The organism is Microcoleus sp. B3-D7, from assembly GCF_036705305.1.
Lineage (GTDB): Bacteria > Cyanobacteriota > Cyanobacteriia > Cyanobacteriales > Microcoleaceae > Microcoleus.
Genome location: NZ_JAUBUE010000013.1, coordinates 40,425 through 144,078, shown reverse-complemented (window position 1 = coordinate 144,078; position 103,654 = coordinate 40,425). Strand labels below are relative to the sequence as shown.

At 45.5% G+C, this 103,654-nt stretch carries 81 protein-coding genes and 3 pseudogenes; 43 read left to right on the top strand and 41 right to left on the bottom strand.

The window, feature by feature from the left end; all coding sequences use genetic code 11:
- Nucleotides 1–86 precede the first annotated feature (86 nt).
- Nucleotides 87–215: a hypothetical protein gene (locus QUB25_RS12375; protein WP_333183543.1), complete on the top strand. Its 129-nt coding sequence runs from the start codon at nt 87–89 to the stop codon at nt 213–215.
- Nucleotides 216–302: 87 nt separating this feature from the next.
- Here the strand turns inward: QUB25_RS12375 and QUB25_RS12370 are convergent, their stop codons facing one another.
- A complete protein-coding gene (locus QUB25_RS12370) occupies nt 303–992 on the bottom strand; it encodes a CPBP family intramembrane glutamic endopeptidase (RefSeq protein WP_333183542.1) in 690 nt (229 codons plus the stop codon).
- Nucleotides 993–1,349: 357 nt separating this feature from the next.
- On the opposite strand from QUB25_RS12370, the gene QUB25_RS12365 reads away from it, so the two are divergent.
- The 4 genes from QUB25_RS12365 to QUB25_RS12350 all read left to right on the top strand — a co-directional run bounded on the left by QUB25_RS12365 (nt 1,350) and on the right by QUB25_RS12350 (nt 5,166).
- Complete coding sequence (locus tag QUB25_RS12365) at nt 1,350–2,939, top strand: Hsp70 family protein (protein WP_333183541.1); 1,590 nt, start codon at nt 1,350–1,352, stop codon at nt 2,937–2,939.
- A 406-nt stretch (nt 2,940–3,345) separates the two neighbouring features.
- Nucleotides 3,346–4,002: an ester cyclase gene (locus QUB25_RS12360; protein ID WP_333183540.1), complete on the top strand. Its 657-nt coding sequence runs from the start codon at nt 3,346–3,348 to the stop codon at nt 4,000–4,002.
- The gene (locus tag QUB25_RS12355; RefSeq protein WP_333183539.1) at nt 3,984–4,265 is read left to right on the top strand and encodes a hypothetical protein; all 282 of its coding nucleotides are present in this window, start codon (nt 3,984–3,986) and stop codon (nt 4,263–4,265) included. The genes QUB25_RS12360 and QUB25_RS12355 overlap by 19 nt, the downstream gene beginning before the upstream one ends.
- Before the next feature lie 73 nt (nt 4,266–4,338).
- Entirely contained in the window at nt 4,339–5,166 is an 828-nt protein-coding gene (locus QUB25_RS12350) for a DUF1963 domain-containing protein (protein WP_333183538.1), read from the top strand.
- 124 nt (nt 5,167–5,290) lie between these two features.
- On the opposite strand, the gene QUB25_RS12345 is transcribed toward QUB25_RS12350, so the two are convergent.
- The 4 genes from QUB25_RS12345 to ftsH3 all read right to left on the bottom strand — a co-directional run bounded on the left by QUB25_RS12345 (nt 5,291) and on the right by ftsH3 (nt 9,140).
- Nucleotides 5,291–5,812, bottom strand: a complete 522-nt coding sequence (locus tag QUB25_RS12345; protein ID WP_333040548.1) for a L,D-transpeptidase — start codon at nt 5,810–5,812, stop codon at nt 5,291–5,293.
- A 101-nt stretch (nt 5,813–5,913) separates the two neighbouring features.
- On the bottom strand, nt 5,914–6,552 hold the full coding sequence (locus QUB25_RS12340; protein WP_333183537.1) for a bifunctional 4-hydroxy-2-oxoglutarate aldolase/2-dehydro-3-deoxy-phosphogluconate aldolase: 639 nt from the start codon (nt 6,550–6,552) through the stop codon (nt 5,914–5,916).
- A gap of 239 nt (nt 6,553–6,791) precedes the next feature.
- Nucleotides 6,792–7,154, bottom strand: a complete 363-nt coding sequence (locus QUB25_RS12335; protein WP_333183536.1) for a nuclear transport factor 2 family protein — start codon at nt 7,152–7,154, stop codon at nt 6,792–6,794.
- 147 nt (nt 7,155–7,301) lie between these two features.
- Nucleotides 7,302–9,140, bottom strand: a complete 1,839-nt coding sequence (gene ftsH3 / locus QUB25_RS12330; RefSeq protein ID WP_006633639.1) for an ATP-dependent zinc metalloprotease FtsH3 — start codon at nt 9,138–9,140, stop codon at nt 7,302–7,304.
- 558 nt (nt 9,141–9,698) lie between these two features.
- Here ftsH3 and QUB25_RS12325 point away from each other — a divergent pair.
- Nucleotides 9,699–18,629: an FkbM family methyltransferase gene (locus tag QUB25_RS12325; protein ID WP_333183535.1), complete on the top strand. Its 8,931-nt coding sequence runs from the start codon at nt 9,699–9,701 to the stop codon at nt 18,627–18,629.
- A gap of 195 nt (nt 18,630–18,824) precedes the next feature.
- On the opposite strand, the gene QUB25_RS12320 is transcribed toward QUB25_RS12325, so the two are convergent.
- Both QUB25_RS12320 and QUB25_RS12315 read right to left on the bottom strand, forming a co-directional pair.
- Nucleotides 18,825–19,718: a CNNM domain-containing protein gene (locus QUB25_RS12320; RefSeq protein ID WP_333183534.1), complete on the bottom strand. Its 894-nt coding sequence runs from the start codon at nt 19,716–19,718 to the stop codon at nt 18,825–18,827.
- 253 nt (nt 19,719–19,971) lie between these two features.
- Entirely contained in the window at nt 19,972–21,057 is a 1,086-nt protein-coding gene (locus QUB25_RS12315) for a hypothetical protein (protein WP_333059658.1), read from the bottom strand.
- Between the two features lie 111 nt (nt 21,058–21,168).
- On the opposite strand from QUB25_RS12315, the gene QUB25_RS12310 reads away from it, so the two are divergent.
- The 3 genes from QUB25_RS12310 to QUB25_RS12300 all read left to right on the top strand — a co-directional run bounded on the left by QUB25_RS12310 (nt 21,169) and on the right by QUB25_RS12300 (nt 25,076).
- On the top strand, nt 21,169–22,086 hold the full coding sequence (locus tag QUB25_RS12310) for a YihY/virulence factor BrkB family protein (protein WP_333040534.1): 918 nt from the start codon (nt 21,169–21,171) through the stop codon (nt 22,084–22,086).
- Between the two features lie 566 nt (nt 22,087–22,652).
- Nucleotides 22,653–23,918, top strand: coding sequence for a glycosyltransferase (locus QUB25_RS12305; RefSeq protein ID WP_333183533.1), 1,266 nt, complete (start codon nt 22,653–22,655; stop codon nt 23,916–23,918).
- 141 nt (nt 23,919–24,059) lie between these two features.
- Nucleotides 24,060–25,076 carry a glycoside hydrolase family 104 protein gene (locus QUB25_RS12300; protein ID WP_333183531.1) on the top strand — a complete coding sequence of 339 codons (1,017 nt, stop codon included), beginning with the start codon at nt 24,060–24,062 and terminating at the stop codon, nt 25,074–25,076.
- Between the two features lie 116 nt (nt 25,077–25,192).
- Here QUB25_RS12300 and QUB25_RS12295 read toward each other — a convergent pair whose 3' ends face one another.
- The 3 genes from QUB25_RS12295 to QUB25_RS12285 all read right to left on the bottom strand — a co-directional run bounded on the left by QUB25_RS12295 (nt 25,193) and on the right by QUB25_RS12285 (nt 28,819).
- On the bottom strand, nt 25,193–25,909 hold the full coding sequence (locus tag QUB25_RS12295; RefSeq protein ID WP_333183529.1) for a DevA family ABC transporter ATP-binding protein: 717 nt from the start codon (nt 25,907–25,909) through the stop codon (nt 25,193–25,195).
- A gap of 233 nt (nt 25,910–26,142) precedes the next feature.
- The gene (gene devC, locus QUB25_RS12290) at nt 26,143–27,327 is read right to left on the bottom strand and encodes an ABC transporter permease DevC (protein ID WP_333183526.1); all 1,185 of its coding nucleotides are present in this window, start codon (nt 27,325–27,327) and stop codon (nt 26,143–26,145) included.
- Between the two features lie 64 nt (nt 27,328–27,391).
- Nucleotides 27,392–28,819, bottom strand: a complete 1,428-nt coding sequence (locus tag QUB25_RS12285) for an HlyD family efflux transporter periplasmic adaptor subunit (RefSeq protein ID WP_333183524.1) — start codon at nt 28,817–28,819, stop codon at nt 27,392–27,394.
- 114 nt (nt 28,820–28,933) lie between these two features.
- Between QUB25_RS12285 and QUB25_RS12280 the strand changes: the two genes are divergently transcribed.
- Nucleotides 28,934–29,542: a TetR/AcrR family transcriptional regulator gene (locus tag QUB25_RS12280; RefSeq protein ID WP_333183522.1), complete on the top strand. Its 609-nt coding sequence runs from the start codon at nt 28,934–28,936 to the stop codon at nt 29,540–29,542.
- 86 nt (nt 29,543–29,628) lie between these two features.
- On the opposite strand, the gene QUB25_RS12275 is transcribed toward QUB25_RS12280, so the two are convergent.
- Together QUB25_RS12275 and QUB25_RS12270 are read right to left on the bottom strand one after the other, a co-directional pair.
- On the bottom strand, nt 29,629–30,789 hold the full coding sequence (locus tag QUB25_RS12275) for a flagellar assembly protein H (RefSeq protein ID WP_333183520.1): 1,161 nt from the start codon (nt 30,787–30,789) through the stop codon (nt 29,629–29,631).
- Between the two features lie 10 nt (nt 30,790–30,799).
- On the bottom strand, nt 30,800–32,155 hold the full coding sequence (locus tag QUB25_RS12270; protein ID WP_333059645.1) for a mechanosensitive ion channel domain-containing protein: 1,356 nt from the start codon (nt 32,153–32,155) through the stop codon (nt 30,800–30,802).
- Nucleotides 32,156–33,296: 1,141 nt separating this feature from the next.
- Between QUB25_RS12270 and QUB25_RS12265 the strand changes: the two genes are divergently transcribed.
- Together QUB25_RS12265 and QUB25_RS12260 are read left to right on the top strand one after the other, a co-directional pair.
- Nucleotides 33,297–38,897, top strand: a complete 5,601-nt coding sequence (locus tag QUB25_RS12265) for a PAS domain S-box protein (RefSeq protein WP_333183518.1) — start codon at nt 33,297–33,299, stop codon at nt 38,895–38,897.
- Nucleotides 38,898–38,902: 5 nt separating this feature from the next.
- Nucleotides 38,903–40,231, top strand: a complete 1,329-nt coding sequence (locus QUB25_RS12260) for a response regulator (RefSeq protein WP_333059642.1) — start codon at nt 38,903–38,905, stop codon at nt 40,229–40,231.
- 19 nt (nt 40,232–40,250) lie between these two features.
- On the opposite strand, the gene hpsU is transcribed toward QUB25_RS12260, so the two are convergent.
- A complete protein-coding gene (hpsU, locus tag QUB25_RS12255) occupies nt 40,251–40,928 on the bottom strand; it encodes a hormogonium polysaccharide biosynthesis acetyltransferase HpsU (protein ID WP_333183516.1) in 678 nt (225 codons plus the stop codon).
- A gap of 55 nt (nt 40,929–40,983) precedes the next feature.
- On the opposite strand from hpsU, the gene QUB25_RS12250 reads away from it, so the two are divergent.
- Nucleotides 40,984–41,781 carry a cation diffusion facilitator family transporter gene (locus QUB25_RS12250; RefSeq protein ID WP_333059640.1) on the top strand — a complete coding sequence of 266 codons (798 nt, stop codon included), beginning with the start codon at nt 40,984–40,986 and terminating at the stop codon, nt 41,779–41,781.
- A gap of 95 nt (nt 41,782–41,876) precedes the next feature.
- Here the strand turns inward: QUB25_RS12250 and QUB25_RS12245 are convergent, their stop codons facing one another.
- Together QUB25_RS12245 and QUB25_RS12240 are read right to left on the bottom strand one after the other, a co-directional pair.
- Nucleotides 41,877–42,833: a glycosyltransferase family 2 protein gene (locus QUB25_RS12245; protein ID WP_333183514.1), complete on the bottom strand. Its 957-nt coding sequence runs from the start codon at nt 42,831–42,833 to the stop codon at nt 41,877–41,879.
- Between the two features lie 101 nt (nt 42,834–42,934).
- Entirely contained in the window at nt 42,935–43,906 is a 972-nt protein-coding gene (locus tag QUB25_RS12240) for a glycosyltransferase (RefSeq protein ID WP_333059638.1), read from the bottom strand.
- 207 nt (nt 43,907–44,113) lie between these two features.
- Here QUB25_RS12240 and cobU point away from each other — a divergent pair, with 207 nt between their 5' ends.
- The 3 genes from cobU to QUB25_RS12225 all read left to right on the top strand — a co-directional run bounded on the left by cobU (nt 44,114) and on the right by QUB25_RS12225 (nt 47,539).
- Complete coding sequence (gene cobU / locus QUB25_RS12235; protein ID WP_333059637.1) at nt 44,114–44,689, top strand: bifunctional adenosylcobinamide kinase/adenosylcobinamide-phosphate guanylyltransferase; 576 nt, start codon at nt 44,114–44,116, stop codon at nt 44,687–44,689.
- A 277-nt stretch (nt 44,690–44,966) separates the two neighbouring features.
- Nucleotides 44,967–45,392 carry a hypothetical protein gene (locus QUB25_RS12230; RefSeq protein ID WP_333183512.1) on the top strand — a complete coding sequence of 142 codons (426 nt, stop codon included), beginning with the start codon at nt 44,967–44,969 and terminating at the stop codon, nt 45,390–45,392.
- A gap of 77 nt (nt 45,393–45,469) precedes the next feature.
- Nucleotides 45,470–47,539 carry an AarF/ABC1/UbiB kinase family protein gene (locus QUB25_RS12225; RefSeq protein WP_333183511.1) on the top strand — a complete coding sequence of 690 codons (2,070 nt, stop codon included), beginning with the start codon at nt 45,470–45,472 and terminating at the stop codon, nt 47,537–47,539.
- Between the two features lie 79 nt (nt 47,540–47,618).
- Here the strand turns inward: QUB25_RS12225 and QUB25_RS12220 are convergent, their stop codons facing one another.
- Nucleotides 47,619–48,728: a hypothetical protein gene (locus tag QUB25_RS12220; protein WP_333183510.1), complete on the bottom strand. Its 1,110-nt coding sequence runs from the start codon at nt 48,726–48,728 to the stop codon at nt 47,619–47,621.
- A gap of 69 nt (nt 48,729–48,797) precedes the next feature.
- Complete coding sequence (locus tag QUB25_RS12215; protein ID WP_333183509.1) at nt 48,798–49,016, bottom strand: hypothetical protein; 219 nt, start codon at nt 49,014–49,016, stop codon at nt 48,798–48,800.
- A gap of 181 nt (nt 49,017–49,197) precedes the next feature.
- Between QUB25_RS12215 and QUB25_RS12210 the strand changes: the two genes are divergently transcribed.
- The 4 genes from QUB25_RS12210 to QUB25_RS12195 all read left to right on the top strand — a co-directional run bounded on the left by QUB25_RS12210 (nt 49,198) and on the right by QUB25_RS12195 (nt 51,277).
- On the top strand, nt 49,198–49,470 hold the full coding sequence (locus QUB25_RS12210) for a hypothetical protein (protein ID WP_333183508.1): 273 nt from the start codon (nt 49,198–49,200) through the stop codon (nt 49,468–49,470).
- Nucleotides 49,471–49,481: 11 nt separating this feature from the next.
- Complete coding sequence (locus QUB25_RS12205; RefSeq protein WP_333183507.1) at nt 49,482–49,832, top strand: clan AA aspartic protease; 351 nt, start codon at nt 49,482–49,484, stop codon at nt 49,830–49,832.
- 232 nt (nt 49,833–50,064) lie between these two features.
- On the top strand, nt 50,065–50,199 hold the full coding sequence (locus QUB25_RS12200; RefSeq protein WP_333059629.1) for a hypothetical protein: 135 nt from the start codon (nt 50,065–50,067) through the stop codon (nt 50,197–50,199).
- A gap of 124 nt (nt 50,200–50,323) precedes the next feature.
- On the top strand, nt 50,324–51,277 hold the full coding sequence (locus QUB25_RS12195; RefSeq protein ID WP_333059628.1) for a hypothetical protein: 954 nt from the start codon (nt 50,324–50,326) through the stop codon (nt 51,275–51,277).
- A 657-nt stretch (nt 51,278–51,934) separates the two neighbouring features.
- Here the strand turns inward: QUB25_RS12195 and QUB25_RS12190 are convergent.
- Nucleotides 51,935–52,108: a hypothetical protein gene (locus tag QUB25_RS12190; RefSeq protein WP_333183506.1), complete on the bottom strand. Its 174-nt coding sequence runs from the start codon at nt 52,106–52,108 to the stop codon at nt 51,935–51,937.
- A 237-nt stretch (nt 52,109–52,345) separates the two neighbouring features.
- Between QUB25_RS12190 and QUB25_RS12185 the strand changes: the two genes are divergently transcribed.
- Nucleotides 52,346–52,642 (top strand): CHAT domain-containing protein, encoded by a 297-nt coding sequence (locus tag QUB25_RS12185; protein ID WP_333183505.1) that lies wholly within the window; start codon nt 52,346–52,348, stop codon nt 52,640–52,642.
- A gap of 164 nt (nt 52,643–52,806) precedes the next feature.
- Complete coding sequence (locus QUB25_RS12180; protein WP_333183504.1) at nt 52,807–53,814, top strand: tellurite resistance TerB family protein; 1,008 nt, start codon at nt 52,807–52,809, stop codon at nt 53,812–53,814.
- 340 nt (nt 53,815–54,154) lie between these two features.
- On the opposite strand, the gene QUB25_RS12175 is transcribed toward QUB25_RS12180, so the two are convergent.
- From QUB25_RS12175 to QUB25_RS12165, 3 genes are all read right to left on the bottom strand, one after another.
- The gene (locus QUB25_RS12175) at nt 54,155–54,724 is read right to left on the bottom strand and encodes an RNA recognition motif domain-containing protein (protein ID WP_006633606.1); all 570 of its coding nucleotides are present in this window, start codon (nt 54,722–54,724) and stop codon (nt 54,155–54,157) included.
- A 1,164-nt stretch (nt 54,725–55,888) separates the two neighbouring features.
- The gene (locus QUB25_RS12170) at nt 55,889–58,438 is read right to left on the bottom strand and encodes a zinc metalloprotease HtpX (RefSeq protein ID WP_333183503.1); all 2,550 of its coding nucleotides are present in this window, start codon (nt 58,436–58,438) and stop codon (nt 55,889–55,891) included.
- Nucleotides 58,439–58,442: 4 nt separating this feature from the next.
- Nucleotides 58,443–58,565 carry a hypothetical protein gene (locus QUB25_RS12165; RefSeq protein ID WP_333183502.1) on the bottom strand — a complete coding sequence of 41 codons (123 nt, stop codon included), beginning with the start codon at nt 58,563–58,565 and terminating at the stop codon, nt 58,443–58,445.
- A gap of 170 nt (nt 58,566–58,735) precedes the next feature.
- On the opposite strand from QUB25_RS12165, the gene QUB25_RS12160 reads away from it, so the two are divergent.
- Nucleotides 58,736–61,690, top strand: coding sequence for a hypothetical protein (locus QUB25_RS12160; protein ID WP_333183501.1), 2,955 nt, complete (start codon nt 58,736–58,738; stop codon nt 61,688–61,690).
- 226 nt (nt 61,691–61,916) lie between these two features.
- On the opposite strand, the gene QUB25_RS12155 is transcribed toward QUB25_RS12160, so the two are convergent.
- A complete protein-coding gene (locus QUB25_RS12155) occupies nt 61,917–62,186 on the bottom strand; it encodes a hypothetical protein (protein ID WP_333183500.1) in 270 nt (89 codons plus the stop codon).
- A 392-nt stretch (nt 62,187–62,578) separates the two neighbouring features.
- Here QUB25_RS12155 and QUB25_RS12150 point away from each other — a divergent pair, with 392 nt between their 5' ends.
- Both QUB25_RS12150 and QUB25_RS12145 read left to right on the top strand, forming a co-directional pair.
- Nucleotides 62,579–62,842, top strand: coding sequence for a prevent-host-death protein (locus tag QUB25_RS12150; RefSeq protein WP_333079408.1), 264 nt, complete (start codon nt 62,579–62,581; stop codon nt 62,840–62,842).
- Nucleotides 62,839–63,165, top strand: a complete 327-nt coding sequence (locus tag QUB25_RS12145) for a type II toxin-antitoxin system RelE/ParE family toxin (protein ID WP_333104331.1) — start codon at nt 62,839–62,841, stop codon at nt 63,163–63,165. Before QUB25_RS12150 ends, QUB25_RS12145 begins: the two co-directional genes overlap by 4 nt.
- An 88-nt stretch (nt 63,166–63,253) precedes the next feature.
- On the opposite strand, the gene prfC is transcribed toward QUB25_RS12145, so the two are convergent.
- Nucleotides 63,254–64,882, bottom strand: a complete 1,629-nt coding sequence (prfC, locus tag QUB25_RS12140) for a peptide chain release factor 3 (RefSeq protein ID WP_333183499.1) — start codon at nt 64,880–64,882, stop codon at nt 63,254–63,256.
- A 102-nt stretch (nt 64,883–64,984) separates the two neighbouring features.
- Between prfC and QUB25_RS12135 the strand changes: the two genes are divergently transcribed.
- Nucleotides 64,985–65,329 carry a DUF4870 domain-containing protein gene (locus tag QUB25_RS12135; RefSeq protein WP_333041435.1) on the top strand — a complete coding sequence of 115 codons (345 nt, stop codon included), beginning with the start codon at nt 64,985–64,987 and terminating at the stop codon, nt 65,327–65,329.
- A 761-nt stretch (nt 65,330–66,090) separates the two neighbouring features.
- Here QUB25_RS12135 and QUB25_RS12130 read toward each other — a convergent pair.
- A pseudogene (locus tag QUB25_RS12130) lies at nt 66,091–66,384 on the bottom strand (DUF2127 domain-containing protein).
- Between the two features lie 296 nt (nt 66,385–66,680).
- Nucleotides 66,681–69,611: a CBS domain-containing protein gene (locus QUB25_RS12125; protein ID WP_333183498.1), complete on the bottom strand. Its 2,931-nt coding sequence runs from the start codon at nt 69,609–69,611 to the stop codon at nt 66,681–66,683.
- Nucleotides 69,612–69,927: 316 nt separating this feature from the next.
- On the opposite strand from QUB25_RS12125, the gene psbZ reads away from it, so the two are divergent.
- The 6 genes from psbZ (at nt 69,928) to QUB25_RS12095 (ending at nt 75,258) form a co-directional block, all read left to right on the top strand.
- Nucleotides 69,928–70,119, top strand: coding sequence for a photosystem II reaction center protein PsbZ (gene psbZ, locus QUB25_RS12120; RefSeq protein WP_190735314.1), 192 nt, complete (start codon nt 69,928–69,930; stop codon nt 70,117–70,119).
- Between the two features lie 220 nt (nt 70,120–70,339).
- A complete protein-coding gene (ribH, locus tag QUB25_RS12115) occupies nt 70,340–70,930 on the top strand; it encodes a 6,7-dimethyl-8-ribityllumazine synthase (protein WP_333079415.1) in 591 nt (196 codons plus the stop codon).
- Between the two features lie 213 nt (nt 70,931–71,143).
- Nucleotides 71,144–72,454, top strand: a complete 1,311-nt coding sequence (gene rimO / locus QUB25_RS12110; RefSeq protein WP_333059616.1) for a 30S ribosomal protein S12 methylthiotransferase RimO — start codon at nt 71,144–71,146, stop codon at nt 72,452–72,454.
- A gap of 775 nt (nt 72,455–73,229) precedes the next feature.
- On the top strand, nt 73,230–74,717 hold the full coding sequence (locus tag QUB25_RS12105) for a DEAD/DEAH box helicase (protein ID WP_333041424.1): 1,488 nt from the start codon (nt 73,230–73,232) through the stop codon (nt 74,715–74,717).
- Between the two features lie 92 nt (nt 74,718–74,809).
- A complete protein-coding gene (locus tag QUB25_RS12100) occupies nt 74,810–74,995 on the top strand; it encodes a hypothetical protein (RefSeq protein ID WP_242725046.1) in 186 nt (61 codons plus the stop codon).
- Nucleotides 74,996–74,997: 2 nt separating this feature from the next.
- Nucleotides 74,998–75,258: a hypothetical protein gene (locus tag QUB25_RS12095; RefSeq protein WP_333041423.1), complete on the top strand. Its 261-nt coding sequence runs from the start codon at nt 74,998–75,000 to the stop codon at nt 75,256–75,258.
- A gap of 135 nt (nt 75,259–75,393) precedes the next feature.
- Here QUB25_RS12095 and QUB25_RS12090 read toward each other — a convergent pair whose 3' ends face one another.
- Nucleotides 75,394–75,954, bottom strand: a complete 561-nt coding sequence (locus QUB25_RS12090; protein ID WP_333183497.1) for a hypothetical protein — start codon at nt 75,952–75,954, stop codon at nt 75,394–75,396.
- 396 nt (nt 75,955–76,350) lie between these two features.
- Between QUB25_RS12090 and QUB25_RS12085 the strand changes: the two genes are divergently transcribed.
- The 5 genes from QUB25_RS12085 to QUB25_RS12065 all read left to right on the top strand — a co-directional run bounded on the left by QUB25_RS12085 (nt 76,351) and on the right by QUB25_RS12065 (nt 82,649).
- Nucleotides 76,351–77,553, top strand: coding sequence for a Coenzyme F420 hydrogenase/dehydrogenase, beta subunit C-terminal domain (locus QUB25_RS12085; protein ID WP_333183496.1), 1,203 nt, complete (start codon nt 76,351–76,353; stop codon nt 77,551–77,553).
- 98 nt (nt 77,554–77,651) lie between these two features.
- Nucleotides 77,652–78,686, top strand: a complete 1,035-nt coding sequence (locus tag QUB25_RS12080; RefSeq protein ID WP_333183495.1) for a M28 family peptidase — start codon at nt 77,652–77,654, stop codon at nt 78,684–78,686.
- 187 nt (nt 78,687–78,873) lie between these two features.
- Nucleotides 78,874–80,544 (top strand): leucine-rich repeat domain-containing protein, encoded by a 1,671-nt coding sequence (locus QUB25_RS12075; protein WP_333183494.1) that lies wholly within the window; start codon nt 78,874–78,876, stop codon nt 80,542–80,544.
- A gap of 69 nt (nt 80,545–80,613) precedes the next feature.
- Complete coding sequence (locus QUB25_RS12070; RefSeq protein ID WP_333183493.1) at nt 80,614–81,471, top strand: leucine-rich repeat domain-containing protein; 858 nt, start codon at nt 80,614–80,616, stop codon at nt 81,469–81,471.
- A 35-nt stretch (nt 81,472–81,506) separates the two neighbouring features.
- The gene (locus QUB25_RS12065) at nt 81,507–82,649 is read left to right on the top strand and encodes a leucine-rich repeat protein (protein ID WP_333183492.1); all 1,143 of its coding nucleotides are present in this window, start codon (nt 81,507–81,509) and stop codon (nt 82,647–82,649) included.
- Nucleotides 82,650–82,790: 141 nt separating this feature from the next.
- Here QUB25_RS12065 and QUB25_RS12060 read toward each other — a convergent pair whose 3' ends face one another.
- The 4 genes and pseudogenes from QUB25_RS12060 to QUB25_RS12045 form a co-directional block, all read right to left on the bottom strand.
- Nucleotides 82,791–84,983: an alkaline phosphatase D family protein gene (locus tag QUB25_RS12060; RefSeq protein WP_333183491.1), complete on the bottom strand. Its 2,193-nt coding sequence runs from the start codon at nt 84,981–84,983 to the stop codon at nt 82,791–82,793.
- A gap of 404 nt (nt 84,984–85,387) precedes the next feature.
- A pseudogene (locus QUB25_RS12055) lies at nt 85,388–85,642 on the bottom strand (ABC transporter ATP-binding protein); the annotation flags it as partial.
- Nucleotides 85,643–85,737: 95 nt separating this feature from the next.
- Complete coding sequence (locus QUB25_RS12050) at nt 85,738–86,109, bottom strand: DUF2237 domain-containing protein (protein ID WP_333041417.1); 372 nt, start codon at nt 86,107–86,109, stop codon at nt 85,738–85,740.
- Nucleotides 86,110–86,158: 49 nt separating this feature from the next.
- A complete protein-coding gene (locus tag QUB25_RS12045) occupies nt 86,159–86,620 on the bottom strand; it encodes a GNAT family N-acetyltransferase (protein WP_333183490.1) in 462 nt (153 codons plus the stop codon).
- A 210-nt stretch (nt 86,621–86,830) separates the two neighbouring features.
- Between QUB25_RS12045 and QUB25_RS12040 the strand changes: the two genes are divergently transcribed.
- The 4 genes from QUB25_RS12040 to QUB25_RS12025 all read left to right on the top strand — a co-directional run bounded on the left by QUB25_RS12040 (nt 86,831) and on the right by QUB25_RS12025 (nt 88,828).
- Complete coding sequence (locus QUB25_RS12040) at nt 86,831–87,325, top strand: hypothetical protein (protein ID WP_333183489.1); 495 nt, start codon at nt 86,831–86,833, stop codon at nt 87,323–87,325.
- A gap of 95 nt (nt 87,326–87,420) precedes the next feature.
- Nucleotides 87,421–87,768 (top strand): hypothetical protein, encoded by a 348-nt coding sequence (locus tag QUB25_RS12035; protein WP_333183488.1) that lies wholly within the window; start codon nt 87,421–87,423, stop codon nt 87,766–87,768.
- 53 nt (nt 87,769–87,821) lie between these two features.
- Nucleotides 87,822–88,454 (top strand): Vat family streptogramin A O-acetyltransferase, encoded by a 633-nt coding sequence (locus QUB25_RS12030; protein ID WP_333183487.1) that lies wholly within the window; start codon nt 87,822–87,824, stop codon nt 88,452–88,454.
- A 140-nt stretch (nt 88,455–88,594) separates the two neighbouring features.
- On the top strand, nt 88,595–88,828 hold the full coding sequence (locus QUB25_RS12025; protein WP_333183486.1) for a DUF2834 domain-containing protein: 234 nt from the start codon (nt 88,595–88,597) through the stop codon (nt 88,826–88,828).
- A 156-nt stretch (nt 88,829–88,984) separates the two neighbouring features.
- Here the strand turns inward: QUB25_RS12025 and QUB25_RS12020 are convergent, their stop codons facing one another.
- Complete coding sequence (locus tag QUB25_RS12020; RefSeq protein WP_333041411.1) at nt 88,985–90,217, bottom strand: methionine gamma-lyase family protein; 1,233 nt, start codon at nt 90,215–90,217, stop codon at nt 88,985–88,987.
- 80 nt (nt 90,218–90,297) lie between these two features.
- On the opposite strand from QUB25_RS12020, the gene QUB25_RS12015 reads away from it, so the two are divergent.
- Both QUB25_RS12015 and QUB25_RS12010 read left to right on the top strand, forming a co-directional pair.
- Nucleotides 90,298–91,110 (top strand): acyl-CoA desaturase, encoded by an 813-nt coding sequence (locus QUB25_RS12015; RefSeq protein WP_333183485.1) that lies wholly within the window; start codon nt 90,298–90,300, stop codon nt 91,108–91,110.
- 359 nt (nt 91,111–91,469) lie between these two features.
- On the top strand, nt 91,470–92,285 hold the full coding sequence (locus tag QUB25_RS12010; RefSeq protein WP_333183484.1) for a fatty acid desaturase: 816 nt from the start codon (nt 91,470–91,472) through the stop codon (nt 92,283–92,285).
- A 122-nt stretch (nt 92,286–92,407) separates the two neighbouring features.
- On the opposite strand, the gene QUB25_RS12005 is transcribed toward QUB25_RS12010, so the two are convergent.
- The 10 genes and pseudogenes from QUB25_RS12005 to QUB25_RS11960 all read right to left on the bottom strand — a co-directional run.
- Nucleotides 92,408–93,253, bottom strand: a complete 846-nt coding sequence (locus tag QUB25_RS12005) for an ABC transporter permease (protein ID WP_333183483.1) — start codon at nt 93,251–93,253, stop codon at nt 92,408–92,410.
- A 97-nt stretch (nt 93,254–93,350) separates the two neighbouring features.
- Complete coding sequence (locus QUB25_RS12000; protein ID WP_333137887.1) at nt 93,351–94,262, bottom strand: ABC transporter permease; 912 nt, start codon at nt 94,260–94,262, stop codon at nt 93,351–93,353.
- Nucleotides 94,263–94,416: 154 nt separating this feature from the next.
- Entirely contained in the window at nt 94,417–95,547 is a 1,131-nt protein-coding gene (locus QUB25_RS11995; RefSeq protein WP_333183482.1) for a spermidine/putrescine ABC transporter substrate-binding protein, read from the bottom strand.
- A gap of 107 nt (nt 95,548–95,654) precedes the next feature.
- Complete coding sequence (locus QUB25_RS11990) at nt 95,655–95,849, bottom strand: hypothetical protein (protein WP_190663101.1); 195 nt, start codon at nt 95,847–95,849, stop codon at nt 95,655–95,657.
- A complete protein-coding gene (locus tag QUB25_RS11985; protein WP_333062374.1) occupies nt 95,822–96,952 on the bottom strand; it encodes an ABC transporter ATP-binding protein in 1,131 nt (376 codons plus the stop codon). Before QUB25_RS11985 ends, QUB25_RS11990 begins: the two co-directional genes overlap by 28 nt.
- A gap of 255 nt (nt 96,953–97,207) precedes the next feature.
- Nucleotides 97,208–97,846: a DUF4340 domain-containing protein gene (locus QUB25_RS11980; RefSeq protein ID WP_333183481.1), complete on the bottom strand. Its 639-nt coding sequence runs from the start codon at nt 97,844–97,846 to the stop codon at nt 97,208–97,210.
- A gap of 260 nt (nt 97,847–98,106) precedes the next feature.
- Nucleotides 98,107–100,245, bottom strand: coding sequence for a Gldg family protein (locus QUB25_RS11975; protein WP_333183480.1), 2,139 nt, complete (start codon nt 100,243–100,245; stop codon nt 98,107–98,109).
- 146 nt (nt 100,246–100,391) lie between these two features.
- Nucleotides 100,392–101,294 (bottom strand): Rpn family recombination-promoting nuclease/putative transposase, encoded by a 903-nt coding sequence (locus tag QUB25_RS11970; protein WP_333183479.1) that lies wholly within the window; start codon nt 101,292–101,294, stop codon nt 100,392–100,394.
- A 184-nt stretch (nt 101,295–101,478) separates the two neighbouring features.
- Nucleotides 101,479–102,270: an ABC transporter permease gene (locus QUB25_RS11965; RefSeq protein ID WP_333183478.1), complete on the bottom strand. Its 792-nt coding sequence runs from the start codon at nt 102,268–102,270 to the stop codon at nt 101,479–101,481.
- A 49-nt stretch (nt 102,271–102,319) separates the two neighbouring features.
- Nucleotides 102,320–103,654: pseudogene (locus QUB25_RS11960) on the bottom strand (ATP-binding cassette domain-containing protein); the annotation flags it as partial.

Sequence of the window (103,654 nt, the reverse complement as noted above, 5' to 3'; positions counted from 1 at the left end):
TGCCAAATATGCTTTTTTCGGCATCGCTTTTTATTTTTATGTGATTATAAGTAGTCTATCATAACCGGATTTGGTATAAAATCAGCATGAATGCCAGCAAACACTTGTCGCTGCTAGTTGGCATTAACCGCAGCTACAGCCACATATACCTTGCAAAAGCTTACAATTTATCAGGGTGCATTATCGCCTGCGGCAGTAGCACGCCGCCCGGATGATGGGGGGACAGATTAATCTGGAGAGGGAGTTGGGAAAAAGGTCAATTTTTACTGTATAATTGCCAGGAATAGTAGCTGAAAAAGTAGCTAGTTAAAGAGGATTTGCCAACCAATACTTGCCAGGGCAAAATCAGCGATCGCGTGGCTGATATAACTAGGCCAAAGTGAACGATAAGTTAGATAAGACTTAGACCAAATTATCCCGGCAGTGAAGACAGCTAAGGAACCTAAAATCACAGCCTGCCAGTCGCTGTAAGCTGCTATTACAAAAATGTGGTGGATCGTGAAAAATAGCGAACTCAGAAATATTGCTTTTGTTCCCGGTATGAGAATCTGGCACTTGTTGCAGACAAACCACCGCCAAGTAAATTCTTCAATCAGTGAGTTAACTACCACAAAATATGCTTCTACAATCAAGTAAATAGTAGGGCTGCTAATACCTAATTGGTGCGATTTTTCTTTGGCAACTACAGGATCGATCCAGTGCTGACCAAAAAGGCTATAGATACCCAGAATTACCGCAAACATGAATATTCCCCAAATAGCTCCAGCCAGCAATTCTTGGCGCTTGGGCAGGGATAAAAGCAGATTTTCGCGATCGACAAAAACAGACCACGCGATCGGAAAAACCAGCAACCAAACTTGACACAAGACTGACAGTGTTTGTCCCCAGCTTTCCGGGGCAATATACAAGCCTGCTATGATACCAATACTAGCTGCAGGGACAAGCAATGTTAAAGCCAATAGTGCTGTTTGGCGATCGCCCATATCTAACATTTTTTACGCTTATTTTTAAAATTGGATTGATATCAAAGGTAAAAGCGGGGCCACTGCGGACAGGCGATACCACTTTCAAAAAACAATGTAACTGTAGACCAGTAATCCCAACCTTTATGCAGTAATTCATTCCCCCTTTTTAAATCTAAAATGGTATGAGTTTTGTGTTGCTTATAAAAGTGGTGCTTATTTGTGGCGTCGAAAAATATGCAGTTGCACAAAATTGAAGACTCCGCCCTAAAGGAGTTTTTGTGGCAACAAAGTTTTTATTCCAACAGAATTTGATAATCTGTTGGCATTGGGGACTCCAAATACCATAATATGATTAAATCCCTAGTAGTTGTGTATTTTGGCTGAATGACGATCGCAATTGATTTTGGAACTAGCAACACCGTCGTCGCTCGCTGGAATCAAGTCCTCCAGCAGCCCGAAACTTTAAAATTACCGGGATTGTCGGCAATCTCGGCTCAAAATCCACCCCTAATTCCCAGTTTACTCTACGTTGAGGACGCTGCTCAAAGTAAAGTCATACTCGGTCAGCAAGTCCGCGACAGAGGCATGGATTTGAGTGGCGATTCTCGTTTTTTTCGCAATTTTAAGCGAGGAATTGGCACTTCAGTTCAGGGTTTTGTGCCGGAACTTGACGGGCAACTTATTAGTTTTGAACAAGTAGGTGAGTGGTATTTGAGCCAAATTGTGAGTTCAATTCGCCAACTGCCGTTGCCGATCGATTCTTTGATTTTTACTGTGCCGGTAGATAGTTTTGAAGCTTACCGCCATTGGTTGGGCAAAGTGTCACAATCTCTGCAAGTAGAACAGGTGCGGATGTTGGACGAACCTACGGCGGCTGCTTTGGGTTACGGTTTAGCCGATCGCGAAAATCTGTTAGTCATTGATTTCGGCGGCGGAACTCTAGACCTTTCTTTGGTGCGTTTGGACGCTTCCTCTGACAAAAAGCCCCTCGGTTTTATTCTGAAGTGGGGCGAAAAGCTATTAGCTGAATCTTCAGCGCAAAAAACAAAAGTTGCCCGGGTTTTGGCTAAAGCCGGACAAAATTTAGGCGGTTCTGATATTGATAATTGGCTGGTTGACTATTTTGTGAAAACAAAAGGGCTGGCCAAATCTCCGATAACAACGAGATTGGCAGAACGGTTAAAGATTCAGTTGTCTTTAGTGAATCAGGCAGTTGAGGTTTATTTTGATGACGAAAATTTTGAGAGTTACGAATTAGAATTAGACCGAACTCGTTTTGAATCTATCCTCGCGGAACATCAGTTTTTTGAGAAACTGGACGAGTGCATGAATCAAGTATTGCAGCAAGCGCGGCGCCAAGGCTTAGAAATTGGGGATATCGACGCAGTTTTGCTAGTTGGCGGTACGGTACAAATTCCCGCTGTCGGGCGTTGGGTGCAGCAATATTTCGTGCCCGCAAAAATTCGCTGCGACAAACCCTTTGAGGCGATCGCCCAAGGTGCTCTGCAACTGAGTCAAGGGCTAGAAATCAAAGATTTTCTCTATCACAGTTACGGCATTCGCTACTGGAACCGCCGCGACAATTGCCACAGTTGGCACAGTTTAATCAAATCCGGCCAGTCCTATCCGATGAGCGAACCGGTAGAATTAGTCTTGGGAGCTTCTTTAGAAAATCAGCCAAGTATAGAATTAATTATCGGCGAATTGGGAGCAGAAACTGGCGGCACGGAGATATATTTTGACGGCGACAGGCTAATTACTCGCCAACTCGCGGGTCAAACATCGGTACAGCCCTTAAATGATAAAGAAGGAGCACGCAGCATCGCGCAATTGACGCCACCTGGGTATCCGGGGAGCGATCGCATAAAAGTTTTGTTCCGCGTTGACGAACAGCGCTTTTTGCGAATTACCGTGGAAGATTTGCTGACAAATGAAACATTGTTAGAGGATAAACCCGTGGTGCAGTTAAGTTAAGGATAGACGTTAGATAATTTGGTAGATAATTCGGCTCTTGAAATCCCTGCATAGAGTCAAACTTTAGTCCTAGCAGAGGGGGACTAAGAAATTACTGGTTTACTGCTTCCCAGGCTCTTCCTAGGAACGCAGACCAGGAGGAAGAGCCTCGAATTTTCCGGCTCAGAAAGCCAGGCTCTTCCTGTGGACATCGGTTCCCAGGCTCTTCCTAGGAACCAGTTAGTTTTTGGAGATGTCTATTGGAGACGAAAACCTATGCAGATATTTAGATTTATGTCTGCGGGGGCTTGACATGGCGATAATTTTCGTGTAATTTTTTATTTGAAACACACTCGCATCAAAACCGCCAGTCTTTAATTGTATTATCAAGATTTTTATTAACCCCAATCCTAGGATATTAACAGCAATGAGTACAACTCCCGGCTTACCCCTCTGGGTGCAAGATAGAGAAGAAGTTCTGAAACAGGATGATGGAGTAGAATGGCGGTACGGGGATCGTCCAGACTATTCTCACACTAATGCTTTTTTGGAAAAGGAAAAGAAACACAATCATGCCGAGGGGTCTTTGAATGCGATCGCCTATAACCTGGTGAGAACATTTGAAATGGAAGCATCCTTCAAAACCAATCCCCAACAATGGCTCTCTGTAGTTACGGATAAATTCCGTATGAGCACTAATGGAGGAAAAGAATACACAGCCCAAGAAGTTGTAGATCAGGGAACCTATAATCTCTTTCTAGAAAACTCAGAACACTACCGCCCCTCTGATGAAACCTTTGAAACCTCCTACAACCTCTTTCACACAGCTTTTCCCGATGGCTTTCTCTGGGAATTAATCGAAGTCGTTGCAGGGCCTCCTAACGTTGTGTTTAAGTGGAGACACTGGGGTACTTTTAGGGGAGCTTACAAAGATCATCAAGCGACAGGAGAAACTATTGAAATTATTGGTCTTAGCATTGCTAAAGTTACAGAGGATTTAAAGATTGAGTCTGTAGAACATTTCTTTGACACCAATAAGTTCTTAACAGGGTTGACGACAGGAGGATGTCCAGTGAGTCATTAATCAAAGGAAGAGGTCATATCGTTTCCGCTGGAATCGGAATCATAAATAATTGTTCGAGTTGCAGTGCAAGCGTCTCCGTCGCTATAAGTAGCGAAAGCGAGGGAGACGCTTGCTTTCGCTTGACGCGGCCTGGGTATCCGGGGAGCGATCGCATCAAAATCTTCTTCCGCGTTGACGAACAGCGCTTTTTGCGAATTACCGTGGAAGATTTGCTGACAAATGAAACTTTGTTAGAGGATAAACCCGTGGTGCAGCTAAGTTAAGAATAGGTTTTACAGGTAAGGTGCGCTTCGGCGCACCCTACTGATTGCCTTCATAACAAATTGTTAAAAACAGATGAATTATAAACTAGAATTTCCACTCTCTCCCGAATTAGAAAAGTATCGCGACAGAATCGAAGCTACCATTAAACCTTACATCGAAATTCAAACCCAGAATAATGATGACGTTAATTGGTGGCAGAGTAAATTTGGGGGATTGCCTTATTTACCTAAAGGCTTTGAATATCCCAAAAGTTGTGACGGTAAATATTTATTTTTGCTAGCGCAACTCAACTTTTATGAAATACCGCCTTTAGAGGGTTTTCCCGATCGGGGAATTTTGCAGTTTTATATAGCAGACGATGACCTATATGGTTTAGATTTCGGCAATTACGCCAATGTAGATAATCCCGCAGTCGAGCAAAAATTCAAAATAATCTATTTTCCTCAGCCAGACTTCCAAGTTGAAAACATCATTACCAATTATGATTTTGTGCCGGAACCAGAATATTTTCCTGTTCAGGGCGGTTGCGGCTTGCAATTTACTAAAAAATATGCGCCGATTAGTACCAATGACTACCAATTTACCGAACTTTTAGGCTCGGAAATCCATGAGTTGTTTATGAACCATGAAATTGAGAATGAGTACCTAGAAATATCGCAGTCCGTTGGTCATAAAATAGGTGGTTATCCTGATTTTACACAAGAGGACGTAAGACAATATAGTAGTAACCCTGAGCAAAAACAAAAGCTAGACATTCTTCTATTGCAAATGGATACTGATTGCAATCATACAGTAGATATAATGTGGGGAGACACTGGTGTAGGTAACTTTTTTATTGATGAATCAGCACTCAGAGAATTAGATTTTAGTAAGGTTTTATACAATTGGGATTGTGCTTAAAAGCATCAGTTAAGTAAGCACGCCTAAAAAAACATAATACCCAGAACCCCGACTTCTTTAAGAAGTCGGGGTTCTAAGAGATGGAATAGTGTTTGACTATGCCCAATGCCCAATGCCCAATGCCCTAAACCTGAGATTTGTGCACCACCACGGGTGTTCCCACCGAGGCCCATTCAAATAGCCATTTAGCGTGATTGACAGCTACATTTGTGCAGCCGTGAGTAACGGGATTGCCAAACAAATTGTGCCAGTAAGCGCCGTGAATTGCCATGCCTCCGTCGTAATACATTGTATAGGGAACGTCGGGCACGTCGTAGTCCGGCCCTGTCATTCTAGTAACGCGGTGTTTGGTTTCAACGGCAAAGGTTCCGGTGCGGGTGGGAGTCGATGATTTGCCGCTGGAAATAATCACCGCGTAAACGGGTGTATTTCCTTCCCAAGCTATTAACCTTTGTCTTGACAAATCTATTTCAATCCAGCGTTCGCTCGATTGCTGCAACAGCATAATTTTATTGGCAATTATGTTGTGTTCTTCGCTGGCCAATGCGGTCATTGAACCGCCGCAGAATGTAGCAAAAGTGAGGGCGCAGCCGGCACAGAAAGTTCCAGCGCGGCGGAAGTAAGTTGAGTTGATAATGCTGTTCATTTCTCACACCTCGTACTATTTTAGATTTTAGGTTTTAGATTTTAGATTGGCTTGCCCTATTTTAGATTTTAGATTTGAAATGTTGGATTGGGAAACTGGACTTAACAAGTTGTTAAGTTTTGGGCGAGAGTTCGGGCAATTTCGACGATCGCGCGCCAATCGCGATTGTCCACTAAGTGTTTAGGAAATAAGTCTCCGGCTAAACCAACGGCGATCGCCCCGGCGTCAATAAATACTTTCGCATTTTCCAGCGTCACCCCGCCCGTGGGAATTAAAGGAATGTTTCCCAGGGGGCCTTGCAGGCTTTTCAGGTAAGCCGCGCCTCCCAAAGCCGATATCGGAAACACTTTAACGCAGGTAGCGCCTGCTTGCCACGCGGTCACAATTTCCGTAGGAGAAAAAGCACCGGGGACGATCGGCACTCCGGTATCAACTGCTGTTTTAATCATAGTTAAATCGGTGTGCGGAGTAAACAGAAACTGAGCACCGCAGTCGATTGCTTGTTGCAACTGTTCTAAGTTTAATAAAGTGCCGGTGCCAATACTAAAAGTAGGGAATTCACACCGGAGTTCGGCAATTAATTCAGCGGCTTTGTGGGTGTTCCAAGTAATTTCAATAAACTGGATTCCTCCGGCTGCTACCGATGATGCCATCTGCCAAGCAAGTTCCTTTTCTGAGGAACGGATGACTGCGATCGCCCGGTGTTTTTTTAGTAGTGTCAACCAAGATTGATGATTCATCCTAACTGATTTTGCCCCCAGATAATTCAATACAGTTCATATCGGAAGACCGAGCGGTTGAAACCGCATCTATACAAGCAAAACCCACCTCCGTGGGTTTCCGAGGGGGGGTTAAAATTGCGTTATTTTCTTTACACCACAGGCGAGTGGACTGCGTTTGAGTCGCTAGCTAGAGTAAGTAAAGCCTCAGCATCGCTCGGTTGTGCCATCCATATTACCGCCATTTGCATAACCTCGCTCTACCCGTTGTAATGAGCAACAACTTTAGTCACTTTTCCGGTTGCACTGACTTGCATAAACTCACCTGTCTTCGTGCCTTTTTGGTTGATGTAGTAAAGGACAACACTGGAAACTCCCCACATCACATCAAGCAACTCAAACTTGAGGTCAGGATAAACTTCCAGCCCCTTTTTGAAGTAGTTTCGTAGCGCTTCTTTGCCTGTCACTGTCCCAGATGGTTCGTTTAGCAGTTGCGCTGCGACAGGCGATATCAGAATTACATCTTCTGCGTAATGGGACATGATTCGATCGAGGTTATGAGTATTCCAAGCTTCAACCCAATCAAGTGCAAGTTCACGCACTCTATCTTCAGTGACGATCATGGTTTGCTACTCCAATGCTTTTTTTGGCTGATTCCTGTGTGCCCACAAAAAAATCGGGGCGATTCCAGACAATCCCAGAATCTCCCCAATTATCGATTTCAAATTTTAGATTAAATCTAAAATTCCAAATCTAAATTGTAAAATCGATTAGGCGATCGTCGCCATTTTCACATCGCTATTAGCTAACAAATTTTGCAATTCATCCGCATCCACCGTTTCCTTTTCAACTAGCATATCTGCCAAAGCATTAAGTACGTGGCGGTTGCCGACGAGTACATCTTTAGCGCGGCGGTAAGCTTGCTCTACCAACAAACGCACTTCATCGTCGATCGTAGCTGCGGTTTCTTCAGAGAAATCGCGTTCAGCCATGATATCGCGACCCATGAACATATTGCCTTGTTGGCGACCGAGAGCTACAGGGCCTAGCCGATCGCTCATTCCGAAGCGAGTCACCATTTGGCGCGCTACTCTTGCCACTTGCTGCAAGTCGTTCGACGCACCGGTTGTTACTTCTTCTTCGCCGAAGACAATCTCTTCAGCAATGCGGCCGCCCAAAGCTACGGCCATTTGATTTTGCAAGTAAGACCGAGAATACAAGCCAGAATCCATCCGATCTTCGCTTGGTGTGAACCAAGTCAAACCGCCAGCGCGACCGCGGGGGATAATGCTAATTTTCTGCACGGGATCATAATCGGGCATCAGCGCGCCGACTAAAGCGTGACCGGCTTCGTGGTAAGCTACCAAAGTTTTGCGCTTTTCGCTCATCACGCGGTCTTTCTTTTCCGGGCCTGCGAGCACGCGGTCGATCGCGTCGTTGACTTCATCCATTGAGACTTCGGTCAAGTTGCGGCGGGCGGCTAAAATTGCTGCTTCGTTGAGTAGGTTGGACAAATCCGCACCTGTGAAACCGGGTGTCCGGCGGGCGATTTTTTCCAAGTCCACGTCTTTCGACAAAGTTTTGCCGCGGGCGTGAACGTTGAGAATTTCTAGGCGGCCTCCGAAGTCGGGGCGATCGACCACAACTTGGCGATCGAAGCGACCCGGACGCAGCAGCGCCGCATCAAGTACATCGGGGCGGTTCGTGGCAGCAATTAAAATGATGCCAGTATTGCCCTCAAAGCCGTCCATTTCAGTCAGCAACTGGTTCAGGGTTTGTTCCCGTTCGTCGTTACCACCGCCCAAACCAGCTCCCCGCTGGCGGCCTACGGCGTCAATTTCATCGATAAATACGATACAAGGAGCGTTAGATTTAGCTTGTTCAAACAAGTCGCGGACGCGGGAAGCACCGACACCCACGAACATTTCCACAAATTCTGAACCGGAAATCGAGAAGAAGGGAACGCCTGCTTCTCCAGCCACTGCTTTTGCCAGCAGGGTTTTGCCAGTTCCGGGAGGGCCGACCAGCAGCACGCCTTTGGGGATTTTTGCTCCGACTGCGGTGAAGCGGTCTGCATTTTTCAGGAAGTCCACGACTTCTGCGAGCTCTAGCTTGGCTTGTTCGATGCCGGCCACGTCGCCGAAAGTCACCTGAGTTTGTGGCTCCATTTGGACTCTAGCTTTGGATTTGCCGAAGTTCATGGCTTGGTTGCCGGGCCCGTTTTGGGCGCGCCGCACCAGGAAAAACAGTCCGACCAAAAGCAGAATCGGGAAGAACAGGCTGCTGAGGGCTTTTACCCAGAAGCCTTCGTCGCTTTGGGGCAGAACTGAAATATCTACGTTATTTTTGGTCAGGATGTTGATCAGTTCGGGGTCGTTCGGCAGGTTAACGAGTACCTTGTTGCCGTCCTGGGCTGTGACCAGGGCTTTGCTGCGATCGGAACTGATATTTATTTTGTCTACTCTCTTGCCTTCGACTTCCTGAATGAATTGACTGTACTTCCAAACTTCGCGGCTTGGGGGCTGTTTGTCAAAAAAAGCCGTTGCTAAGGCAATGACTACAATAGCCAGCAGTGCGTACAGGCCAGCGTTTCTCCACCGTTTATTCACCGAGGTCGATCCTCCTAATTTTTAGTCCCTGTGATTTGGGAATTTTTATTTATGTTCATCAATCTTAACGTAATTGTAACTTGTTTTTGTGTGGTGAGGATTCCCGGCCATGCTGCGGCGGTCTGAGGTCGCGGGAACGGAACTGCCCTGCGCGGCGTCAGGAGATTCGGGTGTTGTCCTAATTTTTGCGTTTCCTCCTACACTATAAGACAGAATTTGTCAAGATTTTCAAAAGTGGTGGCGATCGCGTTAATCCCTTTTTCGGTTAAATAACCATGCAGAAACCGGGTTTGTTGACGGAAATACTGCACTTGAGTCTTTAAAAAAAGTGAAAAACCCGGTTTATTTGGTAGTTACGCGTAAGTTCTCTTAAACTGTTAGGTAAGGTAAAGTAGGACTGACCCAGAAACCAAGTGTGTTTACCACAAATCGTCATTTACCCCAATAGTCTGATCTCAAAAATCTGCTTTCTTTCGTAACTAAATTTAACTTCAGGGTTTTTTTTAGAAAACGCATTCCCAGATTAATCACACAATGAATTAAGGAAAAAATTTTATCATGACTTCAGAAATTAATAAAATCATTCCCGCAGAAATTAAGTACGATCAATTTTATCAGGCTATTAAACAAATAGCCAAACAAGAAGATATCAAAACCATTTTAGAAATAGGGTCATCTTCCGGCGAGGGAAGTACAGAAGCATTTGTCACAGGAATTAGAGAAAATCCCCATCATCCTCAACTTTTTTGCATGGAAATTTCCCAGGCAAGATTTACCGCACTACAAAACAGATATGCTAAGGAAGGCTTTGTAAAATGTTATAATGTTTCATCAGTAGGAATGAACAAATTTGCTCAAGAAAAAGAAGTTCTTGATTTTTATAATTCTTACCAAACAGCACTTAATCAATACCCCATAGAACGAGTATTAGATTGGCTCAAACAAGACCTAAAATATCTTCAAGATTCTGGAGTATCTCAGGCAGGAATTAAGCAAATAAAATCAGAAAACAAAATCATTTTTTTTGATGTTGTCTTAATAGATGGTTCTGAATTTACCGGGGAAGCTGAATTAGATGAAGTCTATGGCGCTAAATTTATATTGCTAGATGATATTAATACCTTTAAAAACCATAAAAATTACCATAAACTTCTCAAAGATCCTAATTATAAACTCTTATTGCATAATGTTCATCTGCGAAATGGTTATGCCATTTTTCAGCAAGAAAAATTTGCGTTTAATGAAGAACAAATCGAACAACGGCTTGTACAAAGATTAGTTCGTCAAGGGATGACTGTTTTCGATATTGGAGCAAATATTGGTAACTATTCTCTTTTGTTTAGTAATTTAGTCGGACGTGAAGGAAAAGTATATTCATTTGAGCCGACTTCAACTACTTTTAATACACTTAAAGAACGAACAGAAAGTAATCCGAATATTTTTCTTTTTCAGAATGCAGTCTTTTCCGAGAATAAACTGATTGAATTTAATGAATTTCCTGATGAGTTTTCGGTTTGGAACAGCATCGGCAGACCGCAGATGGAAAATCCCGAAAATCCCCTGGAATATGTACCTCTTGTCAAAACAGAAACCGTTAACGCGATCGCGCTTGATTCATTTTGTCAACAACATAATATTGAGAAAATAGATTACTTAAAAATCGATGTAGAAGGCGCTGAAAGTGATGTCCTTCTAGGAGCAACAGGTCTTTTAAATAAAAAAGCCATCCAGTTTATACAATTTGAAATCTCTCAAAAAATGCTAGAGGGATTGAATCGGAGAGCACAAGACACCTTTGACTTATTAAAAAAATATGGCTATGAGTGCCACCGGATAGAGAAAGATGGGGCAATAGGGGCGCAAGTAGGAGGCTCAAACTCTTTCTATGAGAATTATATCGCGTTCATCCCAGCAGAAATCAAAAAGGAAGTCAGCCCAAGGGTTTTATCGAAGCAGTTCACTTCTACAGCATCAGATCCGGGCGGGATCAGACCTATGAATAAGTCATTATCACACCTTTCTCTGAAAAATAAAAATGCGATTGAGTTTCTTTTTGAGAGCGGAAAGCCTATTAAGCTGGAGCTAGGGGCTTCAGAAAAAAGAATGGAAGGGTGGACGACAATTGATCTAGATCCTAGGAGCGATTTATGTCTTGATTTATCACAACCCCTTCCTTTCCCAGACAATTGTGTAGAGCAAATATATTCATCTCATTTATTAGAACACTTCTCTTACCCCTGCCCTATGGTTAACTTGCTCTCTGAATGCTATCGAGTCCTACAACCAGGAGGAGTATTCAAAGTAGCAGTCCCCAACGCGAGGATATATATAGAGGCTTATGGGAAGCCAGAAAGCTTTGACGCGCAAAAACATTGTCTTTATAAGCCAGCATTTCACTATCATTCAAAAATAGACTTCATTAACTATATTGCGTACATGGACGGTCATCACCGCTTTCTGTTCGATGAAGAAAACCTCCCCAAGATTATTGCTAATGCTGGATTTGAAGATGTCAGACTAAGATCCTTTGAACTAGGCTTAGATTTAGAAGCAAGGAAGCATGAGTCCATCTATGTAGAGGGTACAAAACCTCTGGCGGGTACAAAGCTCCTGAGCGTTCACTTTTTCACTATTGTCCTTAACGGTGAACCGTTCATCCGTTATCATATTGATGTCTTGAAAAAATTACCCTTTCGATGGCACTGGCATATTGTCGAGGGGGTAGCAGATTTAAAACATGATACGGCTTGGAGTGTCACTCTGGGCGGTAATATTTCTGATGAGGTTCATCGCGAGGGGCGCAGCCTGGATGGGACTACCGAATATTTAGATGAACTGGCTCGTCTCTATCCCCAAAATATTAGCATTTATCGTAAGCCAGAAGGCGAATTTTGGGAAGGGAAACGAGAAATGATAAATGCTCCTCTTTCCCGGATTTCTGAAGAGTGTTTATTGTGGCAAATTGATGTAGATGAACTCTGGACTTTTGAGCAGATTTGCAAAACTCGACAGATGTTTATTGAACATCCTGAAAAAACAGCGGCTTTTTATTGGTGTTGGTATTTTGTTGGGGAAAATTTAGTTATTAGCACTCGTAATTGTTATGCAAATAATCCTCAATATGAATGGCTACGCACTTGGCGTTTTAAACCAGGTATGGTATGGGCAACCCATGAACCGCCCAGATTAGCGGAACCCTTACCTAACGGTAAATGGCGCGATGTCGCGTTTGTTAATCCTTTTCAACATCAAGAAACCGAAAAAGAGGGGTTAGTTTTCCAACATTTTGCCTACGTTACCCCGAATCAATTGCGCTTTAAAGAGCAATATTATGGTTATAAAAATGCGACTTCCCAATGGTTAAATCTGCAACAACAGACTCAACTTCCTGTGTTATTGCGTCAATACTTTGATTGGGTTAATGATGAGAGTCAAGTCAATAGCGCGATCGCGTGTGGAGTCGAACCCATTGCACAACGAGATATTAGTACAAAAAGGTGGCAATTTAAAACTGTGTCTTCTTTACCTGCACTTGCTGTTAAGCCTAGTCAAAAATCTCCGACAATTCTCATTGATGGTGTATTTTTTCAACATAATAATACAGGCATTGCTCGCGTTTGGACATCCCTCTGGCAAGAATGGGAAAATACGAACTTTGCTCAAAATATTATCATTTTAGATCGTAATGGAACGGTTCCAAAAATTCCAGGTATCCGTTATCGAACTATTCCCCTTTACGATTATGGTAATACCGATCGCGATCGCGCGATGCTCCAACAAATCTGCGATGAAGAAAAAGCCGATTTATTTATTTCTACTTATTATACAACGCCTTTGTCAACGCCATCGGTATTCATGGCCTATGACATGATTCCAGAGTTGATGGGACAAAATATTGGTCATCCCGAGTGGAGAGAAAAGCATTTCGGTATCCGCCATGCCTCGGCCTACATCACCATTTCGGAAAATACAGCCCGCGATTTAATTAAGGTTTTTCCGCAGATTTCTTCAAATTCTATCGCTGTAGCGCACTGTGGCATGGATGCCAATTTTTCGCCAGCCGATAGAGAAGAAATTTCAGGCTTTAATTCAAAATACAGCATTACCAAGCCCTATTTTCTTTTGGTAGGCGAAAGGGTGGGCTGGCATGGTTACAAGAACGGGATATTATTCTTCAAAGCCTTTTCTCAACTTGCCAACAAGTTTGACTTTGATATAGTCTGTGCAGGTGGCAAACCTGTATTAGAACCAGAGCTGAAATTGTTGTACAGTTCTGGAATCACTGTCCACACGCTGCAACTAAGCGACAGCGAACTGAGAGCTGCTTATTCGGGTGCTTCAGTGTTAGTTTATCCGTCGAAATATGAAGGCTTTGGGTTGCCAGTCCTTGAGGCAATGGCTTGCGGTTGTCCAGTCATCACCTGTCCAAACGGTTCGATTCCAGAAGTAGCAGGACAAGCAGCGGTTTATGTAAACGGGGATGATGTTATTGGGCTTGTCAATGCTTTGCAGGAAATACAGAAGCCCGCTGTCCGCAACTCATTAATTGCGGCGGGGTTAGAGCAAGCTAAGAAGTTTTCCTGGTCGAAAATGGCTGCAATTGTTAGCTCAGTTTTGGTTCAAGTAGCTGAGCGCGCACATTCGGAGAATGCTTCCGTTCAACACCCAACTGATGCAGGCTTGCAGGGGGAATTCGCGAATGCTGAGAACTCCCAGCCTGTCCCCTCCGCTTTTAAAGTATCTGCGATCGTTTCTACCTACAATTCCGAAAAATTTATCCGCGGCTGCTTGCAGGACTTGGTAGAGCAAACGCTGTACAAACAAGGCCAACTCGAAATCATAGTAATTGACAGCCGTTCCCAAGAAAATGAACAGTCTGTTGTGCGGGAATTTCAAGCGAAATATCCGAATATAGTGTACGAGCGCACTTCTGACCGCGAAACACTATATGCAGCCTGGAATCGAGGCATTAAGATGTCGCGCGGAGCTTACATAACTAATGCTAACACCGATGACAGACACCGCCCCGATGCCCTAGAATTCATGGCGAAATACTTGGACGAAAACGCCGAAGTAAGTCTGGTGTATGCTGACCAATTAATCACCAGCACAGCTAACGATACTTTTGCAAAAACCCAAGCAGAAAAGCGCTGGAAGTGGCCAGCATTTGACTACAGCGAACTCGAACGGCGCTGCATTATTGGCCCTCAGCCGATGTGGAGAAAATCGCTGCACGAAAAACACGGCTATTTCCGAAGCGAATTTACGGCGGCTGGCGATTACGAATTTTGGCTGCGGATTGGCAAAAGCGAAAATATTGTGTACTTGCCAGAAATTCTCGGCTTGTACTACGAAAATCAACAAGGTTTGCAACATTCATCGCCAATATCGTACCAAGAAACTCGGCAAATATGGGATGAATATGGGATCACTCGCCGAGGTGTAAAACCAGCCACTACATTACCTGTTTCACTCTCTCCATCACAGCTAAATGCCATGCCCTACCGCACCTCCGCAGAAACACTCGTCAGCGTAATCATTCCCTGCTACAATCACGCAACTTTACTCAGAGAAGCTGTTGAAAGTGTTGTCCGTCAAACTTATCCAAACTGGGAGTGCATAATTGTCAATGATGGCAGCACTGATGATACCAGCAACTTCGCCAATTATTTAATTAAACTGTATCCTCAAAAATCGTTTCGCCTCATAGATAAACCCAACACGGGACCCGCTGATTCGAGAAATGTTGGCGTTCAGCAGTCGTCAGGAAAGTTTATTTTATTCCTAGATGCTGATGATAAACTTCATCCCAACTTTCTAGAGGAGTGCGTGGAAATTTTATTAGCAAAGCCCAAGGTTGGTTTTGTCTACACAGATGTGCAGCACTTCGGAGCAAACTGCGATTTAGTTGTTCACGGTGACTTTGATGCCAATCGGTTTTTGAGAGACAATCAAGCCCCTGCTACTTCCCTATTTAGAAGGGAGATTTACGAGCAAGTAGGCGGCTTGAAAAAAGTGATGAAGCTGGGATGCGAAGATTGGGAGTTTTGGGTGTCTGCCTATGAAAAAGGCTGGTTAGGCGATCGATTACCTAAGCCTTACCTCTATTACAGGCAGCACGGCGACGGATCTAGCAGAACCCAAAAAATGGCAGGCGATCGCCCAAAATTAGACTTAATGAGAGCCACAATTATTCACCTCCACACTCAACTTTACAACCCAGAAGAAGTGCGTTGGTCACAGCAAATTTTGCAGCAACACGGCAATTTAATTGCTAACGAATTAGTTGAATTAAACAAACCCGAACAATTTTTAACTTTGCTGTCCCAATATGTGGGAGAGTATCAAAAAGACCAAGCTAATGAAGTAAACCTCGCTAACATCCGCCAATCTCGGCAGCAACTTGCCAATTATTGGCTGAATCTGCCTGCAGAACAAGTGGCAAATGCCTATGGCGGTGATGCAGGTAAGGCGCAGCAGCTACTGCTAAACAGCAATATCAAAGATGAAGCGCTGACAGATGCCGAAAAGACTGTTATCGATCGACTAGCAGCACATCTATCCCAGGGAGTTAAAAATCCCAAAGATATTAACTACCTACTAACAGCCGCCCTCTATCGTCGTGCAGATCAGTTACTGCTGAACTATGAAAAGGCAGTTATACCTAATTGGTTTGTCAACGACTACCTCAAATTTATGTTTGCTGCGCCTACTCTTTTTCAAGAAATAGGAGAAGCTGACAATTATTGCCGGTATGTGCAGGGATGGGTCAGTTATTTGCATAGCAATATCTTCAAGAACCAAAAGTCACAAGTGTGGCAGGAAATCGCCTCGTTATTCACGAAAAGCGCTAACTTTATTCCTCTGTACTTTAATAGTGAAAATCTCAAGGAGGTATACACAAAGCGGGCCGATATTATTGAATATGCCATGAAAAATCGTGGCGCTGCGATTGATTGCATTTTTCCGACTAGACCTGCTAACAGGCAGAAAATTCGCCTTGGTGTCCTGACTAAACATTTCGGGGCGATGACGGAAACTTTCGCTACCTTGCCAGCTTTTGAATATCTGAATCGAGAGCAATTTGAAATTATTTTATACGCTCTCAATCTCGACGGGAATAAACTAGAGCAGTATTGTCAGAGTCGCGCTGACAGGCTGGTTAAACTATCTAATGACTTGCCAAGTCAAGTTCAGACAATCCGCGCTGATGACTTAGATATTCTGCTGATTGCTACCAATATTACTGCGGTTACTCATCCGATTAGTTTACTGGCGTTGCATCGATTGGCGCGGGTACAAACTACCTGTTTTAATTCTCCCGTTACCACAGGAATGCGACACATTGACTATTACATTGCTGGTAAGTTGATGGAACCTTCACCTGAAGGACAGGATCATTATCGCGAGCAATTAGCAACTATTGACGGGCCTGGTTGCTGTTTTAGCTATACCCTCGAACCTTACACTCCTAACATTAATTTCACTAGAAATAGTATCGGCATTTCCGAGGAATCGGTGGTCTTTATTTCGAGTGCGAATTTGTATAAGCTAGTGCCGGAGTTAAGGGAAACATGGGCAAAGATTATGGCGGCTGTTCCTAATTCTGTGCTGTTTTTAATGCCCTTCGGCCCTAGCTGGACTAATCATTATCCTGGGGGGGCTTTTGTGAATAATATGAAAGCCGTTTTTGCTAAGTATGGCATTGAGAGTAATCGTTTGCGGGTGTTGAAGAGTTTTCCTAACCGTGCGGATGTTAAAGAAGTTTTGAAATTGGGGGATGTTTATTTGGATTCCTATCCCTATGCGGGGACTACTTCCCTTGTAGATCCGTTAGAGGTGGGACTTCCAACTGTTGTCAGGGATGGTGATACTTTGCGATCGAGAATGGGGGCTGCGGTGGTACGATCGCTCTCTATGCCCGATTTAATTGCCAATAGCGAAGCATCTTACATTCAACTAGCCGTTAGTCTCGGCACTAACCCTGAACTTCGGCAGCGCTATCGCCACGAAATTCAGCAAAAAATGCAAGCTAATCCGGCTTGTTTTGACAGTGTGGCATACTCTGGGGCGATCGGCAAATTATTCCAAGAACTCTTTGGCAACTGGCAAAGCAGCCACCTGGAAGCATCGCGCAACTTACAGGATAGCATTCCCAAGCAGCCAGATTTGGACGAGATTCTCTCGAATGCCGTCAACCTTTACCAACGAAACTCCTCAAACATCTCAGCAATATCCGAACTGCGTCAAATCCGCAAACAAATCGCTGATTTTTGGCTCAACCTTCCCGCCGAAAACCTCGAAACCGCCTACCGAAGCGCTTCAGGTAACAGCTATCAAATCCTGCTCAAGAGCGGTTTCCAACGTCAACCGATGATCGAAAGCGAACAAATATTTTTGCAGCAATTAACCCAGATTAGCAAAGGATTAGTGCATCCCAAAGCTGTCAACGCCTTGCTTGCCGCGATGCTGTATTTCCCGCCGGGAACCATGCGAATTCCCGACGCTCGTAACCGTTTGCCGCACTGGTTAATTGGGGATTACGAACAAGTTTTTGAGACTGAATCCGCCGTCAAGTCTGATTCAACTACTGATTTGCTAGCTCAATACATTCAATCCCGGCAATTCGCGAATCAACTGTTAGGATGCGTCAATCTTTACCGCATCGATCCATCTGACGAATCGATAGTTTTGGAACTCCGCCAAATCAGAAAACAAATGGCTGATTTTTGGCTGACTGTTCCTTCAGAAAAACTCGAAAGTTTTTACCGAGGAGACGTTCGCAAGGGATATCAAGCAATACTTAGCTGCGGCTTGCAAGCAGAATCGATGACTGAAGCCGAACAGCAGTTTTTGCAGAAATTGACTGAAATTAGCAAAGGGTTGGTGCAGCCTCAAGCTATCAATGCTCTGCTGGGGGCAATGCTGTATTTTGTTCCGGGAAAAATGCGGGTTCCCGATGCTCGCACCCGCTTGCCCCAGTGGTTGCTTGAAGATTACGAAAAGGTGTTTGAGAGCGCATTTACGACAACAGAACAACCACTTGTCAAACAAGATTATCTGCCGCAGTTTATAAATCAATTAACTGCTGCTGTCAATCTTTATGAAATCGACCCGACGGCTGAATTGGTAATAGCAGATTTGCGGCATATTCGCAAGCAAATTGCCGATTTGTGGCTGAGCGTTTCCGGCGAACAAGTAGAAGTTTTGTACCGGAGCGATTTTGGCAAGGGTTACAAAGCAATGTTGGGCAGCGGGTTTATTAATGAGCCGCTGCATGAGAGCGATCGCGAGTTTTTTAACTCGTTGGTTGCTGAGTTGAGTAAAGGCTTTGGCTCGCCTAAAGCTGTAAATAATTTGTTGGCTGCGATGCTGTATTGTCGCCCTGGACAGTTGCGGGTTCAGGATGCAAATACTTGTTTGCCTGCGTGGTTGTTGGAGGATTACGAGCAGTTTGTTGGGGGTGCGGTTAAGGTGGCTGTTGGGTGATGAAAGGCGGAGTTTTTGAGATTTGGGATTAGTTGCTAATTTCAAATCTCAAGATTAAACGAACCGCGAAGACGCCTTCGGCGATGGCGTTCCCGTTCCCTGCAGGGGTTCGGTGAAGGGTAGGGTAGGACACCAAGCAAGAGAGTAGAACGGAAGAGAAAGAGTTGAGAAATTATTGTCTCTACTCCGAGTAATTCAATTTAACACAAGTTCTGGCTGCTGAGTCTCAAATAAGGGGCGAGTTACCTGACGCAGCAGCACTGTTTCTAAACTGCCTTCTACTACATTTTCTGCTTCTATTTCCAACTCACCCCACAATAGCCGATCGCCTTGATTGGGCATTTTACCTAAATTGTGAATCACGAATCCGGCGATTGTTTGGTAAGCTTGGTTAGTCGGCAGGTTTAACCCGAGTTTTTCGTTAACTGCTGTCACTTCCCATACGCCAGAAATTAGTGCCGAATGAGCATCTTTTTGGATAACAGTTGCCTCGGAAGCTGGCAGCAGCGGTTGAGACTCTTTACTGGTAATCCAACCAGTCAGCAGCCGCACGGTACCGTTGAGAATTGCTAGCAGCGGCCACAGTAATTTTGAGCAGAGTTCGAGGGCTGGCATCAGCAGCAAAGCGGTGCGTTCTGGGGCGTGGGTTGCTAATACTTTGGGGATTAGTTCTCCTAAGACTATTTCTACGTAAGTTACAAAGATAAAAGCTGCGGGAACTGCGATCGAATGAGCAGTCAGCACGGCCGACAAATGACCGATCGGCAATTTGTCGATCCACGGTTCGATCCAGTGTACAGTCGCTCCCTCACCCAACCAGCCCAACAGCAAACTCCCTGCTGTTGTTCCAGTTTGAGTCACAGACAGGTAATGCGGTATGTTGTTTTGAGCTTGGTGGACGAGTTCGGCAGTTTTGGCGGTTGGGCGATCGTCCAACTGGGCAAGTTGGCGGATTTGATGGCGATCGGCTGATACTAATGCTAGTTCTGACGCCACAAAAAAGGCGATTAAAAGTGTTAAGCCCAGCAACATTGCTAATCTCAGCATTGTTTGAGCGACTTCTATTTCCAGGCAAGTAAGGTTGTTCAAGATAGATATCTAATATGATAAAGGTTTTAGGTTAATTCTTTTATTTTAGCTTGGGATTCAGATAGGTTTATCCCCCGAGATTTCGGATATCCCCACTACTCTTATTCGTAGGTGCGCCGAGGAGGCGCACCTTACCCGTAGAACTTGTAAACTCTTTCTCTTCTCTTATCATCCTTCGCCATAATAGGGCTAAGGCGAGTTTCATCGGTTCGTTAAAAAAATCTAATTGACAACACCGGAACTCATTGCTGTATCAACTTTCCCTTACTCCCCGGAGCGAGTTAATTTCTGTAAAAGTCTGCACCGGATCGGACTTCAACCCGCCTTGAATGTAATTCAACTTCACTTCTTCCAACAAATCCGACAGCAGCGACTGCAATTCCCCGAGAGTTTTCTCATCTTGCAATTCCCGCCGCAAACTTTGATTAAATTCTTGGCTGAAATTATCGAGAATTTTTCTACCTTTATCGTCTTCATAAGTAGTAGATACCACATCCACAGCAGTTTGAGTCAAATAACTTGCTAGCTGTTCCGTCATCTCGGTCGGCAAAATGTTAATAGGAGAGATAGTTTGTAGGATTTGATAGAAATCCGACTGTTTGATTGTTGTTTCCAAATTGTGGTGCAGCAATTCTTCCAAATCCGGTTGCACCTGCGGCAAAACTTTGTAAATTGTCAGATCCAAAATGCGCTTGGTAATTTGTTCGATCGTATTTTCCTGATTGACATGAAGGTACGGCTGCTGCGCCAGCAACATCTGCGCCGCGTCGCCCTGTTTGATCGAACTTTTAGCTTGATTGATAAACCGCACCATCATGTATTCCGAGATCGTATTGGCTAAATAAGCCACTGGTTCGTAGGTAACTTGAGCAACTACGCGATCGAGATTCACCAAACCCGACTTGTGAAGCCGCACCAATACCGGCAGAATCCGCCACCCCTGCCAAATCGGTATCACCAGAAACACCTCGTACCAGCGCCTCAGCACAAAATCAAACCAAGTTACCCCCGGTTTGCGGCGGGTATGGAACAGACTTTTAATCAAAAATTCCGCCCCAAAAAAACCGATAAACAACGCATCAATTCGCCAAAACTGGTCAGCGCTTTTCAAATATTCTGGATTTTGTAAACTTGAATCAATGCCTTTAATCGGGTCATAAATTTTAACTAAACCTGGAAAATAGCTCTGATAAACAGGCCGCAACTGAAGGTAACTGAAATGGAAAAGTACCAGCAAAAAATTGACCAGCGCTACTAGGGCGCTGAATTTTGCCCAAGAAATTGCTTTTTTGGACAATGTTATATCGGTGGTGTTAACAGTTGTGTTGGAATCAGACATAAAAGTAATCTTCTGAATTTGCTAATCGATAAATCTATCTTGTGGCTGAGGCTAAAAAACTCTTAACCTATTAAGATCCCTTGGACGATAAGTATAAGGAAACCAAAGACCGTGAACTTAAAAACAGTCATATCGCTGCTCAAACAAACTTTTACTGAATGGCAAGAAGATAAAGCGCCAACCTTAGCCGCCGCCCTAGCCTATTACACAGTCTTCTCCCTCGCCCCGTTGCTAATTATCGTAATTGCGATCGCCGGTTTAGTCTTTGGTGCAGACGCAGCCCAAGGTCAAATCGTCGCCCAACTCCAAAGTTTAATCGGCAAAGAAGGCGCCCAAACCGTCCAAGAACTCATCCTCAAAGCCTCCGAACCAAAGTCGGGAATGATTGCTACTTTAATCGGCATCGCTACACTTTTGTGGGGTGCTTCCAACGTGTTTACTAATCTTAAAGAAGCCCTCAATACTATTTGGAATGTTTCACCGCCTCCCGGACGAGGAATCTGGGGATTTCTGCAAGACCGCGTATTGTCTTTTGCAATGATTTTAGGCATAGGCTTTCTACTGCTAGTATCTTTAGTAATTAGTGCCATTTTAGCCGCCGTCAGCTATTGGTTGAACGGCTTGCTGCAATTACCAATCAACATTTGGCAGATTGTGGACTTTGCTATCTCCTTTGGCGTAGTTACGCTGCTTTTTGCCTTAATTTACAAACTTTTGCCCGATGTCCATCTTGCCTGGAATGATGTTTGGATCGGCGCCGCCATCACCTCAGTGCTGTTTACGATCGGCAAATCCATAATTGGAGTTTACCTCGGAGGTAGCGGTATCGCCTCTACCTACGGTGCTGCGGGTTCGTTCGTGATTATCCTGCTTTGGATTAATTATTCCGCTCAAATTCTCTTCTTAGGTGCCGAGTTTACCCAAGTTTGGACTAACCGATACGGTTCCAGAATGCCTGGTTCGCGAAACAATATCCTCAACAGCGAAAACGGTGAATCCTCCCCACGCAAACATCGGAAGAACTCTTAACATTATACAAACGGGAAATTTGAGGTTAAACTCGCACTCCGGGTTTGACACAATAAGCAAGAAGCCAGAGGGAAAAAGGCAGAAGGTGCAAGGCGGAACGAAAGAAAAATTTTGAAAGCAATAACTTTGCTTTTTTTTTCGCTTCCCCTGTAACATTCGGTCTTTGGGACGACCGACTTCTGCTTTCGAGAAAGCCCGAGTTATTTATTCAGAGGGGTAAAATTCTACCTTCTGCTGACCTCGCATCTCTAGCAGCAAGCTGAAAGCAGGCTCGAGTTATAGATAGCTAAAAGGTGCGAGTTTTACAGCGGCCAGAATACGGAAAATTCCATTTACCCTCGTTCATTTATATTTTGATTATCTAGAGTTTGAGCTGCTGCACGTCTCTGTCAGCAGAAGGAAGTCGTCTGTGAATTTTTTCCTGGAACTTATCCCTGAAGGATGATTTATCGATCCCCCAGTTTCACTTTAATACAAATTAGCTAGAAGATTCCAGTCCCGGCGCAGCAGCCAAAATTGCACTTTTAATCTTCTTAGAAAATATATTTATTTTTTGGTAAACAATCATGGTTTCATTAAATAAAAAAATCCTCGCTCTCATCTCAGTACAGGGTGATCCCTCTGTGGAAATTGGCAAAGAAGAAGCGGACGGGGAAAATGTTTACGTGCGTCAAGTAGGCGAAGCTCTGGCTACACAGGGGTGGCAAGTTGATATGTTCACCCGCTCATCCGATCGGCAACAAGCAAGGATTGTAGAGCACAGTCCCCATTGCCGGACAATTCGGCTAGTAGCCGGGCCACAAGAATTTATTCCCCGCGACGAACTATACGGATATTTACCAATCTTTGTTCAAGAAATTCAGAAGTTTCAGTTAGAATCAGGCTTTCAATATCCCTTAGTTCACACGAATTACTGGCTGTCTTCTTGGGTGGGAATGGAGTTGAAAAAATCGCAACCTCTGCAGCAAGTTCACACTTACCATTCTTTGGCAGCAGTTAAATACAAGTCGGTTTCGACAATTCCGATGATTGCCAAAACCAGGCTGCAAGTCGAAAAAACACTTTTGGAAACAGCCGATCGCGTAGTGGCTACCAGTCCCCAAGAAAAAGAACACATGAGGTCTCTGGTTTCCTTAAAAGGCAATATTGACATCATTCCCTGCGGTACCGACACTGAACGGTTCGGCTCGATCGCCCGATCTACCGCCCGCCGCCACTTGGGCATAGCCCCCGAAACCAAAGTCGTGTTGTACGTCGGCCGTTTTGACCCCCCCAAGGGCATCGAAACCTTAGTCCGCGCCGTCAGTCTTTCGGCAGTGCCCAAAGCCGATTTAAAACTCATTATTGGCGGCGGATGGCGTGCGGGGGAAAGCGACGGTAAAGAGCGCGATCGTATCGGCAGCATCGTTGAAGAACTCGGGCTGAGCGACATTACCAGTTTTCCCGGCGCCTTGAGCAGAGACATTCTCCCTGGCTACTACGCCGCCGCCGATGTGTGCGTCGTTCCCAGCCACTACGAACCCTTCGGTTTAGTCACCATTGAAGCGATGGCCTGCGGCACGCCCGTAATCGCCTCCGACGTAGGAGGGCTGAAATATACTGTAGTGCCGCAACAAACAGGTTTGCTCGCCCCGCCGAAAAATGAAGCAGCCTTTGCCGAGGCGATCGATCGCTTGTTACTTGACTCACTATGGCGCCAGCAACTCGGACACACAGCCCGCCAGCGCGTCGAAACCTATTTCCGTTGGGACCGTATCGCCTCCCAACTTAGTCAACTTTACACTCAACTGCTCGAACAATCGGCCCTTGAGCTTGACCCCGTGAGCGCTTAGTAGTATCACTTAGTATGGTTGAAGCCAGTTTCCATTGATCCCTGTTTCACTCATCCGTTATAGCTGGGAACCTTCAACTAGAAGTGATATCAGGAGGTACTCTTGTACGCATCAAAAGATCTGGGACGCCACCTGCTCCCTATGTCAGACATGGAGCTAATTCGCCTGTGGGTAAATCGCCAATCCCCCCGCAACCGGCACTTTAGCTGGCAGGCGGCTAACCATTTTCGAGTGTTTGTCGCAAAACCGCTGGCACAAGTTACTCTGACAGAGGTCGAGACTTTCGCCACAGCGATGAGAGCTCGGAAACTTCCACCACGTTTTTACAAGCAAACCTTGGTAGCGCTGAAATCGCTGTTCGCCTTCGGCCAGCAAACGAAAATTTTGCCCGCAACACTCCCCCTTCACCGGTGGCCTGTTCTGCGCCGGAACGGCTCCAAACGCCTTCGTTTTCAACTCTCTTGGGGTTTCTTAATCTGTTTGTGCTTTTTCTTAGGTCGAATGACGCCGAGGCTGCTGTGGGGACAAGCGGTCTCGGCAGAAAGCTCGCCCACCCCGAAACGCCTGCAGGAAGTTGTGGCCATCGATTCACCAGACAAAGGAGAGGATAACATCGAGCGCGATCGATCGCCCGAAGCTGCAACCCTGAATTCACCAGCTCCCAGACAGGATAGCAGACTCGATAGCATCGGGCCCGAACGTCGAGTCAAAGCCTTTCTCGACACCATAGCCGCCGCCGAAGGAACCGCTAGCCCCGACGGGTACCGCACCCAGTACACCGGCACGAAATTTGTCAGCTTTCAAGATCATCCCAGAGAAATGAGGTGCGGCCGTCGTTACCGCAAAAAACTCTGTTCCGATGCAGCGGGGCGATATCAGTTTCTCAGCACCACTTGGGACAGATTTGCCAAAAAATTTGGCGTCCGCGATTTCAGCCCAGAAAATCAAGATTTGATGGCTATAGAGTTAATCCGAGAAAAAGGTGCCTTAGAAGATATAGAAGCGGGTCGATTAGAGTCAGCAGTCAGAAAACTCGCTTACATCTGGCCCTCTTTTCGCCGTTATGGCGGTTCTGTGGAATCGTCTATGCCCACACTCGAAGCCATGTATCAGAAAAATTTGGGGATTGACCGCCCAGGATTGGTTGTTAGCAATTAGCGAACAGTCCCAGGACGAGTTTAGATTGGGGTTGGGCAATTTTGGATTAAATTTTAACATCCAAAATTGAAAATGAGGGAGTTATGGGTGATGTCTATTCTTCAGAAATTTAAAAATTAGGCTAATTTTCCATCTTCCATGTGAACGATGCGATCGGCAATATCCAAAATTCGGTTATCGTGGGTTACTAATAAAATAGTACAACCCTGTTCTTTGGCAAGTTGCTGCATCAAATTCACCACTTCGCGACCGGATTTGCTGTCCAGGGCCGCTGTTGGTTCGTCAGCTAGAACAATTTGTGGTTGACTGACCAAAGCGCGGGCGATCGCAATTCTTTGTTTCTGTCCTCCCGACAAATCATCTGGATAATAGTTAATCCGCTGTTCCAGTCCTACTAACTCTAGCATTTTTGCAGAGCGATCGCGCATTTGAGAACGCGACAAATTGCCGTGAACTTCCAAACCCATTTGCACGTTTTGCAGCGCCGTCAAACTGCGGTGTAAATTGTGCGCCTGAAAGATATAGCCAATTTTGCGCCGCGCCTTTACCAATTGGTCTGAACTCGCTTTGCACATCTCTTGACCGAGAATTTGGAGACTTCCCGATTGACCGGATCTCAGTCCGCCAATCAAAGTTAAAAGCGTAGTTTTTCCAGAACCGGAAGGTCCCGTCATCAGCACTATTTCACCTGCCTCAATGTCGAGATTAATGTCAAAAAGTACCTGTTTTCGCAGTTGACCTTGACCGAAGTAGTGGTCGAGGTGGTGCGCGGAAATTACAGGTGCAGGAATCTGTAATGCGTTGGTTGTTGGGTAGAGAGTAGTAGAATTCATATGTTATTGGTTTGAGGTTGGAGATTTAATTAAGAGACAAGGTTGCCTAAATCTTTGATTAAGAGGCAAACCGCAGATGAACGCAGATGGATTTCAAGATTGGGAAATTTTGCACTTCAAGTCTAATAAACCGCTTTTGTCGCCAACAAGGCAGAGTAAAAAGAAGAGAAAAATTACAAAAATATTTTTTTAGTCAGGGCTTTAGTCTTTCATACTCTCTAATTCATTTTCCCTTAAAACATATCTGCTGGATCGGCTGCTTGCAGTTTACGAGTGGCAATTGCTCCAGAAATAGTGCACATAATCACGTTCAAAACTAATACTATAAATGCTCTAAGCAGCGTCATATAAAGGGGTAAATTTGTAGCTTTGCGAGTTAAAGAGTAGAGTCCGAAAGAGACTCCTACTCCTGGCAAAAAACCGAGGACGGAAAGAATTAGAGCTTCTTCAAAAACGATGCCGAGTAAATAAACATTGCGGTAGCCCATTGCTTTGAAAGTAGCGTATTCTCCCATGTGGTCGCTGACATCGGTTGAGAGAACTTGATAAACAATAATCACCCCAACGACAAAACCCATCGCGACGCCTAAATTAAATACAAAGCCGATCGCAGTATTCTTAGCCCAGTAATTTTTCTCAAAATCGATAAATTCTTGTTTCGTTAGTACCTTGACATCATCTGGTAAGTATGCTTTCAAAACTTGTTGAACTTCCACGGGGTCAGCACCCGGTTGCAGTTGAATTAACCCGGCATTAACACTCGCGGCGTTTTGTCTCGCAAACAGGCGCAGGTAATTTTGATCGCTAGTCATCAAAATACCGTCGGCGGCAAAAGATGCCCCAACTGTGAATAAACCGCTGACGTTAATCGTACGCCGCTCGACCTCAGCTTTAACGGCTTTTCCTCGATCGATTTGCGCGATCGTTCCTTGGTAATCTCCCCTAGAAGCTCGATCGAACAACACGGTATCCGGCAATTTAATCGCGCTCAAATTTTGGTTAACTTCTGGAAGCGCAAACGCAGGGCGATCGGGATTGAAACCCACCACCATCAGCGACGTTTCGCGCCGAGTTTCGGGATTTTTCCAGTTACCAATTTTTACGTAAAGCGGCTCGGCTGATTTCACGCCCGGTACGTTCATTGCTTGATACAATCTGCGCCTGGGAAAGGAAGACAAATTAATCAAATTTCGCGCTTGGGGGTGAATCAAAACTAAGTCTGTTTGCAAGGCTTGATGCAGCCGCGTATTGCTGGTGTAAAGCGCATTTTGAAAGCCTAACTGCATGAAGATCAAAACGTCAGCAAAGGCAATTCCTGCTACTGCAACGGCCATTCGGCCTTTGTCGTGACTCAGTTGCAGCCATCCGAGGGAAGTTCTCCGTCTTAACTGTTGTAAGGGTTTTATGAGTCCAATCATAGGATTTTAGATTTTAGATTTTGGATTTTGAATTGAAGAAAGGGACCCTGCGGTTTAAGTCTTCTTAATCTTTAATTTCCCCGATCGCCACTTTGACTTGCAAATTGGTGAATCCCGCTACTTTCTGGCTGGAAGCTTCATCTAAGCGCACTTTTACTTCCACAATTCGACTATCAATATTCGCAGAAGGATCGGTGTTAACAATGTTTTGCCGCTGCACTTGCAAACCAATATGTTCGACAGTTCCCCGCAATTCGCCGATCAAAGCATCGCTAGTAATTTTGGCGGTTTGTCCGAGGCGTACTTTGTCCACATCGCTTTCGTAGATTTCCGCAACAGCCAGCATCTCGCGAGTTTGTCCGAGTTCGACAATGCCGTCGTTTCCTACCCTTTCCCCCGGATGCGTGTGAATTTTCAGGACTTGCGCGTCTCTGGGAGCACGGATGTAAGCTAGATCCAGATTGGCTTTGGCTTGTTTGGCTGCTGAAGCGGCGGAACTGACTTCGGCGGCAGCGGCTGCTATGTCAACGGGACGCACTTCGGCGATGCGATCGAGATTTGCCACGGCTTCATTAATCTGCTGTTGTCGAGATTCCTGAATTTGGCTGAGTTTGGCTTGGGCTTCGTTAATTTGCTGTTGGCGCGATAGTTGAATTTGATTTAATTTGGCTTGGGCTTCGTTAATCTGCTGTTGGCGCGATTGCTGAATTTGATTTAGTTTTGCCTTTCCTTCGTTGAGTTGCTGTTGAGTTGTTTCGGCGGCGAGGCTTTTGCTGTCGCTAGTTGAGGCGGAAATTGCTCCCTGTTCATAGAGTTGGGAGTACCGCCGATCCTCGCTTTGAGCGTTGCGGAGTTCGGCTTGTAGGCGGGCAATTGCGGCTTTTTGAGTTTGAATTTCCCCTTGCTGTTCGGCCGTGATGCGGGCAATTGTGGCTTGTTGCGCTGCTATTTCGGTGCTGCGATCGACTTCTAGGCGGCTGACGATCGCCTGTTGCGCTGCGATCTCGTTGCTGCGATCGGCGGATAAACGGCTAATAGTTGCTTTTTGGGCTTGGATTTCGCCGTTTTTAGCTCCGGCTTTCACTTTTGCTAGATTTGCTTCGGCGACGCGCACTTGTTCTTGAGCTTGGTCGAGGGCGGCTTGCAGGCGATCGCGACTGTCCAAAATTGCGATCGCCTGACCTGTTTTCACCCTGTCTCCTTCTTTTACCAAAAGTCGATCGATCCGGTTCCCTTCCGCCGCACCGGAGGCGGAGACTTTAATTACTTCTCCTCTGGGTTCGAGTCGTCCCAAGGCTGTAACTGTTGTTAATTGGGATGCTGTGACGGCTGCTGCTGCGGCTACTGCGTTGGGATCGGGTATGCGCGATCGCCAGATCGTGTAGCCTGTGGTTCCTCCTGCCGCCAGGGTTGCTAGTGCTGCCACAACTAGAAGTTGTTTAACTAGGGATGGATTTGAGGATAAGCTGTCTGCTGTTGGTTGGTGTACCATGACATACCTCTTTTAAAGAAATAAAACTAAACCGTTTAGTTCTGATATGTTTTAATACTAAACCGTTCAGTATAATAATGTCAAGATCCTAAATAAAAATTACAGAAGCAAGGTATGGCAAGGACAAAATCGCTCGAACCAGACGCAGCAGGAGGTGACAAAACCGAACGAATCCTGCAAGGTGCGATGCAAGAATTTTTAACCCACGGCTACGCGGGCACGAGTATGGACAAGGTAGCGAAGACGGGGGGAGTTTCCAAAGCCACGGTTTACAGCTATTTTGCAGATAAAGAAGGATTATTCGTGGCCTTGGTACAGCGGCTGGCGCGAGAAAAGGTCCATTTTACAGTTCTGGATGAAGAACCGGCCGTAGCGCTGCGATTCGTTGCCACAACTCTATTAGAGCAGGTGACGCAGGAACCTGAATTCCTCAATTTTGTGAGGTTAGTGATTGCGGAGTCGGGGCGTTTTCCCCAGCTAGCGCAGACTTTTGTGAAAAACTTAGCTAAACCGGGAATTGAACGGCTTACTCAATATTTCGCATCGCATCCAGAGTTAAAATTGCCCGATCCGGAGGCAACGGCGCGGATTTTTATTGGATCGCTGGTATATTTCCAGTTAACGCAGCATATGATGCACGGCAAAGATATTATTCCAATGGAGCGCGATCGACTGATCGACGGTCTGCTGCACTTGATTTTGTCGCCTCAGTCCAATTCCTAAGTGCGATCGACAGAATTTAGGAATTTTATTTGAGAACGATCGCAGCCATAATGAGCGAGATCCCTTTATGGCTGCGATCGCAGGTTTTAGTCAAGTGTTTTTCCTAACCTGTCCCTCAATTCCTCAGCCGATAACTGTGGCAGTTGTTCTACAAACAAGGTCAATTCTGTCACAGGCAAAGCCAATAAATTAGTAACGGCTGTAGGCAGAAGAGCGCCCAATTCAGGCGATCGGATTTGCAACGCACTTTCAGCTAACAATTTAACCGCTGCTTCGCGCCCTGTTTCATCGACGGTCAGCATCGATATTGCCAGCAACAGCACTGTAAATTCCGCCGCCTGCAACTTGGATATTGGAGATAGAAAAACAGTCATTTTTGGACTTAATTCTCCAAATCTAACTCGCAGAAAGTTTTCTAAGATTAAGCGCTGTTGTTCTTGTCTGCCTCGTTCTAGCCCTTGTTCTAGCCCTTGTTCTAGTCCCTGTTCTAGTCCTTGTTCTAGTCCCTGTTCTAGTCCTTCTTCTCTAGCTTGTTGCTGTGCTGCTTGTATTTGTTGTTGAAAAAGTGGTGCAATGGCCATAATTAACTCCCGCTCTTCTGGCTCTAATTCTTGTGGCGCATCGGTTACTAAATTTGACTGTAACCGATACAGCAATTCTAGCGCGATAATCCGCAACGGATCGTCTGTAGCTAAAGCGCTTAATTGGGAAATAGCCCTTTGCTGCACTCCCCCTTTGCCCAAAATCCTCAACCACAGAGTTTCTGGAGTTTCTGGCAACTGGTGAATCGCCACAATTGCAGTCCGCAAAGATTCCCCCAAAAAATAAATTCCCTGCATCCAATTCTCTGTGTCTGGTATCGCATTAAAGCTATCTACCAATGCTTTCGATGCTGTGGGCATCAAAATCCACAGTTTGGGTAACTGGGCGTCATCATAGCGAGTATTTTCTCTCCTAAATTTTCGCTCCAACTCACCTCGCACGTCCAATAACTTGCCCAGACAGCTACAAATTTCGCTGACGTTGGCAGGATTGCGAAACGGTTCAAAAATTGCAGTTGTGTTAGCCATTTTTCCCAACAATCCCAGGGTTTCTGAGTATTCGGGAATTGCGGTGCTGGGAGTGAAATAAACATCGATTTCTCTGACTTCTGAAGTCACATCGCGGCCGATATTAACCGTTCCGAGCGGCGACAGCAATTCCTCCAGGTATTCTTTGGCAAAGAGATCGTGAATAAATCGCGTCATAGGAATTATTTCAAAGACTAAATAGATTTTTTAGCCGTTTTCTCACCCATTCTACAGGATTTTCCTCCTCTTCTGCTGCCTCTACTAATTCCATTTCTCGCAATAATTTCTGTCTCTCGCTGAGTTCTTCTTTGTGTTTGACTATTTCTTTAATAATCTGTTCAGATAAATCCGGTCGTTCAGTTAAAACTTTCTGGAAACCTTCTTTATTGATGGCAAACAAAATTGTTTCTTCCAAAGCTCTTACCGAAGCTGTTCTGGGGATGCCCAACATCAAAGAAAGTTCTCCGAGAAACTGACCACTACCTAGGTTATTCAGATGTTTGTCAATAGCTTCTACAAAAACTTCTACTGAACCTGAAAGAATCATGTAAAAAGCATCTCCGGGGTCGTTTTCGTGAAACAAAAATTCTTGCGGTCGCAGCCGTTTGCGATATCCAACTTCAATCAACTGCCGCAATTCAAGATCGGTCAGATTTTCAAAGTATTCTACCTCTCGTAGCAAACAGCTAAGGGACGATGGCTTTTTCAGTTTCTCTGCAAAAATTGGCGGTTTCTGCTCATTTTCCGAGTAACTCTTGGGGAGATCAATTGCAGTTTCTTTTTTGTTGAACATTGACAACAGAACTTCGGGGTTTTGCAAATAAATTTCTCTGTCATTGAAGGGAAATTCGATTTTCTGGTGCCGGAAATTGTATTCAATTGCAAAATTCAAAGAACTTTTAATTATTTCTCTTTCAGTCGGCCTGTCCGTCCAAACTAAAAGTTCAAATTTAAAACTATCGTCACCAAACTCGACAAACAATACTTTCGGATTCGGTTCGTACAAAACTCCCGCTTCTGCGTAAGCAATATTTAACAGAGTTTCTGTCACTAACAGCGGGTTACTATTCTCCGCTACTTCTACGGGAACTCGGAGACAGAGTAGCGAGTTTTCGTAACTCCAGTTAACAATTTTGTTGCTAATCATTTTGCTGTTGGGAACTATGACGCTAGAGTCCTCAGTGGTTTGGATGATGGTCGATCGAATCGAGATTTTTTTGACGATTCCCATTAATCCTTCTAATTCCACAAAGTCTCCGACTTTCACCGGTCTGTCTAAAAGCAGCGTTAAGCCACTGACAAAATTAGTTGTTAAATCCTGGATTCCGAAGCCAATTCCGACTCCCAATCCCCCCGCAACTACTGCAAAAGAAGCGAGGTTGAAGCCGATGCTTTGGATGGCGACTATTACGCCCAAAGCTACTATTAAGTACCCAATAATTACTGCGATCGCTTCCCGATTTCCCTCGTCAATTCCCAGTCTGACAAGCAAGCTTTCCTTAAGAAAGTTGGTAAAAAATCTTGCGATCACAAGGATAGCCATAAACAAGACGAGTAGTTCCCCCAGTGACTGCAGGGATACAGAATTTTCACCTATTTTAAATAGGGTAGCTGTAAATATTTGCGAGATCTGTGTCAATACTTCTTCTGGTATTGTATTGAATTTAAATTCAGGTGATAAAGTTTTTTGTGTTGTCATTTTTTAAGGGAGTAGTTAAAAACAAAGTCTTTAGTACCAAATGTAAAAATAAAATACTGAACTCGTTATCATAAATTTTAACCTATTTTTAGGGTGAAAACAGTGAAGTCGTTACATAGATATGTGGTTCCTCATACTACGCAGTTCTCCCTCTTGCCAATTTTTAGGATACCTGGTCTTCGCAGGCCTGCGGTTAGTGTGCCACTTTTGCGCGCTCCAAGAGCAAACTCATCTATTATTAAAGCGATCGCTCTGCTAACTTTAGTCAACATTAACTCGATTCGAGTTTATCATACTCTCCACTAATTTTTTTTGAAGTCCCGTTATCAACTTAAGCAGGGATTATTGAATGACTCTTTAAGTGGACAAGTCAAATATCCAAGTATTACAATGACTTTAACTGGTGGGAGACATATTGCTATTACTCTGCTAGTTGCGTGCGTTTTGTGTATTTATAAGTGAAAATTTAACGGATATAGCTAAAATTGATAACGTTCCAAGAATACTTGGCATTCTACCGACATGGAGGACAAACTATAACTTAATCACATTTGTCAATCAGTAAAATTACTGAAAATACTTACTTGTTCAGGAGTGGAAAATTGGCGGTTTGGGGTTGGGTGGAAATAAATATGGCGCGAGACATGATTGCTCGATCGCCCAAATCTAAGTTCTCCACCCAAAAACAGAGTAAATGCTGAGCATAATTGCTGATTGACAAACGCTTCCCTAGCTTAGGTTGTCACCAAGGTTCTACCAATAGGATTGATTAGGAATAGAATTGATGAGCAATAGAACTGCTTGGCGATACATCCGAAGAATTAACGGAAATATTGTCGCAAGGGATACATTTATCGCCGATGGAAAAGCGAATGGTCGCCCTACTGAACGTTTTCTTCAGTACCCAAATAGGAAACAAGGAAAACCTTGCGATCGCGCCATTGGAAAGAAGTTTTAGAATAATAGCTGAAATGCACGAGCCAACATGAGCAAATTCCCACCAGAGAAAACCCAACCGCAACCGCAAGAGAACACAACAGCACAGGCATTGCGACAGGCTCACTTCGACGCTTTTTTTGCAGGTGCTAACGCCGGAATGCTGATTTTTGACCGCCAACTTCGGTACGTCCAAATTAACGAAGTTTTGGCCCAGATGAATGGCGTTTGTGTGGCAGACCATATTGGTAGGTCAGTGCGTGAGGTGCTGCCAGAATTGGCTCCGACTGTGGAACCAATGCTGCAAGGCATTCTGGATACGGGCAAGCCAATTCTCGACTATGAATTAGTGGGTGAAACGCCGAAAGAACCGGGCATCGTGCGCTACTGGCAAGCATCTTACTATCCTTTGTTGGATGAAAATGGCCTGGTTTTTGGTCTTGGTGGGATTGTAATTGAAATTAGCGATCGCAAGCGGGCCGAACAAAAGCAGGCAAGACTGACGGCAATTTTAGAAGCAACTTCCGACTTCGTAGGGATTGCGGATGCAACAGGGCATAACGTCTACCTCAACAAAGCCGGACAGAAAATGATGGGGGTACCTCCAGAGGAGGCACGATCTCCGTTTAGTGTAGATTTTGTATTAGCTCCCTCGGCAACGACAAAATTCCAAAATGAAGTCTTTCCAACCGCCTTAAGAGAGGGTAGCTGGGCTGGTGAAACCGTGTTTTTGTCACACGATGGGAAAGAAATTCCAGTTTCCCAAGTTTTAATCGTCCACAAAACGGAAACAGGCGAAGTCGAGTTTATTTCCACTATTGCACGGGACATTAGCGATCGCAAAAAAGCAGAGGAAGAACGGCAATTGCTCGCTACAACGATCGAGAACAGCCGTGACTTTATTGGCGTTGCCTCAATGGATGGTCGCCCGATGCTACTGAATCAGGCTGGTCTGGATTTGGTTGGACTCAGTAGTTTGGACGAAGCCAGAACCAAACACATTACCGACTTCTTCATGCCAGAAGATTTGGACTTTGTACAGCAGCGTGTTCTGCCTACTCTAATGCAAGAGGGGGGGTGGCGGAGTGATTACCGGTTCAGACATTTCGTGACAGGTCAACCCATTGCGGTAGACTACACCCTATTTCTGGTCAAACATCCAGAGACTAATGAACCAGTAGGGATTGCCACTATTACGCGGGATATTCGCGATCGCAAAACCGCAGAAGATGTCCTCAAACAAAGTGAAGAACGATTTCGTTCTTTGATCGAAGCCAGCGCTCAAATTATTTGGATCTGCAATGCCGACGGCGAAATGGCGATCGAGCAACCTACTTGGAGTGCATTTACAGGACAGACATTTGATGATTACAAGGGAAGGGGTGGGAGCAACGCTATCCATCCAGACGATCGCTCGTCTATTACTACTGCCTGGTTAACTGCTGTTGCCAATCGATCATTCTATGAATCTGAATTTCGTATGCGTCGCTATGACGGGGAATATCGCTACATGAGTTGTCGTGGTGTACCAATTCTAAACGCGGATGGTTCAATTCGGGAATGGATTGGGGCTAATACAGATATTACCGATCGCAAACAAGCTGAAGAAGCTCTGCGCGAACAGCAAGCTGTGTTGCGCGATCGCAACCTCTTGCTGAGCTCTATTTTGGAAAGTACGCCAGACATAATTGTTGTTAAAGACCGAGAAGGTCGATATGTTGCCCTTAATTCCTTTGTGGCAAAAACCTTTTACGGTAAACCCATTGAGGAAATCATTGGCAAAGATGATTCGGAACTGCTGCCCACTGCTGCCGCCTTTGCCATCATGGCAAAAGACCGCGAGATCATGGAAGCAGGCATTACTGAAACCTACGAAGAAGAGGTTTTCAATGGTACAGAGAACACTTCTTTTTTAACGACAAAAGCCCCTTGGCGGGACGCTCATGGCAATATTCTCGGCCTGATCGCCATAGCACGAAACATTGGCGATCGCAAACAAGCTGAAGCCCAGATGCGCGATCGTAATGCACTGCTAAACTCTATTTTGGAAAGTACACCAGACTTCATTGTCGTTAAAGATCGGGAAGGGCGTCATGTTGCCCTTAACTCCAATTTGGCAAACTTCATAGGCAAGCCAATTGAGGAAATCATCGGCAAAGATGATTTGGAATTACTGCCGCCTGAGAGTGCCCGTGCAATTATGGCGAAAGATCGTCAAGTCATGGCAACAGGCATCACTGAGACTTACGAGGAAGATGTCTCTGACGGTGAAAAAACCGCGACTTTTTTCACTACAAAAGCTCCTTGGCGGGATGGTAATGGCAATATTCTGGGTATCATCGCGACCACACGAGATATTAGCGATCGCAAAAAAGTCGAGCAAACGCTCCGTCAAACCCTAGAAATACTCGACTTAGCCAGCAATAGTATCATTATTCGGGATATGGATGACCGCATCACATACTGGAACCAAGGTGCAGAAAAGCTTTATGGTTGGACAAAAGCGGAAGTAGTAGGGCAGCACATTCACACATTCTTGGAAACCGTCTTCCCTAAACCGTTAGAAACCGTAATGGCAGAGTTTTTCCAGCAGGGAAGTTGGGAAGGAGAAGTGGAGCACACCACCCGTGACGGTCGGCATATTATTGTGGCAAGTCGCTGGACATTGCAGCGCGATGGGGAAGGCAAGCCTTGTACCCAACTCGAAATTAATAATGACATTAGCGATCGCAAACAAGTGGAAGATGCTATCAAACAAAGCGAAGAACGCTATCGTTCGCTAATAGTTGCCACATCCCAAATTGCCTGGACTGCGGATGCTGAAGGAAGATCCCCGGATCTACCGAGTTGGAGAGCTTACACCGGACAAACCGTAGACGAAGTGGTTGGTTTAGGCTGGTTAGATGCAATTCACCCGGACGATCGCGAACAAACGAATCAGGTCTGGATGGAAGCAGTGACAACGAGAAACCTGTATGACGTAGAATATCGAATCCGGGCAGCGGATGGAAACTATCGTTATTTTCAAGCTAGGGGAGTACCAATTCTCGATGAAGATGGCAACATCCGGGAGTGGGTTGGCACTTGTAGCGATATCCACGATCGCAAACAAGCCGAAGATGCTATCAAACAAAGCGAAGGACGCTATCGTTCGCTAATCGCTGCTACGTCCCAACTTGTCTGGACAGCGGATGCTGAAGGAAGATGCGTGGATCAACCGGCTTGGAGAGCTTACACCGGACAAACCGAAGCTGAGATGGCTGATGGTTTTGGCTGGTTAGATGCAATTCACCCGGACGATCGCGAACGAACGGCTCACGTGTGGATGGAAGCAGTGCAAACGAGAAGCCTGTATGACACAGAATATCGAATCCGGGGAGCGGATGGAAACTATCGTTATTTTCAACTTAGAGGGGTACCAATTCTGGATGAAGATGGCAGCATCCAGGAGTGGATTGGCACTTGTAGCGATATCCACGATCGCAAACAAGCGGAAGATGCTCTCAAACAAAGCGAAGAACGCTATCGATCGCTAATCCTTGCCACGTCCCAAATTGTCTGGACATCGGATTTTGAAGGAAAATGCCCGGATCTACCGAGTTGGAGAGCTTACACCGGACAAACCGTAGAGGAAGTGCTTGGTTTTGGCTGGTTAGATGCAATTCACCCAGACGATCGCGAACGAACGGCTCAGGCGTGGATGGAAGCAGCGCAAACAAAATGCCTGTATGACATAGAATATCGAATGCGTGCAGCAGATGGAAACTATCGCTATTTTCAAGTTAGAGCGGTACCAATTCAGAATGAAGATAGCAGCATTCGGGAGTGGGTTGGCACTTGCACCGATATCCACGATCGCAAACAAGCCGAAGATGCGATCAAACAAAGCGAAGAACGCTATCGTTCCCTAATCCTTGCCATCTCCCAAATTGTCTGGACAACTGATGCTGAAGGAAGATGCCAGGATTCACCGAGTATGAGATCTTACACCGGACAAACGGAAGCTGAGGGGGTTGGTTTTGGCTGGTTAGATACAATCCACCCGGACGATCGTGAACGAACAGTTCAGGTGTGGATGGAAGCAGTGCAAACCAGAAGCATGTTTGAGATGGAATATCGAATGCGCGGAACGGATGGAAACTATCGTTATTTCCAAGCTAGAGGGGTGCCACTTCTGGATGAAGATGGCAGCCTCCGGGAGTGGGTTGGCACTTGTATCGATATCCACGATCGCAAACAAGCAGAAATCTTACAGGCAAAAGCCAGGGAAGCCGCAGAAGCAGCTAGTCGGGCCAAAAGTGAATTCCTTGCTAACATGAGCCACGAGTTGCGGACTCCGCTTAATGGCATCATGGGGTACGCGCAGATTCTTCAGCGTTCCAAAGTCTTGAATGAAGAAGAGCGATCGCGCATTGATGTCATTTATCAGTGCGGTTCCCATTTACTGACCTTAATCAATGATATTCTCGATTTGTCTAAGATTGAAGCACAGAAAGTGGAACTAATGCCCACCGATTTTCATTTCCCGGCGTTCCTGCAAGGTGTCGCAGAAATGTGTCGTATCCGAGCTGAAATTAAGGGAATTCACTTTCATTTTCCTTCAAGCCCCGAACTGCCGATCGGTATTCGTGCGGATGAAAAACGCTTGCGACAAGTGTTAATTAATCTTTTAAGCAACGCTATTAAATTTACGGATGAGGGCAGTGTCACTTTTATCGTCAGTTTTGCAACAGAAGGAAAAATTCGCTTTGAAATACGCGATACAGGTACCGGCATTGCACAGGATCAACTCCAAGCTATCTTTCAGCCCTTCGAGCAGGTAGGCGATCGCAGGCGGCAGACGGAAGGTACGGGATTGGGACTGGCAATTAGCAAAAGGATTGTAGAACTAATGGGCAGTACCATTCAGGTTCAAAGTGAGATGAATGTTGGCAGTATTTTCTGGTTTGATGTCCATCTATCTCAAGCCGATGAATGGGTAAAAACATCTCAAATCGACCATCGCGGGCAGATTATCGGCATCAAAGACCGCCAACCTAAGATTGTGGTTATTGATGACAAATGGGCTAACCGTTCGGTAATTAGCAATTTACTCAGTCCGATCGGCTTTGAGGTGTTTGAAGCGAACGATGGGCAGGAAGGCTGGGAAAAAATTATAGAGGTGCAGCCCGATTTAATTGTTACCGACTTATTAATGCCCGAACTAGATGGCTTCGAGGTAATTAAGCGGGTTCGAGAATCGGAAAATTTCAAAGACATCATCATTATTGTGTCTTCTGCCAGCGTATTTGAAACCGATCAATACAGAAGTTTAGAAGCAGGAGGCAACACCTTTATTCCCAAACCTATTCAGGCAACGGAACTCCTGCAAAAATTACAACAGTATCTTGATTTAGAATGGATTTATGAAGCTAATGAAGAGCCACAGGCGAGATCCTCAGACACCGATGAGCTAATTGCCCCGCCTGCTACACAAATGGAAATGTTATACGAACTGGCTATGAAAGGAAATTTCCTAGAAATAGTTAAGCAGGCGCTATTACTTGAAGAAATAGCTCCCCAATATATTCCATTTGCTAAAAGATTGCATCAGATGGCAAAGGACTTTCAAGACGAAGAGATTTTGACGTTTATTCAGTCCTACAAGTAAGGTTTATGAATTCAGAAATTCAAGCAAATGGTACAATTCTTATAGTTGATGACAATTCAGCCAACTTGGGTGTCTTATCTGATGCCTTAAGTCAGGAAGGATTTGAAGTTCGGGTCGCGAAATCTGGCAAAATGGCACTAGAGCGAGTCAAATATGCTCTCCCCGATCTAATCTTGCTAGATGTCATGATGCCAGAAATTGATGGATTTGAAACCTGTCGTCGATTACAGGCTAATCCAGAAACTAAACAGATTCCCGTTATATTTATGACGGCTCTCTCGGATACGGCTAATAAAGTTGAGGGGTTTAAGCTTGGGGCTGTAGATTATATTACCAAACCTTTCCAACAGGAGGAAGTATTAGCTCGCGTCAAACTGCATTTAAAGCTTCATGTTTTAACTGAGAAGTTAGAAGAAAAAAATACATTATTGGAGCAAAAAGTTTTAGAGGTTAGCCAAGCCTATGAAGATTTACAACAAATGCAACTTAAGTTAATCCAAAGCGAGAAAATGTCCGGCTTAGGGCAAATGGCGGCTGGGATTGCTCATGAAATAAACAACCCTATAAATTTCATTTCTGGCAATCTGGGTTATGCCCAAGAGTACGCTCATAACTTACTAAAAATAATACATCTCTATCAAGAAGATTATGTAAATCCCACCCCTCGGATTCAAGCAGCAATGGATGAAATAGAACTGGAATTTGTGGAAGAAGATTTTATCAAAGTTCTTAACTCTATAAACTTAGGAACGCAGCGCATCCAGGAAATTGTCAAGTCTATGCGAATCTTTTCTCGCCTAGATGAGGCAGACGTGAAAGCTGTAAATATTCATGAAGGAATTGATAGTACACTCACCATCCTGCATCATCGTTTAAAAGCAAAACCCGAGCATCCTGAGATTGAACTAATAAAAAACTACGGTCAGCTTCCACCAGTAGAATGCCATGCCGGACAATTAAATCAAGTGTTCATGAATATTCTTTCCAATGCCATTGATGCTTTAGATGAATCGAATCAGCAGCGTTCCTTTGCAGAAATCAAACAACACCCGAACCGCATTCAAATTTCTACAAAAGTAATTGACGATAATTGGGTTGCTATTCATATTAGTGACAACGGTCGGGGAGTTGCCGAAACTTTACAACCGAAACTATTTGACCCTTTTTTTACCACCAAACCTATCGGTAAAGGAACTGGGTTGGGGTTATCTATCAGTTACCAAATTATCGTTGAAAAGCATGGGGGCAGATTATACTGCCAGCCTGGATTAGGAAAGGGAATAGAATTCGTCATTGAAATTCCTATTCGGCAGCAAGCTTGTAAAGCTGCTTAGTTTTCCGGTGCAATATTTCTTACGAACTTTGGTTAATTCCTCGCTGACAGCGGGGACGACAAGGTGTTCCTGTGCAAATAAAGCCTGCAGGCATATTTTTAAAGACGCTGCTGCGAGCTCCGATTAAAGCGTTAGCACCGATTTCTACAGCAGGGCCAATGAAGCAGTCGGCGGCAATCCAAACGCCGTTATTAATGATCACAGGTGCTGTTATTAAGCCAAAGGCTGGGTCTTGAGGGTCATGAGTGCCGGTGCAGAGGTAGCTTTTTTGAGAAATGACGCAGTGTTTGCCGATCGCAATTCGATCGAGACTGTACAATACAACATCATCTCCGATCCAACTGTAGTCTCCGATGGCAATTTTCCAAGGATAGGTAAAACGAGCCGTGGGGCGAACGATCACACCCCGACCTATTTTCGCTCCAAATAACCGCAGCAACCCCCTTCTGATGCGATTAAAAGGGTGTGGAGTGAGAGGAAATGCGATCTCCTGGAGGAACCACCAAAGCAAAATTACCCAACTAGGCTTTCCTCGATCGAACTTTGATTGATCGTAGCGGCGCAAATCGACTAAAGATTCGCCTGTCAAAGTATTGGCGTGATTGTCGCTAATTTGGCGATCGTTTCTTCCCGAATTTGGGGAATTTGCGCTCAAATTTTCCGGATCTTGGTTCGGATTTGGTATATAATCGGTCATTGATAGTTAATTTAATGTTTAATTTAAAATCGAGTTTAACCTTAAGGGCTGCTGCATGACATTTCTAGTTAAGGAAAATTTTGACTCTGAAAACGCCAAGGATACCGCACAATGCGAGAATATAAATCCCAGCATTGGCAAAGTTCGACTTTTACAAACAGCTTTGGTACTGCTTAGCAGCTTTTTTGTAGCAGAGTTAATCGCCGCACTTAATTCTCATAGTTTGTCCCTATTAGCAGATGCGGGTCACGTTTTTTCAGATGTAGCAGCTTTAGCAATAACTTTGACAGCGACTTGGTACTCCTCAGCCAAACGCAAAAGTAAATCCGTAGATTGTACGATCGCACAATCGTCAATCCCTGAACGAGGAGAAATCATTGCTGCTTTAATTAATAGTATCAGTTTAGTCGCGATCGCCCTGTGGATTGCAGCAGAGTCGATCGCCCGTTTGCAGTCCCCAACTCCCGAAGTAGAAGGGCTGCCGATGTTAATTACCGCCATAGTCGGTTTAAGCATCAACTCGATTAATGCTTGTTGCTTGCATTCCTGCTGTCACGGCGACTTGAACCTCAAAAGCGCGTTTCTGCACGCAGTCGCCGACATTTTTTCGTCGGTTGGAGTAATTTTAGCGGCGATCGCCGTAGCGTGGCTGCACTGGAATTGGGCTGACGGCTTAATTAGCTTGCTAGTATCAGCATCAATTATTTTATTAACTCTACCATTGCTAATAGAAAGCATCCAATTGCTGCTGGGAAAAGTATCAGCAATATCCGCCAGTCAACAGCCTTGTGATTGCGAAAAAGTGAGCGCAGAAAAATTGCTTTTTCCATCCCTCGAAGAACTTATTAAATAAAAATGTCTCAAGCCACTCGGTATGGGCGGGCTGTCCTAATTCCCAATTCCCAACTACCAATTCCTAATTCCCACTTCCCCCATGCCTCCAAAATATTAAGGCAATTTCACTTCTGTCTCCTGACTTATAACTACTGGCGGCGACAGAGTAGGCTCAGGTTCTGCCACATTCAACTGACCGCCACAACAACGCAACTCGTAAAGTTTTGCATTAATTTGATACTCATATTGACTCAATAGCCTTGCATAAATATAGCCAGCTTTTCCATCTAAAAAGCCGAGCTGAATAAAGTAAAATAACATAAATCTGAGCAGTGGTTTAAAAGGCAGCCACACCCAAACTTTTTTTAGAAAGCGTTTCCGCTGCACTGCATCTCCAAATAGGTGAGCGCCAATAGTGCCGCTGTCGTCGCGCCCTTCAATAATATTGTAATAAACGCGAGCTTCCCAATTTGAATAGCGGTTGTGCCGTTCTATCCAGTGAAATAAATCGCGGTAATCCTCGTGGATCATGTCATTTTTTAAGTAGCCGACTTGACCAGCTAAAATGACGTGTTCGTGAACTTCGTTGTCGCCAGTATTGGGGACGGATTCAGTGCCGAGATTTTCGTAACGTCCTTTTTGATGCTTGAACAAACGCAAATTCCAGTCGGGATATCTGCCGCCGTAACGCAACCACTGGCCTAAAAAGAAGACTTTGCGGTTGAGGTAGTAGCCGTCAAAATTGGGATCTTCGATCGCCTGCGCGATTTCGTCCCAAAGTTCTGGGGGAATGCGCTCGTCGCAATCGACAATTAATACCCATTCGTTGCGAAAGGGCAGATTGTCTAAAGACCAATTTTTCTTTTTCGGCCAGCGGTTGTCGAAGTAAAACTGCACTACTTTTGCGCCGGTGCTGATGGCAATTTCTACCGTGCGATCGCTGCTTTGGGAATCAACCATGAAAACTTCATCCGCCCTAGCAATGCTGGCCAGACACGCTGGTAGATTAAGTTCTTCGTCTTTTGCCGGAATGAGAACTGAAACCGGAATCTTGGATGAACTAGATGTCATAATCGAGTGCTTGAACCTGAATGCGGTCGAGTTTTTGTAGATGAAGTGCGATCGGCACAGCCGCGCCGACGACTTGAGCAGCGAGGGATATTGCCTATAGCCTAATGCCTGCTGGTCGATTTCGGTGCAAAAATCAGGTCGCGGATGGCTGCGCTCAAATAACCGATTTGACCCCAGGCAAAAACGAAGTTTTCAAAGCGCAGCCCTGGATCTCTAATATATTTAAAAGACTTCCAGACACCCCTCAAGATTCTTTCACCCCCTCGCCCAAGCTGAGCAATACCGTCTTGATCGGACAATTGTTCGCGATAACACTCGCTGATGCCTTGCCACCACCCGCGCTCTAGAAACCAAGCTTTGTTGAGCCTTTCTGCTGCGACATGGTGAAGCACCAGGGCCTCCGGTAGATAAACTACTTGCCAACCTAACTCTAAAGCTAATTCTGTGGTTCGCAACTCTTCATTTGACAGCAACTTTTTGCCGACTCTACCGAGTTTGACATCGAAGCCGCCAATTTGTTCGAGAAAAGCGCGCCGGATTGAGTAGTTTACTCCCCTGGGAGTCAAACCGGCAGCAGTGACGTACAGGCAAGTATCGCCTAAATCGTATGCTCCCAAGTTCTGGGCTAATCCCGGTGACAGCCATTCGGGCGGGCTGACTCCAGAAGGCCAGAGCAAATTGACTTTGCCACCAGCTACGGCGAGTTTTTGATTGCTTTGATAAGCCGCCTGCAGCACCCTGAGCCAATTCGGCTCAGCAATAGCGTCGTCGTCGAGATAAGCTAATATTTCGCTGCGAGCTTGCTTAGCGCCGGTGTTCCGGGCTACTGACAGACCGATTTCGGGTTCCCAGACGTACTTGAGGCGCCGATCGCCCTGTCTTGCTTCTACCACCTCGCGGGTGCGCGAAGTGGAACTTTCGGGGCTTGCATAATCGCTAGAAGCGTTATCCACTACTACTACTTCAAAGTTGTCGGGAAAATCCTGTACCAGCAAGCTGTCGATCGCCCCACCTAAATAGGCGGCGCGATTGTGGGTGCAAATAATCGCTGATATCTGAGGACGATCTGGCATAAATAACAGCTTGGGAAATACGGGGGTTCTCGCTCGACTTACTCTGATATTGTCTCATCAATGCTATTATCGCTTAAAAAGCATTTGGTAGTTGGTCGTTTAAATCATAATGGGTAATGGGTAATGGGTAATGAGTAATTGGTAATGGATAATTGTGTTTAATCCTTTGTATGTGACTCCTGACTAATGACTGCTGACTAATGACTAATGAGTAACTCAGAACCCACCACATCGAGACAATTAATCTTAGTAACTGGGCCGGCCCGAAGCGGCAAAAGTGAATGGGCCGAAACTCTGGCGGCGGGTTCGGGAAAACAAGTAATCTATGTGGCTACCGGCCAGGTTGATGAAACGGATTTGGAGTGGCTTCGTCGCCTCGATCAGCACCGAAATCGCCGTCCAGTTGATTGGACAACTCTAGAAGTGCCCATCGAATTATCGGCAGTTGTGCGCGCCAGCAAGCCCTCAGATTGCTTGTTGATTGATTCCCTGGGAACTTGGACGGCAAATCTTTTGGAACAAGAAGCTGCTGTTTGGGCGACTACGCAGCAAGATTTGCTAGCTAGTTTGAAGTCGGCGGCGGCTGATGTAATTTTGGTAGGGGAAGAAACCGGATGGGGTGTTGTGCCTGCTTATCCGGCGGGGCGGCTGTTTCGCGATCGCCTCGGCACTCTCGTGCGCCACATCGGGGCGATCGCCGATACTGTTTATCTCGCCACCGGAGGTTACGCCTTGGATCTAAGGGTTCTGGGTACCCCGCTGCCGCCCGTAGCGAAAAATTAACAGCCGGAGTCGCGATCGACAAGAGAGAAAACATCTCGGTTTGCCGATGGACAATTTTAACTGAAAATTAGGTAGAATTTTAACTAAGATTGAAAACTCAAGAGTCACATAAATTAGTCAAAAAACCTACTCCCTAGGGGGAACCGCCCAACAATTTGACATGAGGAATAGCCAAATTTTGAAATTATGTAAAAGCTAAAATGTCTCTTAAGAAAGAGTGTTCATTTCAAATTAAAAGTCTAAACTAATCAATTAGTTGAAGGGTTGACTAAAAGTTATGGCATCAGATGGTGAAGTAAGAAAATATATTGCTTACTGGTTTCAGTTAGGCAAAAAAGTATTAATTCGCAACGGTTCCGAAGCGCTGCTGCCCAAATCGGTAAATGCGGGCGATCGCTACAGCCAGGAATTTGAAGACTGCTGGCAAAAAATCATCTCCCGCGACAGCGGAGACTGTTACCTCGAAGGCACAAACGAAACAATTGCCCAACTGCTGACACCAGCTTGGGAAATCAGTGGCTGCGCGCGCTGCGCTATGCCCGTAGTGTTCAAACAAACCGGAATGCCCCCGGAGTTCTGTCCCTGTAACGACTTACCGAACTGGCCCGATACCGAAATGCCCCAACCTCGATCGCCCGTCAGCAGCCAATCGCAACTATCAGGGATTCGCGATCGACTCCAAAGATCCAGCAGCGGCGAGTAAGTATATAAGAAGGAAGAAGGGTCTTCTTCCTTAAATTGTTACAATATATTTACAATGCTTCACACTAGGTCTGATTTATGAATGTCAAGACAGTATCGCCAGCCTCCCCGCAAACTTATGTAAATTCAGGGACTCAGGCTGTACTCGGCAATTTCCCAGATGCAAATACAATTCCCCTGCAAGCAGTACCAGTATCACTAGAGACAGAGGTCGTAACGGGCGATCGGCTCAAATCAGCCAGAGACATAGCTTTCGAGTTGGCCGGAGATGCTGTTCGGTACGATCCAGTGGCGATCGCAGCCCTATACCGAAATCGACCTCTACAAGTCTGGGGAAGGCTGTCGAGCGTTGTTTGGACATTTTTTAGCTTTGCCTTCAGTGTGTGGTTCGACGGCAAAACAGGCCGTACCGCCACCAACCAAAAGCGTCGCGCCGTCCGACTGCGAGAAATTCTGGCCCAACTCGGCCCAGCTTTCATCAAAATCGGACAAGCACTCTCAACACGGCCCGACTTAGTACCACCAGTATATTTAGAAGAACTAACAACGCTGCAAGACCAACTGCCAGCATTTCCGAACGAAGTAGCATATCAATTCATCCAAGAAGAATTGGGCGCCCACCCCAAAGACATCTACGCAGAAATCAGCCCCGATCCGATCGCAGCAGCATCTCTCGGACAAGTCTACAAAGGCAAACTCAAAACCGGAGAAACAGTCGCAATCAAAGTCCAGCGACCGGGTTTAGCCGAAAACATCGGCTTAGATATCTACATCCTGCGGCGCGTTGCAGTTTGGGCACAAAACAACTTCAAAGTAATTCGCAGTGACCTCGCCAGCATTATGGACGAGTTGGGTGAGCGCATTTACGAAGAAATGGACTACACCCACGAAGGACAAAATGCCGAACGGTTTGCCAAACTCTACGGCCACATCAAAGACATTTATGTTCCCAGCATCTACTGGGAATATACCCGCCGCCGCGTCTTAACAATGGAGTGGATCACCGGCATCAAACTCACGAATTTAGAAGCCGTTAAAGCTCAAGGAATCGATGCTCCTTACTTAATTGAAGTGGGTGTGCAGTGTTCTCTCAGACAACTTCTCGAACACGGTTTCTTTCACGCCGACCCGCATCCCGGCAACCTTTTGGCAACTCCTGACGGTCAATTGGCTTATCTCGATTTCGGGATGATGAGCGAAGTTAAACCTTATCAGCGATACGGCTTGTTGGAAGCTGTGGTGCATTTGGTGAACCGCGACTTTGAAGGTTTAGCAAAAGATTACGTGAAGTTGGAGTTTTTAACGCCTGACACTGATTTAACCCCCATTATTCCAGCTTTGGCGGGCGTATTTAACAATGCTTTGGGTGCTAGCGTTGCCGAACTTAATTTCAAAAGCATTACTGACGAGCTTTCGGCGGTAATGTACGAATATCCTTTCCGGGTTCCAGCTTACTATGCTTTGATTATTCGCTCGCTCGTCACCTTAGAAGGCATTGCCATCAACGTTGACCCCGAATTCAAAGTGTTGAGCAAAGCTTATCCTTACGTTGCAAAACGGCTGTTGAGCGACCCCGCACCGGAACTGAGAGCATCCCTGCAAGATTTGCTGTTCAAACAAGGCGAATTCCGCTGGAACCGCTTAGAAAACTTGCTCAACAATGCCCGCGAGAGCGAGGATTACGATGTGAGCAAAATCTTGAACCAAGCTTTAGAATATTTATTTTCCGAAAGAGGAGATTTCATTCGCGATCGTATTGTCCTGGAATTAGTCAAGAGTCTCGACACACTTTCCAGCAACGCCTTTGCTAACGCCAAATCTGTAGTCGGCGAATGGTTTGGAGTCAAGGCAAATCAACCTGTGGTTTCACAAACCGAACAAAAAAACTTAGAACACATCAAGCGAATTTGGGAGATTTTGCAATCAACTCCCGGTTTTGACACGATGAAAGTATTGCAGCTACTTCCGCAGTTGTTGGTGAAACCGGAAGTGCAGAACATGGGGCAGAAAGTAGTCGGCGGTTTAGCTCAAAGAGCAGTTGCTAGGTTAATTCGCGAATTTTTGCTTTCGTCCGAACCCGCTGCGATTCCTGAGAATGGAAGCTATCCTAAAACTTCGCCTCAGTTGTCTTTACCTGCTGCAAAGTAGTGTGATTGGGCGTTTTTTTTACCGCAGATATTAGCAGATCAACACAGATGAACGCAGATGAAATTTTGTCTGCGTTCTTTTAATTAAGCTTGAATCCTTTAGCGGCTAATTGCTGGCTGAGACTCTGAATCATTACGTAATCAACAGTATTTTCGCCACTATTGGTACTAGATTTCCGCTGTTGTTCAATATATGCTGTACGCTTTTGAGATAAGTCGCGAATTGTCTTTTTAATCGCCTCTCTTTCGGTTTTCTTTCCAGCTACATATGCTCTTTTTTCTGTTAGCGTCATCCCTCGCATGATTTCTGGTAAATTATCATCTGATATTGCCTCTAGTTTAACTGTTCCGTTTTCGAGAGCATCCAGCAAGTCCCAAGAAGCATTATCATAGTATTCAGAAGCTTTGGACGCACTACGCGAAGCAAAATTGGCGCCAGAATTACTATCTTCAACAGCCTGACGTTGTTGTCCTATTCTTCCTTCTCTACCGTAGGGAATGTAGGTTTGATTGAGTTTAGTATTCCAAATAGAAATTTCGTCGTCGTAAGGCGACTTAATTACCACAGTTTGTTGGTTTTGATTAATGTTGAAGCTACTGCCTTTTGCTAACTCTGCTCCTGATGCCCAAAGTTGTCGCTCCTGACTTTCGGCTGAACCACAGTAAATTGTATTAACGAGGGTATCTCCTTTGACAGCGAGATTGACAGATTGATTCCAAACTATTGGGCCTTGATCGAATGGTTCATTACCCGCAATAAAAATCACGCGAAAATCTTCCTGATTTTTACTCCAGTTTAATTCTTGCATTGCCGAACGAATTACCCAGCCAGCATATTCTTGACCGCCGTTGGTTTTGATACTAAATAGCTTTTCGGAAACTAAATCTAATTCAGGAGTAAATCCAGTTAATAATCTGACAAAACCTTCCGAGGAAGGTAAGCTGTCATTACCATAATGGTAAAGGGCAACTTCTAACTCTGGAACTTCGCCATCTTTGGTTACTTTAGTTAAAAAATTAACAATTTGCCAAAGTTGAGTACGAGTCTGGTCAATCAGTCCATCCATGCTATTACTAGAATCTAAAAGGATGGCTATCTGAATTTTTGCTTTGGCGAAAGCTGCTGTGGGAGAACACAAGATAGTTAGGGTTAAAGCTGTAGTGAATAAAATTCTAGTTAGTTTCTGCATGGAATTTCCCCTACAAAATATTTTTTCCAATTATAGTCACTGGAAATAGATTTATTCACTGTTGTCAAGTTACTTGTAACAACATTTTACATTTGTGATTAATTCTGTACAGGATTTACGCACTCCAACGAAAGAAACCGGGTTTTTAACCTTGGTGTGGACGGCAAGTTCTAGCAGTTTTGTTAATACTGCATCAGGAGTTTTATACTTTTCTAAGTGAACGCGGTTTAGGGAAACAACTACTTGTACGTGGTGGTGTTTTGGGGGTGTTAATTGATACTCGTTCATCGGTTTTTCCTTTTATTCCTCACAAGAGTAATAGGGTTTTCCGGTTACATATTATTAGGGGTTAGAGTTGCTTTTAAGAAAATAAAACAAATTTACTGAATTAACGGCAATGCTAATCCTGCTTGTCCGTGGGCTATCATAGAGGGAGTCACAGAAAAGCGTAGCGAGCGGGAGTCAATATATGCAGGCAATCCTTTTAAGTCGCGAAGAAGTTGCACGACGTGCAAAGCAATTGTACGAAAGCAACATCCGCCAAAAGGTCGAGGTGGAAGAGAACATCGGCAAAATGGTCATTATCGACATTGAAACAGGTGATTATGAAGTCGATAAAACTGGATTGCAAGCATCTCGTAACCTTAGTAAGAAGCACCCAAACGCCCGACTCTTTGGTATTCGCATTGGATATAACGTTGCAGTCTCATTTGGTGGTGTCATGGAGCGTGTCTGCAAGTGATTTCTGGGATTGTGACCAATAGACACGCAACTATAACGCGGACTTTCTTGCTACCGAATGGCTCAAGCATACCTATTGAGTTCGTAATAGATACAGGCTTCACTGGGGAATTGTGTCTTCCTCTAGAAGCTGTTTCATTGATGGGCTTAACCTTTAGACACGACATTCCCGCAAATTTGGCAGATAATACTGAAATCTTGCTACCACTTCACGAAGCGATCGTCCTTTGGGATGGTGAAGAGCGAGAAGTCCTAGTCATTGCGACACGAAGGCGACCTTTACTTGGAACTGCCTTGCTGAATGAGCAAGAACTTGTTATTCAGTTTACAGAAGGCGGGTTGGTGACGATCGATGATTTATAGCTGTCCTCAAGGTTGCAAGTAGGCGCGATCGAAGCTATCCCGTTCGCGCAGCGTTCCCGAAAGGTAGAGGATCGCTTTTTCTTCTAGCTCGACAATTTACCATTTACAAGTTTTTACAAAATTATGTCACTTTTTCTCCCCGATAGGGCGATCGGGGTGGTTTATTTTTTGAATTAAAACAGACAACAAGCTGAAGATCTGCTACCATCAAATCAGCGAATTGGAGATTGTTATGACACTGGCAATTGTGGCTGAGCCTGTTCCACTGCAAGCGAATTCGGAAAGAGTATTCTACTGTAGCTGCGGGACAATTATAAGTTATGCGGTTAGTTTATCTGTTGTGGTGCAGTCGAAAGCTCACTTGTAAATTCCGCGGTATGAAGTTGCCACCAAATTTTTGTGGATACGAAAAATTATCTATGAATTGCGATTATCAGCCGAGTTTTATAGCTATGGTCGCTCGTATAGTGTAAAGTGTGGTGTGTTCTTGTATGAATAGAAATTCAAATCAAAAAATTAATCAAGATGAGCGATTGAGTAGCAATTCGGGCCTTTCCTCTGCTTTGAGAAAAAAATACTCGATTACTATCATTATCTTAATCATATTAAGCGTACTCAGCATTTATATTAAATCGGATAAAGTTAACAGCAATATTTGGAGTTTTTCAGTTGAATTAAAGGTTACATCGGTAACTTTAGTTCTTCTCTTTCTTTTCTGGCTTCCTATTTTACTTCCTTGGATTATTTATCAGGTTCCGCAAGTGCAAGGTTCTTTAAATTGGTTACGTGAACAAGGCATTGAGGAAATTGAGAGTAATCTACTGAGAATTAAACTAAAATACGGTGTTCAAGAAGCATCAGAAAAATACGAAGAAAAAATATCTGATATTGGGGCTATAAATCTAACATCTCAGGAAACGCAGCAGCAGCTTGAGGGACGCTATCGAGAGGCCATAGCTTTAGTTGATGCTGCAAGCGATATAGATTCAACGGAAGCATTGAAGCGGATAGATCAATTGGCTGGCTATTACGATAGGGTTAGAGATGAAATGCCCTTTGGACCTAACCGCACAAAATTAATGCTCGAAATTTCCTCAACAATGTGGACTTTAATTCCTAAAGTTATAAATTTTCCTGTTTATGAAAGATTAAATAGCAACAAGGGGGGAGAGCGTTTGTCTGCTTACCAGCACGTTGAGTGGAACACATCAACTGATTATATAAATTTGTTAGTTTCTAGAGCAGTTGGTATTATGGAGGTCCCCTACACTCAATACAGTGCTTTATTGTCACTAAGAAGAGTGGTAACAAACAATCAATTTGCTCCCAGTAAATCAGCAGAAATCATAGATATTTTGAACTGGTCAGCAAATCTTGATTATATGAAGCCAGAGCGCCGAAAATTAATGATTGAAATTGCTTCCCTACTAAAAACAAAGGCATAAAGCCTCCTATTTCCGCCGCATAACAACTCGCTTGCACTCGACCGAATTAACTTCATCGGGTTAGGCACGAAAGGTTATTGGCAGCCGCTAAACAGCAACGTTAGACCGATAGGTTATCTGTCAGGGGGCAATCGAAAATTGTCGTTGGAGTGCGATTTCCGGAGTGGGTTTGCATCACTGTTTAATGGGCGCTCGCAAAGTTACTTGTGAAAATCCTGAGCCAATCTATCACACTAATTGGTAGAATAAATAGATGCTAGCGATCGCCCCAATGCGACAATCTAACACCTCCAATACTTTCACCAATCCTCAAACGAAGAGACGATCGAATGCCATTAGCTGAACTCATGTTATAAATCCAGGAGCTTCCCAAAATTGACAAGCTTCGGCTGATGCAGTTTCTTGCAACAGAACTTGTCAAAGAAGAGGATGCAAACTTCTTTGTTGCTAACCAAGAGTATGCTGCCCGATCCCCCTACAATTGATCTGAGGCGGCCAATGTTTTAATGAATATTCTGGTTACAAAACAACAATAACAGAAGGGTTGAAGCTCAGAAATTATCCTACAAAATTACTGCAAAAAACAAGATTTCTTCAACAAATCTGATTTTTAATCTATTCGATCGCCCTCAACAAAACCTACAATTACTACCAGGTCTAAATGCCAGTCAAATCGCTATTTGCTAGTGGATTGCTGGGACTTTCAGCCGGAGTAATTAAGAGGCTGTTGTCATTGGCAGAGGTATTAGCAGTTGGGGAAATTGCACTATTAACTTTCGTGCCGTTCAAAGGAATAATTGGCTGAGTTTGAGCGCTGGTTAGAGAACTCAACAAGCTGTTTTAGTCGTAGATGAGGATGTCATCATCGGTTTCGCTAAAGGCCATCATGCTTGGGATTGCACCGCCATTTAGCAAGATATCGTCGGGGATAGTATTGGCAGAATTTACTGTCAAACTACCTGGATTAGCTGCTGCTGTTGACTGTTGTAAGCTGAGATTTGCGGGCGCGGGAGTCGTGTTATTTGGCTGACTAACAGCAAAAATGGCAAAAAACCCGGTTTCTTTGGTTTGGATGCGTGCAGGACTATAGGATTTAAGGGCGATCGACCTTACAGCCTTAAGGATGTCGCCACTTTAGCGCTGATGACGCAGTTTTGTCGCAATTTGCGATCGCAGCCAATTAAAGCTGAAGCGCTCAAAAAAGCTCAACTGGCAATGATCCACAAACAACTTTTAGTTAAAAACGGTCAATTGCGGGGAACTCAAGGCGCGATCGACCTTACTCAATCGGCACAAGTACCAAATGCAGATTTCTCACACCCGAAGTTTTGGGCCGGATTCACAATAATTGGCAGTCCTTGGTAAATTAATTGGAGATTTTATATTCACCAGTGGTAAGGTGTAAGGCTAGACGCACCCTACATTGACTGGCGGCATTTTGCAAAAAGTAAATGTATCCCTGACGACTATCTTTTTATGTCATAAATTTGCTATGAATAGCAAAACTAAACACTAGTGGGGCAAAACCTGTGGCCAAGTTTGATAAAATATTCAATTCAGAAGACAAATCCGAAGCAAGCTTAACTTTAGAAGAATCCGTAGCAGCGGTAGCACTTGTCGCAGCGGAGGCAAATTCCCCTGACACCGATGCTGATATCTTAGAAAGCATACTTTGGGAATCAGAAATATTTGTTGAATACTCGGAAGATGATATGTCAGCCATGTTTCAAAGACTCGCCGGTATTGTTGCCCAAGACGGTTTAGGAGCATTATTTAATACTGCTTGGGAATCCATGCCAGATGAGTTAGTGTTGGATACTTTTGCAATAACTGCAGCAATGTTTGTTGCAGATGGCGAAATATCCCAGAAGCACGAGGCTTTCCTCCAAGAATTCCAGCAAGCATTAGGTGTGGAAGACGAGGAAGCTGCGGAAATTATTGAGGATGTAATTGCTGCTTACTCGGAAGTAGAAGGCGGAGAGTCTGATTTCGATGCGGCATGGTACGTGTCTCCTGAAGGCAATTTTAGCGTTCCCGTTCCAGTTGACGATCAACGAGGCGGTAAAATTGATGATCAAGAAGGCTGTGTCGCATTTTCAGACGACTTTGGCGTTTTGCTGAAAATTGATTATTTCCCTGTTGCTGGTGAAGTTGAAGAAACAATCGACTCGGTTGGCGAGGAAGCTTATCTCAAGTCTTTTCTCGACAATTTTGTTTCTCAGGCAATTCTTGCTAATGTTCCCAATTCTAAGTTACTCCACGCCGAATATTTAGAAGATGAAGAAGCTTATTTCGTGGTTTTAGATTTGCCTGGGGGTGCAACTCTCAGCGTGCAGAAAAACGAGGGCCCTCTGACTCGGTTGGATGCTTACCGGGGACTTATGGCTTTTATTGCTGACGATTTTTGCTACACGGTAAGCTGTCAGCGAATTTATCAGGAGGGGGATGAATTGGGTTCCCTGGAGTCTGAAGTTGAGGGAATTATGAACAAGATTTTTGAGTTTATTGAGACAATCGAATTCGGGGCTATCGAATAAAGATGATTTGTTTAGACGGGCTAAAAACCTGGTTTCTTTCTAGATGTCTCGCTGCTCAACCCTATATTTTCAGAGAAACCGGGTTTTTTTGCCAACCATTCTCAGGATATGACATCGTGTCCAGTTGATCGACCAAAATCCAACTGGTGGGTAGTGAAGACTTGAGTTTTCATTACTTGTCCGATCGCGCTTATTTTACCGCACTGCTAGATATTAGAGGTTTTTTACCATAAAAGAGTGCTATCGAGAACAGGGTTTTTTGACCCATTCTCGATCGCACTTCCAGATACATTCAGTCAACCACAGTCGAGAGACAGCAGCAATTAGCCGCCATTTTCGACTAATTAGTAGTCTGAGCTTCCACCAATCTTTGCTTGAGTTCTTCCAGAGCACTCGCCCAGCGCGGATCTGGCTGCACCGAGCCGGAATCAGCGCTCGACACCGTTGTTGCTGACTGATTGCGACGAGACTTGTTGTTGTCACCCCGACGGCGATTGCTTTTGCTGGAACCGCCTCCACCTTGGGTAGGAGGAGCCGAAGCCGAGCGCTGCTGTTGCTGCGGCGCAGGCACAGGCATAGGCACAGACGCGGATGCCGACACCAATTGCGGTGACTGCGGCGACTGCTGCTGATCGTCTTCGCCTTTTTCAGATTTACCCTTAGAGCGGGGCAATGCCTTCTCTATTTTCAGCGGGTTTTCTTTGAACATCAAGCCGTTGTATTTCTCAATAACTTGGTCGGCTTGTTCGTCGGTTAGCACCGTCACAAAACCGAAGCCTCTGCATTTACCAGTTTTGCGGTCTGTAATTACCTTTGTGGTAACAGATTCGCCCTCCGGTGCAAAAACTTCTTGCAATTCTTGGCGATCGAGTTCCTTGGGTAGATTGCCAACATAAAGACGAATAGACATGAAAAATTCCTCCCGACTTGGATTTTAATTAATTTGCTCGAACAGAATTACCTGAAGTCAACTGAATATTGACTTCAGGCAAACACCACATAACCCGAGAATTGGCGCATTCCTCCCACCAACCTTGACAGCTCCCCCCACCTTTTAGAACAAAAAGATGATTTACTCTGATAAGGCCGGAACTTAACCGCCGATGCAGAGAGCTTTTAAATCTCAGGTTGTTGTGTAAACTTTTAGTCATCACTCAAATGTTTAGGCTATTGGCTATTCTGTATTACTTGCTTCCGGTTTTGATTCAGAATGTTTATAGCCAGCGCCGTCTCGAAATTTATGTCCAAGGATGTCAATTGCAAGCGATCGGAATGCCAGTATTCAGTTTAATACAGTGATGGATAAAATGGCTAACATTTTTTCAGCCAGTAATCTTACCTCGATCCTAATCTCGCTCCTAATGCTGAGAACTACTCACTTACCCGGTATCCCTTAAATCGGGCCCGGCAGAGTCCGAGCATTCTTTAAAGGTATCACAGCCTTGGTAACAGAGCTAGTTATTTAGGAAGATTTCAGTCTGAATTTAACGGAAACCACATCTCAATCACTTTTGAGAATTCATCCCGCACAGCAAAAATTGCGGTCGAAAAAAAACAGCCGACAAGCGGCTGGCTGTACTTGCTGTGTTGGGATGTTGACAATTTTTACGCAATGCCTTATCGATTTTAGCCAAGTGAAGTTATCGCGCTATTTGGTTCAATCCAATTCATGTAAACTAATGTAACAGAGTGCTGGCAAAAAAGCAACTTTTCTTTATGACGGAAGAAGGAAGAAGACTGTAGGCCTTAGTGACCACTTACGCCTCAAACCCCTGAGAAATCTCGCTTTTACCTAAGTCTAGATCCCCCTAAATCCCCCTTAATAAGGGGGACTTTGAGCATATTTCTTGTTCCCCCCTTATTAAGGGGGGCTAGGGAGGATCGAACCCTAATCGTCAAACAGCAGACTGGTACTACGTTTGACGTTAAGTTGACACTAATAAACTGTAGGGTGCGCGCACGGAGAACATCGTTAGCGAAGCCCTGGTAGAATATCGCCCCTCCGCTGTTTAACTCAAAACCGATCGAGGCAGCGCGTTGTTGGCGACTCGCGCGGCAATCCGATCGCTATTCCTCACCTTGGGCCTTGGATAATGATGTATGCGCCCCAAAAAGCAGCAGCAAAAGCCAAAATCGCAGACCAAATCGGATGTCCGCTGTCACTAACCCTCCCTCCTTGACTGCGGAGACTTTCAAGGTCGATCGCCACAGTAGCACCCCGGCGCAGCCAACCAGTCGCCACAACAGATGTTCCGATCAAATCGCTAGGGCGAGTAGTCTCTTTGAACAAAAATGGCCACAAAGAGCCAATGTAGCCAAACCTCGAAACATAGTGCAACCTCACCAAACCCGTCGCCGTTTGCAAAATCAAATCTTGTCCCAGCCAATTATTCATACCCGATCGACCCAAAAGTTGCCCTTCCAGCCGCACCGGTTCAGCATCCAGCGGCAAACTCTCGGGATTTGACAAAATTTCCGGCAAACTCGGCGAAGCGGTTTCTCGGGGTATAATATCCGGGAAGAAATAATTGATCCGCATCAAAGTACCGATGCTAAATCCGATCGGCAAACAGCCCCAAAGAATCGATCGATCGCCCCAAAGCCAATCCAACTGCCAGATACTCGTCCTCGAAAAAATCCAGCCAATCAGCCAAAGCACCCCGACTATCGCCAAACTCATCGGAATTCCAAAAAACGGTGCACCCTGTAAAAATAGTTTTGAATCTTTAAATTCGAGTATTGACTTAAACAGAGACAATTTTCCTTTCCTGGGTTGTTCTTGGACTCCCGCGTTTGCCAAATCTAACTCTGTCTCCAGTTGCCAAAATTGAGCATAGAGGGCCAACAGCTTCAAACGCTCTCCCAGCAAAGGATGCGCGCGGTTAACCGTCAACCAGTTGCGCTCCCGATTGCTGACATCCCACAGCAAAATCTGTTCTAGCGGCGCGTGTAATGCAGCAGAACCAAGGCTTACAGCTTGTCCAACGCCTACAGGTAACAATAGATCGAAACTTTCGAGGAAAAAGCTAGTTTGTTTTTGCTGTTCGATATTATCAGCAATGCCGATCGCAATTTTAGCCAGGGCCCGCGTCAAACCGTTAGGATTGCCCGTAATTTCTGCAGCAGTGCGATCGCTAAAATACACTCTGCGGCGCGACAGCCACAACATCGGCCAGCGCAACAACTTATAAATCCCATAACTCGTAGCAGAAATTGCAGCGGCCACAAATTTGACAGCAGAACGCAAAAACTCGATCGTCATTAAATCACACAACCGCTCTTGCCAGTGCGCCACTTGCCAATAAATCAAGTAAGGAATCTGAATCACCAGCAGCGCCAGGGACATCAGCGCAAAATCCCAGTGAGAGATATGGCCCAACTCCCGCGCGAAAATAGTAGCAATTTCATCATCCGTCAACTGTTCCAACAGCCCGCGACTCACAGCAATCCGAGCAAAACGGGGCAAACAGCCGTAACTGAAAGCTACAGGAACATTCAGCGGCAAGAGTTTCAACACCGGCACCGGCATATTTTGCTTGGTACAATAACTTCGCAGTACCCGACTAGCTTCCTTGCTGTGCTTCGATAAAACTGACCCGCGCAGAGTTTCTACGCCGCAAAACAGTTTCAGCAGCGCGTCTATCAGCCAGGGAGACGAGGCCAAAAGCAATCCAAAAACCATCTGAACAAACGGAGTTGGATCGCGGTAAAAAAGCTGAATCGGCGCGAAAATAGGCAGTCTAGTGAATATGTAAAGCTGAACCAATAGAGAATTAGTGTTTGTCAGCAGGAATTGCAGGATAAACCGGGCTAGGAAAAATAGGGCGATCGCACTTGCAACGGCTTGCAGCCGAAATTCCAGCAGCTTCAGGGGTTTGAGGGGGCGCGGGCTTTTCGCGCGCCCTGCTTCGCGCCAAGTGAGTTGGTAAGTATCTGGGCTGGCGACTCCGGGGATATCTGTTGGGGAACCGGAACTATTTTCGCCACTAATGTCTGTATTGGGTGCGGTTTCGGTCGAGTTTTCCGGTTCAGAAGTCGGGCGTGTGGGGGGTGGAGGTGGCGGGTAAATCGGTTGCGATTTAGCGTTGTCTGGCGCGGCAGTCGGCTCTAAAGGTAAAAATCCTGTTTTTTTATCGGCGGTCGGTCGATCGCCCCCAATCGATTTTTTCGGCGATTTTGTTCCTGCATCAAAGGCGACAAAGCCTGTTTCGGGGGGAGTTTCTGCGGATTTTGGTTTATTTTCCGGTGGTTTTGGGGGGCGAGGGGGGGTTAATTCTTTTAAAGCGCGATCGGCCCAAGTTTTGACTTGAGAGTTGGGACTTTTGGCGAGGGAAGAGCACAGGGCGATCGCCTCTTTGACATTACCGGTTGCTTTGTACGCAGCCACTAACCCCATCTGCGCGCGGATTCCCGACGGCTGATTAGCTGCGGTTTGGGTAACGGATTCTAAAAGGGCGATCGCGGTGGGGTAATCCTGCTGTTTCAAAGCTGCTAGCCCAGCCTCTAGAGACTGTTTTGCAGATGAATCCGCCGGATTTGGATTAGTGGGAGGTGCCATGACTGTGCTTTCGCTAGCGTCCTTTCTAAGATAGCTTGGGTGGTCGATCGATAGCTGTTCTAACACAGCTCTATTTCTCTGTCACCATTTGTTGCAGTTTATTCGGCGGTTGAAACCGCTTAATAGTAAAACTTTCGGCCACTCCCAGCGGACGATCGCAGCGATCGGGCAGGAGTTTAAACCCTTGCCTCAAAGCTAAAGTCTTCGCTATGAAGACTGAAGATTTATGATAAATCCGGGTTAAATACTTCCTCGATCTCTTAGTCTATTAGAGAGAAACTAAAGTTTGTGGAGACGAGATTTCAATCACCGAGCCCATCTAATTTTTGTTTATAATTAAATTAACACCTCACCCATACATTTATGCCAATTGACGACGAAGATTTTGAAAGCGAATCTATTAGCGGCGATCGCAAACTGGAACTTTTTACCGACAGATACGAATTTACCCGCCGATTTGCCTTTTATTTAAACGAAGACCCCGCGCGCCAACAAATTTTGTATTTTTACGGAGATGGAGGCAACGGCAAGTCTTTGCTGCTACAACACTTGCAGTTTCACTGCTGCAAAAGATTTTCGCCGCAGGTGTGGAAACAATTGCACGACATCCCAGAATCACAAGCCGCCCAAGTTGCTGATTTTGTCCGCTATGCTGAACCTAAAACCTATACTCCCATACCCGCCGTCAGACACGATTTCGGATTGATAGCGATTAAAGAAGATAAACCGCAAGATAGATTTTACGGCTTGCTGATGCTGCGCCGAAATCTGGCAGCAGCCACTAAGAAATATAAATTTAAATTTCCAAATTATGACTTTGCTTGCTTTTGGTATTTGCTGAACAAAGGCGAATCACAGGCAACTCTCAACCAACTTTTCCCCGATGATGTGGCGGAATTGGTGGTACCTATAATTGAAACTTTTGCAGATTTTCCGGTGGTGGCGCAAGCTGTAGCGGTGCTCAAAGGGATAGATAAATTGGGCGGGATTAAGCGGGCGATGAAATTAATTCAAAATCGCTTGGGCGTCAGCGATGAAAAGGCGGAGGAAATTCGCCGTCTAGATATTGATACTGAGTTAACCGACTATTTGCCGAAATTGTTTGCTGGGGATTTGAATGCGGCAATGGCTGGCAAAAATAAACCCGATCGCCTCGTGATGCTGTTCGATACTCACGAGAAAATGTGGGATGAAAAACGCAATTCTCAAGGCGCAACTTTTTGGTATCAAGATGAGTGGTTTCGGCGGTTGTTGAGGGCCTTGGATTACAAATTGGGGATTGTAGTTGTTGTGGCGGGGCGAGAGTGTCCGGTGACGCAATTGCGGTGGCCGAATGCGTCAAGGTTTCCGATTCCCGCAGATTATATAGATGCACAATTGGTGTGGCATTTATCGCCGGATGATGCGAGGGATTACTTGCACAAAGTGAAGATTGACAAGGCAGATTTGGCAGATGCTGTAATTAAATATGCCAGCCTCAATCCCGACGATCCTTGGGATAATTTGCAGGTACATCCGTTTTATTTGGGTTTGTGCGCGGATGCGGTGCTGGCAGAAAGAAGGCGGGGAATTGAGTTGATGTCGTCGGATTTTGCGCGGATTCCGAAGTTGGAAAACAAGACTGCGGAATTAACAGATCGGTTGCTGAGTTATGTCGATCGCGAAGTGCGATCGGCCGTGCATTCGCTGAGTGCTGGTCGCGCTTTTGATGAGGATTTGTACGTAAAATTGGGGTCTGGTTGCCACTTCCATGCAAGCAGTGCAAATTTTGAGATGTTGACGGGTTTTTCCTTTGTGTGGAAATCGCAGAAGCGGGGGGATAACTGGTATCGGATTCACGATTTATTGCGGCGTTTGGATGCCGAGCGGGACGATCCGAAAACTCGCAAAGCTCATGAAATTTTAGAGCGGCATTACCGAGAAGTGGGGAATGTGGCGGAGGCAATTTTTCATGCTAATCGCTTGGATTGGCAGCGGGGTGTAGAAGAATGGAAAGAGGTGTTTGATGAAGCTTTGGAAAAAAGTCGCTATGGGGAATGCAAGTCGCTACTGGAAGTTAGAGATGAGTTGTGGATTAAAAGTGATTATTGGCTTGGTAGAGTTTCGCGATCGGAGGGAGATTACTATGCTCAGTTTGCTCGATATGTAGAGGCAAAACAAGAATATTTAGAGGCAGTTGCAGCCTATAATTCTGCTTTACTTATTGCACCGGATGATATCAATGCTCTCAACAACAAAGGGAATGCGCTGCAAAGTCTGGGTAAATTGCAAGCAAAGCTAAGTGAATTTGAGGCAGCAAAACAGTCTTACTTTGAGGCGCTCGCAGCCTATAATTCTGGTTTACTTATTGCACCGGATTTTATCAATGCTCTCGCCAGCAAAGGGATTGCGCTACTACGTCTGGGTAAATTGCAAGCAGAGCTTAGTGAATTTGAGGCAGCAAAACAGTCTTACTTTGAGGCGATCGCAGCCTGTAATTCTGCTTTACTTATTGCACCGGATTTTATCTGTGCTCTCAACAGCAAAGGGATTGCGCTACTACGTCTGGGTAATTTGCAAGCAATCCTAAGTGAATTTGAGGCCGCAAAACAGTCTTACTTTGAAGCGCTCGCTGCCTGTAATTCTGCTTTACTTATTGCACCGGATGATATCGCTGCTCTCAAAAACAAAGGGAATGCGCTGCGAAGTCTGGGTGAATTACAAGCAATCCTAAGTGAATTTGAGGCGGCAAAACAGTCTTACTTTGAAGCGCTCGCTGCCTGTAATTCTGCTTTACTTATTGCACCGGATGATATCGCTGCTCTCCACAACAAAGGGAATGCGCTGCAAAGTCTGGGTGAATTGCAAGCCAAGCTAAGTGAATTTGAGGCGGCAAAACAGTCTTACTTTGAAGCAATCGCTCCCTTGAATTCTGTTTTACTTATTGCACCGGATGATCTCGGTGTTCTCAACAACAAAGGGAAGGCGCTGTTAAGCCTGGGTGAATTGCAAGCACAGCTAAGTGAATTTGAGGTGGCAAAACAGTCTTGCTTTGAGGCGCTCGCTGCCTTGAATTCTGTTTTACTTATTGCACCGGATTATATCGCTGCTCTCACCAACAAAGGAAATGCGCTGCGATGTCTGGGTGATTTGCAAGAAAAATTATCTGAGACACAGGAAGCACTCAAGAATTGGCAAGAGGCGCTGGAAATGTTTAATCGCTCTTTAGCCATTGCTCCTAATCGCGATTCTGTTCGCAGTGGCCGCGATGTGCTGCAAGAATTTCTCAATAATTTGGGTGACGATACTGTCAGCAGTTACCTCGATCGCAAGGAGTAAAGACGCGGCATTAAAAAGGAGGACGTGTCCAGTTAACTTAAACCGAAAGGCCGCCAGGGAATGAATTCCACGGGGCTTTTAGCAAAAGTCCTCGCGATGAGGACTAATGAATTCTTCAGTCCTCATCGCGAGGACTTTTGCTTTGAGGCAGGGGTTTCAACCCCTGCCGGACTCAGGGCTTAGCGTTAAAAGCCGGCCCTCGAATTTACCTATTTAACCTTGCAGCTTACCGCCCAGATTGTCTCGGCGGTGTACCCTCAGCCCGCTTCCGACGGATCAGGACGCTCATCACCTGCTTCGGATTCGCCGCACGCTGTACGGGACTCCAATCGCCCACTTCTGCAAATCCCAGCCGGTACAAAGTGAGTATGGTTTCCCGGACACCCTTGGGCGAACCGACAACCGTTAACAGCACCACTTCCTGTTCGCATACTGCTGCTGAGTCGTCATTTGGGCGCTCAAATTTGTTGTCGTCAGGCACGAATTCCTGTGACATAATATGTTCTCCTGGTTTTGGGTTTTCTAGAAAAACCCAAAAACCCAGCCGCCCCGCATTTCAACACATAGCAGGGCGGCTACAGAGGATGTTAAGATACTCCGTTAGCCTCCAGACTGCTAGTCCCAGTTTGGCGGTTATGCTGTCCATTGCTGCTACCAACAGCTTTGGGCAGTGCAACTAGATTTTTGGGTGACGCGGGCTGCCTCCTCTACAAGCAAGCAACCTCTCACTTCAAAGCGTAGCCGCAGAGGGGGCCAGCCGTCAACCGATTTTAGATTTTAGATTTTGGATGTTAGATTTTGGATTTACTCGTTACCAGCGTCAGCGGCTGGAAACCAGTTAGTTGAGCCGAAATGCTAAATTAAAAGTAATGTTGCTTTAGTAAAACCATGTCCAAACGACTCACCATTGCCCAAGCACAGCAGCAGCTTCCAAACCTACCCCAAGAACTTATCAATGAGCCTATCATCATCACTCAAGATGGTGTTCCCGTTATGGCTGCAATCAGCTACACGCATTTGACTGAACTGTTAGAAACCTTAGATATTCTCACCGATACAGAATTCGTTACCAAATTGCGCCAAAGCATCACCCAAGCCAGCCAAGGCGAAACTATTTCCTGGGAAAATGCCAAAGCAAAATTGGGACTATGAATCACGAAGAAAATGCGATCGAATATGAGATCCAGCTTACGCCACTGGCACTGGAAATGTTGGAGGCAGTCAAAGATCGACGAGAACAGGAAAAATTGCGCGATCGCATCGATCAACTAAAAGTTGAACCACAAAAGCAAGGCAAAGCCCTTGTAGATAACCTATCAGGATTTCGCAGCATCCGAGCTGTTGGACAGCGCTATCGTATAGTTTATCAAGTCGAACAAGATCGAGTTCTAGTTGTTGTCGTGGGACTAGGGAGACGTAAAGATGGTGACAAAAAAGACATTTACACCATCTTAGAAAAACTGTTAGATCCGTGATTGTAACTTCTTATATCCTGCCTATTTAAGCCGAATAAATATCATTTGTATGGACACAACAGTGTTGTGTCCTTTGCCTGCGGTAATCTCACTCCTCGCTAACAGCCAAACCAGAAACCACAGGGGCGATCGCATTTAACTTCAAAACAGGGTGCTCCCCTTCCACCTGCCGACAATTCCACTCATTTCTAAACAGCAAAACCGGCCTTCCCCAAGTATCTTTCACCGTCACCGTATTAAACAGCCGCCCAACTTTTTCCAGTGCCTCCCAACCGCCGTCAACCCAGCGAGCTACACTGTAAGGCAACATATCGATCGTCGTTTCCACATTATATTCCGACTGCATTCTGAACTGCACCACCTCAAATTGCAACTGTCCGACAGCCGCCAAAATTGGCTCGCGTTTCGCCTCATCAACCGAGTACATAATTTGCACTGCGCCTTCTTCCTGCAACTCAGAAACGCCTTTGCGGAATTGCTTAAACTTAGAAGGATTGGGATTTCTCAAAAAAGCAAAAAGTTCGGGAGAAAAACAGGGAATCCCTTCATATTCCAGTTTTTGACCTGTGTAAATAGTATCGCCGATCGCAAATACTCCCGGATTGTTCAAACCGATCACATCGCCCGGATACGCAACCTCGATCGACTCGCGATCCTGAGCAAATAACTTTTGAGGTCTTGACAAACGCACCGTTTTACCGCTGCGAGCGTGAGTCACGTTCATGTCCTTTTCAAACTTGCCCGTACAAACCCGAATAAACGCCACCCGATCGCGGTGTCTCGGATCCATATTCGCTTGCAATTTAAACACAAACCCGGTAAAATCTTCATAAGTTGGCGGCAAGTCTCCGGCGGTGCTCTTGCGGGCGATCGGCTTCATAGCGTAATCTAAAAACGCATCTAAAAACAGTTCGACCCCAAAATTGCTCATGGCGCTGCCAAAGAAAACAGGCGTCATTTTTCCAGCCCGAACCGAGTCTAAATCCAGTTCAGTGCCTAACTCATCCAGCAGTTCTAACTCTTCTTTGAGCTGATAGTAAAGGTCTTGTTCCAACAAATCTTCAATGCGCGGGTCGCCCAATTCGATGACAGTATCAACAGCAGCCTGAGAACCGTGTTTAGTCCGCTCGAATAAGTGAATTTTGCGCCCTCTGCGATCGAAAACACCTTTAAAGCGATCGCCCGTACCTATCGGCCAATTTACCGGATAAGTCTGCAACCCCAATTCCTTCTCAATTTCGTCCAACAAATCCAAAGGTTCTCTGCTAGGGCGATCGAGCTTATTAAAGAAAGTAAAAATAGGCAAACTTCGCAGCTTACAAACTTCAAATAACTTCCGAGTTTGCGGTTCCAAACCCTTAGCAGCATCCTCAAGCATAACTGCATTGTCAGCCGCCGCCAAAGTTCGATAAGTATCTTCGCTAAAATCTTGGTGTCCCGGAGTATCGAGCAGATTAATGTGATATTTTTTATACTCAAACTGCAAAACAGTAGAAGTAATAGAAATTCCCCGCTGCTGTTCCATCGCCATCCAGTCAGAGGTAGCGTGTCGCTGGGCCCGCCGCGCTTTCACAGAACCTGCTTCGTGAATTGCACCTCCGTACAGCAGCAGCTTTTCTGTCAAAGTAGTTTTACCCGCGTCGGGGTGCGAGATAATAGCAAAGTTGCGCCGGCGCTCAACAGCAGTTAGCAGTTCAGTTTCGAGTTCTGTTGTCATCACAAATTAGGTAGGGGAATCATCACCCGATCGCCATTATAGCCTGTGCTACAGTTGCTATTAAAGGTAAAATTATCACTAAAGTCAAGGAAGAAAACTAATATGTACGACTCCGACAAGCGGAAGCTGCTATCACTGGTGTGCCACGGGGCGATTTTTTTCAGTACGTTACTGTTCTCGATCGGTGCTCCGATCGCTGTATTGTTAGTATCAGATGACCCCGTTGTCAAAGAAAACGCCACAGAAGCCATCAATTTTCACCTTAATGTATGGGTGTACAGCACCGTGATTGTGGTGTTAACTGTCGTCACTTTCGGTCTTGCTGGTTTTATCTTAGTGCCCCTAGGTTATCTGCTGCACTGGGGACTGACAATAATGGCTATCCTCCACGTTTTGCAAAATCCTAACCAACCTTACCGCTACCCTTTTATTTTCCGAATAGTTTAGACAGCAAATCGCGCTTCACCATTGATTTCTACAACCCGATTTCTTTAAGAAGAAACCGGGTTTTTAATTGTTTTCTAACTCACAATGGTGCAACATCTCTGTTTAAACTTACATCTTGCACTATTTTCAAGAACAGGCAAGATGCCTGTTCCACAAGAGATGAATTTTATTGTGGAACAGGAAGCTTGTTTGTTCCTAAACAAGTAATTAAAATGGTGCAACATCTCTGTTTAAATGAATGTGGGTAGCTCGGTAAGTGATGCCGAACCGTCATCTGCCTAAAATCGCAATGGTGTCTTCCCCCTATTGCAGGGCTGTTGCTGAGGCTAAGTTCATCTTCAGTTGATGCCGCTTCCCAAACTATGCTACCGCCTTTGGGTTATTTCGCGGAGTTAGGGCGGATGTTCGATCGCTCGGAACCATCGTTTTTGCTTTAGCTGTGCTATTTTTGCATCTGGCGATCGTTTTAGGAAAATGTTCGACCAATTCTATCTCTACCAGGAGTCTTAAAACTTAATACAATATTTTTCCAATAAAAATCCCGCTCTTGTGGAACGGGAAAGCCATCAGGGTGCATCTATATATATGTCAGTATAACTCATAGGGGGTATAACCCCTCGTAGCTTTATCGAATCTTTACAATCACAAAATTTTTGTAAAGATTGAGGTTTTTATTTGACTGAACAGCCGTTTTATGAAATTAAAATGGAAAATGCTGACATTTATAAAATCAAGTGAGTTTCCTCTGAATAATCAAAACTTTAAGCTCCTTTACCATGCTTCGGCAAATGGTGGAGCAAATACCATAAGATGGCTACATTTGTGATAAATACCGCTAACTTAAGTACCGTGACCCCGTGAACTAATTCATATATTTCAGGGGGTATACTGATGCTTACCAGCACTAAAACTAAAATTGTTGCCCAGTCTTTTTCTTACCACAAACCAACTGCTTCAACAGCAGTTAAAACTGCATAAAGTGCTGCAATAAGTCCGCTAAGCAGTAAGTTTTTTGGCTTGAAAATTAGAAGTTTGTCTAAGATGAATTCAAGGATTTTTAGTTTGCTTTATAACAAATAAGATTGCTAAAATTTTTCTAAGGCTTGATGATTTTTTAATGCAAAAAGCAAAGCAATCGAAGTTACTGTCAAGAGCGAAGCCACAAATGTTTTGTAAAAGACAATTGCGATTAAAACAGGAGCGTGATGTTTCTTCACGTTAATTCTCGAAATATCAATAATGGGCGATCGCCTGGTTAGGCTGTTTAGGATTGAAAACTTAAATTTTAGTAAAGTGCGTCAGCAATTAGCTAATCAAGTAGAGAAAAAATAACCCCTGCTGACGCACCTTACTAAGCTTGAGGATAACGTTCTGCTAAGAAAGAGATAGCAGCAGCCCGATCGCCCAAATAGCCATCCAACCTCGCCGCCAATAAATCATCCAACATTCGTTTAAACCCAGGCCCCGGCTTATAACCCAAAGCCTTCAAATCGTTGCCATTTAAAGGCGGCTCAACATTCGCCCATTTGGTGAGATATTCCCAAATTTGGCGGCGTGCACTTCGCGGACTTTGTAGGGCGATCGCAATTAACACCGGCAACTCATAATTTCTCAACAGCAGCACCAATTGACTCGGCAACTCGCACTTAGGCAAATTCTCTGCTAACTCGTTCTTTCCAGCTTCTAAAACTTCCAGCCGTTTAAGGCTGTCAGCGGGTAACTGAAGATTTGCAGCCACCTTGCCGCGATATTCCGGTGCTAAATAAGCTATCAAAACTTCCAGCCGCATCTGCCAATCGGGAATATTGATAATGGGGAATGGGGAATTGGGCATCGGGAATTGGGCATCGGGAATTGGGAATTGGGAATTGGGGATAGTTTGTTCCTTCTTTCCTCTTCCTTCTTTCTTTTTCCCTCTTCCCTCCTCCTTCTTCCTGACCTCCTTTACATCCGTTACATCCGTTACATAATCCGTTGCCGAACCTTTCTTCCTTCTTCCTTGCAAACACCGATCGAGCAAACGCAGTTGCCGCCACAACTCCCGATCCAACTCCAAACTAGGATGAATGCAGCGCAAAGCCTGCAAATCTCCCAGCATTTGCAAAGCAACTTTCCAGTAAGGAGCTTGCAAAATGTATTTCAATTCGCTTTTCAGTCGAGTTTCCAAAGCCGGAGCTCGGCCGTTTTCCCCCTGAATTCGGTAATAAATCCCGCTGGCCAAAGCGTTGCGGATGTATCCTTCCGTCTGTGGCTCAATTTCAAATCCCAACCGCACCGCAAACCGCACAGCGCGATAAATTCGCGTCGGATCTTCGATAAAACTGTTGGCGTGCAAAACTCGAATTTGCTTCGATTCCAAGTCCAGCAAACCGCAAAAAAAGTCTAACAATTCGCCACTGCGAGGAACACCCAACCGCACAGCCAGCGCATTAATTGTAAAATCCCTGCGGTACAAATCTTGGCGAATTGAACTCGCTTCAACTTCAGGATTTGCAGCCGGATAAGGGTAAAATTCAGTGCGAGCCGTAGCGATATCCACCCACAGCGAGCCAAAAGCAGAGTCTTTGTGCCACAAAAGCGCGGCGGTTTGAAATTGACCGTGAACGTCCAAACGCGATTCGGGGTAAAGTTTTTGCAGCGAGGAAGCTAACTCGACACCAGCACCGGAATCATCTGAACCGCACTTTCCATCCACAACCAAATCGATATCTGTTAGCGCCAGTGTATCATCCGTGGCTAAGAGTAAATCCCGGACTGCTCCACCCACAATATAAAGTTGCCAGCCGCGATTTTGGGCAATATTGGCCGCGATCGACAATAATTGCCATAATTCGGGACTGATGCGCGATCGCAACAACTGCTCAACAGATTCGGGCACGGCACAATAAGACAATTCTGCATTGCTTCCCCTGTCTCGCGCTTTTTGCTGGTGCAATTCCCGCAACACATCAGTCCGAGTCACAATTCCCACCAGTTGACCGTTTTCCAAAACTGGCAAGCGGCCGATATCGTATGTCACCATTAAAGATTCAATTTCCGGCAGCAAGGTATCTGGAGCGATCGTTTTTAGCTGCGGAGTCATGTAACCCTTCACCGGGGCGTGACTGAAACCGTGGTGCAGGGCAATGTCAATGTCGCGCCGCGAGATAATGCCAGCCAGTCGATCGCCCGCATCGACCACAGAAAGCCCCGAATGTCCGTAACGTAGGAGTATACGGTGAGCTTCCCCCACCGAAGTTTCCGGGCGAATACTCCGCACTGGAGACGACATTAATTCGCGGGCTGTCGGAGGGTGGGGAATTTGAGTTTTGAGTTCGTCAGCTAACTGATTTAAAGTCAGCAGGGGGTCAACATCGCGGGTGGCGAGGGAAGCGGCGCGGGCGTGGCCTCCGCCGCCGAAGGGTTTGAACAATTCGCTGAGGTTTGTTCCTTCGATGCGCGATCGACCGATAATAGTTAATCGATTGGAAACTGGCGATTCGGGAGCGATGTTGCGGTTGTTTTCGTTTTCGCCAAATTTATAAACATTACCTAACAGCAGAGCATCGGTTTCAGTTAAATCGAGCAAGCGAGAAGCCAGGGAAGAAAGCCCCGGAACGTAAGCTTCAGTAGATAGCAGCACCCAGGCTATGCTGTAACCGTGCAAAGTTTCCGATCGCAAATTATTCAGCGCTTCTCTCAGCAAATCTTGCAATTGAGGAGACAAACCGGGTTCTACATATTCAGCGATTACCCCCAAACTCGCTCCTTGTTCCATCAACCACGCCAAAGCTATTGCATCTCGCGCAGTTGCGCCCTCAAAGGTGAGGGAACCTGTATCGACGTGGATGCCGAGGGCCATGACTGTTGCTTCCGAAGGCAGCAGGCGGAATGGTGTGTCGCTGTTTTCTGCTTGATTTTTGAGCTTTTCGACAATTAATGTCGTGCTGGCTCCGACTGCTTCGATCTGCGTAACAGTAGCGGGAATGTCTAAATCGGCCTGTAGGTGATGGTCGAAAACAGCAATTTCGCTCACTTGTGGCAAATCCAGCCACTCGGCGGCTTTTCCCAAACGATCGCGCTGGGAGGCATCAACTATAGTAATCGATCGAATGCGTTGCGGATTGACCGATCGGCGTTCAATCAGCGGGTACTCGTCGCGGTGTAGCGCCAAAAAATCCCGCACTGTCGGATGACACCCGCCCGTCAATACGATCCTGCTACCGGGGCGCAGCACGCAAAGTCCCACCGCCGCCCCCAAGGCGTCAAAATCTGCTGTTGTGTGGCACAAAACTAAGTCCATAGCCGAAAATCCCGCATCTCTAACTCAAACAGTAGCAATTTCTCGCCCTCGGAAACCGGATGTGTCGATCGGGCTTTAACTTAACCTTTCCAGTTTTCTGTCATGTAGCGAACAATGATAAAATTGATCGAAATCTCAAGAGCCGCTGACGCCTGTTCGCGCAACGCCCGAATTTGCCTGGGTTCTTTCGTATCAATCAACCGACAATTTCTCGATCGACTATCGGGAAACTGTCAAAAACTAGAATTTGGAAGATTTTTTTCGGTTCTGGGAAACTATTTCCGATCAACGCACGGTTATATCGAAAGGAGAAAAGATGTTATCAATTCTGTTTCAAGTGGTTTTACTGGGTCTGGTACTGCTGTCTTTTGTGATGGTCGTTGGCGTGCCAGTTGCTTATGCCTCTCCCCAAAACTGGAATCAGTCTAAATCCCTGATTTATGTCGGGTCCGGTCTCTGGTTTTTGCTGGTTATTGCAGTGGGTGTATTGAACTTTTTAGTCGTTTAATTTCACCCAACTCTCTCGAAGAAAGAAGGTAAAAGATAGAAGGCTGAAGGCATTTACCAGCGATTGAAAGGCATTCGGCAGAAGCTAGGAATTTTCCAGACCGCGCGACCCTGTATGTTTTTGCACTTGAGATTCAGATGAGATGCTGCTGCTTTCTGACTTTTGCCTTCTCACAAACAAAAATCTAAAATCTAAAACCTAAAATCTAAACTAGAGCACTATGACTGTTTTCGAGGGAACTTTTACTCACACCGAATCTTTGCGATTTGCTATAGTCATCGGTCGTTTTAACGATTTGGTGGTTAACAAACTTTTGGAGGGATGTCAAGATTGTTTGAAACGCCACGGGGTTGATATTAATCCTCATGGCTCTCAAGTGGACTTTTTTTGGGTACCAGGAAGTTTTGAGATTCCTTTGGTGGCACGCCAAGCTGCTCTTTCTCACCGCTACGATGCGGTAATTTGTCTGGGTGCGGTAATTCGGGGCCAAACTCCTCATTTCGATTTTGTGGCTGGTGAGGTTGCTAAGGGAATTGCTGCTGCTGCTTTTCAGACAGGAGTGCCGGTGATTTTTGGGGTGGTGACGACTGACACGATGCAGCAAGCTTTGGAAAGGGCTGGAATTAAAAGCAATTTGGGCTGGAATTATGCGATGAGTGCTTTGGAAATGGGCACTTTGATGCGCCAAGTTAAGGGTTTGGGCGCACACTCTTATGGTCACTTAGCTAGTGGATCTGCTGCTCAAGTGCTTTCGGGTGAAGCAAATCTGGCGATCGCCCCTGATGTATCGTCGGATCAAATCCCCACGTAAGTTGGGCTAGCAGTATTTTTTAGGTGAAAAGCATCAAGATTTGCATCGGGAAAAATCTTCAAACTCTTGTGGGGTGGTGATTATGCCCGCCCCCAAGGTAAAAGTTCCACTGGTCGCAGCCGATCGACAAATTAGACCAATATCTTGCCAATTGGCAATGAGTGTGATATCATAAAATGTTCTTAGAAATAGCGCAACACTAACTATTACTGCATGGCAACGAAGCCAACGATCGCATTTACTCACCTCGGCTGCGAAAAAAATCGCATCGATACCGAACACATGATTGGCTTGCTGGCTCAAGCGGGCTATCAAGTGGATTCTAATGAAGAATTAGCTGATTATGTTGTAGTCAATACTTGTAGTTTTATCCAAGCTGCGCGAGAAGAGTCGGTCCGCACCTTGGTAGAATTGGCCGAAGCTAATAAAAAAGTAGTCATCACCGGCTGCATGGCACAGCATTTTCAGCAGGAATTGCTGGACGAATTGCCCGAAGCAGTCGCAATTGTCGGCACTGGCGACTATCACAAAATAGTCAATGTTATGCAGCAGGTGGAAAAGGGCGATCGAGTTTCCCTCGTCTCTTCAGAACCTACTTACATCGCTGACGAAACTACTCCCCGCTACCGCACCACATCGGAAGGTGTCGCGTATCTGCGAATAGCAGAAGGCTGTGACTACCGCTGTGCATTTTGCATTATTCCGCACTTACGCGGAAATCAACGATCGCGGACGATCGAATCTATCGTCGCCGAAGCTAAGCAATTAGCCTCCGAAGGGGTAAAGGAAATTATCTTAATTTCTCAAATTACCACCAACTACGGCAAAGATATTTATGGCGAACCGAAACTAGCCGAACTACTGCGCGCTTTGGGCGAAGTAGATGTACCTTGGATTCGGATGCACTACGCCTATCCTACAGGTTTGACTCCGCAAGTTGTCGCAGCCATCCGCGAAACACCAAACGTTTTGCCGTATTTGGATTTACCCCTGCAACACTCGCACCCGGAAATTCTGCGGGCGATGAATCGGCCTTTTCAAGCTGGGATCAATGATGCCATAGTCGATCGGCTCAAAGCAGCACTTCCCGGCGCCGTGATGCGGACAACTTTTATTGTCGGCTTCCCCGGCGAAACCGACGAACACGCAGCACACTTGCTGGAATTTGTCAAGCGCCACGAATTCGATCACGTAGGAGTTTTTGTATTTTCGCCAGAAGAAGGAACCCCAGCCTTCAGCTTGCCCCAGCAAATACCTGCAGAAATAATGGAAATGCGGCGCAATTCGGTAATGGCGGCACAACAACCTATATCATTGAAGAAGAATCAAGAGTCTGTCGGTCAGGTAGTTGATGTCCTGATAGAACAAGAACAACCAGAGACAGGCGAGTTGATTGGTAGATCCGCTCGGTTTTCCCCAGAAGTAGATGGACTCGTCTACGTCACAGGAGAAGCGCGGCTGGGTTCAATCGTATCTGTGAAAATTACTGGTGCAGATGTCTACGACCTCTACGGTCAAGTGTAAGTATTGCTGGAACTGTCGCGATCGGCGGTGTGGCGAACAAAAACCGGACACGAGCCAAAAATGATTAGCGGATTGTGCAGCAAAAGTAACGGTTAGTACACAATTGTGCAAAGATATGTAGCAAAGGGGTTCTAAACTTTTTTAGCCCCTATCTGGCAATCGACCCTCCCCGTCGGAGTGCGGTAATCTCTACAGAACATCGGAAAATTTTAACGAATTTAATGTTTTGTTTCTGAATGTAAAGAGTTATGATGATAACAAGCCAGAAATAAGCGGGGATAATTTGAGATTGCTTCGCCGTCCGCCCTACACCACAACGGTATCCCGAAAGAGTGTTGAGATGGATAGGCGGTAACGGTCGCCCCATCCCCCGCTCAATCCCGCAGGCGACGGATTGCGGGATAGCGCCTGAACCAAACAACCTGTTACTACATGAGTAGTGAAGTGGGGCTGGTCATGATCCTCACTATAAAATGCCTAAGAGGGAAAGCTTGCAAGTACCTCAAAGGAAGTCCAATGTCCTGTTTTAAGAATGTTGGAAGCCTATAACCCGACCCCTGGCGGTTGGTATCGGTGATGTCACAAAATCAAAGACGGCTGTCGAATTGGTAAATTTAGTCACCATCGACGGAGCTGCCCTATACTCGATTGCTATTTAAGAAGGTGCGCGCAGGCGCAGCACCATAAAGAACTCTTATGAGTTCCTGCCCTAGAGCAGAAATCCGCATCCGAGTTGGGCAACTTAGAAGGCTAAGACTCGTTATTAGGAGCATTAATGAATTTATTGTTTGAAGGCTTAGGTCTTTCGGAAGAACTCGTTCTCCATCTGGAAACACTAGGCTTTACAGAACCTACTCCCATCCAAGTACAAGCAATTCCACACTTGCTAGCAGGTCGCGACGTTGTGGGTCAAGCCCAAACAGGGACAGGCAAAACGGCAGCATTCTCGTTGCCCATCTTGGAGCGGATTGATTTAGATGTAACTGCGGTGCAAGCATTGGTGCTGACGCCGACTCGCGAATTGGCGATGCAAGTAACTGAAGCCATCCGTGATTTGAGCGGCATCAGCAGCGACGGCCCGGTAAAAGTGGGTCGCTCTCTGCAAGTTCTGACAGTGTACGGCGGTCAATCGATCGATCGTCAAATGCAGCGTTTGAAGCGCGGCGTGCACGTCGTTGTCGGTACACCCGGACGCATATTGGATATGCTCAGCCGTGGCAGCCTGAAACTAGACAAGGTAAAATGGCTGGTTTTGGATGAAGCTGACGAAATGCTGAGCATGGGCTTTATCCAAGATGTGGAAAAAATCTTGGATGCTGCACCAAAAGAACGTCAAACGGCATTTTTCTCGGCGACGATGGAAGCTTCCATTCGCAAATTGGTGGCGCGGCATTTGCGTAACCCAGTCAACGTCACCGTAGAACAGCCAAAAGCAACGCCAAAGCGCATCAGCCAAGGCGTGTACATGATTCCCCGTGGCTGGTCGAAGGCAAGAGCCCTACAGCCAATTTTAGAAATGGAAGACCCGGAATCTGCACTGATTTTTGTGCGGACTCGGCAGTCGGCGGCAGAACTCACCAGCCAACTGCAAGCAGCAGGTCACAGCGTTGATGAGTATCACGGTAATTTGAATCAGGCACAGCGGGAACGCTTGCTGCATCGGTTCCGCCAATGTCAGGTGCGCTGGGTAGTGGCGACTGATATTGCGGCGCGGGGTTTGGACGTGGATCACTTGACTCACGTGATTAACTACGATTTGCCCGACAGTGTGGAAAGCTATGTTCACCGGATCGGACGCACGGGCCGGGCTGGTCGCGAAGGAACGGCGATTACGCTGATTCAACCGGTCGATCGTCGCAAACTGCGCTTGATTGAACGCCACGTGCGATCGAGCTTGACGGTGCGAAACATTCCGACACGGGCGCAAATTGAAGCTCGTCAGTTGGAAAAGATGCAGGGTAAAGTTCGCGAAGCTTTGGCTGGCGAACGGATGGCATCTTTCTTGCCTCTGGTATCTCAGTTATCCGAGGAGTACGACTCCCACGCGATCGCCGCTGCTGCTTTGCAAATGGCTTTCGATCAAAGCCGTCCTGCTTGGATGGGCGCTGATTACGCTCAACAAGAAGATCCCCCGATTGGTGCAGAAAACAGCGTCAAGCCAATCTTGATCAAAAAGCGGGCTAAGACTGGTGCACCGAGTAATTCTGTACCAGCGCCGACTTTTTCTGGAGCACCGAGTGCTCCTGTTCCCCAGAACAGCTAATTTGTAGGGTGCACAATGTGCACCTTATTTATAATTTTTGTAGAGATGCGATCGCGATCGCACCTCTACTTTTTTTATGGGTGTGAGACTCTATGGGGAATAAAAATCACAAAAAAGCTCTTCGTTCGTTGAACAAGCGGATTGCAGAACATGAAGAAAAGATTAGACTGGAATATGAGAAGGATTTTCCCGATGAAGGCTTAATCCGGCATTGGGAAAGTGAAATTCGAGCTTTTGAGAAAGGAATTCAGCAAGCTTTAAAACGATTGGGTAAATAAAGATGCAAGTTAGCGATCGGACAATTTCTGTAACTAATTCTACACTGAGAACGTTAATTGATGAATTGGGTACTGAGTGTCAAAATGTGATTACTTTAATCCACCAGCTTCAGTTACCTGATTTGAGCGATCGACAAAAAGGTGAAATTCTAGCAGAGTTCATGAGTGCTGCAATCCATCTCAACGTTCACTGCGGAGAGGATTTTCAGACGCTAGTTGCTGAGGAAATGACAAAATTGTCGGATGAGGATGAAGAGGATTAAGGAGACGCGGGCGATCGCACATTAGGAAAAAGCCCTCCTGTCAACTCACCGAAGAGCTAAAAAACCTTATAAATAAGGGCTAAAATCCTTACTACAAACTTATGAAGCGGGACTTTTGAACTCTTGTTTAATATTTCAGTTTAGCTGCGTACTCACAATAATCTTTTGCACGCGATCGCCCTTAATTTCCCAAATCAAATTAGAAGCCTTTTGGTCATTGCTGTAAGTCAACCGAGTCGCTCCACCCTGAACAGATTGCGACCCATAACCGTAAGTTTTAACAACTTTTTGGCTGTTATCTCCTACCTTCACACCATCAATTGTCACGAACTTGGGCTTGGTAGCAGAAATCAAATAAACTTTGCCCTCCCATGCAGCTACCGTCAATCCTGAGTAGGTTAGCGTGCGAATCTTGCCGCCGATGCCAGGTCCAGCAGGTTTAGTTTCGTCGCGCTGCGGTTTTCCCAACTTGCGTTTTGCCTCTTCTACAGCCATCCCCAACCGAACGCCGCCAATCCCCAGGCGCGAATAGTTCAGCGCGGCCGGCTTTTGTGTCGCACTGAGCATTCTTTCTAGAGTCGCAACAGTTTGATTCATAGCGGGAACAGGACGAACTAAAGCAGCAAATCCTAAGCTCGAAATTGCGAGATTCATCATGATGCCAGCGAGGGCTGTTGTCACAAATATTTTTACCATTTTTTTATAGCTTTATTTGGCAATGTATTCGTGCGATCGCCCGCTCGATCCGGATTGATACTAATAGGACTTACACCCACACTCCTGGACGCACTGCGCTGCTCTGAAACCGATTTTTTTTACCAAAACTACACACAGAAACCCGGTTTTTACCATAAATCTTAGGTTTAACAGTGAGGTTTTCAGCCAGAAACCGGGTTTCTAGGGCAACCTAGGTAAGTCCTGACTAATATTTTTTAAGCTTTGAAAACCGCCAATTTCGGGCGAACCGAATTTGCTTCCGCACAAGCTTGCGTCCGCCTGCCGGGACTAAAAGAAAGAATAAAAGAGGTAAATCAGCGGAAATTGCTGTGATATCCTAACAAAAGCCATATCTCGATAAAATTAGCAATTTAGATGACCGCAACAGATTCTACTAAACACCAAAAATCCAAAGCCCTCAAACCGGGTAGCCGCCGCCCCGCTAAAGAACTTTGCAGCGAGTGCGGTTTGTGCGATACATATTACATTCATTATGTCAAGGAATCTTGTGCTTTCTTAACACAGCATATCGCGGAATTAGAAGAAGAGATTCACGGGCGATCGCGCAATCTCGACAATCCCGACGATTGGTATTTCGGAGTCAGTCAAAACATGATGGCGGCTCGGAAAAAAGAGCCAATTGAGGGTGCTCAGTGGACGGGAATCGTCAGCACAATTGCGATTGAAATGCTCGAAAAAGGAATTGTAGAAGGCGTTGTTTGCGTCCAAAATACCAAAGAAGACCGCTTTCAGCCCATGCCGATTATTGCTAGAAATCGCGAAGAAATTCTGGCAGCAAAAGTCAACAAACCAACTCTCTCTCCCAATCTTTCAGTATTAGAACAAATCGAACAATCAGGGATGAAGCGGCTGTTAGTAATTGGCGTCGGCTGTCAAATTCAAGCCTTGCGAACAGTCGAGAAAAAACTCGGTTTAGAAAAGCTCTACGTTTTGGGAACTCCCTGCGTGGATAATGTCAGCCGCGCGGGCTTGCAGAAATTCCTAGATACGACTAGCAGATCTCCTGAAACAGTGGTTTCTTACGAGTTTATGCAAGACTTTAACGTTCACTTCAAACACGAAGATGGTTCGGAAGAAAAAGTGCCGTTTTTTGGCTTGAATACTAAGGAGTTGAAGGATGTTTTTGCTCCTTCTTGTTTGAGCTGTTTTGATTATGTGAATTCTTTAGCAGATTTAGTTGTGGGCTACATGGGCGCACCCTTTGGCTGGCAGTGGATTGTAGTGCGAAATGACACCGGGCAAGAGATGTTAGACTTGGTAACGGATCAGTTAAATACTCAGCCCGTAATGTCTAAGGGCAACCGAAAAGAAGCCGTTCAGCAAAGCATTCCGGCTTATGAGAAAGGAGTGACATTGCCGATGTGGGCGGCGAAGTTAATGGGAGTTTTTATTGAGAGAATTGGGCCGAAGGGCTTGGAATATGCTCGGTTTTCGATTGATTCTCATTTCACTCGCAATTATCTGTACGTGAAGCGCAATTATCCTGAGAAATTAGAGGATCATGTGCCTGAATATGCTAAGCGGATTGTGGGGCAGTATAAGTTACCAGATGTGTAAACTTGTAGGGTGCGTCAGTCAAATGTTGTTGGATTATTGAAAAAATAACGCTAACTGACGCACCCTACTACTGAAGCATAGCAAAAGATAAAAAATAAATGCTATTGGGAAAAATAGAATTATGGAATCGCAGAACGTTAACTAGACTCGCTATCCTTAGTACGATCTTAATTAGTCTAATTAGTGGGATATGGTTGAGTATGATTGCAATGCCAGGGAAAAGCTACACCGGGAAAATTCCCCCTTTAACAGCACAGGAAATCTCGCTCCGAGATGCTTTACAGCGCGATGTGGAAAAGCTCTCTGGTGACATCGGAGAGCGCAACTTTATACAATATCAAAAACTTGGAGAAGCTGCTGACTTTCTCGAAGCATCTTTTCAAGCTGCTGGCTATAAAGTTGAACGACAAGGATATAAAATTGAGGATAAATTTTATTATAACATAGAAGTGGAGATTCCAGGGGAAAAAAAGGCAGAGGAAATAGTTGTAATTGGAGCACATTATGATTCTGTGGTGGGGAGTCCGGGGGCAAATGATAACGCAACTGGGGCGGCGGGAGTGCTGGCTTTAGCGAGAATGTTTGCAGGTAAAAAGCCGGAAAAGACTGTGCGTTTTGTTGAGTTTGTGAATGAGGAACCGCCTTTTTTCTGGACTGCTGATATGGGGAGTTTGGTTTATGCCAAAAGATGCAGAGAGCGTAATGAAAAAATTGTTTCGATGCTCAGTTTAGAAACAATTGGTTATTACTCAGATGCCAAAAACAGCCAGAAATATCCAGCACCCTTAAACCTGTTTTATCCTACATCAGGAAATTTTATCGGATTTATTGGCAATACATCCTCAAGTAAACTGGTTAGAGAGGCGATCGCATCTTTCCGCCGCCATGCTGAATTTCCCTCGGAAGGTGCAGCAATTCCGGGTGGCATTCCTGGTGTTGGTTGGTCTGATCAATGGTCTTTTTGGCAACATGGTTATCCAGGGCTGATGGTTACAGATACTGCTCCCTATCGCTATCCTTACTATCACACGGCGCAAGATACACCCGATAAGGTGGATTGGGAACGGACGGCGAAGGTGATAGCTGGATTGGAGAAAGTTGTGGCAGATTTGGTGGGAGTTGATATCAATTAGTTGTGTAGGGTGCCCAGGGGGGAAATATCTCGCTCGGCACAGAATATCAGGCAAATTGACGCACCTATAAATTAGTATAAGTTGCCTGAGTGAGGTGATTAAGAGAGTTTGTAATAAATGTTTTGCAGGGACATGGTAAGCCAGTGTCTTTGTTGTATACCGTTGGGAAAATTAGAGGTAAAAGATTATGACACTTATAGTTGCACAGAAACACATGAAGTTACAAAAGTCGATCGCACTTGCTTGTTGTGCGATCCTAGCATTATCTGGAAATGGAGTGTCGGCGAAGGCTGCAGAAACGCGATCGGGAAACAGCAAACGAACATTTGCTGACTGGTGTCGCCAAAAAACTTCTTTGAGTCCTCAAGCTAAACATACTGTTGAGGTGCTGTTGAAGAAAGCAGGGACTACTGAGTGCGATGCGGCTAATCAGAAACTTTCCAGTCTCACGGAACTCATCCTCTTCAACAATCAAATCAGCGACATCAAACCGCTAGCATCCTTGACTAACCTGACTGAGCTCTACCTCAACGGCACTCAAATCAGCGACATCAAACCCCTAGCATCCTTGACTAACCTGAAGGCTCTCGACCTCTACAACAATCAAATCAGCGACATCAAACCCCTAGCATCCTTGACTAACCTGAAGGCTCTCAACCTCAGCTTCAATCAAGTTAGCGACATAAAACCGCTAGCATCTTTGACTAACCTGACTGTGATCGACCTCACCTTCAATCAAATCAGCGACATTAAATCATTGCAATCCTTGATTAATCTGACTGAGATCGTTCTCACCAAGAATAAAATCAGCGACATCAAACCATTGCAATCCTTGACTAACTTAACTAAACTCTACCTCAGCGAAAATCCTATCAGCTACATTAAACCGCTAGAATCCTTGACGAACCTGAAGGATCTCAACCTCAACAACAATCAAATCAGCGATATCAAACCGCTAGAATCCTTGACTAAACTAAGTTGGCTCGACCTAAGCGGCAATCAAATCAGCGACTTCAAACCGTTAAAATCTTTGACTAACCTGACTCGGCTCAAACTCAACAACAATCAAATCAGCGACATCAAACCGCTAGAATCCTTGACTAACCTGACTGAGCTATACCTCAACGCCACTCAAATCAGCGACATCAAACCGCTAGAATCCTTGACTAACCTGACTAAGCTCGACCTCGGCACCACTCAAATCAGCGACTTCAAACCGTTAAAATCTTTTACTAACCTGACTGTGCTCTACCTCGACAACAATCAAATCAGCGATATCAAACCGCTAGAATCCTTGACTAACCTGACTGTGCTCGGCCTCAGCGCCACTCAAATCAGCGACTTCAAACCGTTAAAATCTTTTACTAACCTGACTTTTCTCTTCCTCGACAACAATCAAATCAGCGACATCAAACCGCTACAATCCTTGACTAACCTGACTTTTCTCGGAGTCAGCAACAATAAAATCAGCGACATTAAACCGCTACAATCCTTGACTAACCTGACTGTGCTCGGAGTCAGCAACAATAAAATCAGCGACATTAAACCGCTACAATCCTTGACTAACCTGAATTTGCTCTCACTCTCCAACAATCAAATCAGCGACATCAAACCGCTAGAATCCTTGAGTAAGTTGACGGGGCTCTACCTCGACAACAATCGAATCAGCGACATCAAACCGCTAGAATCCTTGAGTAAGTTGACGGGGCTCGACCTCGACAACAATCGAATCAGCGACATCAAACCGCTAGAATCCTTGACTAACCTGATCGCGCTCAATCTTAGCGGAAATCCGATCGCTCCCAAAACTTGCCCATTCAAGCCAGAGTCTATCTGTAAGTGGGAACCCCGAAATTAAATGCTTAAACTTTACCGTTTAAGAAATTAGAGGTACAAGATTAGGACACTTATAGTTGCACACAAACACATGAAGTTACAAAAGTCGCTCGCACTTACTTGTTGTGCGATCCTAGCATTATCTGGAAATGGACTGTCTGCGAAGGCTGCTGAAACGCGATCGGGAAACATGAGACGAACATTTGCCGATTGGTGTCGCCAAAAAGCTGATTTGAGTCCTGAAGCTAAACATACTGTTGAGGTGCTGTTGCAGAAAGCAGGGACTACTGAGTGCGCTCTGGCTAATCTGCCACTTTCGAGTCCCACGGCACTCGACCTCAGCAACAATCAAATCAGCGACCTCAAACCGCTAGAATCCTTGACTAACCTGACTTTGCTCTTACTCGACAACAATCAAATTAGCGACCTCAAACCGCTAGCATCCTTGACTAAACTGACAGTGATCAACCTCAGCAACAATCAAATCAGCGACCTCAAACCGCTAGCATCTTTGACTAACCTGACTGATCTCTACCTCCCCAGAAATCAAATCAGGGACATCAAACCGCTAGAATCCTTGACTAACCTGCCTTGGCTCGACCTCAGGAACAATCAAATCAGGGACATCAAACCGCTAGAATCCTTGACTAACCTGACTTTGCTCTTACTCGACAACAATCAAATTAGCGACCTCAAACCGCTAGCATCGTTGACTAACCTGGGTTTGCTCGGCCTCGAAAACAATCAAATCAGCGACATCAAACCGCTCGAATCCTTGACTAACCTGACTTCGCTTGACCTCGATAACAATCAAATCAGGGACATCAAACCGCTAGAATCCTTGACTAACCTGAGTTTGCTCAGCCTCAACGGAAATCCGATCGCTCCCAAAACTTGCCCCCTAAAGCCAGAGTCTATCTGCAATTGGGGATCACTACCTAAACCATAAAACTTTACCGTTTAGGAAATTAGAGGTACAAGATTATGACACTTATAGTTGCACAGAAACACATGAATTTACCAAAGTCGATCGCACTTACTTGTTGTGTGCTTCTAGCATTATCTGGAAATGGAGTGTCGGCGAAGGCTGCAGAAACGCGATCGGGAAACAAAACATTTGCTCAATGGTGTCGCGAAAAAGATTCTTTGAGTCCAGAAGCTAAACATACTGTTGGTATGCTGTTAAAAATAGCAGGAACTACTGAGTGCGATGAGGCCGATCGCCAACTTTCTAGTATCACAGGAATTAGCTTTACGAAGGAAGGAATCAGCGACATCAAACCGCTAGCATCCTTAACTAACCTGAAGGTTCTCCGGCTCATCAACTGTTCTATCAGCGACATCAAACCGCTAGCATCCTTGACTAACCTGACTTTGCTCAACCTCAGCAGCAATCAGATCGTTGACATCAAACCGCTAGCATCCTTGGTTAACCTGAAAGTGCTCAACATCGGGAACAATCAGATCCGCGACATCAAACCGCTAGCATCCTTGACTAACCTGACTGAAATCGTCCTCATCGAAAATCAGATCGATGACATCAAACCGCTAGCATCCTTGACTAACGTGAAAGGGCTTTTCCTCCGCAGCAATCAGATTGACGACATCAAGCCACTAGCATCTTTGACTAACCTGGCGGCGCTCGACCTCAGCAGCAATCAAATTAGTGACATCCAACCGCTAGCATCTTTGATGAAAGTGACCATCCTCGACCTCAGCAGCAATCAGATTAGTGACATCAAATCACTAGCATCCTTGGCTAACCTAGAAGGGATTAACCTCAGCTCGAATCAAATCGGTGATATCAAACCGCTAGCATCCTTGACTAACCTGGAAGGGCTATCACTTAACAAGAATGAGATCGCTGACCTTAAACCGCTAGAATTATTGACTAAACTAGAGACTCTCTGGCTCAACAACAATCAAATCGTTGATATCAAACCGCTAGCATCCTTGACTAAGCTGACTTTACTCTCACTCGAAAACAATCAAATCAGGGACATCAAACCGCTCGAATCTTTGACTAAACTGACTGAACTCTACCTCAGCGAAAATCCGATCGCTCCCAAAACTTGCCCTCTAAAGCCAGAGTCTATCTGTAAGTGGGAACCACAAACTCAACCATAAAACTTTACTGTTCGGAAAATTATAGGTACAAAATTATGACACAAATCACCCTAATTATTATTTGAAAGTCCGCGGAGGCGGACTTAGTTTTTGTTACTGCGATTTCAATCGCCTGGATATTTTTGCCATAAGTCTATTTAATCACTTAGGATTAACAACAAACTGACTGACAATAAACGGTTTTTGATTGATAATCGCAGTGGGGTTAGCATCAAGCTGAGACTGCGTGTAAGGTTCAATACCATAAGTTGTGACCTGCAACTGCTGACTCTCAGGAGCAATTTCAAACTCATTCCAGCCGTAGGTATGCACTCCTAAATACTCTCCCTGAATCAGTCTAGCGTCAATCCCAGAACCTTCCAAACCAACTGGATCGTATCCTAGCGGCGCTGTCCGAGTATCCAGAATATTGCGGACAAAAGCATCTTTTTGTTCCCTTGTCGGCAATGAATTATAGCGATCTTTTTCCGATTGTGGCAGCAAAGCGGTGGGCGTAAAAGCAACTGTTGCGGGGCCAAAGGGGGCGGCAAACGGCCCTTGCCCGATGTTCAACTGAATAGCAACAGGACTGGTCATTACATCAATAACATCTGTGGGGATTTGCGGCAGACCTGCGGCTTCTTGATAGGTGACATTATTCACGACATATCCGTGAAAATCTCCGGTGGCAAAGACCACATTTTTGATGTTATTTTCTTTGACGAAACGCAGCAAATCTGTTCGTTCAGCAGCATAACCTTCCCAGCGATCGCCTGCAACTGGAATACCAAAATTTTGAATCGGATCGCTTGACATAACAAACTTCCAAGTGATGCCATTTTGTTGAGCTTTCAGTAAGTCATTTTTCAAGTCTTGAAGTTGCGCTGCCCCTAACAGCGTGCGATTGGGCGTAAAGGCATCATTGAGAAACTTATTAACAGTAGCTTGGTCGGAAGTTTCTGGGATACTTTTCAAAGAATTATCTCGGAAAGATCGCAAGTCTAACACAAATGTAGCTGCATCACTGCCGAAGGTATTGTAACGATAAAGTTTCTGCTCATTAGCAGTGCGAGAGTCGCCCGTATTGCCATAAAAATCATTTCGCACGGGATTGTAGGCTTGAAATGCTTGTAAACCTGTGTCAAATACAGGCGTATCATTGACAAAGCCTCCCCCCGTCCCAAAAATTCCTTCTTTTTGCGGTGACTCACTAGGTGTTGCACCCCCGGCAAAATCATTCGTGAGTTCGTGGTCATCCCAGCTAGCATAGATGGTGGTGGAAGCCTGCAAATCAGCCCAGGTATTGAGGCCATAACGTTGACCGTAGACTTCATTGTGCTTGGTGCTAAACTCTTCAAAAGTTTTAGGTTGTCTGACTCCCGGCAAATCCGGCGATAGATCGTCTACATAAGCGCTGTCGCCGAGGCGAACAAAAAAGTCGAGGTTGCGTTCCGGCGCATTTGCGATCGCCGGGAAAGGAGTAAGTTGACCTTGCCAGTCGCCTGCTACCCCAAATCGTAAACCCTGGCGATTTCCCAACTCAGCAGCAGTGCGGAATTGCCCAACTGCTGAAGTGCCAGCGGCATCACGCACTCGATAAAAATATTGAGTACCAGGCTTTAAATTCGTCAGTTGAGCTTTCACGGGTACGGTAACATCGGTGATGGTATCTGTGAGAGTACCGAGATTGTTACTGAAGTTTGGATCTGTGGAGTATTCAAAGACAACATTACCCAGAACTGTGCTGCGAGTCCACAAAACCGTTGAAGTTTGGGTGGTATCTCCAGAAGCAACGCCATTTGGCAAGGTTGAGTCACCAGACTTAATAAATGGGGTGACATCTCGCCCTTCAGCAGCACCAAAATTGATAAAGTGTTCAATGCCAGTGAGTTCGTCGCGCTCAACAGCAGCAGTAATATCTGGGTTTTTTGCCAGATAATAGCTATCGTTATATAAAGGGCTAGGACTGCGGTTTTCCGATTCACCAAATTGGATGAAGTGACCAATACCAGTAATTTCATCGCGATCGACAGCCGCAGCAACATCGAGATTTTTCCCTAGATAATAGCTGTTGTTATAGAATGGGCTAGGATTGCGGCCTTCTGATTCTCCAAAATTAATGAAGTGTTGTATTGCTGTGGTAGCTTTGCTGTTGACAGCGGTGGCAACCTCAGGGTTATTTAGGAGATAATAATTAGTATCGAATAGGGCGCTAGGGTTGCGACCCTCAAATTGACCGAATTGGGTGAAGTGTTCAAATCCGTTTTGGAAGTTCCCTTTGGCTAGAGCGGCTGCTACCTCTGGGTTTTTAGCCAGATAGTAGGTTTCCTGAAATAGAGTTTTAGCGTCTAACATAAGGAAAAATATGAAGTTTTGTTGAATGACCCTGGTGGCTCAAAATAGCCTTCACAGGATTATACAGGATTATACAGTGTCGCGATCGCGATCTTTAAGTAGAAGAAAGAACGAAGAAGGAAGAAGACTTACACAGCCAGCTTTTTAGTGGGACTTAAACATTTTCCAGCCCCTTTAAAAGCTGAAACCCTCTCTAGGGAATGGAAAGAAATCGATCACCTAAAAATGTCTGAAACCCCTGGTATAACTAGGTTAAGAGCCATTCGATCTAAAAGTATTTCTCTATCTGCGTTTGAAGCCAAAATGGCTTCAGTTTTTGTCTAAGTCCCGTTAGTCATCCTGGTTTTACCTTTAATATCACATCCGATGAAATGCGATCGCTAATTCTGGCAAAACTTCAGCGCCTAAACTTCCTGAATTTGCATCAACCGCTGCTTTAACCTTGGTGCATCGCCCCGATCGAGCACTTCACACTTCTCCAACAAAAAAGCCCGATCGCAATAATTCAACTTATCCAAACGGTGAGTCACCCACAAAGCCGTCAGCCCGCAATTTTTGACCAAACGCTGCACCGCGGGCACCAAATATCACTGAGAATCAGGATCGAGTAAAGCCGTAGGTTCCTCTAATAGTAAAACCTCGAAATGACGAGCGATCGCACTTAAATATTTGAGTTACGAAGGATAAATTTGCAATTCATCAGAAAAAGACGATCGCCCTTATTGACTAAAAGCGATCGCACACCAACATCCTCCTACAAATCAGCAGCGTGCTGCTTCAATTCATCCAAAGAAACGTATTCCAAAGTCAAGGCGTGAGTCGCAGCCAAAACCACAGGCGGCGCAACTCCTGCATCCATTGCTTCCTTCCAGCGAGAAGCGCACAAACACCAGCAATCTCCCGGCTTCAAACCGGGGAAATTAAATTCGGGAACCGGAGTGCTCAAATCATTTCCATTCGATTTAGTGAATTGCAAAAACTCTTCTGTCAGTTGAGCACAAACAGTGTGAGCCCCAAAGTCGCCACCACCTGTATTGCATTTGCCGTCCCTATAATATCCTGTCATGGGCGAAGTGCAGCAAGTCTCTAATTTTCCGCCCAGCACATTTGTAGCTTCCGTCACCATCGCAACTCCTCAGTAAAACACTTGGATCTAATTTTACACAAATCGTTGTTTATATATTTTTTTCCATGACAAAGTTGATGAATTCTTGTCCTCGCCGTTCTACTTCTTGTTTTCTAATCACAATAAATCCCTGGCTTTCAAAAAAAGGTCTAGCTGTAATGCTGGCTTCGGTAAATAACTTGTTAATTCCTAAGTCTTGGGCTTTTGACTCAATTTGTTTTAAAATTAGCCTGCCAACTCCTTGCCTTTGAAAATCTTGATGACAGTAAAAGCGATCGATATGGCCGCTTGCTTCTAATTCCCCAAAACCTGCAATTTGATCGCCCTCTTCTGCTACGAAAGTAAATTTACTGCTTAAACTTTTAGTCCAACTTTCGATATCCATATCTGCTGGTGCCCAAGCATCTACTTGTGCTTGTGTGTAATCGCGGATGTTTACTTCGTGTACCGTGTCGTAAAAAAGTTTTCCAATTTGTTGCGTATCACCGATTTCGTAAGTTCGTATTCTCATAAATAGTCTCCGCTGTTAATTAGATTGTGTGCCTCGATCGCCCTCACTCTCAAAGATAATCCGATCGGGTGATTTCCCGACTCTGCTAAATGAGCTACAAGTAATTTAAAAGAAGTGGAAGGGGAAGGTGTGGGGGAAATTAATCTGTTATGGTGAAAATCATTTAATCTTTCCTTTTTTTTTCATAAGCTAACTGCAGGCTCTAAAAGTATGGACTTTCGGACTTTAAGTAGAGACCACGTTCTCACCCACATTTGGGGTCGAGTCAATCATCCCGAAGTTTTGGCTTTGCCTTTGCCTGATATGCTGTGCTGTCAAAGTGAAGATATCGATTTTTTTCAAGAGCAACTCGCTGAGACTCTCTTAGAAAATTATAACTTAATTACGGTTTATCAATATATTTTTTTACAAGCTTTAAAGCAGGAAATAAATTCGACGGGGTTTGAGATCCGCCGCTTTTTATCGGGTTCAACCGAGGTGCTGTTTGAATCTCACCCTAATTCTCTAATCCTTCAAAAAAAAATGCTGGCAAGTTTGCTGTTTATTATTCCCAATAAGGAAGTTTGGGAAGGCTACAAAGTGCCGGATCAAATTCAAGCGGCGCATTATATTTATAACTGTCTGGTTCGTAATTCTGATGACTTGTTAACTGCGGACGAATGCCAGGAATTAGTGAAGGCAATCGCCTCATTGCTGCTGCGGTAATTGCTAGAAAAGTAGGTTTGTAGTTGCGCTTGGGTACTCCGGAGCGCCCAAGCGCAACTACAAACCTTTTTTAAGGTACAAGTTGGGTAACTTCTGTGTTAATCTCCCAGGCAAATTCCCAAGCTGCGGGCAATTTTCACCAGAGTAGAAGGGGGTTCCACGGCTCTGTATTTGGCGATCGCATCTTCCAATGGTACGGTGTCGTAAAACAGTTTTACAATTTCTTAGGTATCACCGATTTTGTAGGTTCGTACTCTCATAAATTATTTCACTGCGATCGCTTCTTTAATATTAATTTGGGATTTTTAACCGCTTCCGAACGCGGATGGATGTTGGCTTTTACCATTTTGTCTCATTTCTGGCAGGGCGATCGACCCAAAATTTATCGCCCACCCCTTGACAAACTCTATTACTCTATGTTACTGAAACACAAGGCAACCTAACTCGAATTAACACTACATCAATCCAGCAGCTTAACGAATAAGGATGGAAATTTATGACAGAAATTGGGCCCGATCCAAACCGACCTTATCCGATGGCCGATCAGCGGCGCGTATGCTTCATCAAAAACTTTATTAAATCCCCCAACATTATCGTCGGCGATTACTCATATTACGACGATCCAATAGAACCAGAAAACTTTGAAAAAAATGTACTTTATAACTACGGAAACGACAAATTAATTATTGGTAAATTTTGTGCGCTCGCCACCAACGTCAAATTCATCATGAACGGTGCAAATCACAAACTCGACGGCATTTCAACTTACCCTTTTCCTGTTTTTGGGAATGGTTGGGAAACAGCCATGAATTTATTAATGGAACTGCCAAGTAAAGGCGATACCGTCATTGGCAATGATGTTTGGATAGGCTATGAATCCCTGATTATGCCCGGAGTCAAAATCGGCGACGGTGCCGTCATTGCCGCCAAATCCGTTGTAGTAAAAGACATTCCCGCTTACACCGTTGTCGGTGGAAACCCCGCACATCCAATCAAACAGCGTTTTAGCGATGGTGAAGTTGCACAACTATTAGAAATTAGGTGGTGGGATTGGGAAATAGAAAAGATTTCGCGCAATGTCAGCATAATTATGCAAGGCGATATTCAAGCACTCAAAAATGCGGAGTAAACTCCCAAACACAGCGATTTTTAATTAAAACTTAATAAAGTGGAGGTTGCAAAATGTTGAAAATTGCGTACTTAATTCTCTGTATTCTAGGCACTGCTTTGCCATACTCCCAGCTTGTCCCGTTTATCTGAGAAGAAGGGTTGAATATTAACGCTTTCTTCAGGGACTTGTTTGCCAATCAAATTTCCGGTTTTTTCGGCAGGGATGTAATAGTGTCATCCCTGGTTTTTGGTACTTTTGTATTTAGCGAAGGTTCGCGTCTAAAAATGAAAAACTTCGGGATTTATATTGCCAGTAACTTATTGGTGGGTGTTTCCCTGGGTTTGCCTTTATTTCTCCTAATGCGGCAGCGCAAACTTGAAGAAACACCTTGAGAGTTTTGTAGTTATTGGGTTTGGCTTCCGCTAAACCCAACCTACACAATCTAAAAACCCAACATCAGCGTCAATCTGCCTGCATCTGCGGTCAAAAAATCCCCAAAAATCACCATGCAAAGTCAGGGAACCCCCGTACCGCACCGCCCCTACAACTTACTTAGCTGGGCCCACAGCTTCGATCGCATCTTCAAGAGCGATCGATACATGAGTCCAATGAGTCCCCCCCTGACAAAAAGCCACGTAAGGCTCCCGCAGAGGCCCGTCAGCCGAAAATTCCGACGTACTCCCATCAATAAAAGTACCCCCAGCCATCACCAACTGGCTCTCGTACCCGTGCATCGGAGCCGGCACCGGATCTAAATACGAACCAACGGGGGAATTTTGCTGAACCGCCCTACAAAAAGCAATTAACTTATCAGCAGAACCGAATTCGATCGCCTGAATCACATCTCGTCTTCTAGCCAAAGGCATAGGATTCACTCGATAACCCAACTTATAAAAAACATAAGCCGTCAAATGATTGCCCTTCATCGCCTCTCCCACACAACCGGGAGCCATAAACAAACCTTGAAAAAGCAGCCGATTCAAATCAAAAGTTGCGCCGCCGCTGCTGCCGATTCCCGGCGCCGTCAAGCGACAAGTTGCCGCCTCCACCAAATCAGCTCTGCCGGCAACGTAACCGCCAGCAGGGACGATCGTACCCCCCGGATTTTTGATTAAAGAACCAGCCATCAGATCCGCACCCACAGCAGTAGGTTCGCAATCATCAACAAACTCCCCGTAACAATTATCAACAAAGCAAATTGTGTTAGGATTCTGATGTTTGACTATGGCGACGATTTTTTCAATCTCAGAAATAGACAAACTCGACCGCCAAGAATAGCCGCAAGAGCGCTGGATAAAAACCAGGCGAGTCTTTGCTGAAATAGTAGAGCTCAATGCCTGCCAATCCAAACTTCCTTCGCGAGTTAGAGGCAACTCACGGTAACTAATGCCAAACTCAAGCAGTGAACCTTGACCTTGCCCCCGCAAGCCGATCACTTCTTCTAAAGTATCGTAGGGAGAACCAGCCACTGCCAACATTTCGTCACCAGGACGCAGGATGCCAAAAAGAGCACAGGCGATCGCGTGAGTACCCGAAACAAACTGTACCCGGACAGCCGCAGCCTGGGCCCCTACCACTTCGGCAAACACCCCGTCCAAAGTCTCCCGACCCAAATCATCGTGGCCGTAACCCGTAACCCCTGCAAAATGGTGGACTCCAACCCGGTGGCTGCGAAAAGCTTTTAAGACTCGTTGAAGATTTTGCTTGACTGTAGTGTCAATACCAGAAAAAATCTGAAAGAGTGCCTGTTCTGCTTCCTGTAGCCGTGAAACGCTATTCATCTATACCTCGCTCACCCTTTGCGTGCGCGCTGTTCATTATGGCGTAGATGCGGCCCCTAGTTTGTAAACATAATATATTCATGACGATTGCAACTTCCAAAAAAACTTCTCCTGATTGGCCTGTCGTAGGCTTTATGGCCTTTCTGCACATCGGTGCTTTATTTGCTTTGCTGCCGGGTAATTTTAGCTGGTCTGCGGTCGGGCTAGCAGTCTTCCTGCATTGGGTAACAGGTGGTTTAGGAATTACTCTCGGATTTCACCGCCTCGTCACCCACCGCAGTTTTCAAACACCGAAATGGCTAGAGTATTTTCTAGTTATTTGCGGTACCCTTTCCTGTGAAGGTGGCCCGATCGACTGGGTAGGAATGCACCGGTTACACCACATACATTCCGACACGGAAACAGATCCCCACGATTCCAATCAAGGCTTCTGGTGGAGCCACATGGGCTGGATGCTCTCGGATCTGCCCATCAGAGTTGAAATCCCTCGCTTTACTAAAGACATCGGCGACGACCCAGTATACAAGTTTCTCCAAGCATATTTTATCCCCATCCAAGTTGTCTTCGGTGTGTTGCTTTATTTATTAGGCGGCTGGTCTTTCGTGGTTTGGGGCGTGTTTATGCGGATCGTGGTGGTTTTCCACTGCACTTGGCTGGTTAACAGCGCTACCCACAAATTTGGCTACCGCACCTACGAGTCGGGCGATGGATCGACGAACTGCTGGTGGGTTGCCCTGCTCACCTACGGCGAAGGCTGGCACAATAACCACCACGCCTTTCAATACTCGGCTCGCCACGGCCTTCAATGGTGGGAAATCGACTTCACCTGGATGACAATTCAACTGCTGCAATCGCTGGGTTTGGCAACCAAAGTGAAATTAGCAGAAAAATAGCGATCGGCAATTAGTCATTGGTTGTAGGTCATCAGTTATGGACTAATGGCTGGTCACCAATGCCTAATCCTGTTTTTTGCGAGCGGTATAGGTTGGGTTGAACACAGATCGAATCCTCTGGTGCGATCGACCCAACCAAAACCAGAATCCGTTATAATATAATTGGGAACAAAAAATTTTGTTGGGCAGCCAAATTTTTTATTTTCAAAATACAACCGTAAATCTTTTTCAATCCTAATCCCAAATCTATCATTGATTCTTTATTAGTTTGGGCAAGTGTGCAGCAAAAAAGTTCACTGCTCAATCCAAACTATTATGCGTGAATCCCGGTCGGCATCTCATCAGAAATCAAAAAAAGAATGACAATAGCAACGCAAGAAAAACTCCAATACAATTGGAAGCACGTTATTAGTTTAGCAGGACTTCATATCGGCGCTTTGTTCGCACTGCTACCCAGTAACTTCAATTGGACAGCAGTTGGTTTAACAGTATTCATGCACTGGATAACCGGCGGTTTGGGAATAACTCTCGGATGGCATCGTATGCTCACCCACCGCAGTTTTCAGACACCAAAATTCGTAGAATACTTTCTAGCATTTTGCGGAGCCCTTGCCTGTCAAGGAGGAATAATTGATTGGGTTGGGCTGCACCGATTGCACCACACCCACTCTGACCAAAATGCGCTCGACCCTCACAATGCCCAAAAGGGTTTTTGGTGGAGTCACATCGGCTGGATGCTATATAAAGGTCCAGCTCACGCTGAAATTTCCCGCTGCACAAAAGACATTTCGAGCGACCCCTTTTACCAGTTTTTGCAAAACTACTTTCTCCCAATTCAAATCGCATTTGGCGTCTTGCTCTACTTAGCAGCAGGCTGGCCGTTTGTAGTTTGGGTAATTTTTGTCCGCTTAGTTTTCGTTTATCACTGCACCTGGTTTGTTAACAGCGCCACTCACAAATTTGGCTACCGCACTTACGAAACAAAGGATAGTTCTACTAACTGTTGGTGGGTTGCGCTTTTGACTTACGGCGAAGGCTGGCACAACAACCACCATGCTTATCAATACTCTGCGCGTCACGGGATGGAAAGGTGGGAAATTGACTTCACTTGGATGACAATTCAAGTTTTGGAAGCACTAGGTTTGGCTACTAAAGTGAAATTACCAGCCAAGTAGCAGCAATTGGGTCCTCGACGCAGAACTTTTGTAGGGATTGTACTTGGCACCAGACCGCTTCATAAACCCGGTTTCGTTGAGAAACCGGGTTTTTTGGTGACTAATAACCAAATGACCAATGACTAATGAGCCCGTTTTTGCTCGCCCCGGCCGCGCAAATATTCCGCTAAAAACGCCAATCCTCCCGAACCTACTATCAACAGCACGCTGAGAGCATTAATATCAGGTTTCACTCCAGTCCGAATCCGGCTAAAAATTTCCATCGGCAGAGTTGTAGTCCCGCTACCTGCGGTAAAACTCGCAATCAAAAAATCGTCCATGCTGAGGACAAAAGATAGCAGACAACCCGACACAATTCCGGGTATTAATTGAGGGAGCAAAACCTGAATAAAAGCTTCAACAGGCGTTGCACCCAAATCCAAGGCAGCCTCTTCTAAATACGGGTTTAAATCGGCCAATCTAGTAGAAACAGCTAGGGCGATGTAAGCCAGACAAAACACAATGTGAGCGGCGACAATTGTCCACAAACTCAGAGGAATAGCCAGCGCTGCTAAAAATACCAGAGTAGCAACTGCGGTCGCAATATCTGGAATAATAATCGGCAAGTAGGAGACTCCCTGATATAAACTCTTGCCAGGAAAGCGGTAGCGGGCTAAACCAACTGCCATCAAAGTGCCGAGTACAGCCGAGATTGCAACTGCACAAACAGCCACTGTTAAACTGTTTCTCAGGGCAACTAAAATCCGCGTATCGCTAAATAATTTAACGTACCAATCTAAAGTAAATCCTTCCCAGCCGGCGCTAAAACGCGATTTGTTAAAGCTGTAAAATGTGAGTACCAGGATGGGCAGGTACATATAAAAAAACATCAAAACGGCAAATATTAACTGCCAAGAAACCTTAAATTTAGGTTTTAAGTACATATCGGCTTGTATTTCCTCCTGTGGATTGTCGGCGGTATTTTCCATTTCTCGGTAATCGGTAATTGGTAATCGGTAATTGGTAATACGTTAGGATTGTTTTATTCCTTATTCCTTATTCCTTATTCCTTATTCCTTCAACATCCTAAATTGCATTACGATCGCCATATTTGAGCAAAAGGGCAATTCCGATACTCACTGCAAAGATTAATACCATACTCAGAGCCGAGCCCAGCCCCCAATTTTGAGTCGCCCCCAAAAACTGATTGTAAATCAAACGAGCCGCCGTCATGCTCGAAGCTCCACCGAGCAACTCTGGATCGACAAAATCCCCCAAACTGCTAATAAATACTAGCAAAGAACCCGCAGCAATTCCCGGCATCGTCTGAGGTACTGTCACTTTCCAGAAAGTTTCCACTGGATTCGCGCCCAAATCCTGAGATGCTTCTAGTAACCTGCGGTCTAACTTTTCCAAAGAAGCGTAGAGAATTGTCACGATATAAGGCAAATAACTGTAAGCCATACCGATTAGAACTGCGGAACTTTGATTGAGCAATTCTAGAGGAGGGATGCCCAAAAGTCCCAGGAGCGAGTTGAGAACACCCGTAGGACGCAAAATTGTAATCCAAGCATACGATCGCAACAGCGAAGAAGTCCACAGCGGCAACACAAAGCCTAACAAAGTTAAATTCCGCCACTTTTTCGAGACATTGAGGGCGATCCAGTAAGCGACGGGAAATCCCAGCAGCAAACACAGAATAGTAGTCCCCGTTGCGAAAAAGAGAGAGCGACCCATCACCTGTAAATTCAGCGGCTCAAACACTCTCAGGTAATTGCCGATTCCCGAAGGATTCACCAAATCTCCCGGCTTAATATTCGGCACCAAACTAAGCTGAAAAATCACCAAAGTTGGTATGACTAATAATAAAAGCAGCAACAAGCCAGAAGGGCCGAGCAATGCCAGCGGTCCAGCCCAAGCAGACCACGGGGAAACAGTTTCAGCCTTCAAAGGAGAATTGGGAGGAATAGGAGGGGGAGTTCTAGTTGAAACAGCCATAGATCAATTTTTTTGAGTTTTTAACCGCTGATGAACGCGGGTTAACGCGGATATAATACGGATAGAGTGGGCGCTCTGCTTTAGGGGGGCAGGTTGATGTATATATTGGGTAAGAATCAGAGATTTCCTGTAAAACCCGCCCTAGGTTTGATGATTAGCCGCTGGTTAATTGAGTCCAATAGCGATCGTACACTTCCATAAATTTCCCTACCGGAGCCACACCTTCGCACTTTTTCAAAACAGATTCCGGAGGGAAAAGAATGTCGTTTTCGCGAACTTCCGGCGGCAACAAACTAAAAGCATCTTCCGAAGGAGTTGAAAAACTGAGCCGCTCTACTAAAGAAGCAGCGACATCGGGTTGCAGCATAAAGTTAATCCATTTATAAGCTGCTTCGGGATTGGGAGAACTTTTAGGAATTACTAAAGTGTCAGTCCACAGAGAAGAACCGCTTTTGGGGACGACATACTTCAATTTATCGTTATCTGAAATTACTTCATTCGCATCAGAAGAATAACACATAGCTACCTTCAAATCCCCTGTCAGCATTTGCGGCCGCCAAGCATCAGTAGTAAAAGATGCGATCGCCGGTTTGAGTTCCACCAACTTTTCGTAAGCTTGTTTCACTTGCTCTTGGTTCGTAGAATTCAGAGAATAGCCCAGCATCCGCAACGCAGCGCCCATGACTTCTCGAACATCACTCGCCAGCGTCATTCGCTTTGCTAACTCCTGTTTGTGCTGCCACAAATATTCCCAATCTTCAGGAGCTTCTTTGAGTTGTTCGGTGTTGTAAATCAAGCCTGTGGTTCCCCAACTCAAAGGCACGCTGTAGCGGTTTCCTGGGTCATAAACAGGGTTTTGGAACTGTTTTCTGAGCCGATCGATCCCGCCCAAAATCGAGTGGTCTAATGGACTCAACAGCCCGAGTTCCGTCATTTGAACCACCATGTAGTCCGACGGGTAAATGATGCTGTAGGCGCGCGCGCCACCGGCTTGAACTCTCGCCAGCATCTCTTCGTTGGAGCTAAACACGTCGGCCACTACGCGAATGCCGGTTTTTTCGGCAAAGCGATCGAGCAAAGCTTCATCGGTATAGCCTGCCCAAGTATAGATGAAAAGTTGGTCAGCAGCACCTTTGACGGCAGGAGCAGATTGTACGTCTGCAAGTCGCCAGCCGCAACTCGAAACAGCTAACCCGGAAATTGTCGCCGCCGAATTTTTTAGGAACTGACGGCGTGTAGAATTAGCCGGAAAAATCCTGGAAATTGGTAAGTTAGTCGGAGGCACAGTTAGATTTTAGATTTTAGATTTTAGATTTTAGATTGGGGAATTGGGGATTGGGAAATTCGATTTTAGATTTTAGATTTTAGATTGGGAAATTAGGGATTGAGAAATTAGATTAAATCGGTTAAATCCCGTACACTGCTCGTTACCGAACTTCCCTGCAACATCCATCCGTTAAATCGGTTAAATCCCGTACACTGTTCGTTGCCGAACTTCCCGACCTCCGTGACATCCGTTAAATCTCGATCGCGTGTTCGTTGTCGAACTTCCTTCGTAATTATGCTCGATCGGTCAAAGCGAGACAATCAGTAGTTCCCCAATAAGCGTAAATCGGCGTGTGCGGGTCTGGGAAAGAACCGCCGGTATTTGGCTGGCGCACCGTAATTTTATCGCCCGACGCCAACTCAACGACGTAATGAACGTGCGTGCCCATGTACATAGTATTTTTGAGCCGCCCTTCAAAACAGTTGACCGACACTTCCGGCTGGTAGAGATTCAAATATACTTTTTCCGGCCGAATGCTGACCACAACAGAGTCGCCTGTGACACCACTCCACATATCCGACTGCTGAACGACTATTTTCAGATTGGCTGATGTGCGAACTGTGATAGTCGATCGGTCGATCGACTCCACCGTACCAGAAAACAAATTCGTATCGCCAATAAAATCCGCCACAAAAGCCGTCTGCGGGCACTCATAAATTTCTTCAGGAGAGCCAATTTGCTCAATCCTCCCCTCGTGCATCACCGCAATCCGGTCAGACAGACTCATCGCCTCTTCTTGGTCGTGAGTCACCATCACAAAAGTCAAACCCAATTCTTGATGCAAATTCGACAGTTCCAACTGCATCTGCTTCCGCAACTTCAAATCCAGAGCACCCAGAGGTTCGTCCAGCAGCAAAACCGCCGGTCGATTTACCAGAGCTCTCGCCAAAGCCACCCGCTGCTGCTGGCCGCCCGACATTTGAGCGGGAAACCTGTTGGCGAAAGATTCCATTTTCACCAATTGCAAAACTTCCCGTACCCGTTCTTCAATTTCTGCTTTCCCCAGCTTTTTTATCCGCAATCCAAAAGCGATATTGTCCCAGACATTCATGTGTCCGAACAAAGCATAGCTTTGAAACACAGTATTTACCGGACGGCGGTAAGCTGGAGTGTTGGTCATCGACTGGCCGCGAATCATCAATTCGCCCGCCGAGGGAGTCTCGAACCCAGCGATTAAGCGCAGCGTCGTAGTCTTGCCGCAGCCGCTAGGCCCGAGGATGCTAAAAAATTCTCCTTGGCGGATGTTGAGGTCAACTCCGCGGACTGCGGTTTCGCCGTTAAATACCTTAAAGACCTTGCGGAGTTCAACGTCAAGCGCTGTATCCGTTGCTGTCGTACCTTGGTTGAGTGCTGTCTGAAACATATTCGCCCTTTCCTGGGGGTAATGCACGCCACTTAAATACAGTTTAAGTTTAGACTTTTCTGTATTTTAGGTGAGGAATGTTGGATGTAACAGGTTTTGGGATTTGTTCTTTAAATTCTATCCCAGAGCGCACCATTGTCGGCAACAGGCAAGATGCCTGTTCCACAATAAAATTCACTCTTTGTGGAACAGGCATCTTGCCTGTTCATAAAAGGCTGATTGACAATGGCGCAACATCTCATATCGAACGGCCATCTATTTATTCTCTGGACTTGGCGTGGGAGAGGGTTTTTGCGGTTTCTCTGTTTTGGGTTCTTCTGCTTTTTTCCACTCTGACAAAGGTCGCTGGACGGCATTTTTAAAGTCATATGGCACTAGCAGCACGGGCAAATTTTGGGCGGAATTTTGAGGGGGCGCTTCCGGCGGATTGGCTTGAGCGTACAAGAAGCGGCCGCTAAAGTCTGTTTTGCCTAATACTAGGCGGTGAGTTTCCTGGTTGTCCAGCTTTACTGTGACTGTAGCTTGGGGTTGGTCGAGACCGAATTCTGGCAGTTGAGCAGCAGTAATATTAATCGTGCGATCGCTCTTTCCTGTTGCCAGCCTGTCGAGCAAAAAATCCACCGATGCCTGACTCGCGTGTGCTTGCACTGGCAATTTCATTTCCCAGCTAGACTTGCCTCCTTTTGTAGCATAAACTCGCTCAAAAGTCAATATTTTTTCGGGAGTTTTGACTGTAAAGAATTGTATGCGATCGGAGTTAAAAGCAAAAATTTTCTGTTTTTCTTCCTTAGCGGCTTCCTCTTTCGGAGATACTTGCATCTCGAAGAAAGCAACCAACCCCGTCATGCTCAGCGCGACGGCTATCAATACTAATGTATTTTTCTGCAATTTCATAGTAACAGCGAATTCGGCATGGTAACGGGGAATGGGGAATGGGGAATGGGCAATTGGTAAAAGACGGACCCTAGGGAAATTAGGAATTAGGAACTTGTACGCTGGCGTAGCCGAAGTATTAGGAATTGACAATGGGTAAGGTGCGCCCGGTCGCGCACCTTACGGAATTAGGAATTAGGAATTGGTAATGGGTAAGAGGTGGAAAAATCAGAAAGAGGCCAATAAATCCGTTAAATTCCTTAGAGAATTTGTTGGCGAACTTATCTTCTCTTCCACCAGATAGCGCCGCCAATTCCCAGTCCGAGTAAAGGCCAAATTAGCCAAGCTAACACCAGCAATCCTACTTGGATGGTCGTCATGTTAATACGGCGGTTGGTAGCTTTTTTCGGACTGATAGAAAAGCTTTGCTGGTCTGGTTTACTCAACCAACTGACTGAATTGAGAAACACGTCGCTATTGAGTTGTTGGTCAAACCAACCGTTAGTCACAAATTGAGATGTGCCAATTACTACCATTCGCGATGTTTTTCTAGGAGTTGAAGGCACAGAAGGAGTTGCGGTTGGACTGGGAGATGCTGTGGGAGATGCTGTGGGAGATGTTTCTGGTGTCGGTGTGGGAGATGTTGTGGGAGATTCTGTCGGTGTTGGCGAACTTTCTGGATATGCTGTCGGAGATGCTGCCGGTGTTGGCGAAGTCGTCGGTAATGCTGGAGGCGTAGCTTCTTGCGAGACAATCACCGAATAGCTGATTGGGGAAGCTGTTGGCGAAGTTGTCGGCGATGGCGAAGTTGTCGGCGACGGTGAAGTTGTTGGCGATGGCGAAGTTGTTGGCGATGGCGAAGTTGTCGGCGATGGCGAAGTTGTTGGCGATGGCGAAGTTGTTGGCGATGGCGAAGTTGTTGGCGATGGTGAAGTTGTCGGCGACGGTGAATCTGTCGGCGATGGGGAAGTTGTTGGCGATGGGGAAGTTGTTGGCGACGGTGAAGTTGTTGGGGATGGCGAAGTTGTCGGCGGTGAATCTGTCGGCGATGCTTGGGGTGAAGGCGATGGCGTTGCCGGTGATGCTTGGGGTGAAGGGGAGGGCGAAGTTGGTGTTGGTGAAGGGGAGGGCTTTAAAGGAGTGCTGTCAGTGGACGATCGAACTAAAGCTACACCTAATAATAGCGGGCCTTGTCGATCGGTCTTTTGATCGAACTCCAATTTCCTCGTCGTCAAATCGCTTTCCGCCCAACTTTCCTGACTCGTCCAAATCAGCGGTTTTTCCTCTATCCCTTCTACGGGCGAGGTTTCCAAAGCACGCGCAAACGGATAGAAAGAAATGCCGGTGCCAAAACTTTGAGTAATCGGATGTTCGCCGTAGCGCCTGACTGTCGGAACCGTGGGGCCCAGGCCGAATCTTTGACCAGTACCCGAAGCATCGATGGCCAAACGGGCGTCTAGTTTGACGCCCCATTCTTGCAGAAATTTGTCCAATCCCGTATCAATTGCCGGGTCTACCATTAACAATAAACTGCCGCCGCGATCGAGATAAGCTTGTAGTGCTTTAATTTCTGTATCGGAAAACGGTTTGTCCTGCCCCGGAACGATTAAAGCATCTGCATCTTCTGGCACTTCTTTTCGTTCGGTCAAATTCAGGGTTTGGGCGTTGTAGTATTTATCTTTCAGAGCTTTTTCAGCTTGCTGAATTCCGCCTTGACCTTCCTTTATCGGGCGGGCTCCTTTGCCTTGCAAAAAGTAAACTGTAGCAACGCGAGTGCTCAGGATTTCTTCTAAGCCATTGGTAAGTTTTATCTCTGAAAGACCTTGATTCGGGTCGCTACCAAAAGCAGTGCCCCCTTTTTGCAGTACCTGTTTTTTGTCGCCGGATTGCAGGTAAACTTCCCCGATGCTAGTAATGCTAAATTCCCGCGCTTTTCCAGGTTGGGTCTGCGGGTCAACAAACTCGAATTGGAATTTTTCGCCTCCCTCGCGTTTGTAGCTTTGCAGCAATTCTTTAATTTGGGGGTTTTGGATGGGGTCAAATACCCAAACTTTGACTGTTTGTTGCAGGTTTCGCAGTATTTGTTGAGTCTGCGGGGCCAGGGTAAATTGTTGGCTTTCGGTTAAGTCGATGCGGACGGGATAGCGAACGGCTATGAAGTTAATTACTCCGAGAATCACAAAGACGGCGAGGGTAGCAATCAGGGCGTTGGTGCTGGCTTGAGTGGAACGCTGCCCCCAAAAGCTTTGTTCGTAACTCAAATATAGCAGCCAAAGTGCGATCGTCACTGCTCCGGCAATCACTAAACCGACTGTCAGGGGGTCCCATACTCCAGATACAAGTGCTGCTGTTACCCCCGCTGCGATGAGGAGGGGGCCCAGCAAAAAAACATATTTCCAATTTTTTTTGCTAATTTTCATAAGGTAAATATTGAGGGAAAACTTTCCGGGTCGAAGATGTTAAGCTGTCGCGCATTTAAATTGCATATTCTGGGCGGGCGTCCGCCCACCCCACTCATTGTTTTATTGTTTTTTGACATACAATTTAAATCCCGCAACAGCTTATTCTATATCGCATTAGCCTGCAACCATGCTGTTAAATCTGACGGCTTGTTAAAATCCAGGACGGCATCTCCTAGTTCTTCTAATTTCTGTATACCTAATTGACGAATGCAGTTTTCGGTTTCCGGTTGTATTGTGCCTAAACGCTTGACTAGCTGACGCAATATTAACGATAGTTGAGCAGTTTTTGTCACCTGTTCTCTTGCTACATCTATGGCAATCTGCTGGTCTTGAATCCACAGTTCTTGCTTCTGCAGTTCATTTAATTCTTCCTGAGTGAAGTTGTCCTCGCTGGCAATGCTAAAAGCTTTCTGAATTTCTGGAACTGCCCTCAATGTTTCTGGTACTGTCTCCAGAGTGCTGGTATTTTCTAGAAAGTAAATCCATTGATCAGCGGCTGTTTCTAATTCTGCTAATCCCTTGCTAAATTTTGGCAGTTCGATAAATACTAATTCTATTTCTGTATCGGGACACTCAAACTGTTGCTCTTTTTCTTGAAAAACAAACTTTGACATAAATTCCGGCTGATTTTCAAACATTTCAAAGTCGGCAATTTTCAATGAAATTACTGTTTTTAGTCTTTCGTAGCGTTCTTTCCCTGTTAATTGCTGGCTGTAGCTTTTGGCAGCATTGTACAAAACTCTGTTTCCAAAGGAAGGCACGTTGATCAGTTGAATTTCAACTAGAGCGATTCTGCCGCCGTTAATTGTGGCTTTGACATCTAGGTGTGTGTCTTGGGTTGCGAGAGTTGGAGGTTCTGGTTGGGAGTCGATTATTTCTAAGTCTTCGATGACCGCCTGTGCTTCATAAAGGATGGCGTTTAAAAAATTAATCAGGATGTCTTTGCTGTCGCTGGAACCGAATATTTTTTTGAACGCAAAGTCGATTTTTGGATTGATAAATCTCATTATTTCAAGAAATTAGTGGAATAACTAACATTAATTGGGGATGGGGCATTGGGCATTGGGCATTGGGCATTGGGAATGGGCATTGGGAATGGGTATTGGTGGCGTTTCCTTTAAGGTGCAACTCTCCAAAGCTCCTACTTTCCCACTCTTTCCTCTTTATGCCCCGAAGCCTTCCCTGATGCTTTTAGGAACGCTGATATCGCAGCGCATCGATGGATTGGGCGGTCAGAAATACTCCTAAAATGATGTAACTGGCAAACATAATTAAACTGCTGGTATCGAAAACTCCCTTGACAAGATTGGTGTAATTTGTTAAGAGCGACAAATGTCCTAATGCTGTGCCGAAGGGGCCACCGATACTGACGGCGACTGCATCGATCACCCAGAGAAATAATACTAGAGTGAAGGTGAGGATGGCGGATAAAATTGTGCTGTCGGTGAGGGAGGAAATAAACATTCCGAGGGACAATACTCCTGCTGCTAGTAAGACTAAGCCGCAGTGTCCTAACAGAAGAACTCCGGGGGGTACGGGCGGGGTTGAGGAACTGAGGGCGATCGCCTCGCAGAACAGCAGGGGCAGCAACATTGTGGTATAAAATGTTAAAACTCCCAGGAGTTTGCCGGTAGCAACTGCCCAGTTTGTTAAGGGCGATGTGGCTAATAGTTCTAAGGTGCCGCGTTTGCGTTCTTCTGCGTAAAGTCCCATTGAAAGTGCGGGTAGTACGAACAAGGAAAGGGAACCCATGATTCGCAGGAATAGTTGTAGGAATTCGTAGGCTACGTCGATGGGAGGTTCGGTAATTCCCATTTGGTCTCGCTGGCCGATTTGGGGAATTAACCCGTCGGGGGCGAGGAGGATAGCTATTAAAAAGTAGCCGGTGATTAGCCAAAAGACTGCTGCGATGGCATAGGCTAATGGCGAGGCAAAATAGCTTTGTAGTTCTTTGCGGTAAATTGCGATAATATTACTAAGCATTACTAACCTTTAGGAATTGGGAATAGGTAATTGGCCATTGGTAATTGGTTCATTCTGAGTCGCCTGCGGGTGGTGTTTCGCTGCCGTCGCTATCCTGTTGCTTTCTTTCTATTTGTCGCTTTCTAGTAATAGGTGGCTGTTCTGGTCGAGAATCGCTAGTTGGTTGTGGCTTTTTTTTAAGTGGCCGTTTTTTTACAACTGGTTCGGATTCTGGTTGAGAACGTTCGCTCGACTTTGGTGAATCTACAATCGGTTCGGATTCTGGTTGAGAACGTTCGCTCGACTTTGGTGAATCTACAATCGGTTCGGATTCTGGTTGAGAATGTTCGCTCGACTTTGGTGAATCTACAATCGGTTCAGATTCTGGTTGAGAACGTTCGATGGACTTTGGCGCATCTAAAATCGGTTCGGGTTCTGGTTGAGAAGGCTCGCTCGACTTTGGTGTTTCTGAAACTTCGAGATTTTCGACAATCGGTTCTGGTTGAGAAGGTTGGCTCGACTTTGGTGTTTCTGAAACTTCGAGATTTTCGACAATCGATTTTGGTTGAGAAGGTCGGCTCGACTTTGGTGTTTCTGAAACTTCGAGATTTTCGAGAACCGGTTCTGGTTGAGAAGGTTGGCTCGACTTTGGTGTTTCTGAAACTTCGAGATTTTCGACAATCGGTTCTGGTTGAGAAGGTTGGTTCGACTTTGGTGTTTCTAAAACTTCGAGATTTTCGACAACCGGTTCTGGTTGAGAAGGCTCGATCGACTTTGGTGTTTCTAAAATCGGTTCGGATTCTGGTTGAGAATGCTCGATCGACTCTACCGTTTCTGAAACTTCGAGATTTTCGACAATCGGTTCTGGCTGAGAAGGCTCGATCGACTCTACTGTTTCTACAATAAGTAGATTTTCGACAACCGGTTTTGGTTGAGGATGTTCTAGCGACTCTACTGTTTCTACAATAAGTAAGTTTTCGACAACCGGTGCTGGTTGAGGATGTTCTAGCGACTCTACCGTTTCTGAAACTTCTAGATTTTCGACAACCGGTGCTGGTTGAGGATGTTCTATCGGCTCTACTGTTTGGACAATGAGCAGATTTTCGACAACCAGTTCTGGTTGAGGATGTTCGATCAATTCTTGTCTTTCTACAGTTTCCAGAAAATCGGCCACTGGTTGCATTCCAGGTTCTAAATCGCTTATTTCCTCTGCTGTTTCTGTAATTGGTTCGGATTCTGGTTGAGAATAGTCGATCGACTCTACGGTTTCTACAACTTGCAGATTTTCGACTATCGGTTCTGGTTGAGAATAGTCGATCAACTCTACTGTTTCTACAACTTGCAGATTTTCGACTATCGGTTCTGGTTGAGAATAGTCGATCAACTCTACTGTTTCTACAACTTG

What these genes read in the sequence shown, in the direction of transcription:
- QUB25_RS12005 (WP_333183483.1), bottom strand. Translation starts at nt 93,253, where the DNA reads ATGGAAAATACCGCCGACAATCCACAGGAGGAAATACAAGCCGATATG.
- QUB25_RS12240 (WP_333059638.1), bottom strand. Translation starts at nt 43,906, where the DNA reads ATGCCAGATCGTCCTCAGATATCAGCGATTATTTGCACCCACAATCGC.
- QUB25_RS11980 (WP_333183481.1), bottom strand. Translation starts at nt 97,846, where the DNA reads ATGAAATTGCAGAAAAATACATTAGTATTGATAGCCGTCGCGCTGAGC.
- QUB25_RS12090 (WP_333183497.1), bottom strand. Translation starts at nt 75,954, where the DNA reads ATGGTAAAAATATTTGTGACAACAGCCCTCGCTGGCATCATGATGAAT.
- QUB25_RS12340 (WP_333183537.1), bottom strand. Translation starts at nt 6,552, where the DNA reads ATGAATCATCAATCTTGGTTGACACTACTAAAAAAACACCGGGCGATC.
- QUB25_RS12355 (WP_333183539.1), top strand. Translation starts at nt 3,984, where the DNA reads ATGTCCAGTGAGTCATTAATCAAAGGAAGAGGTCATATCGTTTCCGCT.
- QUB25_RS12370 (WP_333183542.1), bottom strand. Translation starts at nt 992, where the DNA reads ATGTTAGATATGGGCGATCGCCAAACAGCACTATTGGCTTTAACATTG.
- QUB25_RS12085 (WP_333183496.1), top strand. Translation starts at nt 76,351, where the DNA reads ATGACCGCAACAGATTCTACTAAACACCAAAAATCCAAAGCCCTCAAA.
- QUB25_RS12080 (WP_333183495.1), top strand. Translation starts at nt 77,652, where the DNA reads ATGCTATTGGGAAAAATAGAATTATGGAATCGCAGAACGTTAACTAGA.
- QUB25_RS12375 (WP_333183543.1), top strand. Translation starts at nt 87, where the DNA reads ATGAATGCCAGCAAACACTTGTCGCTGCTAGTTGGCATTAACCGCAGC.
- ribH (WP_333079415.1), top strand. Translation starts at nt 70,340, where the DNA reads ATGACTGTTTTCGAGGGAACTTTTACTCACACCGAATCTTTGCGATTT.
- QUB25_RS12215 (WP_333183509.1), bottom strand. Translation starts at nt 49,016, where the DNA reads ATGAACGAGTATCAATTAACACCCCCAAAACACCACCACGTACAAGTA.
- cobU (WP_333059637.1), top strand. Translation starts at nt 44,114, where the DNA reads ATGAGTAACTCAGAACCCACCACATCGAGACAATTAATCTTAGTAACT.
- QUB25_RS12095 (WP_333041423.1), top strand. Translation starts at nt 74,998, where the DNA reads ATGCAAGTTAGCGATCGGACAATTTCTGTAACTAATTCTACACTGAGA.
- QUB25_RS12210 (WP_333183508.1), top strand. Translation starts at nt 49,198, where the DNA reads ATGCAGGCAATCCTTTTAAGTCGCGAAGAAGTTGCACGACGTGCAAAG.
- QUB25_RS12300 (WP_333183531.1), top strand. Translation starts at nt 24,060, where the DNA reads ATGTCAGACATGGAGCTAATTCGCCTGTGGGTAAATCGCCAATCCCCC.
- QUB25_RS12315 (WP_333059658.1), bottom strand. Translation starts at nt 21,057, where the DNA reads ATGTCTGATTCCAACACAACTGTTAACACCACCGATATAACATTGTCC.
- QUB25_RS11970 (WP_333183479.1), bottom strand. Translation starts at nt 101,294, where the DNA reads ATGAGATTTATCAATCCAAAAATCGACTTTGCGTTCAAAAAAATATTC.
- QUB25_RS12225 (WP_333183511.1), top strand. Translation starts at nt 45,470, where the DNA reads ATGAATGTCAAGACAGTATCGCCAGCCTCCCCGCAAACTTATGTAAAT.
- hpsU (WP_333183516.1), bottom strand. Translation starts at nt 40,928, where the DNA reads ATGACCGATTATATACCAAATCCGAACCAAGATCCGGAAAATTTGAGC.
- QUB25_RS12155 (WP_333183500.1), bottom strand. Translation starts at nt 62,186, where the DNA reads ATGTCACAGGAATTCGTGCCTGACGACAACAAATTTGAGCGCCCAAAT.
- QUB25_RS12200 (WP_333059629.1), top strand. Translation starts at nt 50,065, where the DNA reads ATGACACTGGCAATTGTGGCTGAGCCTGTTCCACTGCAAGCGAATTCG.
- QUB25_RS12040 (WP_333183489.1), top strand. Translation starts at nt 86,831, where the DNA reads ATGGACTTTCGGACTTTAAGTAGAGACCACGTTCTCACCCACATTTGG.
- QUB25_RS12350 (WP_333183538.1), top strand. Translation starts at nt 4,339, where the DNA reads ATGAATTATAAACTAGAATTTCCACTCTCTCCCGAATTAGAAAAGTAT.
- QUB25_RS12075 (WP_333183494.1), top strand. Translation starts at nt 78,874, where the DNA reads ATGACACTTATAGTTGCACAGAAACACATGAAGTTACAAAAGTCGATC.
- QUB25_RS12065 (WP_333183492.1), top strand. Translation starts at nt 81,507, where the DNA reads ATGACACTTATAGTTGCACAGAAACACATGAATTTACCAAAGTCGATC.
- QUB25_RS12020 (WP_333041411.1), bottom strand. Translation starts at nt 90,217, where the DNA reads ATGAATAGCGTTTCACGGCTACAGGAAGCAGAACAGGCACTCTTTCAG.
- QUB25_RS12365 (WP_333183541.1), top strand. Translation starts at nt 1,350, where the DNA reads ATGACGATCGCAATTGATTTTGGAACTAGCAACACCGTCGTCGCTCGC.
- QUB25_RS12280 (WP_333183522.1), top strand. Translation starts at nt 28,934, where the DNA reads ATGGCAAGGACAAAATCGCTCGAACCAGACGCAGCAGGAGGTGACAAA.
- devC (WP_333183526.1), bottom strand. Translation starts at nt 27,327, where the DNA reads ATGATTGGACTCATAAAACCCTTACAACAGTTAAGACGGAGAACTTCC.
- QUB25_RS12360 (WP_333183540.1), top strand. Translation starts at nt 3,346, where the DNA reads ATGAGTACAACTCCCGGCTTACCCCTCTGGGTGCAAGATAGAGAAGAA.
- QUB25_RS12125 (WP_333183498.1), bottom strand. Translation starts at nt 69,611, where the DNA reads ATGGACTTAGTTTTGTGCCACACAACAGCAGATTTTGACGCCTTGGGG.
- QUB25_RS12000 (WP_333137887.1), bottom strand. Translation starts at nt 94,262, where the DNA reads ATGGCTGTTTCAACTAGAACTCCCCCTCCTATTCCTCCCAATTCTCCT.
- QUB25_RS12345 (WP_333040548.1), bottom strand. Translation starts at nt 5,812, where the DNA reads ATGAACAGCATTATCAACTCAACTTACTTCCGCCGCGCTGGAACTTTC.
- QUB25_RS12175 (WP_006633606.1), bottom strand. Translation starts at nt 54,724, where the DNA reads ATGTCTATTCGTCTTTATGTTGGCAATCTACCCAAGGAACTCGATCGC.
- QUB25_RS12220 (WP_333183510.1), bottom strand. Translation starts at nt 48,728, where the DNA reads ATGCAGAAACTAACTAGAATTTTATTCACTACAGCTTTAACCCTAACT.
- QUB25_RS12305 (WP_333183533.1), top strand. Translation starts at nt 22,653, where the DNA reads ATGGTTTCATTAAATAAAAAAATCCTCGCTCTCATCTCAGTACAGGGT.
- QUB25_RS12030 (WP_333183487.1), top strand. Translation starts at nt 87,822, where the DNA reads ATGACAGAAATTGGGCCCGATCCAAACCGACCTTATCCGATGGCCGAT.
- QUB25_RS12100 (WP_242725046.1), top strand. Translation starts at nt 74,810, where the DNA reads ATGGGGAATAAAAATCACAAAAAAGCTCTTCGTTCGTTGAACAAGCGG.
- QUB25_RS11965 (WP_333183478.1), bottom strand. Translation starts at nt 102,270, where the DNA reads ATGCTTAGTAATATTATCGCAATTTACCGCAAAGAACTACAAAGCTAT.
- QUB25_RS12250 (WP_333059640.1), top strand. Translation starts at nt 40,984, where the DNA reads ATGACATTTCTAGTTAAGGAAAATTTTGACTCTGAAAACGCCAAGGAT.
- QUB25_RS12060 (WP_333183491.1), bottom strand. Translation starts at nt 84,983, where the DNA reads ATGTTAGACGCTAAAACTCTATTTCAGGAAACCTACTATCTGGCTAAA.
- QUB25_RS12230 (WP_333183512.1), top strand. Translation starts at nt 44,967, where the DNA reads ATGGCATCAGATGGTGAAGTAAGAAAATATATTGCTTACTGGTTTCAG.
- QUB25_RS12050 (WP_333041417.1), bottom strand. Translation starts at nt 86,109, where the DNA reads ATGGTGACGGAAGCTACAAATGTGCTGGGCGGAAAATTAGAGACTTGC.
- prfC (WP_333183499.1), bottom strand. Translation starts at nt 64,882, where the DNA reads ATGACAACAGAACTCGAAACTGAACTGCTAACTGCTGTTGAGCGCCGG.
- QUB25_RS12285 (WP_333183524.1), bottom strand. Translation starts at nt 28,819, where the DNA reads ATGGTACACCAACCAACAGCAGACAGCTTATCCTCAAATCCATCCCTA.
- QUB25_RS12335 (WP_333183536.1), bottom strand. Translation starts at nt 7,154, where the DNA reads ATGATCGTCACTGAAGATAGAGTGCGTGAACTTGCACTTGATTGGGTT.
- QUB25_RS12260 (WP_333059642.1), top strand. Translation starts at nt 38,903, where the DNA reads ATGAATTCAGAAATTCAAGCAAATGGTACAATTCTTATAGTTGATGAC.
- QUB25_RS12045 (WP_333183490.1), bottom strand. Translation starts at nt 86,620, where the DNA reads ATGAGAATACGAACTTACGAAATCGGTGATACGCAACAAATTGGAAAA.
- QUB25_RS12145 (WP_333104331.1), top strand. Translation starts at nt 62,839, where the DNA reads ATGAATCACGAAGAAAATGCGATCGAATATGAGATCCAGCTTACGCCA.
- QUB25_RS12015 (WP_333183485.1), top strand. Translation starts at nt 90,298, where the DNA reads ATGACGATTGCAACTTCCAAAAAAACTTCTCCTGATTGGCCTGTCGTA.
- QUB25_RS12150 (WP_333079408.1), top strand. Translation starts at nt 62,579, where the DNA reads ATGTCCAAACGACTCACCATTGCCCAAGCACAGCAGCAGCTTCCAAAC.
- QUB25_RS12295 (WP_333183529.1), bottom strand. Translation starts at nt 25,909, where the DNA reads ATGAATTCTACTACTCTCTACCCAACAACCAACGCATTACAGATTCCT.
- QUB25_RS12265 (WP_333183518.1), top strand. Translation starts at nt 33,297, where the DNA reads ATGAGCAAATTCCCACCAGAGAAAACCCAACCGCAACCGCAAGAGAAC.
- QUB25_RS12105 (WP_333041424.1), top strand. Translation starts at nt 73,230, where the DNA reads ATGAATTTATTGTTTGAAGGCTTAGGTCTTTCGGAAGAACTCGTTCTC.
- QUB25_RS12195 (WP_333059628.1), top strand. Translation starts at nt 50,324, where the DNA reads ATGAATAGAAATTCAAATCAAAAAATTAATCAAGATGAGCGATTGAGT.
- QUB25_RS12010 (WP_333183484.1), top strand. Translation starts at nt 91,470, where the DNA reads ATGACAATAGCAACGCAAGAAAAACTCCAATACAATTGGAAGCACGTT.
- psbZ (WP_190735314.1), top strand. Translation starts at nt 69,928, where the DNA reads ATGTTATCAATTCTGTTTCAAGTGGTTTTACTGGGTCTGGTACTGCTG.
- QUB25_RS12070 (WP_333183493.1), top strand. Translation starts at nt 80,614, where the DNA reads ATGAAGTTACAAAAGTCGCTCGCACTTACTTGTTGTGCGATCCTAGCA.
- QUB25_RS11985 (WP_333062374.1), bottom strand. Translation starts at nt 96,952, where the DNA reads ATGTTTCAGACAGCACTCAACCAAGGTACGACAGCAACGGATACAGCG.
- QUB25_RS12270 (WP_333059645.1), bottom strand. Translation starts at nt 32,155, where the DNA reads ATGGCTATCCTTGTGATCGCAAGATTTTTTACCAACTTTCTTAAGGAA.
- rimO (WP_333059616.1), top strand. Translation starts at nt 71,144, where the DNA reads ATGGCAACGAAGCCAACGATCGCATTTACTCACCTCGGCTGCGAAAAA.
- QUB25_RS12325 (WP_333183535.1), top strand. Translation starts at nt 9,699, where the DNA reads ATGACTTCAGAAATTAATAAAATCATTCCCGCAGAAATTAAGTACGAT.
- QUB25_RS12160 (WP_333183501.1), top strand. Translation starts at nt 58,736, where the DNA reads ATGCCAATTGACGACGAAGATTTTGAAAGCGAATCTATTAGCGGCGAT.
- QUB25_RS12275 (WP_333183520.1), bottom strand. Translation starts at nt 30,789, where the DNA reads ATGACGCGATTTATTCACGATCTCTTTGCCAAAGAATACCTGGAGGAA.
- QUB25_RS11975 (WP_333183480.1), bottom strand. Translation starts at nt 100,245, where the DNA reads ATGAAAATTAGCAAAAAAAATTGGAAATATGTTTTTTTGCTGGGCCCC.
- QUB25_RS12135 (WP_333041435.1), top strand. Translation starts at nt 64,985, where the DNA reads ATGTACGACTCCGACAAGCGGAAGCTGCTATCACTGGTGTGCCACGGG.
- QUB25_RS12245 (WP_333183514.1), bottom strand. Translation starts at nt 42,833, where the DNA reads ATGACATCTAGTTCATCCAAGATTCCGGTTTCAGTTCTCATTCCGGCA.